Genomic DNA, 112114 nt, shown 5'->3' with positions numbered 1-112114 from the left:
CGTGTTGTCGCTGTGCATCGACGTCGCGCGCTGGTACCAGCCCAGCGGCAAGCGGACCCCGGACGAGATCGGCGCGATGTACGCCGACCTCGTCCTGCGGATGGTCCGGCCTAACTGACCGACTTCCTGCCGTACACGCCCGCCACGACCGACACGCCGATCGCCGCGACCACGATCTGGACGATGACCTCGATCCAGTCGATGCCGGGCGTGTCCTGCACGCCGAGCAGCCGCGCGATCCACGTTCCGATGAACGCGGCCACGATGCCGACCAGGATGGTCAGCCAGATCGGGATGCTCTGCTTGCCCGGCGCGAACAGCTTGCCGAGCAAACCCAGGATCAGACCGATGACGAGCGCGCCGATGACACCACCGATGGTCATTGACCGCCTCCTCCGCTACGCCCCGATGAAGTTCGGGATCTCGAGCGGATCATCCCTTCAGCGGACAGCGCCCGCAGCACAAGGACTAGAGACGTTCAGCCGATCGGGTGCATTCGGCTACCAGCGGCTGCCGGAGACCTGGCTCATCCACTGGTTGATCGTGGCGGTCCAGTCGGTGCCGACGGCCTGCTGGTGCGACACGGCGAACCGGCCGTACGCGTCGCCGCCCGCGCGGAGCAGCCCGGCGCGCTTGTCGGCCTCCAGGACCACGTGCAGCTCGCCCGGCGTCGTGACGAACGTCAGCTCGACCTGCTTGACGCGGCCCGCGAACTGCGGCGGCGGGTAGAACTCGATCTCCTGGTAGAACGGCAGCTGCTGCGGCACGCCGTGGATGCGGCCGCGCTCGTTGTCCGCCTTGGTGAAGCGGAAGCCCATCTGCCCGAAAGCCTGGAGCACGGCGTCCTGCGACGCCAGCGGGTGCACCCAGATCGGGTCGAGGTCACCGGGGTCGACGGCGCCGCGCACCTCGAGCTCGGTGCGCAGGCCCAGCTGCATGCCGTTGAGCTGCATGCCGCCCACGACGTTGAGCGGGCACTCGAACGGCACCGGCACCTGGAAGGGCAGCGAGAGGTTCTGGCGCGGCTGGATGACGATCCGCTGGCCCACGGAGAACTTGTGGAACTCCATGTTGGTGTTGTACTCGTTGTCGCCGCTCTCGACCTCGACGCGGGTGAGCAGCGCCAGCGTGACGTGGTCGACCTCGGCCGGGTGCTCGCCGCCGGCGATGCGCACCTCACCGGACAGCACCTCGCCGGGCCTGACGTTGGGGTTCGTCAGCACCGTGTCGACAGTCGGCCCGCCCACGCCGAACGCGCGCATCATCCTCTTGAACACCACTGCGGCCTCCTGAAGCCCTTGCTGTTTGCGGGGAGTCTGCCAACTGGATCGCCCGTTTGCGGCGAAGTGTTCCGTTGACGCCTCAGTACCCCGATCGGTTCCGTATGGACTTCCGTTGACTTCAGATGGCAACATGCGACCGCCGTCACATACTAAGCGGTCGCTCAGGAGGTTGCCCGTGCTGCTCGTCGCCAACCGGGGTGAGGTGGCTGTCCGCGTCCTGCGCGCTGCCGCTGACCTGGGGATACGAACCGTGGCGGTGTACGCGGAGGACGACGCTTCGTCGCTCCACGTGACCCTTGCGGACCGTGCGGTGGCGCTGCGCGGGCCATCTCCGTACCTCGACATCGATCAACTGCTGGACGCCGCCGAGGGGTGCCAGGCCGTGCATCCGGGGTGGGGGTTCCTGTCCGAGAACGCCGCGTTCGCCCGGGCGTGTTCGGAGCGCGGACTGGCGTTCGCCGGGCCCTCCGCTGACGTTCTGGAACTGCTCGGTGACAAGCGGCGAGCACGGGAACTGGCGGCGTCGCTGGGGATTCCGGTGCTGGAGGCCGCGCCCGGCGAGTTCCCGGTGATGGTGAAGGCGGTCGCCGGGGGCGGCGGCAAGGGCATGCGGGCCGTGCTGCGGCCCGAGGACCTCGACAGTGCGGTCGAGGCGTGCCGGGCGGAGGCGCTGGCGGCGTTCGGAGTGGACGACGTCTACCTCGAACGGCTGATGCCCTCCGCCCGGCACATCGAGGTGCAGCTCGTCGGCACCTCGGTGATCGGCGACCGCGACTGCTCGCTGCAGCTGCGGCACCAGAAGGTCGTGGAGATCGCGCCCGCTCCCCTGCTGGACCCGTTGCTGCGCAAGGCTCTGCACGCGGCGGCCACGGCCATCGCCTCGGCCGTGGACTACCGGGGCGTCGGCACGGTGGAGTTCCTGGTGGCCGGGGACTCGTTCGCGTTCCTGGAGGTCAACCCGCGGCTGCAGGTCGAGCACACGGTGACCGAGATGGTGTCCGGAGTGGACCTCGTGCGCACCCAGCTCCTGCTCGCCTGGGGCGGCGACGTGGACTTCACGCCCCACGACCGAGGCGCGGCCGTGCAGGTGCGCCTGAACCAGACCTCGGGCGGCGTGCTGTCGTCGTTCGGACTGCCCGCCGGGCCCGGCGTCCGCGTCGACACGCACGGGTACGTCGGCTACCGGGTCGGCACGCGGTACGACGGACTGCTCGCGAAGCTCGTGGTGCACGGCGAGGACCTGGACGTCGCCCTGAACCGGGCGCGGCGGGCGTTGCGCGAGTTCCGGGTCGAGGGCGTCGCCACGAACCTGGAGTTCCTGAAGACCCTGCTGGACCAGGACATCATCGGCGCGACGACCGACTTCGTGACCGAGGAGCCGGTGTCGGGCATGCGGGCGCCGCTGGCGGGCACGGTGGTCGCCGTCGATCCCGGTTCCGTCGTGCTGGAAGCGATGAAGATGCAGCACGTCGTGCGGGTGTCCGGCGACGTGCTGGTGTCGGTCGGCGACACCGTGGCCGAGGGCCAGGCGCTGGCCACCGGGGCCGGCGAGTCCGATGAGGACGTCGCCGAGGTGGACCTGGAGCACGTCCGGCCGGACCTGGCGGAAGTCCTGGCGCGCCACGACTTCGACCGTCCCGAATCCGCCGCTCGCCGGCACGCCCGCGGTGGCCGGACCGCCCGCGAGAACATCGCGGACCTCTGCACCTCGTTCGTCGAATACGGCGGCCTCGCGATCGCCGCCCAACGCCGGCGACGGTCGCTGGAGGACCTGATCGAACGCACGCCCGCGGACGGCATGGTGGCCGGCATCGGCGTCGTGAACGGCCAACGGGTCGTGGCGATGTCCTACGACTACGCGGTGCTGGCCGGCACGCAGGGCATGCGCAACCACCAGAAGAAGGACCGGCTGTTCGCCCTGGCACAGCAGGAGAACCTGCCGGTGGTGCTGTTCGCCGAAGGCGGTGGCGGACGGCCCGGCGACACCGACCACAGCATGGTCAGCGGCCTGGACTGCGGCTCGTTCCACGCGTTCGCGCAGCTGAGCGGACAGGTGCCGTTGATCGGCGTGGTGGCGGGGCGGTGCTTCGCGGGCAACGCGGTGCTGCTGGGCACGTGCGACGTGATCATCGCGGTCGAGGGCGCGAACATCGGCATGGGCGGCCCGGCGATGATCGAGGGCGGCGGGCTCGGCACGTTCCGGCCCGAGGACATCGGCCCGCTGGACGTGCAGGTGCCCAACGGCGTGGTGGACATCGCGGTGGCTTCGGAGGAGGAAGCCGTCGCTGTCGCGAAGAAGTACCTCTCGTACTTCCGGGCCTCCGCAGGCGTGCAGGCCCCGTCAGGCATGCAGGCACCTGCGGACTTCCAAGCTCCCGCAGGCGTCCCCTCGCCGAGTGCGCAGCCTTCGCCAGCGCCCTCGGGGGAACCCCTGAACACAATTCTCCCAGACAGCACCGACAATTTCGGATCGTGGAACTGCGCGGACCAGCGCCTCCTCCGCCACGCCGTCCCCGAGAACCGCCTCCGCGCCTACGACGTCCGAGCGCTCATCACCACCCTCGCCGACACCGGCAGTGTCCTGGAACTCCGCCAGGGCTTCGGCAAGGCCATCGTCACCGCCCTGGTCCGCGTGGAGGGCCGCCCCATCGCCCTGATCGCCAACGACCCCGGCGTCCTGGGCGGGGCGATCGACGCCGACGCCGCCGACAAGTGCGCCCGCTTCCTGCAGCTGGCCGACGCGTTCGACATCCCGGTCGTCTCCCTGTGCGACACCCCGGGCTTCATGGTCGGCCCGGACGCCGAACGCACCGCCACCGTCCGCCACCTCACCCGCATGGTCGTGACGGGCGCCAACCTCACCGTCCCCTTCGGACTCGTGGTCCTGCGCAAGGCGTACGGCCTGGGCGCGCAGGCCATGGCGGCGGGCAGCCTGAAGGTCCCGCAGTTCGCCATCTCCTGGCCCACCGGCGAGTTCGGCCCGATGGGCCTCGAAGGCGCCATCAAGCTCGGCTTCCGCAAAGAGCTCGACGCCATCGCGGACCCGGACGAGCGCAAGGAGCGCTACGACCAGATGGTCGCGATGGCCTACGAGCACGGCAAAGCCCTCAACGTCGCCTCGGTCTTCGAGATCGACGACGTGATCGACCCGGCCGACACGCGCCGCTGGATCGCCACGGCGCTGGCCCCCGTTGCTTCCCGCTCACAAGGGAAGAAGAAACGCCCGTTCATCGACACGTGGTGAGGAGAATCCGTGGTCAGCGTCGCCCCTGCGGAACAGAAGACCTTACGCCGGCTCATGGCAGCCGGGCTGGTCGGTTCGAGTCTCGAGTGGTACGACTTCTTCATCTACGCGACCGCCGCGGCATTGGTGTTCCCGAAACTGTTCTTCCCCGAGGCGACGCCGATCGTGGCGTTGCTCCTGTCCTTCAGCACCTTCTGGGCGGGCTTCATCGCGCGCCCGCTCGGCGGCCTGGTGTTCGGGCACGTCGGCGACAAGGTCGGCCGCAAGCCGGCGCTGGTCATCTGCCTCGGGCTGATGGCGGCGGCGACGTTCCTCATCGGCCTGCTGCCCACGACGGCGTCCATCGGCGTCGGCGCGCCGATCCTGCTGGTGCTGCTGCGCTTCCTGCAGGGCATCGCGGTCGGCGGGCAGTGGGGCGGCGTGGTCCTGCTGCTGACCGAGACCGCGGGGCCGAAGAAGCGCGGCTTCGCGGGCACGTTCGGTCAGGCCGGCGTTCCGATCGGCGTGCTGCTGGGCAACGTCGCCTTCATCAGCGCCACGACGTCTCTCTCGCCTGAGGCGTTCGCGTCGTGGGGGTGGCGCGTGCCGTTCCTCGCGAGCGCGCTCCTCTTCCCCGTGGTGCTGTTCATCCAGCTCAAGGTCGAGGACAGCCCGGTCTTCCGTGAGTTGCAGCAACGCCGTGCGACGGGACCGGTCGTGGCGCAGGCACCGTTGAAGGAGGCTCTGCGGACCCACCGCAAGCCGATCCTGCTCGGCGCCGGCCTGATGTTCGCGTCCAACGCGATCTTCTACGTGTCGATCGCGGGCGTCCTGTCCTATGCGACCACCACGCTCGGGTTGGCGCGCGAGTCGGTGCTGGTCGTCAGCATGCTGTCGTCTCTCGTGAGCATCCCGGTCATCCTCTGGGCCGGGCACGCGTCGGACCGCCTCGGGCGCCGCCCGCTGATCATCGCGGGCACCATCGGCATGATCGTGTGGGCGTTCCCGTACTTCCTGCTCGTGGACACGGCCTCGCTGGTGTTGCTGTTCGTCGCGAACACGGTCGGAGGCATCGCGTCCTCTCTCGTGTACGGGCCGATCGCCGCCTACCTGGGTGAACTGTTCGAGGCGCACGTGCGGTACTCGGGTGCTTCTCTCGCGTACCAACTGGCGTCGATCCTGGTCAGCGGCGGCACGCCGTTCGTCATGACGGCGCTGCTGGGGGCGACCGGGACCTCGATGTCCGTGTCGGCGTTCCTGCTGGTCATGGGTCTGTTCACGCTGGTGTCGGTGTTCAAGTTGCCGGAGACGCACCAGCCGGAACGGGCCTGATCAGAGGCTGTGAAGGCCCGATGCAACAGACAAATCGGGCCTTCACAGTCAAGACCTCTGCGGAACCTGGAGCCGATGCCGTACGTTGGCGCGTCGTGACCACTCTCATGGCGCGCCTCAAGCAGCGGATGCGCAGGTTCGCGCAGAAACCGGGCTCAGTCGACCTCGCCCCGTTCCAGGCAATGCTCGCGGACGTGGAGAAACACGCCGAGAAGTTCAAGGCGTTCAGCGACGAGGAGCTGACGGCCCACGCCAAGAAGCTGCGCGGGGAGAACACGGACACCGAGCTCGTGGCCCTCACGCGGGAGGCCGCGGAACGAGCCATCGGGCAGCGTCCGTTCGACGTGCAGGTGCTGGGTGCGCTCGGCATGCTCAGCGGGCTCGTCGTCGAGATGGCGACCGGTGAGGGCAAGACGCTCGCGGGCGCCATGGCCGCGGCCGGGTTCGCGATCAAGGGCAAGCGCGTCCACGTGGTCAGCGTCAACGACTACCTCGCCCAGCGCGACGCGGAGTGGATGGGCCCGCTGTACGGGCTGCTCGACGTCACCTCCGGCTGGATCAACGGCAGCTCGAAGGCCGAGGAGCGCCGCGAGGCCTACCAGTGCGAGGTCACGTACGCGCCGGTCAGCGAGATCGGCTTCGACATCCTGCGCGACCGGATCGCCACGAGCCCCGACGACCTGATCGTCCCCGAGCCGGAGGTCGCGCTCATCGACGAGGCCGACTCGGTGCTCGTCGACGAGGCCCGCGTGCCGCTCGTGCTGGCCGGCTCGACCAGCTCGGAGGCGGCCGACCCCGTCATCGCCGACCTGGTGAAGAGGCTGCGCCAGAACCTGCACTACGAGATCGACGACGAGGAGCGCAACGTCTTCCTCACGGGTGCGGGCTCCGAGGCCGTCGAGCGGGCGCTCGGCGAGATCGACCTGTACTCGCAGGAGCACGTCACGTCCACGCTGTCGAAGGTGAACGTGGCGCTGCACGCGCAGGTGCTGCTGCACCGCGACGTCGACTACATCGTGCGTGACGGCAAGGTGCACCTGATCAACGACACGCGTGGCCGTGTCGCGAAGCTGCAGCGGTGGCCGGACGGCCTGCAGGCCGCGGTCGAGGCCAAGGAGAACGTCCAGACGACCGAGTCGGGCGAGATCCTCGACTCGATGACGGTGCAGGCGCTGCTGTCGCGCTACCCGACGCGCTGCGGCATGACCGGTACCGCCGTCGCCGTCGCCGAGACGCTGCGGGAGTTCTACGAGCTGGAAGTGCTCGTGATCCCGCCGAACAAGGAGAACATCCGCGAGGACGAGCACTTCCGCCTCTACGCGACGCTGGAGCAGAAGGAAGACGCGATCGTCGAGGAGATCAAGACCGTCCACGAGACCGGTCGCCCGATCCTCGTCGGCACGCTCGACGTCGCCGAGTCGGAGCGGATCTCCTCCAAGCTGCGCGCCGCCGGCATCGAGTGCGTGGTGCTCAACGCGAAGAACGACGCCGAGGAGGCGTCGATCATCGCGGACGCCGGTTCGTACCAGCGCATCACGGTCTCGACCCAGATGGCCGGCCGCGGTACGGACATCCGCCTCGGTGGCCACGAGGGTGAGGACCACGACCGGATCGCCGAGCTCGGCGGCCTGTACGTGATCGGCTCCGGGCGCCACTCGTCGTCACGCCTGGACGACCAGCTGCGAGGCCGCGCGGGCCGTCAGGGCGACCCCGGCGGCTCGGTGTTCTTCTCGTCCATGCAGGACGAGCTGATCACCCAGTACGCGCCGGACGCCGAGGACCCGTCCGAAGTGGACAACGACGGCCGGGTGCACGACAAGGGCCTGCTGCACACCTTCGAGCACGCCCAGCGCGTGGCCGAGGGCGTGAACCTGGAGATCCACCGCAACACCTGGCGCTACAACAAGCTGATCGAGCACCAGCGCGACATCCTGCTCAAGCACCGCGACGTCGTGCTGCGCACCGACGCGGCGTTCGAGAAGGTCGGGAAGAAGGAAGGCGTGTCCGACGAGGTGGCCTCCGACGCCGCCCGCAAGATCACGCTGTTCTTCCTGGACGACCTGTGGACGCACCACCTGACGTTCCTGTCGGACCTGCGCGAGGGCATCCACCTGCGTGCGCTGGCGCGGCAGAACCCGCTGGACGAGTTCCACCGCGAGGCCATCCCGGCGTTCAACAAGATCGTGCCGGAGTCGTGGGAGCGCACCTCGGAGAAGTACGAGGCGGCCAAGATCACCGACGACGGCTACGACCTCGCCGACGCCGGGGTCAAGCGCCCGAGTTCGACGTGGACGTACCTGGTGCACGACAACCCGTTCGGCTCCGGACTGGAGGAGTCGATGAAGGGTCTCGTCAAGATGGTCCGCGGGCAGCGCCGCTGACGGTCACTTCTTCCCGGGGACGACGAGGTCGTCCGCCGGTCTGGCGGGCCGGGGCACAGTCCCGGCCCGTCTGGCGTTCGCAGGCGTCGTGGCGGCCCCGGTCATCTCGGCGGTCAGCTTCTTGATCTCCGCGAGGATGTCGAGGTGCTCCTGCGACGGCGGTGGTCCGACGAAGTTGGACCTGTCGTGTGCCGTCCGTTCCGCGCGCTCGGCCAGCAGCCGGATGCGTCGCAAATGCTCGTGTTCCCCGTTCGGGAACAGGAAGTCGGCTTGTTCAATCACCTGTGCAAGCTTTCGCGTGCACGGGTGACGAGTCGATCCCCTAGTCGGCTGATTCGAGTTTTCGGACGAGCCAGTCGTGGAAACCGCCGATGTGGTGCTCCGAGGGCACCAGCGCCCCACCATGCGCGTTGGCGCGTGAGGCCATCGCCGGCTGACATCGCTCGCAGGCTTCGAAGTCCTGTTCGTTCACCCGGTGGAACAGCTCGACCGAGCGAGAGACGTCACGGCCGGTGTCGACCACTTCCTTGACGTAGAGCCAATCCGCACCCGGTGGTGGCGTGGTACTTCCTGTCGCGAGATTCTCGGCGAGGTTCACCCAGGCGCAGCCGAGCCATTCGCGCAGATGCATTCGGCGAGTCCGCACTCAACGCGATCGACGTCCGGCATTGAGGTGAGATCGGGTGCGGCGATCAGGTTGCCGTCCAACGCACAGGTCCAGGCGTGGTAAAAGCACTGAAACACCTGCCGGTCATGCTCCGCCTCTCAGACGAGCGGGGTCGAACAGGGTGATCGGGTGCCGCGTGGCCCCGTCGATCGCGAGGTCGGCGAGGATCTCGCCGACGACGGGCACGAACTTGAAGCCGTGCCCCGAGAAACCGCACGCCACGGTCACGCCGTCGTGCTCCGGGTGGCGGGCGATGACGAAGTGCCGGTCGGCGGTGTTGGTGTACATGCAGGTCGCGGCGCGTTGGAACGTGCCGGCGAGGCCGGGCATCGGGGACCTGGTGGCGGCCGCGATCGCCTCGACCTCGCGGGCGTGCACCGTGCGGTCGATCGTCTCGGGCGTGCAGATCTCGCCGCCGTGGTGGAACGCGACCTTCGCCGCGCCGTCGTGCTCGGGGAAGCCGTAGAAGCCCGTGCCGTCCGCGCGGTCCCAGATGTAGACCGGGTAGCCGGCGAGCGGCTCGTCCGGGGTGAAGTAGAACTGGACCTGGCGTTCGACCTCGAACGGGATCTGCAGATCTCCCAGCAGATCCGGTGCCCACGGGCCAGGGCACAGGACGACGTGCCCGGTCTCGTAGCTGCCACGGGTCGTGGTGACCCTGCCAGGCTCCCAGTGCGTCACCGGCTCCTCGAAGCGCAGGTCGGCACCCGCACGACGGGCGAGCGCCAGGTGGGCCGCGACGGACGTCTCCGGCACGACGAAGCCCGCGCCGGGTTCGTACAGCCCGATCTCGTCCGGCGCCGGCCGCAGGGCGGGGAAGCGCTCGCGGATTCGGGACGCGTCGAGCAGTTCGTGTGTCAGACCGAACTGCTCGACGCTCGCCCGGCTACCCGTGATGGCGCCGCTGTCCGGATCGCCGACGATGATTCCGCCGACGCGGTGGAAGATCCGTTCACCGCTGTCCCGCTCGACCTGGTCCCACATCTCGTGGGCCCGCAGCAGCAACGGCACGTACGCGGGGTCCTCGAAGTAGGCCTGCCGCGTGATGCGCGACCCGCCGTGGCTCGACCCCAGCGCGTGCGCGGGCGTGAACCTCTCCAGTCCCAGCACTCGTTTCCCGCGCTGGGCGAGCCGGTACGCGGCGGCGCTGCCCATGCCGCCGAGCCCGATGACGACGACGTCGTAGGTCATCCGCGGAGCCTCTTCATCTCGGGGTCGAACAACGGCTCCTGAGCCGGGCGGGCCTTGACCTTCTGACCGAAGTACTCGATCTCGACCTCGTCGTCGATCTCACTGGGCAGCCAGGCGTAGGCGATGTTGAGGCCGGTCGTGTAGCCGTAGGCGGCACTCGTGACGTAGCCGACCGGTTCGCCTTGGTGGAACACGGGTTCGCTGCCCAGCACGACGCTGTGCGGGTCGTCGATCGTGAGGCAGGTGAGCTTCTTGGTCGAGGTGAGGTTGTGCAGCGATCCCTTGCCGAGGAACTCCTTGTCCTGGCGCACCGCGAACCCGAGTCCCGCCTCGAACGGGTCGTGCTCGGTCGTCACGTCCGTGCCCCACGACCGGTAGCCCTTCTCCAGGCGCAGGCTGGTGAACGCGCCGCGCCCGGCCGCGATGACCCCGTGCCGCTGCCCGGCCTCCCACAGCGTGTCCCACAGCTTCGGGCCGAGGTCGGCGGTGGTGTAGAGCTCCCAGCCCAGTTCGCCCACATAGGACAGTCGCAGCGCCGTCACCGGGACGTTCTTGATGAACGCCCTCTGCGCGGTGAAGTAACCCTTCCGCGTGTCCAGGGTGTGCGAGATGTCGTTGACGAGATCGCGTGCCAACGGGCCCCACAGGCCGATGCAGCACGTTCCGGCCGTGATGTCCCTGATGAAGACGTCGTCCGGGGCGTGCCGGGTGAGCCAGTCGAGGTCGAGGTTGCCGTTCGCACCGACCTGGAACGTCGTCGCGCCGAGCCGGGCGATCGTCAGGTCGCTGCGCACGCCGCCCTGTTCGTCCAGCAGCAGCGTGTAGACGACGGCACCGGGCTTGCGGTCGAGGTTGTTGGTCGTCATGCGCTGCAGGAACTCCAGCGCTCCCGGCCCGCCGACCTCCAGCCGCTTCAACGGCGTCATGTCGAACAGCGCGACCCGCTTGCGCGTCACCAGCGCCTCGGCCCCGCAGATCGGCGACCAGAACCGGCTCGCCCACTCGTTCCGCGTGGGCACCTCGGCGACCTCGGGCAGGCCGGCGTTGGCCTCGAACCAGTGCGGCCGCTCCCAGCCCGACGCCTCCAGGAAGAACGCGCCGAGCTCCTGCTGCCTGCCGTGGAACGGGCTCGTGCGGATCGGCCGAGGGCTCTCCATGGGTTGCAACGGATGCAGCACGTCGTAGACCTCGACGAAGTTCTGGCAGCTGCGTTCCAGCACGTAGTCGGGCGCCAGCTGCACCTGCTCGAACCGGTTGAGGTCGCTGGAGTGCAGGTCCAGCTCCGGCTGCCCGTCCACGATCCACTCGGCCACCGACCGCGCCACGCCCGCGGAGTGCGTGATCCACACCGCCTCCGCCACCCAGAAGCCGCGCAGCGCCGGGTGCTCGCCCAGCAACGGCATCCCGTCGCCGGTGAACGAGAACAGCCCGTTGAACCCGCGGTCCACCCCGGCCTGTGCCAGCGCCGGGATCAGCTCGACGGCCGACGCCCAGGACGCCTCGAAGTCCACCTCGGTGAACGGCAGCTCCGAGCCGGTGATGTCGCGCGCGGCGATGGGCATGGGCCGGTGCCCGTACGCGCCGATGCCCAGCGCCTTGCCGTGCGAGCGGAAGTACAGGTCGGCTTCCTGGTGCCGCAGGATCGGCTGGCGCGCCAACGCCTCCGCGTCGGCGTCCAGGTCGCGCGTGAACACGTACTGGTGGGCCATCGGCACGAGCGGGACGGTCAGCCCGACCATCTCGCCCAGCAGCGGGCCCCACATCCCGGCGCACGACACGACGACGTCGGCCGGGAACACGTCGGTTTCGGTCCGCACGCCGGTGACCCGGTCGCCCGAGCTCTCGACCGCGACGACCTTCTGCCCGAACTCGAACCGCGCCCCGCGCTCGATCGCCCGCCGCGCCTGGACCTCGGCGGCTTGAACTGGCCGCGCGAGTCCGTCACTCGGGATCAGGAACCCGCCGAGCAGCTGGTCCCGGTCCAGCAACGGGTGCAGGCGCGCGACCTCGTCCGCGTCGATCAGCCGGCTCTCCACTCCCCACGACGTGGCCCAGCCGTGCCTGCGGCTCAGGTCCGCGAGCCGCTCGGGGCTGGTGGCGATCTCCAGGCCGCCGACCTGGTCGAAGCAGCCCAGTTCCACGTACTTCTCGACGGTGTAGCGGGCGAAGGCGGTCATGCTGCGGCACGAGTTGGTCTGGAACACCAGGCCGGGCGCGTGACCACTGGACCCGCCCACCGCGACCCCCGCCGCCTGGTCGAGGACCGTGACGTCGGTGAAGCCCCGTTCCGTCAGCTCGTCGGCCAGCGCGCACCCGACGATCCCCGCCCCCACGAGCACCACGCGAGGCACTGCACCAGGCATCAGGACACCCTTCGCCGCAGTTGCGAGTAACAGAACTCGTTCCGCTATCAGCAACAAGCTGCGGCCAGGGCGTCCGGCTGTCAAGACCGCCGTTCGCGCCACCGGGTGTCGAACGGCCTGTGAAACCGGACGAATGAGGAGGGTGGCGCCGCGAACGTCCAGCACGATCCGCGCATGGACTCCGTCAGCCTGCACACGATGGCGCGCCGGTACCTGATGAGCCGCATCGAGAAGCTGCCGTCCGGACACGGCGGCACCAGCGCCGCGCTGACGATCCAGAAGGCGGTCGACCGCCTCGACCGCGACGACCTGCCGCCGCCCAGGACGCTCGCCGCCGCCCTCGCCACGGCCGCGTCGGCCCCGCTGGACCGCTGGCCCTCCGACAGCGGCGAGCGGGACGCGATCAGTGCGGAACGCGAGCGGTTCCGCGAGTCGGTCAGGAACTGGGTCGACCGCGACCTCGTGGTCGAGCCGCTGCCGTACCGCCGCGTGTTCGGCGAGGACGAGGCCGCGTCGTGGGCCCGCCGGATCGAGGAGCGCTGGGCAGCAGGCGGCCGTTGTGGGACCCGCAGATCGACGGCGACGTGCCGGAGGGCCTGCTGGTGCTGCAGACCCCCGCGATGTGGGACGACGGCCCCGGCGTCGAGCCGATGCGCAGGGCACTGCGGGAGAGGAGCCCTCATCGCGTGGTCGAGATCAGGGAACCCGGCACAGCGGGCTCCCTGATCGATGCCGACCTGATCGAACCGTTCTACACCGGCGTCGAGGCCGTGTGGACCGACGAGACGCTCGACTGGGTCGTCTACGCGTCACACCACTGGACGGTGGAGGTCAGCGGCACGCTGGTCCCCCGCCTCAAGGCCCTCTGGCCGGATCTCGACGACTGGCGCTGGGTCGCTCCGGACTGGTACTAGCCCGCGAAGTAGCCGAGCTGCGACGAGAGGTCCGCCGCCGCCGTCGACATCGTGGGCACGATCTGGCGGACCCGTTCCCGCGACAACCGGTACGACGGCCCGGACGCGCTCATCGCCGCGACCACCTCGCCGCGGTGCCCGCGCACCGGGACGGCGACCGCGTGCAGACCCAGTTCGAGCTCCTCGAAGCACGCCGCGTACCCCTGTTCCGCGACCTCCTCCAGTTCCGCGAGCAGCTGTGACGCCTCCACGACGGTGTGCTCGGTGTAGGAGTCGAGCGGCAACGACGCCAAGCGCTTGCGCTCGTCCGCCGGCAGGTAGGCGAGCAGGACCTTGCCGGACGACGTGGCGTGCAGGGGCGTGCGCTGGCCGATCCAGTTGACGGCGGAGACGGCCGCGGAGCCGCGGGCCTGGGTGATGTTGATGGCGACGCCGGCGTCGTGCACGGCGATGTTGACGGTCTCGCCGAAGGAGTCGGCGAGGGTCTGGCAGACGGGCTGGCCGAGTTTGGTCAGGTCCATGCGACCGGTGGCAGCGCCGGCCAGGCGCACCACCCCGAAACCGATGGCGTACTTGCCCCTTTCACCGAGCTGCTCCACCAGGCCACGCGACTCCAGCACGGAGACGAGTCTGGACACCGTGGACTTGTGCACACCCAGCTCACCAGCGATTTCGGTGATACCGGCCTCGCCCTGCGCCAGCAGTTCGAGCACGCTGATGGCTCTGTCCACGGACTGCACCTGAGCTGCCGAGTCGGAGTTGCTCATCGCGCAACAGTAACCGGCAGGCAAAACAACCGGCTGGACTCTTGACGGCGGGTCGTCCGAGCCGCACATTGTGTTGCGTCATTCGGAACGTGTGCCGTTTTACGCAACGGAGGCCGACGATGATCCGCGCCTGCGCTCTCACGGACCTGCCCCCAGGGGAGACGGTTCGCATCGTCGGTCCTCGCGCGCACGCCGCGAGCCCCGACCTTCGCACCCGTGAGCCGGCTTGTCTGCCCGCCATTGGGCCGGTGAGGACCTGTCCCCTCCATGTGGAAGATGGAGAGGTCTATGTCGATGCCGAAGTGAACAGGGACGTGGCGTGAAGACGATCGCGATCATCGGCGCCTCACTCGCCGGTCTGAGGTCGGCGCAGGCACTGCGCCAGCAGGGGTTCGACGGGCGGATCGTCATCGTCGGCGATGAAGTCCACCTCCCCTATGACCGGCCTCCTCTCTCGAAGGACTTCCTCCTCGGCAAGGTCGAGGCGGTGCCGCTCGCGGACCAGGAGGACCTCGACGCGCTGGGCGCGGAGTGGCGACTGGGCGTGCGGGCGACCGGGTTGCTCTCCAGCCGGGAGGTCTCGCTCAGCGACGACACAACGGTCGAGGCCGACGGCATCGTCATCGCGACCGGCGGTCTGCCGCGCACGATCCCCGGCACGCACGTCCTGCGCACGCTGGACGACGCGATCAAGCTCCGCGAGGCGTTCGGCACCGCGCAGCACATCGGCGTCATCGGCGCCGGCTTCATCGGGGCGGAGATCGCCTCCAGTGCGCGCGCCCTGGGCAAGGACGTCACCGTCGTCGAGGCGCTCCCCACGCCTCTCACGCGCGTGCTGGGCGCCGAGATGGGTGCTGCATGTGGACATCTGCACGGCGACCATGGATCAACGTTGATCACGGGCATCAACGTTGACTCGGTCAACGTCGACGGCGGAATCAACCTCGCGGACGGCCGTGTCGTCGGCGCCGACGTCGTCGTCGCCGGCATCGGTGCGCGCCCGGCGACGGACTGGCTCACCGGCGGACCGGTCAACGTCGGCAACGGCGTCCTGTGCGACGCGGGCGGCGTGACGAACCTGCGCAACGTCGTCGCCGTCGGCGATGTCGCGAACTGCGCCGGGCACCGTGCCGAGCACTGGACGAGCGCGACCGAACAGGCACAGATCGCCACGCGGAACCTGCTCGCGGGCGAGACCGTCGCGACGCACACGCACGGCGGTTATGTCTGGTCCGACCAGTACGGCGTGCGGATCCAGTTCATCGGGCGAGCGACGGAGGACGTTCGCGTAGAAGATGGGTCCATCGAGGACAGGAAGTTCGTGGCGACCTATCGGGACGGTGACAACCCGGACGACGTCGTGGGCATCGTGGCCATGAGCAACGCACGACTCTTCACCCGGCTCCGCCGGAGTCTGAAGTAACGGTCGTCACGGTTTACCGCCAGCGGCGACCGGATACACCCGAGTGTCCTTCGTGGACACACGAATCAGGGAGGCAGTCCGTGTCGCCGGTGCGGCAGATCATCAACCCCTTCGACCAGAGCGTCATCACCGAGGTCGAGGAGCAGACCCGCGACCAGGCCGTGGCAGCGATCGCCAGAGCGAGAAACGCCTTCGACCACGGCGACTGGCAGCACTCCAGCCCCGAACACCGCGCCGCCGTGCTGAACCGCGTCGCGGACCTTCTGAACCGCGACAAGGAGGACATCGCCCGCACCGAGACTCTCGACACCGGCAAGACGCTGGTCGAGAGCCGCATCGACGTGGACGACGTCGCCGCCGTGTTCCGCTACTACGGCAACCTCGCCGGACTGCTGCACCCGAAGGTCGTCCAGGGTGTCCCGGCGGACGTCATCAGCCGCATCGACTACGAACCGGTCGGCGTCTGCGGCCTGATCGCACCGTGGAACTACCCGCTGCTGCAGGTGTCCTGGAAGATCGCGCCCGCCCTGCTGGCGGGCAACACGATCGTGGCCAAGCCCAGCGAGATCACTCCACTCACGACGATCAAGCTGTTCGAGCTGCTGCAGGAGGCCGGGCTGCCCGACGGTGTCGCGAACATCGTCCTCGGCACCGGGCCGGAGGTCGGCGCACCGCTGGCCGAGCACCCCGACGTCGACCTGGTCTCGTTCACCGGCAGCCTCGCGACCGGTCAGCGGATCATGGCGTCGGCCGCGAAGACCGTGAAGAAGGTCGCGCTCGAGCTCGGCGGCAAGAACCCGAACATCGTCTTCGCGGACGCCGACATCGACATCGCCGTCGACTACGCGCTCACCGCCGCGTTCTTCCACGCCGGCCAGGTCTGCTCGTCGGGCACCCGGCTCATCGTGCACTCCAGCGTCTACGACGACTTCGTGGCCGAGGTCGCGCGCCGGGCCGACCTCATCAAGCTGGGCAACGGGTTCGACGAGGACACCGAGTCCGGTCCCCTCGTCAGCGCCGAGCACCGGGCCAAGGTCGAGAGCTACGTCGAGATCGCCCGGCAGGAGGGCGCGACCCTCAAGGCGGGCGGCAGGCGTCCGGAGGAACCCGAGCTGCAGAACGGTTTCTTCTTCCGCCCCACCGTCTACGCGGACTGCACGAGGGACATGAAGCTCGTCCAGGACGAGACGTTCGGCCCGATCATCACCGCCGAGCGCTTCGAGACCGAGGACGAGGCGATCAGGCTCGGCAACGACACCGAGTACGGCCTCGCCGGCGGTGTCTGGAGCCAGGACCTGGACAAGGCGCAGCGCGTGGCGAAGAAGCTGCGCCACGGCACGGTCTGGATCAACGAGTTCGGCCCGTACCTGCCGCAGGCGGAGTGGGGCGGCTTCAAGCGTTCCGGCGTCGGCCGCGAGCTCGGCACCGCGGGGCTGCACGAGTACACCGAGCCCAAGCACGTGTACCAGAACCTGAAGCCTCAAGCCCAGAATTGGTTCGCACGCAGTACTGGTTCCGCGCGAAGGGACTCCCAGTGACCGCGTACGACTACGTGATCGTCGGCGGAGGTACGGCGGGCTGCGTGCTCGCGGCGAGGCTCACCGAGGACGAGAACGTCACGGTCGCGGTCATCGAGGGCGGTCCCTCCGACGTCGGCGACGAGAAGATCCTGAACCTGCGCAACTGGATCAACCTGCTGGAGACCGAGTACGACTACGACTACCCGACGGTCGAGCAGCCGCGCGGCAACTCGCACATCCGGCACAGCCGCGCCAAGGTGCTCGGCGGGTGCTCCAGCCACAACACGCTGATCTGCTTCCAGCCGCTGCCGCAGGACCTCGACGGCTGGGGCCACGGCTGGACGTGGGACGCGGTCGGCCCGTACTACGACAAGGTCCAGCTCAACATCATCCCGGTGGTGGAGAAGGACCGGAACCCGATCGCCAAGGACTTCGTCGCCGCCGCGAAGCAGGCCACGGGCGTCCCGGAGATCGACGACTTCAACGCCGCGCCGTTCGAGGACGGCGCCGGCTTCTTCTCCATCGCCTACCACCCGGAGAAGGACAACCAGCGGTCCAGCGCCAGCACCGCCTACGTGCACCCGGTCCTGGAGCGCGGGAACCTGACCCTGCTGCTGAACACCTGGGCGGGCCGGATCGAGTTCGACGGCAACCGCGCGATCGGCGTGCACACCGACAAGGGCTACATCGAGGCGGACAAAGAGGTCCTGCTCTGCGCGGGCGCTATCGACACGCCCCGTCTCATGATGCTCTCGGGCATCGGCGACGCGGAGCACCTGAGCAGCATCGGCATCGAGCCCAGGCACGACCTGCCCGGCGTCGGCGAGAACCTGCTCGACCACCCGGAGTCGGTCATCGTCTGGGAGACCACGAAGCCGTTGCCGGAGAACTCGGTGATGGACTCCGACGCCGGCCTGTTCATCCGGCGCGACGAGTCGGACCCGCGGCCGGACCTGATGTTCCACTTCTACCAGATTCCGTTCACCACCAACACCGAACGCCTCGGCTACCCGGCGGTGCAGCACGGAGTCTGCATGACACCGAACATCCCGCGGCCGCACAGCAAGGGCAGGCTGTGGCTGAAGTCCAGCGACCCCGCGGAGAAGCCGGCGCTCGACTTCGGCTACTTCACCAACCCCGACGGCTACGACGAGCAGACCCTCGTCGACGGCTTCCGGATCGCACGTCAGATCGCCGAGCAGGAGCCGCTGAAGTCGTGGCTCGAGCGGGAGATCGCGCCGGGCCCGGACGTCACGAGCGACGAGGCGCTGTCGGAGTACGGCCGCCGCGCCGCCCACACCGTCTACCACCCGGCGGGCACCTGTGCCATCGGGTCCGTTGTGGATGGTGACCTGAAGGTCATCGGGCTCGAAGGCCTCCGGGTCGTCGACGCGTCCGTGTTCCCGACCATGCCGACCGTGAACCCCATGGTCACGGTTCTCATGATCGGAGAACGTGCCGCGGACCTGATCAGGGAGGCACGGTGACAGCGACAGCCGAGGACAGGCTCAAGGATCTCGGCTACACCTCGGAGTTCAAGCGGGACATGAGTCCCTGGGCGAACTTCTCGCTGGGCTTCACCTACCTCTCCCCCGTGGTCAGCACGTACACGCTGTTCGGCGTCGCCCTCGCCCTGGGCGGCCCGCCGATGATCTGGAGCTTCGTCGTCGCGGGCGTCGGCCAGTTCCTGGTCGCGCTGATCTTCGGCGAGCTCGTGGCGCAGTACCCGGTCGCGGGCGGCGTGTACCCCTGGGCGCGCCGCCTGTGGGGCAAGCGCTGGGCGTGGATGACCGGCTGGGTGTACATGATCGCCCTGCTGGTCACCATCGCGTCCGTCAGTTACGGCGCAGGCCCCTATCTGGCAACACTTCTCGGCTACACGGCCACGGTCGGCAACACGGTGCTGTGCGCGATCGCGATCGTCGTGGTGTCCACGCTCATCAACTACGCGGGCACGAAGGTGCTGTCGTGGGCCGCGATCTTCGGGTTCGCCGCGGAGATCGTCGGTGCGCTCGTGGTCGGCATCTGGCTGCTGGTCGACAACCGCGTGCACGGCCTGGGCGTCCTGTTCGACAGCTTCGGCGCGGAGGGATCGGGCAGCTACCTGCCGGCGTTCTTCGCGGCCGGCATCATCGGTCTCTACCAGTACTACGGTTTCGAGGCGTGCGGTGACACCGCGGAAGAGGTCAAGGACCCCGGCCGGGTCATCCCGAAGGCCATGCGGCGCACCATCTACATCGGCGGTGCGGCGGCCACGTTCGCGTGCCTGTCGCTGCTGCTGGCGGTGCCGGACTTCGGCAAGGTCATCAGCGGCGAGGACGCCGACCCGGTCACGAACGTCCTGACGAACGCGTTCGGCCCGGTCGGCTACAAGATCGTGATCGGTGTCGTGCTGATCTCGTTCCTGTCCTGCACGATGTCGCTGCAGGCGGCGGCGTCCCGCCTGACCTACTCCTACGCCCGCGACAAGATGATCTTCGGGCACGGGGCGCTCGCCAAGTTCAACCCGAAGCGCCACATCCCGCCGTACGCGCTCGCGCTGGCCGGCGTCATCCCGGTGGTCATCGTGCTCGCGTCGATGCTGTCCACGAACGCGCTGGACAAGATCGTGTCGTTCGCGACGCTCGGCATCTACCTGGGCTTCCAGATGGTCGTGTTCGCGGCGCTGCGGGCGCGGCTCAAGGGCTGGACGCCGTCCGGCGAGTTCACGCTCGGCCGGTGGGGCCTGATCGTCAACGTGCTGGCGCTCGCGTACGGCGTCGCGGCGATGGTGAACATGGTGTGGCCGCGCACCCCGGACGCGCCCTGGTACGACAACTACGTCGTGATCCTCAGCGGCGCGCTCGTGGTCGGCATCGGCCTGGTCTACATGCTCATCGCCAAGCCGTTCGGCCACTCCGACGCGGCCGCCGGGGACGCGGTGCCCGTGTCAGCCCTGCAGGCGAAGTAGGCGCAGGGCGAGCTGCACCTCCAGCACGCGCTCCGGCGACTGCCAGTCGCCGAGCAGCGACGAGACCCGGTCGAGCCGTTGCGTGACCGTGTTGACGTGGAGGTGCAGCTCCGCCTTGGCGCGACTGAGGTTCGCGCCGCAGCGGAAGTAGACCTCCAGCGTGTGCACCAGTTCCGTGCCGCGTTCGGAGTCGTAGTCGAGCACCGGGCCGAGCACCGACCGCACGTACCCGGACACGTCCGCCCGGTCGCCCAGCAGCACGCCGACGAACCCGAGGTCGTCCATCGTCGCGGCGTCCTTGTCGCGGCCCAGCTGCCGCAACGCCTTCAGGCACCGCCGCGCCTCCTCGTAGGCCGCCGCGATCGCCACCGGCCCCGCGACCGGGCCGCACGCCCCCACCGTCGCGTCCAGCGCCTTCGCCACCTCGCGGGCGACGTGGGTGGACACCGACGGCAACGCCAGCACGACGTCCCGGCCGCGCGACCCGGCCAGTCCCCTGTGGACGGACGCGTAGTGCGTGGCGCCGGACAGGTTCCCGTCCGCCACCAGCACCACGTGCGGGTCGCTCAGCTCGACGCCGACCCGGCGTGCCCGCGCCAGCAGACCGGCGGCGTCGCGCCCGTCCAGGACGTCGGTGATCAGCTCTCCGCGGACCTTGTTCTCCGCCTCGGCCACGGTCCGGCGCAGCAGCAACAGCAACGCCGTCACCGCCGCCGACCGTTCGAACACCCGCCGGTCCGCGTCGGGCAGGTCCGGGCGGCCCGAGAGAGCGATCCCACCCAGCAGCTCCGAGCCGGCCAGCACCGCGCACACCCACACGCCGGACAGCAGCACGGCCCGCCCGTTCGCCCGCACGGCGGCGGGAGGCACGGCGTCCAGCACCTCGACCGGCCCGCCGAGCAGCTCCCCCACCGCGGCCGCGACCTCGGCGGAGGAACCACCGCGCAGCACGAGGTCTGTGAGCCGGTCGTGTGCCTCCTCGGCGCGTTTCATGGCCTCGTTGTGCGACTGGATCGTCGCGAACAACGACGCCGTGTCGATCGCGATGGCCGCGTGGTCTGCCAGGGACTGCAGCAGCGCGACCTCCTCGGCGGGGAACTCGCGCGGGCTCCGGTCGGCCGCGTACAGCACGCCGATGACCTTCGAGTCGAGCTTGAGCGGCACACCGAGGATGGCCGTCAGGCCCTCGTCGTGCACCGCCGAGTCGATCGGGTTCGTGTGGTTGAACCGGGCGTCGGCGAAGTAGTCGGACGTCGCGTACGGCCGGGCGGTCTGCGCGACGAGCCCGCCCAGTCCCTCGCCGAGTCCCAGCCTGACCTTCTGGAACAACGGCGAGAACGACCCGTCCGTCACCCTCATGTAGGTGCCGGCCGGGTCGTTCATCGACAGGTAGGAGACGTCCGTGCCGAGCAGGGTCCGGGCCCTGCGCACGATCGAGCGAAGAACCGCGTCCGGGTCGCGCATGCCCGCGAGCTCGGACGCGGTCTCGAACAACGCCGCCAGTTCGGCCTCACGCCGTCGTGTCACACCCCAACCCTGTCATGTTCCTCCAGATCCGCACCACGGGTCTCCTTGGCGAACGCGATGGCGACCACGGTGATCACGCAGGTGATCAACACGTAGACGGCGATGGGGAACGACGACTTGTACGCCTGCAACAACGCCGTTGCGATCAAGGGCGCCAGCGCACCCGCCATGATGGACGCCAGCTGGTAGCCGACCGACGCGCCCGAGTACCGCACCCGCGTCCCGAAGAGCTCCGAGAAGAACGCCGCCTGCGGCCCGTACATCGCGCCGTGCAGCACCAGGCCGACCGTCGTCGCCACCGTGATCAGCACGGGATCGCGGGTGTCGAGCAGCGCGAAGAACGCGAAGATCCACGCGGCCATGCCGACCGCACCGACCAGGTAGATCGACCGCCGCCCGAACCGGTCGGACAGGTGGCCCCACACCGGGATCGTGATCAGGTGCACGGCCGACGCGATCAGCACCGCGTTGAGCCCCACGGACTTCGACAACCCGAGCCCGGTCACCACGTAGACCAGGATGAACGCCGTGATCACGTAGTACGACACGTTCTCGGCGAACCGCGCGCCCATCGCGATCAGCACCTCGCGCCAGTTGTGCTTGAGCAGCTCCAGCGCCGGCGCCTTCTCCTGCACGGGCTCCTGCGCACGCTTCTCCTGTGCTGCCAGGAAGATCGGCGACTCGGACACCGACAGCCGGATCCACAACCCGATCACCACGAGCACACCGGAGAGCAGGAACGGGACCCGCCAGCCCCACGCGAGGAAGTCCTCGTCGGACTGCACGGCCGCCAGCACCGCCAGCACACCGGTCGCGAGCAGGTTCCCGCACGGCACACCGGCCTGCGGCCACGACGCCCAGAACCCGCGGCGCTTCGGGTCACCGTGCTCCGACACGATCAGCACGGCCCCGCCCCACTCGCCACCGAGCGCAAAGCCCTGCACGAGCCGCAGCAGCGTCAGCAGCACCGGCGCCAGGACACCCACCGACGCGTACGTCGGCAGCACACCCATCAGCATCGTCGCGCCACCCATCAGCAGCAACGACAACACCAGCAACTTCTTGCGCCCCAGGCGATCCCCGAAGTGGCCGAAGACGAGGCCGCCCAACGGCCGGGCCAGGAAGCCGATCGCGTAGGTGGTGAACGCGAGCAGCGTGCCCGTCAACGGGTCCGCGGTCGGGAAGAACAGCTTGTTGAACACCAGGGCGGCCGCGGAACCGTAGAGGAAGAAGTCGTACCACTCGACGGTCGTCCCGATGAGCGAGGCGCCTACCACTTTTTTGATCATCGACAACTCCTCATTGAGCTGACCAGCCGCCATCGACGGCCAACGAAGTACCGGTGACAAAACTGTTGCCGCACAACCACAGGACGGCGTCCGCGACCTCGGAGGGTTCGATCAGCCGTTTCACCGCGCTGCGCTGCAGGAAGATCTGCGACGAGACGTCCGCCTCGGAGATGCCGTGCACCCTGGCCTGGTCCGCGATCTGCCTCTCCACCAACGGGGTCCGCACGTAGCCGGGCGCGACGCAGTTCGACGTCACGCCGTGCGGGGCACCTTCCAGCGCGGCGACCTTGGAGAAGCCCTCCAGGCCGTGCTTGGCCGCGACGTAGGCGGACTTGAACGGGGACGCGCGCATCCCGTGCACGCTGGAGATGTGGACGAGCCGGCCCCAGCCGCGCGAGTACATGTGCGGCAGCACGTGCCGGGTGAGCCGGAACGCGGCGCCCAGCATGAGCTCGACCATCGCCGAGAAGCGCTCGGCGGGGAACTCGTGGATGGGCGCGACGTGCTGCACGCCGGCGTTGTTGACCAGGACGTCGATCTCGCCGGGCAGCGCGTCCACGGAACCGGTGAGGTCGAGCACGTGGCCGACCCCGCCGAGCTCCTCGGCCAACGCCAGGACCTGGGGATCGCGGTCGGCCAGGTGGACCTCGGCACCCGCGGAGGCCAGTGCGCGGGCGCAGGCCAGGCCGATGCCGCTCGCGGCTCCGGTGACCAGCGCGCTGTGACCCGTGACACTCGACATGTCCGGAAACGGTAGGCGTCACCCGCCGTGATCAACATGTGGCGTGCCCACATAACGCCTGGTCACAAGATGGCTTTAGCCAACATTTAGCGTCTCGGAGGCATATGTGCCGGGAAGCTGGGTATAGAGGCGTAAGCTCCCGTCACCTGAACGGGGGAAGATCAGCCAGCACGAGGGGGCACCACCATGTCTGCAACACCCATTTACGACGACCTCCTGCGCGAGCTCGAAGGCATCGCACAGGAGGCCGTGTCGACCGGCTCGGAGCCCACTCCCGAGCCCGTCAAGTCGTAAGGACTACTTCGGAGGCGCGATCAGCTCGGCGGGAACCGGCTGGTCCTTGCTGATCAGGTCGAACAGCTGAGACGCCTTCTCCTTGTTCCACTGCACGACCGAACCCGCACCGGGCACCGTCGGCGTGCCACCGACCGGCACCGTCCCGCTCGTGGCATCGCTCATGTTGAGCGCGACGCTGGCCAGGTGCCACACGTGGTCGTCCTCGTTGACCGAGACCGAACCGGACGCCGCGTTCATCAGCGGGATGACGCGGAACGGGTTCGCGAGCGTCGCCGGGCTCTTCACCTTCTCGAAGAGCGCCGACAGGAACTTCCGCTGGTTCTGCACGCGCTGCAGGTCGGCGGTCGCGAACGCGCGGGTCCGCACGAACCCGAGAGCCTGCGGCCCGTCGAGCTCCTGGCAGCCCGCGGGCAGGTCGATGCCGGCCAGCGGGTCCTTGATCGGCTGGTCGAGGCAGATGTCCACGCCGCCGACCGCGTCGACCATGTCGGAGAACCCGCCGAAGCCGATCTCCATGTAGTGGTCGATCCGCACGCCGGTGGCGCCCTCGACCGTCTGCACGAGCATCTGCGGCCCGCCGAACGCGTAGGCCGCGTTGACCTTGTTGCGGCCGTTCTCCGGGATCGCGACGTAGGAGTCACGCGGAATCGACACCAGCACCGGCTTGGCCGCGCTGTTGTCCGGCAGGTGCAACATCATGATGGTGTCGGTCCGCCTTCCGGCGGCGTCACCGGTGGCCAGCGCGTCCTTCTGCTCCTGCGTCAGGCCCTCCCGGGCGTCCGATCCGACGAGCAGCCAGGTGGTGCCCGGCGTCTCGGCGGGACGGCCCGCGTAGTCCGGCAGCGCGTTGATCCGCGTCAGCGTCGAGTCGACGTAGAACCCGAAGCCGACGGTGCCCAGAACCAGGACGAGCAGCAGCACCAGAATGACGCGTCCCGGACGCCTCTTCTTCTTCATCGGCCGCTGCGGCGGCATGGGACGCCGCGGCTGCTGGTAGCCGTGGTGGTACCCAGCGCTCATTTGTCGCCAACCCCGATCGCATCAGTTTCGCTTTGCAACTAGGGACGCCGTTCGTCCCCTTAGGTTGCGAGGAACCTACCGGGGCGGCAGCACCAACGCCTCGAACAGGCGGTTCACCTCGGCCGACGGGTCGTCAGTCCAGCCCGTGTGAGCAGGTGACGTCTGCACGATCGTGCTGCGGGGCGCGGTCAGCCAGCGGAAGCGCTGCCCCACCGTGGTGCGGCTGACCGGACCGGCCGCGGCGGCGCCGTCGCACGAGTTCGTCAGGTGCTCGAGGCTGGTTTCCAGCATCTCGACGTCGAGGTGCGGGTCCAGCACCCGCAGCCGCTCACCGTCCACATAGGTCTTCGCGCACAGGAAGCCCAGTGGCGCGCAGTAGACGATGACGCCGACGTTCATGAACTCGCCACGCTCCTGCCGCGGTACCGCCCGCAGCAGCGCGTACTCAAACACGTGCGGCACGCGCGGCCTCCAGCGAGTCGACCCAGCCGCGGTTGGTCAGGCGGTAGGTGAAGAAGTCCTTGTAGCGGCGGCGCAGTTCCGCCGGATCACCTTCCAGCCACTCGTCGGGGACGAGCGCGAGCACCTCGTCGAGCAGCTCCGGCGTGACCTTCGCGGCCAGCTCCGCGTCCACTTCGGACAGAGCGCCCGCGTTCGGCAGCATCGCGTGGTCCGACGAGTCGTACCGGTACTCAGCCATTTTCCATTTTGGGGTGGCTGAGTGTCCCTCGCTCCACGAGTAGTGGAAGTACAGCGCGGCACCGTGGTCGATCAGCCACGGTTCGCGGTGCCACAGCAGCATGTTCGGGTTGCGCCAGCTGCGGTCGACGTTGAGCACCAGCGCGTCGAACCACAGCAGCCTCGTCGCGAGCTCGGCGCCGGGGTCGCGCACGACCGGGTTGAAGTCGAACGAGCCGGGCAGGTAGTCGAGTCCGAGGTTGAGGCCGCCACTCGCGCGCAGCAGTTCCTGGACCTCCTGGTCGGGTTCCGCGCGCGCCAGCTCCGGGTCGAGGTGCACCAGGACGATCTCGGGTATCCGGAAGCCGAGCCGCCGCGCGAGCTCGCCGACGACGACCTCGGCGACCAGGACCTTCACTCCCTGCCCCGCGCCGCGGAACTTCACCACGTACATGCCCAGGTCGTCGGCCTCGACCAACCCCGGCATCGACCCGCCCTCGCGGAACGGCGTCACGTACCGGGTGGCCGTGACCTCCCTCAGATGACTCACCCGCGCATGATCACACGGAACCGCCCGGAAGCCGAGCCGGATTCCGGCCGCGCGCTCTCAGGAGGTCAGCGCCCGGAAGTACGCGGCCTGCCCCTCCTCGTTCGGGTGGTAGGAGTCTGCGGTCGGGTTGACCAGCGCGTTGATCCACGGTTCGGCCGCGCACACGCCGTGGTCCGCAAACGCTTCCCTCACGTCGACGTACCGCGCACCAGCGCGTTCCGCCGCTTTGGCGATCTCGTCGGACAGCTGGTCGGCGGCGTTGTTGAGCGCCGCGCGTGTGACGGCCGACAACGTCCGGCAACCGTCGCTCGGCGTGAACAGCCGCGGGTACCCGGCCACGACCAGCCTGGCGTTCGGCGCCGCCTCCTTGATCGTGGCGTAGGTCGTGTCGAGCCGGGCGGGCAACTGCCCGTGGATGAAGTCCACCGCCGTGGCGACCCTCTTGGTGCAGGCCCTGTCACCGTTCAGGGTGCAGGTCGTCAGCACGTCCACGAACCCCAGGTCGTTGCCGCCGATGGTGATCGTGACGAACGTGGTGTTCGGGCTCAGCGCCCGGAACTGGGACTTGAGCGACCTCGTGGTCGCCCCGCTGCACGCCACGAACTTGAACGACGGGAAGTCACCGCCGTGCAACGCCGGGTGGGCGTTCGAGCTGCGGCGGCACGAGCCGTCCACATAGGAACCGGCGCCCGCTCCGGACGCGTAGGAGTCGCCGAGTGCGACGTACTCCGGGGCGATCGGCGCGGGCGCCAGCAACGCGACGGCGAGTACTCCAGCCAGAAGTCCCATGAGACCGGAGTACCACTGTGGATGATCGACTTGAAGTGCGTTAACCCAGTCGTGTGGGCAGCACGCAGACCGGGATCGCGGTCTGCAGCGGCGTGCCGGACGGGGTGATCCTGCCCGTGGCCTTGTCGACCGTGAACGACGTGACGTTGTTCGAGTTCTGGTTGGCCGCGAACAGCAACGACCCGGTCGGGTCGAACGTGATGTGCCGCGGGTACCGGCCGCCGACGGCGGTGGTGCCGACCATAGTCAGACCGGACCCGCCGACCGTGAAGTGCGCGATGCTGTCGTGCCCGCGGTTCGACAGGTAGACGTGCCTGCCGTCCGCCGAGACCAGCACCTCGGCCGGGTAGTTCGTCGGGCTTCCGGACGGCACGGTCTTGAGCACCTGGCCCGGCGTGAGCGTCCCGTTCGCGTAGGCGCAGGTCACGATCGTCGAGTCCAGCTCGTTCGCCACGTAGGCCGTCTTGCCGTCCGGGTGGAACGCGATGTGCCGCGGCCCGGCTCCCGGCTTGACCTTCGCCTGTGAGACCTGGGTCAGCTTCCCGCCGGTGAACGAGTAGACGAACACCGAGTCCGCGCCGAGGTCGACGGCCGCGGCGTACCTGCCGGCCGGGTCGAACACGATGTGGTGCGCGTGCGGGCCCTCCTGGCGTTCCTTGTTGGGCCCGGACCCCTTGTGCTGCACCTTCTGCGTGCGCGCGCCGAGGCTGCCGTCCGCGTTGACCGGGAACACGCTGAGCGAGCCGGACGAGTAGTCGGCCGTGATCAGGTACTTCCCGGACGGGTCGAGCGTCAGGTGGCACGGGTCGGCGCCACCGGTCGCCTGCTTGTTGATCACCTTCAGCGTGGTCGCGTTGATCGCGGTGACCTCGCCCTTGGTGTTCTCGTTGACGGCGTAGAGGAACCTGCCGTCGCGCGACTCGATCACGAACGACGGGTTGACCACGCCGCTGATCACGCCTGTCGTCTTCAGCTGCCCGGTCACGGTGTCGTAGGTGCCGATCCCGATGCCCTCGGCGCCACCGCTCCACGTCGTGTAGGCCCCGAAGAACACTCTCCGCGTGGCGGCAGCCGCCTCAGCGGTTCCTCCGGTCATCAGCAGTCCAGCTCCCACACCCATGGCTCCGAGAAAACGTCGCCGGTCCACACCCACGTCCGCACCTCCGGGATATAGCTTTGCGGCGGCGGCGCAGTCCACACTGGCCTAGACCACTACGGTCAGGCAATAGGTGCAATCAAGATTGCGCCTAACGCAACGGGTCGTTGTTGACCAACCTGGCCTTCTCGGCCTCCAGGTCGTAGGCCGGCGGCGGGAACTTCGGGTCCATCTCGCGCAGGGTCTCCAGCAGCAGCCGGCTGACCGCCCAGTTCCGGTACCACTTGCGGTCGGACGGGATCGCGTACCAGGGCGTGTCCCGGCAGTTCTTCAACGCCTGGGTGTACGCGTCCTGGTACTTGGACCACTTCGACCGGACGTCGATGTCGGCCGGGTTGTACTTCCAGTTCTTCCTCGGGTCGTCCAGCCGCGCGAGCAGCCGTTCCTTCTGGACCTCCGGCGAGATGTGCAGGAAGCACTTGATCAGCCTGATGCCGGATTCCGCGAGCTCCTGCTCGAACGTGTTGATCTCCTTGTAGCGGGTGCGCAGCTCCGCGGCGGTGATCAGGCGCTCGACCTTCGGCACGAGCACGTCCTCGTAGTGCGAGCGGTCGAACGCGCCGAGGCGGCCCTTCTCGGGCAGGGCCTTGCGGACGCGCCAGAGGTAGTGGTGGCGCAGTTCGGCCGCGGTCGGTTTCTTGAACGACGCGATGCGCACGCCCTGCGGGTTCACCAGGCCCATGACGTGCCTGACCACGCCGCCCTTGCCCGAGGTGTCCATGCCCTGCAGCACGAGCAGCACCGCGCGAGAGTTCTCCGCGTAGAGCGCTTCCTGCAGACCGTCCAGCTCGGCCCCGGAGGCGACCAGGTCGTCGGCCGCCTCCTTCTTGCTCTTGGGACCGATCGGGCGGCCGGCGGGGTCGAGGGTGGAGAGATCCACCTCATCGAGTCGCAGCGCGTCACGAACCGACTTCTTCGCCATCATCTGACCGTAGCGATTCACCGCTGATTCTGCGCGTTGTGCAAGCAACAGCCACTGATTGATAAATCTACGCAACAAACTGATGCAGTGCGCAACGGTTGACGGTCGATATCGCTTGTCCACGCCCCTAGCCTTGGAGAATGACCGCCATCGCTGAGCACAACACCACCACCAGCGCGGACTACGTCGCCCTCGACGAGGAGTGGAGCACGCACAACTACCACCCGTTGCCGGTGGTCATCTCGCACGGCGAGGGTTCGTGGGTCACGGACGTCGACGGACGCCGCTACCTGGACTTCCTGTCCGGCTACTCGTCGCTGAACTTCGGACACCGCCACCCCGCCCTGGTGGCCGCCGCCGTCGAGCAGCTCGGCCGCGTCACGCTGACCAGCCGCGCGTTCCACCACGACCAGTTCGGCCTGTTCTGCCGGGAGCTCGCGGCACTCACCGGCACCGAGATGGTGCTCGCGATGAACTCCGGCGCCGAGGCCGTCGAGTCCGCGATCAAGGTCGCGCGCAAGTGGGCGTACCAGGTCAAGCGCGTGCCGGAGGGCACGGCGGAGATCATCGTCGCCGGGTCCAACTTCCACGGCCGCACCACGACGATCGTGTCGTTCTCGACCGACGAGACCGCCCGCAACGACTTCGGTCCGTTCACGCCCGGCTTCAAGGTCGTCAAGTACGGCGCGCTCGACGAGATCGAGTCCGCGATCTCCCCGCGCACGGCCGCCGTGCTGCTCGAGCCCATCCAGGGCGAGGCCGGCGTCGTCGTGCCGCCCGCCGGGTACCTGGCCGGTATCCGCCGCCTCTGCGACCAGCACGACGTGCTGATGATCGCCGACGAGATCCAGTCCGGGCTCGGCCGCACCGGCGAACTGTTCGCTCTCGACCACGAGGGCGTGCGCGCCGACCTCTACACGCTCGGCAAGGCTCTCGGCGGCGGCATCCTGCCGGTGTCCGCCGTGGTCGGGTCGCGGTCGGTGCTGGGCGTGCTGAAGCCCGGCGAGCACGGGTCGACGTTCGGCGGCAACCCGCTCGCCTGCGCCGTGGGCCGCGCGGTCGTGGGGCTGCTGGCGACCGGTGAGTTCCAGCAGCGTTCGCGGGACATGGGCGCGTACCTGCACGCCGAACTGAACAAGCTCGTCGGTCACGGCGTGGCCGAGGTGCGCGGGCGCGGGCTGTGGGCCGGCGTCGAGATCGCGCCCGGCGGTCCTGTCGGCCGGGCCGCGTCCGAGGCGCTCGCCACGCGCGGGGTGCTGTGCAAGGAGACGCACGCCTCGACGTTGCGCGTCGCGCCGCCGTTGGTCATCACGCGGGACGAGATCGACCTGGGCGTTCAGGCGATCGCCGAGGTCGTTCGTCCCGTTTAGGGCGATTTTCGTTCGTAGCTAGGTCACAGTTGCGGCGGACGAGCCTCCTGGTTCGTCCGCCGCATGCATCATGACTCTTATGGGTGAACGGGTTCGCGCTGAGGCTGCTGCAGCTCTGGGCCGTTGGGTTGAGCCGGAAGAGGTCTACGCCGAGGGACGCGCGCTGCGGTCCTCAGTGGACTTCAAGGCGCACCGCGCGATGTCGCTGGCCTCTTCACGCCCGTCCGTGCTGGAGTTCCTGCGCGCCGGCAACGAGGGCCGATTGGAAAACCTGATCCCGCTGCGAATCGGGCGGATGCTCGAGAACCCGTTCGCGTTCTTCCGCGGTGCGGCCGGGCTGCAGGCGGGCGATCTCGCCGCCGGGTGCTCGACGGGCCTTCACGCTCAGCTGTGCGGTGATGCACACGCAGCGAACTTCGGCCTCTACGGCACGCCCGAGGGCCAGATCGTCATGGACATCAACGACTTCGACGAGACGCTGCCGGGCCCGTGGGAGTGGGACCTCAAGCGGCTCGTCGCCTCGCTGGTGCTGGCCGGTCGCGTCGGCGGCGTGTCCGACAAGGGCTGCCGCGACGCCGCCGAGGACGCCGTCAGCGCGTACCGGGGCACGATCCGGCACCTCGCGGAGATCCCGTTCATGGACTCGTGGACCGCCCTGGGCGACGAGTCCACGCTGTCGAAGGTCAAGGCCGACGACCTGCTCAACGACTTCTCCAAGGCCGCCGAGAAGTCGCGCAAGAACACCAGCGCGAAGTTCGCCGCCAAGTGGACCGCGCACGACGGCGAGAAGTGGCGGTTCATCACGAACCCGCCGACGTTCACCGAGGCCACTCCCCCGACGAAGGCGGCGGTGATCGCCGCGCTGCCGTCCTACGTGGACACCCTGCGGGAGTCGCGGACCAACCTGATCATGCGCTACGGCGTGTCGGACGTGGCGTTCCGCGTCGTCGGCACCGGCAGCGTCGGCCTGCGCAACTACCTGATCCTCTTGCACGGCAACGGCTCCGAGGCACTGGTGCTGCAGGCCAAGGAGGCCAGGCCGTCCGCGCTGCAGCCGTTCCTGAACGTCGAGCCCGCCAAGCACGAGGGCAAGCGGATCGTGCACGGCGCACGTCTCGTGCAGGCCGAGACCGACATCCTGCTGGGCTGGACGACCATCGAAGGCCGGCACTTCATCGTGCGGCAGTTCCGCAACCGCAAGGGCGAGATCGACGCGACCACGCTGAAGCGCGACGACCTCGACGACTACGGCCGCTTCGCCGGCGCCCTGCTGGCCCGCGCGCACACGCGTTCGCTCGACCCGCGACTGCTGGCCGGCTACTTCCAGAACGGTGGCGGCGACGACCTGGACGAGGCCTTCGCCAAGTACGCGTTCGACTACGCCGACCAGACCGAGGCGGACCACGCCGAGCTGGCCAGGCTGGTCAAGAACGGGAAGCTGCCCGCGACCGCCGAGGCCCGCTGACGCGCCTTCAGGCCCCTGCTGCGGAGTTCACCTAGGCGGTGTCTGACGATTTCGTTCGGTGAGAGGCGCGGGCGAGCGATCCGCGGACGGTGTCGCCGCGACGGCCTCATACCGGGCGTATTCGGGCGTTGCGGTGGCGCCGTCCGCGGATCCCTCGGCCGCCACTATCGCCCGACGGAATTGTCAGACACCGCCTAGCCTGGCGGTATGAAGATCCGTCGCGCCGCCACCACCGACGACGTGTTCGCCGCCGCGCACCTGTTCGACGCGCCGCCGCGGCCGGACGCGACCGCGCGGTTCCTGGCGCAGGATCACAGCCACCTGCTGATCGCCTACATCGGCGACCAGCCCGCTGGCTTCGTGTCCGGGGTCGAGACCACGCACCCCGACAAGGGCACCGAGATGTTCCTCTACGAGTTGGGCGTGGACGACGCGTTCCTGCGCCGCGGTATCGGCACCGCGTTGGTGGAGGCGTTGAAAGCCCTTGCGGTGGAACGGGCCTGCTACGCGATGTGGACCGGCACCGCCGCGGGCGACACGGCGGCTCAGGCCACGTACCGCAAGGCGGGTGGGTCGATCGACGACGGCGCCTTCGTGTCCTGGGAGTTCTAGGTCCAGACCGGTTCGTCCACTTCGGACACCTTGCCGTCCGCCCGGAAGTGCAGGAACCGGTCGAACGACTTCGCGAACCACCTGTCGTGCGTGACCGCGACGACCGTGCCCTCGAAGTCGTTCAGCGCGTTCTGCAACGCCTCCGCCGACGCGAGGTCGAGGTTGTCCGTCGGCTCGTCGAGCAGCAGCAACGTCGCCCCGGACAGCTCCAGCAGCAGGATCTGGAACCGCGCCTGCTGCCCGCCGGAGAGGTTCTCGAACCGCTGGTCGCCCGCCTGGTGCAGGCCGTAGCGCTGCAGCACCGACATCGCCGCGCCCCGGTCCTTGCCGGTGCGCTGGCCCTCGCCGTGCCAGAGGATGTCGACGAGCGTGCGGCCGAGCCACTCCGGGTGCTCGTGCGTCTGCGCGAACAGGCCGGCCACGACCCGTGCGCCGAGCTTCCACTTGCCGGTGGTCCTCACCTCGTCGCCGCCGAGCAGCCGCAGGAAGTGGCTCTTGCCGGAGCCGTTCGCGCCCAGCACCGCGACCCGGTCGCCGAAGAAGATCTCCTGGGAGAACGGCTGCATCAGCCCGGTCAGCTCCAGCGCCTCGCACGTGATCGCGCGCACGCCCGTCCGGCCTCCCTTCAGCCGAGGCGTGACCTTCTCGTCCTGAGGGATCTCCGGCGGCGGGCCCGCCTGCTCGTAGCGTTCGAGGCGCGCGGCCATGACCCGGTACTTCTGAGCCATCACCTCGGAGGACTTGGCCAGCTGCTGGAGCGTGCGGACGAGGTCCTTGAGCCGCTCGTGCTCTTCGTTCCAGCGCCGGTGATCTTCCAGCAGCCTGTCGATGCGTTTCGCTCGGGCGCCGTGCCACGTCCCGAACGAGCCCGCGTGCGTCCACGTGGAATGCGCCTCGACCGTGACGACGTGAGTGGCGGCCGTGGACAGCAGCTCACGGTCGTGGCTGACGACGAGAACGGCCTTGTCGGTGGCCTTCAGCCGGTCTTCCAGCCAGCGCTTGCCGGGGACGTCGAGGTAGTTGTCGGGTTCGTCGAGCAGCAGGACCTGCTCGGTGCCGCGCAGCAGGGTCTCCAGGACCAGCCGCTTCTGCTCACCACCGGAGAGCGTGCGGACCTCGCGGAACCGGGCCCGGTCGTAGGGCAGGCCCAGGGCGGCGACGGTCACGGTGTCCCAGAGGACCTCGATGTCGTACCCGCCTGCCTCGCCGTAGCTGGAGAGGGCGTTCGCGTACCGCATCTGCGCGGGTTCGTCGTCGGTGTCCATCAGCGCGAGCTCGGCGTCGTCGAGCTCCACGGCCGCCTTGCGCAACGCCTCGGGGGCGACCGACAGCAACAGGTCGCGCACGAGCGAGTCGTCGCGGACCGAACCGATGAACTGCCGCATCACCGCCAGCCCGCCCTGCACGTGCACGCTGCCCTGCTTCGGGGTGAGCTCCCCCGACAGGATCCGTTGCAGCGTCGTCTTGCCGGCACCGTTCGCGCCGACGAGCGCGACCACGGTCCCGCCGCTCACCTTGAACGAGACGTCGCGGAACAGCTCCCTGCCGTCAGGCAGGGTGTACGCGAGCCCGTTCGCTTCGAGATAACCCACGCACGAGATCGTCGGGGTCGCCGCCCGGGAACGCCAGTGAGTTTCCGGTCACCGCAGGCGGAGCGGGTACCTCCGGTACACGAGCACGGCGGCGGTGACCAGGAGGCACTGGAAGGCGGCGCCGAACGCGCTGATCACCGTCAGCAGCACCGTGAGACCGCCGAAGACGAACAGCAGGGAGTAGAGCAACCAGGGACGCACCTGGCGGTTCATCGTGCGGGCGAGTCTCGGCTCGTCCGCGAGCAACCGCTGTTCGATCTCCTCGAGCGAGCGGCGTTCGGCTTCACTCAGCATCAGTGCCTCCGGAGGACGTCGGGACGTCATCATTCCCGCCCGCCACCCAGTGGATACTCGAACGCCGCCGGAGTCAAACCCGAGAAAGCGCGACCAATCGGCTGACAGCTCGCAGGTACTTCTTGCGGTAGCCGCCGCGCAGCATCTCGTCGGTGAACAGCTCCGACAGCGGCTGCCCCGAGACCGCCACCGGGATGTCGCGGTCGTAGAGCCGGTCGCCGAACGCCACGAGCCTCAGTCCGACGCTCTGGTCGGGTGCGGCCTTGACGTCCTTCAGGTGCACCGCGGTGACGCCGTCGAGCAGCCGCCCGTACTTCGACGGGTGGATGCGGGCGAGCGCCTTGCAGAGGTCGTCGAAGTCGTCGAGGGTCGAGCCCTCGGTGTTAGAGGCTCTAACGATCAGATCGGTGTCTGACATGGGCGACGGGGCCTCCGGCAGGCCGCGGTGGCGGTAGTCGGGGCCGTCCACGCGCACGACGTCGAACTTCGACGACATCGACTGGATCTCGCGCAGGAAGTCGGCGGCGGCGAACCGGCCCTCGCCGAGCTTGTCCGGCAGCGTGTTCGAGGTGGCCGCGACGTGCACGCCGGCCGCGACGAGTTCCTTGATCAGGCGCGTGACCAGCATCGTGTCGCCGGGGTCGTCGAGCTCGAACTCGTCGATGGCGAGCAGCTTGTGGCCCGACAGCCGCCTCACGGCCTCGGGGAACGTCAGGACGCCGACCATGTTCGTCAGCTCCACGAACGTGCCGTACGCCTTCGGGCCCGGCACGGCGTGCCAGAGCGAGGCGAGCAGGTGGGTCTTGCCGACGCCGAAACCGCCGTCGAGGTAGAGGCCGAGCTTGCCCTCGTCGGAGCCCCTGGACCCGAACAGCGACCACTTCCTGCGGCTCGCGCCGACCCGTGCGGCGAACAGGCGGCCCGCCTCGACCGCGGCGGCCTGCGAGGGTTCGTCGGGGTTCGGGATGTAGGTGTCGAAGCTGACCGAGTCGAACCTCGGTGGCGGTACCAGGCCCTCGATCAGTTCGTCGGCACCGATCTGGGGATCCCGGTCGGACAAGCGCATGCCCGCACCTTATCGGCGTGATGGGATGGCTCGGTGGAGATGTTGTGGCCCTCACCGGGCGTTGAGATGACCGACACAGCCCTCGAGCCGCTGTACGGGTATCCCGCGGGCCGCACCTGGGTGACCGCGAACTTCGTGTCCAGCGTGGACGGCGCGGTGTCGGTCGACGGCCGGTCGGCCGGTCTGGGCTCGCCCGCGGACCGGCGGATCTACCTGCTCGGGCGCGAGCTCGCCGACGTCGTGCTGGTGGGCTCGGCGACCGTGCTGGCCGAGGGGTACCGGGGTGCGAAGCGCACCAGGCCGTTGCCGATCGCCGTCGTGACGGCGCGCGGGTCGCTGACGCCGGACCTGCCGCTGTTCACCGACACCGCCGTGCCGCCGATCGTGATCACCACCGAGGCCGCCCGGATGCCCGCGCTGCCCGCCGACGTGGTCGTCGCCGGGGAGACCGAGGTGGACCTGGGCGTCGCGGTGGCCGAGCTCGCGGCACGAGGACTGCACCGGATCGACCTCGAGGGCGGGCCTCGGCTGTTCGGGTCGATGGTGGCCGCCGGCCTGGTGGACGCGCTCAACCTGACGGTGGCGCCCCTGCTCGCGGTGGGCGACTCTTCGCGGATCGCGCACGGTCCGGTGATCCCGCCCGTGGCCCTCTCGCTGGTGTCGGTGCTGCGCGCGGACGACGTGCTGTTGCTGCGGTATCAGCGGCAGAATTCCAGCTGAAGAGGCAGGATGTGCGCGTGGACCTACCGCTGACACCGCCGCTGCAGCCGATGCTCGCCACCGCGGTGGACGGGATCCCGGACGACGCGAACCTGTTCTTCGAACCGAAGTGGGACGGGTTCCGCTGCGTGGTGTTCCGCTCCGGCGACGAGGTGTTGCTGCAGTCGCGCAGCGGCAAGCCGCTCAACCGCTACTTCCCCGAGGTCGTCGCCTCGATGCTGGACGTGCTGCCCGACCGGGTGGTCGTCGACGGCGAGCTGGTGGTCGCGAAGAACGACGAGCTGGACTTCGACGCGTTGTCCGAGCGCATCCACCCGGCCGCCTCGCGGGTGACGATGCTGTCGGAGTCGACGCCGGCCACGTTCGTCGCCTTCGACCTGCTCGCGCTGGGGTCCGAGGTGCTGCTGGAGTCGCCGACCGTCGCGCGGCGCGAGGCGTTGCTGGAGCTGCCCGGGTTGAACGTGACGCCCGCGACGACGTCCGTCGAGACGGCGCGGCAGTGGTTCACGCTGTTCGAGGGCGCCGGGCTGGACGGCGTGATGGGCAAGCCGTCGGACGGCCCGTACACGCCGGGCAAGCGTTCGATGATCAAGGTGAAGCACGCCCGCACCGCCGACGTCGTGCTCGCCGGGTTGCGCTGGCACAAGGACACCGAGCCCGGCACGGCGGTCGGCTCGTTGCTGCTCGGCGTCTACGACTCGGACGACCTGCTGCACCACATCGGCGTCTGCGGGTCGTTCAAGGCGGCCGAACGCAGGGAGCTGGCGGCCGAGCTGGCGCCGTTGATCACCACGGGAGACCACCCGTGGGCGAATCCCGTTCCGGGGCAGCGGATCCCCGGTGAGATCAACCGGTGGCGGGGCAAGCAGGCCGAGTACGTGGCACTGCGTCCCGAGCGGGTGCTGGAGATCCACTACACGCAGACCGAGGGCGAGCAGCCGGTGCGGTTGCGGCACAACGGCCAGTTCGCGCGGTGGCGGCCGGACCGCGAGCCGCTGTCGTGCCGCTACGACCAGCTGGAGATCCCTGCCCGCTACGACGTGGCATCGGTGCTGAAGGGCGAGCTCCGGGCTCGTTAGACGTCCGGCCTGGCCGAGCGCGTCGCACCGATCGACGCGATCACGACACAGCAGACGGCGGCCCATTGCGCCGCCTTGAGGTGCTCGCCGAGCAGCAGCAGACCCGCGACCGCGGCGACCGCCGGTTCCATCGACATCAGGATCCCGAACACGCGCGGCGGCATGCGGCGCAACGCCTCCAGCTCCAGCGAGTACGGGACCACCGACGACATCAGCGCGACCGCGAACCCCGCGGCGAGCACCAGCGGGTCGAGCATCGCCGTGCCGGCCGAGCCGACGCCGAACGGCAGCGCGATCACCGCCCCGACCACCATCGCGAGCGCGAGACCCTTGCCGTCGGTCGTCTGGCTGCCGAGCCTGGCCGTCACCAGGATGTACGCCGCCCAGCACGCGCCCGCGGCCAGCGCGAACAGCACACCCGTCCACAACAGACCGCCCTGCACGCCCGTGAGCAGCACCACGCCGACACCCGCGAGCAACACCCACACACCGTCGATCCAGCGCCGTGAGCCGGCGACGGCCACCGCGAGCGGCCCGAGGAACTCGATCGTGACGGCCGCGCCGAGCGGGATGCGGTCGAGTGCCGCGTAGAAGCAGAGGTTCATCGCCGCGAGCACCGCGCCGTAGGTGGCAATGGTGACGAGGGTGCGGCGGTCGAGCCGGACGGACGGGCGCCAGATCACGACCAGCACCAGTGCGGCCATGACCAGGCGCAACGTCACCGTGCCCGCCGCACCCGCGACCGTGAACAGCTGCTTCGCGAACGCGGCACCGACCTGCACGCTGACGATGCCGAGGAGCACGAGGGCCGTCGGCGGGATGCCACCCATGAGACGAGCGGCGGGAAGCCGATCAGCGTGAGCCATGCCCCCATCCTGACTCACTGGATTCTCACCTGTGCCGTGCGAGGCTCAGCTTCCCGGAGTGTGAACGAGAGTGAGGAAATCTGTGCGTCGCGCTGCCTTGGCCCTACTGGCAGTGAGCGTGCTGACGGCGTGCAGCGCGGGGCCCTCGAACAGGCCGGTGATCGCGGTCAAGGGCGAGGGCGACCAGCCCGTCGACCAGAGCACGCTCGCCGGGCCCCAGCCGGTGCCCCCGCTGAGCGAGTACAAGACGGACTCGCTGCCGTGGTCGCCGTGCAACGAGCAGATGAAGGACCGCTTCGGCGCCGACGCCCCGCAGGGCGACCAGAAGTACGAATGCGCGCGCATGACCACCGTGCTCGACCCGCCGGGACGCCCCGGCCGCGGCACGATCGGCATCGCGCTGACGCGCGTCGGCACCGGCAAGAGCGCGCTGGTCGTCGTCAACGACCCCGGCGGCGAGCCCGGCACGCTGAAGGCCGCGCGGCTCGCGGCGGCGTTGCCGAAGGAAATCCTCAGCACGTTCACGATCATCGGCATGGACCGGCGTGGCACCGGCCGTTCGGACGGCATGGCGTGCGTTCCGCAGGCCACGCGCGCGCAGCTCGTCGAGTACGACCCGGCCGAGACCGAGCAGTCGACCCTCGTGGTCGCCGCGGGCGAGGCGTCGCAGGAGTGCGTGCTCGACCTCGAAGGCCGGCTGACCGCGTTCGACTCGTGGCGCGCGGCCGCCGACCTCGAACGCCTCCGCGACTACCTGGGCACCGACCGCCTCAACGCCATCGGCCTGGGCGAGGGCTCGCGCGTCGTCACGACCTACGCCCAGCGCTACCCGAACCGCATCGGCCGCACCGTCCTCGACGGCGCCCCGGACCCGGCGCTCGACCAGGTGGGCGTCCTCGAGTCCCGCGCCGTCGCGGCGGAGGCGACGTTCGACGCGTTCGCCCGCGACTGCAAGACCCGCGGCTGCGCGCTCGCGAACCCCCGCGAGGACGTCACGGCACTCCTGACCCAGCTGCGAACCGGCCGCGTGCGCGGCGAGTACGTCGACCTGACCCCGGGCTCGGCCCTGAACGCGATCCTGGCTGGCCTGACCGACCGGGCCCGCTGGCCCGCACTCGCCGACGCCCTGGTGAAGGCCCGAGCCGGCGACAGCACGGGCCTGTTCGCCCTGCTCGAACCGCTGGTCAACGACCTGGACGAGAACCCGCCGCGCTTCGACGCGGGCCTGATCATCGGCTGCAACGACACCGCCACCCGCATCCCCCCGGACCGGGTGAAGGCCCTCACCGCCGACTGGCAGTCCAAGCACGCGATGTTCGGCGCCGTGTTCGCCCGCATGCTGTTGCACTGCAACCCGTTCCCGCCGCCCAAGGCCGAGAAGGTGGACGCCCTGAAGAGCGCGCCGCCGATCGTGGTCCTCAGCACGGCCAACGACCTGTCCACCCCCGCGCCCGGCACCGAGCACACGGCGCAGCGGCTGCCGGGGTCGTCGTTGATCGGGTGGCAGGGCAGCGGGCACGGTGCGCTCACCCTGTCGGGGTGCGCGACCACGGCGGTGCGCGACTACCTGATCGACGCGAAGGTGCCGTCGAACGGCACCGTCTGCCCGCCCTGATCGGGCCGCGCGGACAGGGAGCATTCGCGTAGCTCACGACAGGACGGTGCCGTCGAACAGCACCGTTCGCCAACCTTGATCGGGGTGCACCAACGTCGGCGGGAACGGTTCGCGTGACCACGACGCGAAAGCCCCGTCGAACGGCACTTCTGCTCGCCCTGCACCAACGCGGACAGGGAGCCTTTCGCGCAACTCACGACGCGACGACCGCCCGACCTCAGCCGCATGAACGCAGAGGAGGAGCCGTTCGCGTGACCACGACGCGAACAGCTCCCCGCGCGAATCTTCGTGTCAGCAGCTGGAACAGCAGCCGCAGCCGGGCCCCGTGCACCCGGAACAGCACCCACACGTACCCATCAGGGCCTCCCCGTCCTCCAAGCCGGACCTGCGCGGGACATCCGCGCACCTCACGGTCCGCCCCGCCACCAGCCCTGGGAACCCCTCTCACCCGAACGCGTGCGGACAACCACCAGTGCGTCGCAGCACGTGATCGCGCTACGCGCCCAGGTCGGCCAGGGCCTTCTGGGCTGCCTCCAGTTCGGCGCGCAGTTGCTCCACCCGGGCGAGCTGCTGGGCACGCGCCGCGTTCAGCACGCCCTCGACGATCTCGGCGACCTCGGGTGTGAGCAGCTTCGCGGCCTGGGCCACCTGCGCGGGCGGCACCGGTGTCGGCCGGACCGTCCTGCGGGTGCCCTGCAGCACCTCCACGGCCCATTCGCCCTCGCCCGTCGTCACCAGCGTGATCGTGACCTCGGGGAAGGTGCTCTTCGCGGCCTGCTTGCGCGCGGCGGGCTTCGCGGGCGCCTGCTCGGCGGGAGCGGGTGCGGGTTTCGGCTTGGGGGCCGCGGGCTTCACCGGCGCCTCCGGGACGTAGGGGTGGATGACCTCAGTCTCCCGCGGCGGCTCCGGCGGCGCCGGGGGCGGGGTCGCCGGCTTCTTGCGCGGCGGCGGCTTCTCCAGCGTCAACTCGGCCGGGGAGAAGGACATCTCGTCCTTCGAACCCGTGGGCCGGACCTGGATGAAATCACCCTCCGGAGGGTCGATGACGGCCAGCAGCTTCGCCGACCTGCCCTCCTCCATGCCGACCGCGGCCGCTGTGAACCACACCATCGGCTGACTGCCTTCGTCCAACTGCGACCGCAGGTCGACGACGTCCTCCGCCGACAGCCCGCTCTTCTTCGCCATCGCGCTGCCTCCCCGTTCGAACACCTGTGCCCCAGCATGCCCTACACCCCTGACATTTCTGAGCACAGGGTCGACAACAAGATCATCAACGGGCGATGCAGCGCATGAGAGCGCTCTCAGGCCTCTTCTTCGGCCTTCTCGGCGTCTTCGGCTCGCAACTGGTACTCGCACCCGTACTCGACCGCGTACGACAGGTCGTACACGTGCACGATCTTGGGCCCGCCGTGCAGGTGCACGTACGTCACGGTCTGCTTCGGGTCCTCGGGCGTGGACGGCAGCGAATCGACCCTGCCGTCGAGGGGACCGCCGACGTACCGCACTACATATGGCTGGGACATCACGACCTCCTCTCGCGTTCAGCCCAGTCTACGAGGTCGGCCACTGGATCCGTTCCCGATACAGCCGGTTGGCTCACTCACCCCCGAACCACCGCACGGCGAGTTCGTCGAACGAATCCCCCTCGGGCATCTCACGCAGGTACTCGGGCAAGTTGGAGTAGACGTGCAACAGCGCGTAAGCCATCACCCGCCGAGGATCCGGCACCCGCCCGTACGCCTCCACCAACGCCTTCCAGCACTTCGCGTCGCCCTTGGTCACGAACAGCCCGGCACTGGCGAACTCGTACTCGAACGCCCCGCGCATCGCCGGCTCGAAGTCGAACAGCCCGGACAACTTCCCGTTGCGCCACAACAGGTGTGCGCTCATCACCTCGATGTGCAGCAACACCGGCCGCTCGTCACCGAGATCCACCCCGTCGAGGAACGCCGGAATCCGCTCCAGCCACCGCTCGTCCAGCCCGCGCTCGCGTTGCAGCTCAACGCATCTCCGCCGCTGCCCGGCGACGAACGCCGCCCAGTCACCCGGTCCGAGGACCGCGGGCGGCTCGATCACGTGCAGCGCCTTCAGCACCTCCCCGACCCGCGCGCCGACCTCGGCGTCCGGCACCGCGGGCTCCTCGCCGTACAGCCGCGACATCAGCACGTACGCCCAGTCGTCGAGCACCCCGACGCCCTGCAACCGGGGAGTCGGCACCGGCAACCTGCCGTGCAGCGCCTCCATCACGGCGGCCTCGATCGGCGCCTCGCCGTGGTACCGCGGCGGGAACAGCTTCAGCACCAGGTCGTCCCCGACGGCGAAGACGGGCAGCGACCCTTCCTCGAACCGCACCACGTCGCCGTCCAGCCCCAGGCGGTCGCGGTACGACTCGGCGTCCTGCTGCGTCGGCTCCACACCGTGATCATCACCGATCGAGGTGGACGAACGCCACCTCGCGCGCTGTCACTCCTGCTTGCGGGCGCGGGAAGGCTGCACGCGCAGCGGCTCGCCCGGCATCTTCGGGTAGTCAGGCGGGTACGGCATCTCACCGCGCGGATCGGCCGCGTACCACTCCAGCAGCGTCTCGATGCCGAACGCCTCGGAGTCCAGACCGGCGTGCGGGTCGCCGCGCTCCTCCAGGTACTCCGGCACGGTCAGCACGTCGAAGTCGTCGGGGTCCACAGTGGACAGCTCGTCCCACAGCACCGGGGTCGAGACCGTCGCGCGCGGCGTTCCGCGCACCGACCAGGCGGAGGCGATCGTGCGGTCGCGGGCGGCCTGGTTGAAGTCGATGAAGACGCGCTCGCCGCGTTCTTCCTTCCACCAGGCCGAAGTCGCCTGGGAGGGGGCGCGCTTCTCGACCTCGCGGGCCAGTGCGATCACGGCGTGCCGGACGTCGACGAAGTCCCATTCCGGACGAATCCGCACGGCGACGTGGATGCCGCGGCCACCGGAGGTCTTGGGGTAACCGGTCAGGCCCGCGTCGGTCAGCACCTCGCGCAGCACCAGGGCCACGCGGGCGGCGTCGGAGAAGTCGGTGCCCGGCTGCGGGTCCAGGTCGATGCGCAGCTCGTCCGGGTGGTCCACGTCGGGACGGCGCACCGGCCACGGGTGGAAGTCGAACGTGCCGAGGTTCGCGGCCCAGACGATCACGGCCTCGGAGGTCGGGCAGATCTCGTCGGCGGGACGGCCGGACGGGAACTTCACCTGCACGGTCTCGACGTAGTCAGGAGCGCCCTTGGGCACGCGCTTCTGGTAGAACGCCTCGCCCTCGACGCCGTCCACGTAGCGCTTCAGCACGACGGGGCGGTCGCGCAGCACCCGCAGCAGCACTGGCGCCACCGTGCGGTAGTACTCGACCACCTGCCGCTTGGTGATGCCCCGCGCGGGGAAGTACGGCTTGTCCGGGTTGGACACCCGCACCAGCTGGTCACCGACCTCGAGCTCGATCGCCTTGGAAGCCACGGCAGAACACTAAAGGCCACGCACGAACGCCGCGAGCGCCAGCTCGAAGCTGTCGCGGTCGAGTTCGCGGGCGACGCCGGGGAGCAGGTGGGCGCGGTCGAGGTGCGGGTAGCGGTCGGTGTAGTCCGCGGGATCGGACGAGAAGCCGCTGGAGAACGAGCTCAGGGCCGAGCCGAACACGATGTACATCAGGCCCGCGGCGATCATCGTGGCCTCGCGGCGTGACCAGCCGGCGTCGACCAGGGCGCCGTGCAGCAGGTCGAGGCGCTGGAGCGACTCCTCGCGGCCGGCCGGGCCGTAGGCGAGGAACGGAACGATGTTCGGGTGTGACGACAACGCCGCACGGTAGGAGCGCGCGCATCGGATCAGGCCCTCGCGCCAGTCGACCGCGAAGCCCGAGACGTCGACGGTCGACAAGATCGACGAGGCGATGTCGTTCAGCAGCTGGTCCTTGGTGCGGACGTGCCCGTACAGCGACGCGGCCTGCACGCCCAGCTCTGCGGCGAGCTTGCGCATGGACAGGCCGTCGAGGCCGTCTCGATCGATGATGGCCAGGGCCACCGACCTGATCCGGTCGGTGCTCAGCAGAGGGGTGCTCGGCCGGGGCATGTGAGTTAACCTAACACTGTTCGGTTAGTCGGGAGGGCCTGTGGATCTAACGCTTTCGGACGAACACCGGCAGCTCAGGGAGCTGGCCCGGCGGTTCACCGACGAACGCATCGTCCCCCATGCCACGCGCTGGGACCGCGACGAGGCCATCGACAGGGAACTGGTCCCCGCGCTCGGCGAGGTCGGGTTCCTCGGGCTCGGGATCGACGAGCGCTACGGCGGCTCCGGCGGCGACAACCTCGCCTACTGCCTGGTCCTCGAGGAGATCGCCCGCGGCGACAGCGCGGTCCGCGGCATCATCTCCGTCTCGCTCGGGCTGGTCGCGAAGTCGATCGCCCAGCACGGCACGGAGGAGCAGAAACAACGCTGGTTGCCTGGTCTGACCGCGGGCACCCAGGTCGGCTGCTTCGCCCTCACCGAACCCGGCACCGGCAGCGACGCGGGCAGCCTCGTCACCAAGGCCACCAGGACGGACGACGGCTACCGGATCAACGGCCGCAAGGTCTTCATCACCAACGGCACGTGGGCCGACGTCGCGCTCGTGTTCGCCCGCACCGGCGGGCCGGGCCCGAAGGGCATCAGCGCCTTCCTGGTCCCCACCGACTCGAAGGGCTTCGAGGCCACCGAGATCAAGGGCAAGCTCGGCATGCGCGGCCAGGCCACCGCCGAGATCACCCTCGACGACGTCGACGTGCCGCAGGACGCCCTGCTCAGCACTGAGGGCTTCAAGCTCGCGATGGGCTCGCTCGACAAGGGCCGCATGTCGGTCGCGGCGGGCTGCGTCGGTGCCGCGCGGGGCGCACTGGAGGCCGCACTCGAGTACGCCGGGCAACGCGAGCAGTTCGGCAAGCCCATCGCGGGCTTCCAGCTCGTCCAGGAGCTCCTCGCGGACATGGCCGTGGAGACCGACGCCGCGAGGCTCCTGACGTGGCGCGTCGCCGACCTGGCCGACCGCGGCGAGCCGTTCCGCACCGAGGCGAGCATGGCCAAGCTCTTCGCCAGCGAGGCGGCGGTCAAGGTCGCCAACAACGCCATCCAGGTCTTCGGCGGCTACGGCTACATCGACGAGTACCCGGTGGGCAAGTACCTGCGGGACGCCCGTGTCACCACCCTCTACGAGGGCACCAGCCAGATCCAGAAACTGCTCATCGGTCGCGCGCTGACGGGCATCAACGCGTTCGCCTGAAAGGAAAGAAATGGACTTCACGCTCGACGAGGAGCAGAAGGAGATCCGCGACTGGGTGCGGACCTTCGTGCGCAAGGAGATCATCCCGCTGGAGCCCGAGGTGCTGCGCCGCGAACGCGCGGGCCAGCCGGGTCTCGCGCGGGACGAGCTGAAGGAGCTGCAGGACAAGGCCAAGCAGGCCGGGTTCTTCGGTGTCCTCACGCCGCAGGAGTACGGCGGCATGGGCCTCGGCGCCGTGATGACCGCGCTCCTCGAGGCCGAGCTGGGCCGCAGCTTCGTCCCGTTCCGCTTCGGCGGCTACGCGGACAACATCCTGTTCCACGGCAACGAGGAGCAGAAGCAGCGCTACCTGCTGCCGACGATCTCCGGCGAACGCGTGTCGTGCTTCGCGATCACCGAGCCCGGCGCCGGCAGCGACGCCAAGGCCATCCGCACGTCCGCCGTGAGGGACGGCGACGAGTGGGTCATCAACGGCGAGAAGACGTTCATCACGCAGGGCAACGAGGCCGACTTCGTGATGGTGTTCGCGGTGACGGACAAGGAGAAGGGCGCCGACGGCGGCGTCACGTGCTTCCTGGTCGACCGCGACATGGGCTGGAAGTCCGAGCCCATCCCGACGATGGGCCAGTGGGGTCCGGCGGCGCTCGTGTTCGACAACGTCCGCGTGCCGCACGAGAACATCCTGGGCGAGGAGGGCAAGGGCTTCCACCTCGCGATGCAGTGGATCGGCCAGGGCCGCTACCTGCTGCCCGCCCGCGCGCTCGGCAGCGTCGAGCGGCTGGTCGAGATGGCGATCGAGCAGGCCAAGAACCGCGTCACGTTCGGGCAGCCCATCGCCGAGTACCAGGCCATCCAGTGGATGATCGCCGACTCCGCGGTCGAGATCGAGGCACTGCGCTGGCTCGTGCTGCACGCCGCGTGGCTCGTCGACCAGAAGCAGGACTCGCGGCAGGCGCAGTCGATCGCGAAGCTCTACGGCGGCATCAAGGCCAACGAGATCGTCGACCGCGTGCTGCAGATCCACGGCGGCATGGGCTACACCCGTGAGCTGCCGATCGAGCGCTGGTACCGCGAACTGCGGCTGCTGCGCATCTACGAGGGCACCGACGAGATCCAGCGCCGCACGATCGCCCGCAACCTCCTCAAGGGTCACGCGAACATCCGCGGCACGCTCGGATAGCCCTATGTTGGGGTGATGCTCAGCCACGACATCCTCGGCGTCGTCGAACGACAGGTCCGCACCTGGTCGGCCGGCGACGCCGGGGTGTACGCGGCGGCGGTCGGCGGCTACTCCCCCGCGTTCGCCATCCCGTTGTTGCAGCAGGGCGGCCCGCAACTCGGCCTGACCGGCGCCGACATGACCCAGGTCCTGCACGCCGAGCAGTCGTTGTGGTTGCACGGCCCACTCCCTTCGCACGGTTCCACGGTCGTCACCAAGACCGTCACCGACATCTACGACAAGGGCTCCGGGGCGCTCGTGGTCAGCACCTGGGAGTCGGAGCACGCGAGAACGCGGTCGTCGTGCTTCGTCAAGGGTGAAGGCGGCTTCGGCGGTGAACGCGGTGAGACGCGCGAGTTCACCGTCCCGAGCACCGCTCCCGAGGTCGGCCTCTTCCAGACGACCGGGGACCAGGCCCTGCGGTACCGCGAGACCGGCGACGTGAACCCGATGCACCACGACGCCGGGTTCGCGCGGCGGGCCGGGTTCGCGCAGCCCATCCTGCACGGCCTGTGCACGCTCGGGATCACCGTGCGCGGCCTGGACTTCACCGAGCTGCACGCCCGCTTCACCGCGCCCGTGACGCCCGGCGACGAGCTCCGGATCGAACGCTGGCCGACCGGCGAGTTCCGCACGTTCGCGAACGACCGGCAGGTTCTGCTCGGATCGGTTCGGTTTTCCGAAGTGGACAGCCGCTGAAAGCTCGCACGATCGAGTCATGAGTAGTGCCCTGGCAACCGTGGACTCCGGAATCGAACCGGTGCGCGTGGCGGTGGAGTCCCGTGACCTGATCAGCGCGGCCGGCGTGACGCACCTGTTGAAGAACTCACCACGCGTGCGGGTGGTCCAGGACCGCTCGGACGCACATGTGCTGCTGGCCCTGGTGAACGAGCTGTGCGCGCAGCAGGCCGCACGGCTGAGGGCCTGCGGTTCGCCCAAGATCGTCGTGATCGCGGCCCGGGTGCACGACCTCACCCCGTCGATCGCGGCCCAGGCCGGGCTGGCGGTTCCGCTGCGGCGGGCGGACGTCAACGCCGAACGGCTGATCAAGCTCCTCGTCGGCGGCCACGCGGTGCAGGACCGCTCGCCGGTGCTGAACGACCGCGACCTGCAGCTGCTGAAGCTGCTGGCCGACGGCGCGACGATCGCGGAGGTCGCCGCGCGGCTGTTCTGCTCGGAGCGGACCGTGAAGTACGCGCTGCACCAGTTGCTGGAACGGTTCGGGCTGCGCAACCGGGTGCACGCGGTGGCGTGGGCGTTGCGTTCCGGCTTGCTCTAGGCCCTGTCCTGCAAGTCCGTTCGATGAGAGTCACGGTCGAGAGTCCCGGAGGCGGTGCCGCCGCAATGCCCTCATACCGGGCGTATTCGGGCTTTGCGGCGGTGCCGCCTCCGGGGCCCTCGACCGCGACTATCGCGAATGAGACTTGCAGGACAGGGCCTAGGCCGTTCCGAAGACGGAGGAGAGCTGCACCCGCCTGCTGATGCCCACTTTGCGGTAGACGCGGGTGAGGTGCAGCTCGACCGCCCGTTGCGTGACGTTGAACCGCGCCGCGATCGATCGGTTCGTCTCGCCTTCCAGCACCAGCAAGACGATTCGCGACTCGTGCGGCGTCAGCCGGTCCCACGCCGCCCCGCGCGGCGGGCGGTGCTCCCGGCCCAGCGCCGCCCGCGCCTGGTCCGCCAGCTCGGCCGCCCCGGCGCGTTCGGCGTCGGCCAGCGCGGCACGGGCGGTGCCGAGCGCGAGGTGCATGCGAGCGCGCTGGTGCAGCAACAGCACGCACGTCCAGACCGGCGGCAGCGTTCCCGTGTAACCGAGCCGCACCAGCATCTCCCGTGCCTCGCCAGGACGGCCGGCGTCCGCACAGGACGCGACGAACGCCGCCGCGCCCAGCGCCACGCAGCCCCGAAGCGGTGACGCCTGGGCGAGTTCGCGCATCAGCCGGGAGACCTCGGCGTGGGCGCCGCCGGCCCGATGCGCCCACATCTCCAACGCGGTCAGCCAGTCCCGTTCCGCGCCGACGAGCCGGACCCGCAGCTGTGGCGCGAGATCCAGCACGACCCGTTCGGAACCCCGGCGCAGCAGGCCGAGTCCGGCGAGAGCCAGCGGAACGATCAGCGGCCCGCTCTCGGGGAGGTCCCGCAGAGCCCGTTCGGGATCCTCCGGCACGACAGGTGCGGCCGAGTGGCCGAGCAGGTCCTCGTCGCACTGCCAGTCGAGCACCACCGCGTCGAACCACTCCCCCGCAGCGGGCCGCTGCCGGGCGAGTTCGTCGGCGCGGGGCGCGATGCCGCAACGCAGGTGGAGCTCCGCCATCGCCACGGCCACGTGCTCGGCGATCTCCCCCTCCACCGGCTCGCGCAGAGCGGCGCGCAGGCACCTCACCGCCTGCTCCGGCCGCCCCGCCGCCTGGTGCAGCCGTGCGGCCCCGTGCAGCAGCGGCGCCACCCACCGCGCCCCGACAGGTTCCGCGCAGGCCACCACGTGCTCGGCGACGGCGACCGGCGGATCGCACCGCCGATGCGTGACCTCGGCGGCCGTGCGGTGCAGGGACTCACGTGACTCCGGCGTCATCTCGTGCCGGATCGCATGGCTCAGCGCCGGTGACCGGACGCGCATCGGGTCGCCGTCGGCGAGACGCGCGTCGACAAGGCGTTCGAACGCGGCCAAGGTGCGGAACGACCCCATTCCGGCGACCTCGCACAGCACGTCGAGGGACGCGCTGCCCAGCACCGCCAGCGCACGGGCGACCGCGACCGCGTCGGCGTCCAGCACCTCCCAGTTCCGGCGCACGGCCCGCAGCAGACGCGGCAGCCGCACGCCGGGAAGCACGGCGCGCAACGAGGACAGGTCCGTGACCACGTCCAGGACGTCGCTCAGCACGCCGGGAGCCCCGCCGCTGTACTCCAGGCACAACGCGGCCAGCTCCGGCGGGACCTCGGTGTCGAAGCGCCGCCGGATCATCTCCGCGACCGCCTCGGCGTCGATCGGCCGCAACGGCACCCGCACGGCGTCCACGACCGCCAGGACGTCCGGATCGCAGTCGCCCGCGAGCACCACCGCGCCCCGGAAACGCGCCAGCCGGTCGGCCTCCTCCGCGCACAGCCGCTCGGCGTCGTCGACCACCAGCACCGTGTGGCTGTCGACCCCGCTCAACGCCCGCAATCCGCGAACAGGCCGCAACCCGCTGCGCACCGCGATTGAAGAAGCAACGGACAGCAATGCGCTTTTGCCCATACCAGTTGCACCATGCACAACGCACGAGCGAGCGCCACCGCTCAGCGCCTCCGTCAGGACGGCGATCTCCCGCTCACGTCCGACGAGCAGGCCACCCGCCCTGCGCACGGCGGTGCCCACGAGACCGGGGCTGAGCGGGGCGACCATGTCAACCAGCAAATCGCGGGCCGATCCGCAGGACCATGCAGAAGCACCGGCAGAAGTTCCGCAGGTCTGCCCCTTCGCACAACATCGGGTGCCGGAGCACCCGCCGGGAACGCGAAAACCATTCGACCAATCAATTGGTGATGACAACGACTCGTCGTGAACCAATTCGCTGCCCATTACGTGATTCCTTGTGTACACCTCACGAACACCTCTAGGAGTTCCGATGCGGGTCGCGTCACGCACCGTCTTCGACTTCGTCCGGCCGAACGGCTCCACCGCGCCGGTCGAGACCGAGCTGCTCTACCGGTCGGAGGACCCGTTCGCCGTGACGATGAGGTTCCGCGCGGGCGGCTCGGTCGCCACCTGGGTCATGGGCAGGGACCTGCTCGCCGAGGGCATGAGCAGGAGAGCGGGTGACGGCGACGTGCGGTTGCGGCCGCATTCGAGCCGGGTGCTGGTGCTGGAGCTCGTCTCCGACCGGCACATGACGGTCTTCCGGGTGCCGGCGGGCACGCTGCGCAAGTTCCTCGCCGCGACCGACCGGCTGGTGCCGCGCGGCACGGAGCACTTCGACGCCGACGCGTTCCTGAGCACCGTCCTACGCTGAGAGTCCGAGCACTTCCGCGAGGTCGTGCTGCAGCCTGGTCATGCCGGGCGACTCGTAGCCCTCGCTCTCGGCCAGCGCACGCACCCGGTGCCGGACGGCGGCGTCGTGGTCGCCGACGCGGTCGCAGAGCCCGGCGATCTCCATCAGCACGGCCACCTTGGCCTCCGGGTCGGACAGCGACTCCACCGCGCCGGCCAGCTGGTCCCGCGCCTCGGTGAACCGCCCGGCGGCGGCCAGCGCGCGGCCACGGGTGTGCCTGGCCATCGACAGCAGGTTCGCCGCGCCCCGTCCGAGGAGCTCCTCGGCGTGCGCCACCACGCTCAGCGCCTCGTCGTGCTCGCCCGCCTCGACGAGGGCGTCCGCCAGGCGGAGCGTCAGCTGGGCGGCGTTCTCCAGCGCCACGCCGCGCTCGTCCCCTCGCAGCGCGCGTTCCTGCTCGACGCACGCCCTGTGCGTTTCGACGGCCTCTGGGAGCCGGCCTTGCCGTTGCAGCAGAACACCGGAGAACGACAGCGCGATCACGACGTCCATCGGCCGGCCCGCCTCCCGGAACAGCTCGGCGGCCTGCCTGGCGTGGACGACGCCGTCCGCCTGGGTGCCGTCGCGGTTCGCGATGCCCGCCCGGTAGTAGTGCGCCCAGGCCCTCTCCGTCAGCGAGCCGCACTCCCGCGCCGCCCGCAACGCCTCGTGGTGCCACCGCTTGGCCATCGGGATGTTCGTGTGCCGCGCGATGTAGACCCAGCACACGAAGTTGAGCTGCTGGGCCCGCTGCCGCAGCTCCCCCAGCGCCGTGGCGGCACCGACGCCCGCCGTGTAGACCTCCCGCCACAGCTCGCCCGTGCCGCGGTGGTCCGAGTACCAGTGCATCGACCGCGCGAGCGCCAGCACCTGCTCGTGCGCGCCGTCGGCGACCGCCTCGCGGAACGCGCCACGCCAGTTCGCGAGCTCCCCGGACAGCCAGCGGTTCGCACCGGCCAGGTCGGCGGCGCCCTGGTCGTCCGGCAGGAACGCCGACGCGTGCCTCGTCGCGGTGGCCAGCAACCAGTCACGCGTGCGCAGGCGGTGTGCCTCCACGTCGGGCTCGTCGCTGTGCAGCCGCTCGCGCGCGTAGTCGCGGATCAGGTCGTGGAACGAGTACCGGCCGGGAACGCCAGCGCGGAGCAGGCTCGCGTCCACGAGCTCCTCCAGCAACGCCTCGGCGTCGCCGGTCCCGGCCGCCACGGCGGCGAGTTCGACGGACGTGTCCGGGCCGTGGACCAGCGCGAGCCGGCGGAAAAGGGTCGCCGTTCCGGGTGCGAGCAGACGGTAGGACAGCTCGAAGGCGGTGCGGACCTGGACGTCGCCGGTCGCGAGGACATCGAGCCGTGCGCGTTCGTCGGACAGCTGATCGGCGAGGTGCCGCAACGACGACGTGGTGCGGCCGGCGATGGCGAGCGCCAGCGGCACCCCTCCGCACAGCGCCGCGACCCGGTCCGCCGACTCCAGGTCGGCCGCGATCCGGCCGGCGCCCGCGGTCACGGCGAGCAGTGCGACGGCGCCGTCGTGCCGCAGCGGGCCGAGGTCGACCCGCGCGCGGCTGTTCAGACCCGCCAGCACGTTGCGGCTGGTCACGACCACGAGCGAGCCGGGGCTGGCGGCGAGCAGCGGCCGGATCTGGGCCTCGTTCGCGGCGTTGTCGAGCACGAGCAGCACGGTCCGTTCGCGCAGCAGCGAGCGGTAGAGGCGGAGGCTGTCATTCGGATCGGACGACATCTTGGCGTCCGGCACGCCGAACGCCCGCAGCAGCCGCACGATGGCGCGCTCCGCCGACAGCGGCGACGGGTCCATGCCGCGCAGGTCGAGGTGCAGGCAGCCGTCGGGGAACCGACCGGCGAACCGGTGCGCCGCGTCCACCGCGAGAGAGGTCTTCCCCACGCCGGGAGGGCCGTGCACGACCACGACCTCCAGCACGGACGACGCCGCCGCACGGCTGATGTGGTCGGCTATCTGCTGCTGCTCGGCTTCACGGCCGATGAGCGTTTCGGCGGCGGGTGGCGTGCAGTCCGTGCGTTCGGGACGTGGTTGCGCGGCCTCTGACGACCGTGCGAGCGCCACAAATCCCTCAGCCTCTTCGTTGCGCAGACCCAGTCCGCTCACCAGCAGGTCGACGGTCTGGGCCTGCGGGGTGTGCACGCGGCCGCGTTCGAGGTCGCTCAGCGTGCGGACACCCAGGCCGGTGCGGGCGGCGAGGTCCTCCTGGGTGAGTCCCCTGCGGCGCCGGTAGAAGCGCAGGAACTCGCTGAAGGTGGTCGCCCGCATTCCCTCACCCCCCGGACAGGCACTTCCGCACCTCGGCGGCGATCTCGCGCGTCGCGTCCGTGTCCCACCGTTCGCACGCCGCGAGCGAGTCTCGCAGATGATCTCGGTACGCGCTGTGGTCGCCCCGTGACTCGGCGTTGTGAGCGAGGTCTCGCAGGATCTCGATCTCGCCCATGCCGTCGCCCAGCGCGCGGAACCTCGCGAGCGCCTGGTCCAGGTCCTCGTCCGACTCGGCGAGGCGGCCCGCCGCGCGGTGGGCCAGGCCGCGGTGCCACAACGTAGTGGCGAGCCAGGACGCCATCCGGGCGCGCCGGTAGACGGCCTCGGCCTCGGTGAGCGCCTCGACGGCGTCGTCCGGCCTGTCGACGTCTATCAACGCGAGGCCGAGCCATCCGAGCGTGCGACCCAGTGCGGAGAGTTCGTAGATGGTGTTGGCGTAGGCGCGCTGTTCCTTCGCCACTTCTTCGTGGGCCGTCACGGCGGCGATGGGACGGTTCATCGACCGCCACAGCACGCCGAGCACGGACCGTGCGTAGTGCTCGTCCATCGGCTCCCGCATCGAGTCGATCGCCTGGAGGCACACGCGTTCGGCCTCGTCGAACTCACCGAGCCCGCTGTGCGCGGCCGACGCGATCAGCCACACCCAGCCGAGGTGCCCGGTCTCCCCCGAAACCTCGGCGATCCAGGCCGCGCCGGTCAGCACCTCCAGCGCCGGTCCCGGCCGGTGCGCGACGTCGAACAGCACCCAGCCGAGCTGGCCGCGCACCACGATCTCCTGCCACGGTTCGCGCGCGGAGGCCAGCGCGAGGCGGTAGACGCGTTCCCAGACCAGGCCCGGTTCGATGGCCGCGTAGTGCGACACGGCGATCACCGCGCGCGTCACGTCCTCGTGCAGCCCCCTGGCCTGCGCCCGTTCGACGATCTCGGGCAGCAGGTCGCGGTGCTCGTCCAGCCAGCGCCGTCCCGTGGCGACGTCGGGGAAGGCCCTGCGCCGCGGGCTCACCCGCCGGGCGTCGCCCGTCTGTCCGAAGAGGACTCCGGCGGCCACGGTGGTCTCCAGGAGCCAAGCGAGCATCCTGCGGTCCGCGTCGTCGTCGGAGGCGTCGACCAGGCCGGTGGCGAACGTCCGCACGAGGCCGTGGATCGCGTAGCCGCGGTCGTCAGGGTCTAGGAGGCTGACGTCGGTGAGGTCCTCCAGCGCCTGTTCGGCCTTCTCAACGGTGATGCCGGCCAGTTCGGCCGCGAGCTCAGGAACGACGTGAGTGCCGACGAGCAGCCCGAGCCGCCGGAACACCAGCCGCGCGGTCTCCGGCAGGTGCGCGAGCGACACCTCGAACGCGCCGCGCACGTCCAGGTCGCCCGCGGTGAGCGCGGCCAGGCGGCGTTCCTCGATCTGCTCCACGAGGTGGCGGAGAGGCCAGCGCGGGCGACTGGCGAGCCGGTTGCCCGCGATCCGGAGCGCGAGCGGCGACGTCCCGCAGAGCCGGACGAGTTCCCGTGCTGTCGCGGGATCGGCCTCGACGCGCTGCGCGCCGATGATCGACGAGAGCAGCTCGACGGCGCACGGTTCGGTGAGGCCGCCGAGCCGGATCCACGTCGCGCCCGCCAGTCCGGCGAGCCGATGCCGGGACGTGACGATCGTGAGGCAGCCCGGATCCGCTCTCAATGTGCGGACTTCCTCCTCCGTGCTCGCACCGTCGAGCACGAGCAGAAGGCGTTTGCCCGCGAGCAACGACCGGTAGAGCCGCGTCTGGCCGTGCACGTCCTCTGGCACGTGTTCGGCGGGCACTCCGAGGTCTTTGAGCAACCGTTGAAGGGGCTGTGCGGAGCCCTCCAGTTCGATGAGCAGCTGACCGTCCGGAAAGCGGCCCTCCAGCAGATGGGCGGCCCTCACGGCGAGGCTCGTCTTACCGGTACCCGCGGCCCCGTGCAGCACCACGAGTCCGTTGGGCATGTGGGAGATGGCGTCGAGTTCGGCGTCACGGCCGACGAGGTCCGCCACGTACATCGGGAGCGACCAGACCGGGCTGGTGAGCGCGACCCGGCCGGTCCTGGCGAGCCGGCGCAGTTCGGCCTGGTCGCTCTCGTCCAGTTCCAGCGCGTCGACCAGGGCCTCGGTCGTGCGGCGCTGCGGGGAACGGGCGCGGCCGCGTTCCATGTCGCTGATCGCGCGGACGCTCACCCCGGACCGCTCGCTGAGCTCCTCCTGGCTGAGCCCGGCGTTCTTGCGGTGCCGCAGGAGCCGGGCGCCGAACGTCATGGCACAAAAGCTAGTGGTGCGGCTCGGAAAATGGCTGGGTAATTCACGCTCAGCAGGGCGCCTCGCACCCGTCTGACCGCGAATTCGCCCGGCAACTTTCCAAGCCACACCACTAGTGGGTCAAGCTCGTGATCATCTGCGCGCACACGCGGGAGAGGTGCCGGCGCATCACGGTCGCCGCCCTGGCCGCGTCGCCGTCCGCGATCGCCTGGACGAGCTCGTCGTGGTCGTCCAGCGAAGCGTGCTGGTGCGGCGGGTCGTCGTCCAACGCGCTGCGCAGCAGCACCACTCGTTGCTGCACGAGCCGCACCTGCTCGGCGATGTACGGGCTGCGGGCGGCCTCGATCAACGCCTGGTGGAACGCGAGGTCCAGCCGGTACGGGAACGGCTGCCCCGCCTTGTAGTTGCGCCGGCTCTCCGCGCACACGTCCTGCAGCCGCACGAGGTCGACGTCGGTCCGCCGCGATGCCGCCAGTTCCGCCGCAGCGCACTCCAGCGCGGTGCGCAGCTCGAACAACGCCCTGACGTCCTCGGGGCTGGCGTCGGGCACGAACGCGCCGCGGTGCGGGACCAGCGTCAGCAGACCCTCGGAGGCCAGGTGCCGGATCGCCTCGCGCAACGGCCCGCGGCTGATGCCGAGCTTCTGCGCCACCTCGACCTCGTTGACCCGGGAGCCCGTCGGGATCTCCCCGGTGAGCACCTGCTCGCGCAGCACGTCCACGGCCTGCCCGGCCAGGCTGAGGTGCAGTGGGGCCGGAGGTGTCACCTTCGTCTCCTGATCTGGACGGCACCGGCCGTCCTCCCGCTAAAATAGCGAACGTGTCAACTGTCGACAGTTGGCAGTTTCACCGATGAGGCTGGAGGGGCGACATGGCACACGAAGTGGTGGCTGAGGTCTGGCGGGGCGACTTCCTCGAGTCGGTGCACCACGGCACCGTCGTCGCCACCGGTGCCTCCGGTGACGCGGTCCTGTCCATCGGCCGTCCCGGCGACGTCGCGTTCCCGCGTTCGTCGAACAAGCCCTTGCAGGCCCTCGCGATGCTGCGCGGCGGTCTCGACCTCGACGGCGAGCTGCTCGCCCTGGCCTGTGCCTCGCACTCGGGCGAGGACTTCCACGTCGCCGGCGCCCTGCGGATCCTGGCCTCGGCCGGTCTCGGCGAGGACGCCCTGCAGTGCACCCCCGACCTCCCGCTCGGCGAGCAGGCGCGCGCCCGGCACCTCGCGCAGGGCCTCGCGCCCGCCCCGAAGTACATGAACTGCTCCGGCAAGCACGCCGCCATGCTCGCCACCTGCGTCGTCAACGGCTGGTCCACCCACGACTACCTGGACCCGGCGCACCCGTTGCAGGTCGCGACCCGCCTCACGATCGAGGACGTGGCCGGCGAGCCCGTCGCCCAGGTCGGCGTGGACGGCTGCGGCGCCCCGATCTTCGCCATCAGCCTCACCGGCCTCGCCCGCGCGTTCGGCCGCCTCGCCAGCGCCCCCGAAGGCACCCTCGAACACCGCGTCGCCACCGCCATGAGCACCTACCCGCAGTGGGTCGGCGGCACCGGCCGCGACGTCACCGCGCTCATGGACGCCCTGCCCGGCGTCATCGCCAAGGACGGCGCCGAGGGCGTCTACGCGGTCGGCCTGCCCACCGGCGAGGGCGTGGCGCTGAAGATCGCGGACGGTTCTTCGCGCGCCCGTGCGGTCGTCATCGTCGCGGTGCTCAAGCGGCTCGGGGTCGACGTGAGCAAGCTCGAGGACCTCGCCACGGTGCCGGTTCTCGGGCACGGCCGCGCGGTCGGCGCGGTCCGGCCGGCGCTCGCGCTGGCGAGTTGACGCCCCGCCGCCCGTGAACGGCCGCCAGGCCCTGATCCCGCACCCCAGCCACTAAGCTGGGGTTTATGGGCGATTCGAAGGACGAGGACGAGAAGTTCCAGGAGGAGCTGATCGGTCTCGACCCACACGACCCCGAGACGAAGGCGTTCGCCGACCATCTCGACAAGATGCAGCGGCAACGCCCGGGCTACACCGTCGAGGGCTACCTGGAAGGCGTGCAGGACTTCGCCGACTCGGCGAACCGCACGACAGGCCACCAGCGGCTCGTCGCCGTCATCGTCGTCGGGCTCATCCTGCTGGGCGTGCTGCTCACGGTCTGGTTCGCACTGGGCGACATCCTCGCCATCATCTTCTGAGCCGGACGTCTCCTGGCCGCGAACGAGAACGACACCTTAACGGGGCCTTACGGCGCCGCCCCTCACAGCGCCGCCGGGAAGCCCTGAGGGCACGCCGGAGTTATAAAGAGACATGGAACCTGTTGTCGGCGCCACCCCCAAAGTCGTGCGTTCCGAAGAGGAATGGCGCGCCCAGCTCAACCCCGCCGAGTTCGCGGTGCTGCGGCAGGCGGGCACCGAGCGTCCGTGGACCGGTGAGTACACCGAGACCAAGACCGAGGGCCTCTACGAGTGCCGGGCCTGCGGGGCCGAACTCTTCCGCAGTGACACCAAGTTCGACTCGCACTGCGGCTGGCCGTCGTTCTTCTCGCCACTGGCCGGGGACGCGGTCATCCTGCGTGAGGACCGCGCGCTCGGCATGAAGCGCGTGGAGGTGCTCTGCGCCACATGCCACAGCCACCTCGGGCATGTTTTCGAGGGCGAGGGGTACCCCACCCCGACGGATCAGCGGTACTGCATCAACTCCATCTCCTTGAAACTCGTTCCGTCCGAATAGGAGACTGAGCTCAGTCCGGGTCGCAAGGAACCGGACGGACCTGGGAGGCACCATGATCTTCCGCACCGCTCTGCGTGGCACTGACGGCGAAGGCTCCGGCGGAGTCGACGGCGGCTCGTCCAGCTAGGCCCTGTCCTGCAAGTCCGTTCGATGAGAGTCACGGTCGAGAGACCCGGAGGCGGTGCCGCCGCATGGCCCTCATACCGGGCGTATTCGGGCCTTGCGGCGGTGCCGTCTCCGGGGCCCTCGGCCGCGACTATCGCGGACGAGGCTTGCAGGACAGGGCCTAGCCACAGGCAAGAAGCAGAGGCAGAAGGCCGGCAACCCTAAGGCTTCGTCAACAAGCCTTGTGGGGCTGTGGCGCGGACCACACCATTGACTCACCGAAGCACTTTCGGGGCAGTCAGGGGGTGGGTCGAATGCCAAGGCCTTGGGGATTGTCCGGACCGGAGTTCCTTCAGCTGTACTGGATCGGGCTGGCACTGGCGGTGCTGGTCGCGATCGTCGTCCGGGTACGCGTGCGGGCGGGTCGGAGCACCCAGCCCGTGCGCTCTCTCGACATGGACGAGCTCGCATATCTTGCGGGCGGTCCAAGGCGCGTGGTCGAAACGGCCGTCGCGCGCCTGCTCACCGCGGGTGAGCTCAGGACTTCACGGCGTGGCACCGTTCAGGCCACGTCCACCACGCAGTCGCTCAACCCGGTGGACCGCGCCGTGGTCACCGACTGCCAGCGCTACACCAACCGCACGGTCAACCTGATGATCCCGGCCGTCTCGGCGGAACCCGTGGTCACGGGGATCGGCCGGCGCCTCGAGGACATGGGCCTCCTGGTCGACCCGGACGTCGCGAAAAGCGCGGTGCGCAAGGGATCCATCGCCCTCTGGGTGCTCCTCGCGATCGGGGTCGCGCGCTGGGTCAACGGCATCATGGTCGACGCACCCGTCGGCTGGCTCACGCTGCAGCTCGTCCTCACCGGCCTGCTGATCCTGCTCCTCACCCGCCGCGGCAAGAAGGTCGTGCGCACCAGCAAGGGCAACGAGGTTCTCGCCGACGCCCGCCGCACGAGCACCAGGGCGGCGGGAAGCGTGGACGAGGTCCTGTACGCGGGCGCGGCCGGTGCGGTCCTCTTCGGCGGTCTCGTCGTCTACCCGGATCTGGCGGTGCGCACTTCGCTGCTCGCCTCCTCCGGGTCCGGCAGCTACAGCAGCAGCGGCTACAGCTCGTGTTCAGCCGGTTCTTCTTCGTGTTCAAGCGGAAGCAGCTGCGGCGGTGGGGGCGGCGGCTGCGGTGGCGGCGGAGGCGGCTGACCGGTCGTTCGGACCTTTTCAGGTAACAACAGGAACCCAGGGGTAGATCTCACGTCGAAGATGCACTGACACCAGTGAGGGGAGTGCTGATGTCCAAGTCTTCGGCACCGCACCAGACCACGTGGTCCGCGGAGGAGATCGGGTTCCTGGCAGGGGGACCGGGCAGGGCGGCGGAGGCCGTTCTCGCCCGGCTGCTGGACGGCGGTCTCGTGCGCATCTCCCGCGAGGGACTCGTGACCGCCGTCCACCAGAACGGTTACGGCGCAAGGACACCGCTGGAGGCGTACGTCCTCGCCGGACTCCAGGGCACCGCCCGCCCGATCAACCAGGTCGTGCAGGTCGCGATGGCGAGCCACGAGATGGCCGCACTGGCGCAGAGCCTGATCGCCCGCGGGGTCGTGCAGCCGCGGTGGGGCAGGCCCGATGGCGGCAGGTCCGCGTTGCGGGTGGTGTTGTTCCTCCTGGCCTTCATCTCGGTGATCGTCGCCTTCGCGGTCGAGTCGTGGGTGTTCGTGCTGACCGGGATGCTGTTGGTGGTGGCACTCCTGTTGCGGAAACAGGGCAGGCTCACGGCGGACGGCAAGACCGTGGTGCGGTACGCCTTCCGGAGCGCGCGCAGCCGCTCGGAGCAGGTGGCGTTGTTCGGGCTGCGGCCGCGGCCGGGCAGACCTGGCACGAAGACGTCAACTCCGTACGTCAGCAGCGGCAGTTGCGGCTCCTACGACTGGAACCACCACGGCTGCGCCGGTTCGTCGAGCTGTTCGAGCAGCAGTTCGAGCAGTTGCAGCAGCAGTTGTTCCAGCAGCAGCAGTTCGAGTTGCAGCAGTAGCAGCAGCAGTAGCTGCAGCAGTTCCAGCAGTTGAGGGGGAGACTGATGGAAACACCGACAACGGCGCAGGGGACGTGGCTGTCCGCGGAGGAGGCCGGCTTCCTGACGGCCGGTCCCGGACGGGCCGCGGAAGCGGTGCTGGCCCGCCTGATCGACACCGGTCTCGTGCGGGTCTCCCGCGACGGGCTCGTCTCCGCGGTGCACCAGAACGGCCACGGCGCCACCACCTCGATCGAGGCGCGGATGCTGAGCCACGCGCGGACCGCCGTCCGGTTCGACACGATCGTGCAGTCGACCGCGAACAGCACGGAGGTGGCCGACCTGTACCGGCACCTGTTCAGCCGCGGACTCGTGCAGGTGCCGCGCCGACGCAGTGAGGGCCGGTGGTTCACCCTCGCGGTCGCGGGCCTGCTGACCCTGGCGGGCTTCGTCGCGCCGCCGTTCTTCGCCGGCGTGCCGATCGCACTGTGCCTCTTCGTCCTGCAGTACGGCAGGAGCCCGGTCACCAAGGCCGGCAGGACCGCGCTGAAGCACGTGACGGCGCACGACAGGGTGCACGCGGTGGCGCTGCACGGGTTCACCGGCAAGGTCGACCGGCAGCACGTCGGTGACTTGTTCGAGCTCCCGCAGAGCGTCGTGAAGATGATCCCGCCCAGGTCGCGCAAGCCCAGGAAGCGGTCCACTGCGGACGGTGGCGGGTGCGGTTCGGCGTCCAGCGTCAGCAGCTGTGGTACCACTTCCAGCGGTTGCAGCAGTTCGAGCGGTTCCAGTTGCGGCGGTGGCAGCAGCTGTGGCGGCGGAGGAGGAGGCGACTGATGGCGGCACCGACGACAGCACGCGGAACGCGGTTGCCCGCGGAGCAGATCGGCTACCTGGTGGCAGGCCCCGGCCGGGCGGCGGAGACCGCGCTGGCCAGGCTGCTCGACGCCGATCTCGTGCGGGTGTCGCGCGACGGGCTCGTGTCCGCCGTGCACCAGACCGAGCTGGGAGTCTCGACCGCGGTCGAGACGTTCATCCTCGTCAACCTGCGCAGGGCGGTCCGGTTCGACTCGGTCGTGCGGAACGCCGCGAAGAGCGCGGAGATGCGGACGTTGCACCAGCAGCTGCGGGCACGCAGGCTGACCCGCGACCCCCGCCCCCGGCTCGCCGCGTGGTGGGTCTTCCTCGCGATCGGCGTCCTCCTGAGCCTGCTGGCCTTCCTGGAGCCGTGGACCCTCTTCGGCGCGGTGGCGTTCTTGGGCGCCGCGTACTGGACGTTCGGCGCGAAACCGCTCACCAGGGCGGGCAGGGCGGCGTTGAAGGACGTGACCGCGAGCGACAGGGTCCTCACGGTGGCGTTGGAAGGCTTCCGCGGCAGGATCGGCAACCAGAGCGTCGGCGAGCTCTTCGGACTGCCGCAGAGCGTCGTCAAGATGCTGCCGCGCAAGAAGAAGAGGAAGACCCGCAACGGAGGCGCCACGAGCGCGGCCGGCTGCGGCAGCGGGTGTGGCAGCAGCAGTTGCGGAAGCAGCAGCAGCTGTTCGTCGGGCAGCGGCAGTAGCTGCAGTGGCGGTGGCAGCAGCTGTGGCGGCGGTGGCGGAGGAGGCGACTGATGGCGGGCATCAAAGATCTGGGCGTCGGCATCGGCTGGCGTTCGGAGATCGACCTGACCGTGGAACGGCTGCCCGGCGTCGACTTCGTCGAGGTCGTCGCCGAGAACCTCCACATCGGACACCTGCCGGAGTCGGTGACGCTGCTGCTGGAACGCGGCGTCCCGGTGCTCCCCCACGCCGTGTCACTCTCGCTGGGCAGCGCCGACCAGGTCGACCTCCACCGGGTCGAGCACCTGGGCTCCGTCGCCGAGGCGGTCGGCGCGCCGATGGTCAGCGACCACGTGTGCTTCGTGCGGGCGGGCGGGCTCGACTCCGGCCACCTGATGCCGGTGCCGCGCACCAGAGACGCGCTCGACGTGCTCGTCGCGAACGTGAAGCTGGCGCAGCGGAACCTGCCCGTGCCGCTCGCGCTGGAGAACGTCGCCGCGCTGCTGGAGTGGCCGGACGGTGAGCTGTCCGAAGGCCAGTTCCTCGCCGAGCTCGTCGAACGCACGGACTGCTGGCTGCTCGTGGACGTCGCGAACCTCTACGCGAACGCCCGCAACATCGGCACGGACCCGGAGCGGTTCCTCGACGAGATCCCGCTGGAGCGCCTCGCCTACGTGCACGTGGCCGGCGGCGAGCAGAACGGCGACATCTACCACGACACGCACGCGCACGCGGTTCTGCCGGAAGTCCTGGAAGTGCTGGACGAACTGTGCTCGCGCGTCACCCCGCCGGGCGTTCTGCTGGAACGGGACGACAACTACCCGTCCGACACCGAAATCGCGAGCGAACTGGCCGCGATCCGCGCGGTGGTGGACAAACACCGTGGCTGAAATCGTGGACGAGAACAGCCTTTCGTCCGCACGCGAAAGGCTTGCCGCCCGGCAGACCGAGCTGCTAAATGCATTGCTCGCGAACGGACCGGTACCGGCGGGATTCGACGAACAACGCCTCGGCGTCGAACGCCGTGCGTTGCTGTCGAAACGGCGCGGCATAGTGCGGATGCTGGGTCCCGCGGTCGCCGACGAGCTCGGTGACCGGTTCCGGCCGCTCTTCGACGCCTACGCCGCCGAACATCCACGTCGTGCGGGCTCTCGCGCGCGCGAGGATGCCGCGTCGTTCGCGGAATGGTGCCGCGCCTCCGGAGAACTGTCAGAAAAGCGCAAGGCGCGCTGGAAGTTCTGGCAGTCGAACTGACGGGCGAGCAAAACGGGGGCCAGAATCCCCCGTTCGGCCCTGTGTGACCCCCAGCACCATCGATACGTTCGAAAGGGTTGGGGGACCTTTTCGCATTGCCTTCGCTTTGCCGCGAAAGGCCTTCCGGCCTGCGCGGACCACAGCGCGCAGAATTCGACCCACGAGGGGATTCGAATGCGCGGAAAAACGAAAGTGCTGGGCGCCGTCACGGCGCTCGCCCTGACCGTGGCACCGGCCGCCACAGCCGCGGCCGCTCCACCAGCGGGCAACGCCCCGCAGAAGACCGCCGACGAGGTCACCCTCGTCACGGGCGACAAGGTCCTGCTGGGGCACGACAGGCAGGTCGTCGCGATCCAGCCCGGTGAAGGCCGCCAGAAGATGGCGTTCAAGACCGCCCGCACCGCGGACGGTCACCTGGTGGTCGTGCCGAAGGACGCGTTCGAGCCCCTGGCGGCGGGCCGGCTCGACACCAGGCTCTTCGACGTCACCACGCTGCTGGAGTTCGGCTACCGCGACCGCATGCCGTTGATCGTGGACGGCCGGGCGAGACTCGGTGCCCGCTCCTCGAACGACTGGACCGCACTCAAGGCCGAGGCAGCGACCGGGGACAAGATCTGGCTCGACGGCATCCGCAAGCCGAGCCTCGACCGCAGCGTCGCCCAGATCGGCGCGCCGGCCGCCCACCAGAAGGGCATCACCGGCAAGGGGACCAAGGTCGCGATCGTCGACACCGGTGTCGACGAGAAGCACCCGGACCTCGCCGGTCAGCAGATCGCGGAGAAGAACTTCACGTCCGACCCCGACAACACCGACAACGTCGGCCACGGCACGCACGTCGGGTCGACCGTCGCGAGCCACGACTCGAAGTACGGCGGCGTCGCACCGGGCGCGCAGCTCATCGACGCGAAGGTCTGCGTCGAGTTCGGCTGCCAGGAGTCCTGGATCCTCGACGGCATGCGCTGGGCGGCGGAGCAGGGCGCCCAGGTCGTCAACATGAGCCTCGGCGGCGGCGACACCCCCGAGGTCGACCCGCTGGAGCAGGCCGTCAACGACCTGACGGCCCAGTACGGCACGTTGTTCGTCGTCGCGGCGGGCAACTCGGGTTCGCCCGGCTCGGTGAGCTCCCCCAGCACGGCGGAGGCCGCGCTGTCGGTCGGCGCCGTCGACCGCGACGACAAGATCGCGCCGTTCTCCAGCAAGGGCCCTCGCGTCGGGGACAGCGGCCTGAAGCCCGAGGTGACCGCACCGGGCGTCGACATCGTGGCCGCCAAGGCCGGGTCCACCGACCACCTCGCGGGCAGCGGCACGTCCATGGCGACGCCGCACGTGGCGGGCGCGGCGGCGTTGCTCAAGCAGCAGCACCCGGAGTGGACGCCGGCGCAGCTCAAGTCGGCGCTCGCGACCACGGCCAAGCCCGCCGAGGGCGTCAGCGCGTTCGACCAGGGCGCCGGGCGCATCGACGTGGCCAAGGCGATCGAGCAGGTGCTGACCGGCGACGTCACCGTGAACCTCGGCCTGCACGAGTGGCCGCACGGTGACGACAAGCCGGTGACCAAGGCGATCACCTACACCAACCCGACGAACGCGGCGATCACGCTCGACCTCGCGTTCAAGGGCACCGCACCGGCAGGCATGTTCACGCTGGGCGCCACGAAGGTCACCGTGCCCGCCAAGGGCACCGCGTCGGTCGACGTCACCGGTGACTCGCGCGCCGGAACGCAAGACGCCGCGTACGCGGGCGAGGTCGTCGCGACGTCCGGTCCGCACACCGTCCGCACGCTCGTCGGCATCGACCGCGAGGTGGAGAGCTACACCCTCACGATCGACATGATCGGCCGCGACGGGCAGGACCCGGAGAGCTCGTTCACGTTCCTGGTCGGCCTGGACAACGACACGTTCAAGCCGGTCGCCGGTACGGGCGACGTGAAGATCCGCCTGCCCAAGGGCACTTACTTCCTCGACACGACGCTGTACAGCGGCGAGCAGAGCATGGACCTGCTCTACCAGCCCACCGTCAAGCTGACCGGCGACGCGACGGTCACGCAGGACGCCCGCCTGGCCCAGCCCGTGTCGGTGAAGGCGCCGGAGGAGACCGGTGACTTCACGCTCGGGATCATCGCCTTCCGCCGTGCGGTGAACGGCGAAAGCCGTCTGCAGGGCACGATGCTCATGTTCGGCGGCTTCGAGGGCGTCGGGATCGCTCAGGCCGGCGGACCGCTGCCGCCCGCCGACCTGTCGTCGCTCGCGATGCTGCAGGCGAACACCACGGCCGACCCGCACACGTTCTACCGGCTCGCCTACCCGGTGCCCGGCAGCCTCCCGATCGGCCTCGTGAAGGCACCGGCCAGGCAGGACCTGGCCAGGGTCGAGTCCACCATCGGCGGCCAGAAGCCGGACAGCCAGGCGTCGAAGGGCGAGTTGCCGTTGTCCCCGCAGGGTTTGGGCGGCGGCACCGCGCTCTACCCGGTGGCGCCGGGCGCGACCGCGGTCGACTACGTGACGACCGAGGACGTGCGCTGGCAGTCCGCGATCATGACGCGGCACGCCAACGGCGCGCAGGAACGCATCACCTCGGCGCTGCGCAGGTACGAAGCGGGCAAGACCTACAAGGAGCGCGAGGTCCGGCCGGTGTTCTCGCCGGGTCTGCCCGAGTCGGAGTACGGGTTCGTCGAACGGTACGGCAAGCAGTTCTACGTCGGCGTGCCACTGACGAGCGACGCCACCCATGGCGACGGCACGTCCACTGTGGACAACGCCAGGACCGCGTTGTACCGCAACGGTGTCCTGCTCGGTGAGACCACCACGCCGGGCGGGGTGTTCAACAACGTGCCGCTGCCCCGGGCCGACTTCCGCGCCGAGATGAGCATCGACCGGAGCTCGCAGTTCGAGTTCAGCACCAAGGTGTCCGCGGTGTGGACCTTCAAGTCCCAGGGCACCGAGGGCGAGATCGACGCGCCGCCGCTGTCGGTGGTGCGCTTCGAACCGAAGCTCGACGCCAACGGCGCGGTGCCCGCGGGCACGTTGCAGCGCATCGGTTTGCTCACCCAGACCCAGGGCGACGCGGGCAAGGTGCGCGTCACCGGAGTCGAGTACTCGCACGACGACGGCAAGTCGTGGCGCCGTGCGGGTGTGGTCGGCAACAGCGCGTTGGTCTACAACCCGGCGAACGCGCAGTGGACTTCCTTGAAGGCCACTGCGACGGACGCCAAGGGCGGAACCGTTGAACTGACGGTGATCCGCGCTTATCGAGTGACCGCGTAGCGGCCACCTGGATCAGGGCAGGTTGAGGACGAGCTCGGCCGCCGGGACGCGGGTGCCCGTGTAGAAGGGGATTTCCTCTCGCACGTGCAGCCGCGCCTCGGTGCCGCGCAGGTGCCGCATGAGGTCGACGATGCGGTGCAGCTCGTCGGCCTCGAACGCGAGCAGCCACTCGTAGTCGCCGAGAGCGAACGACGCGACGGTGTTGGCGCGCACGTCCGGGAAGTCGCGGGCCTCCTTGCCGTGGTCCGCCAGCATCTTGCGGCGGTCCTCCTCCGGCAGCAGGTACCACTCGTAGGACCGCACGAACGGGTAGACGCAGATGTACTTGCGCGCCTCTTCACCCGCGAGGAACGCGGGGATGTGGCTGCGGTTGAACTCCGCGGGGCGGTGCAGGGCGACCTGCGACCAGACCGGCGTGGAGACCTTGCCGAGCGGGGTGCGGCGGAAGCCCGTGTAGGCGGCCTGCACCTGCTCGATCTCCTCGGCGTGCCACCAGATCATGAAGTCCGCGTCGGCGCGCAGGCCGGCCACGTCGTAGACGCCGCGCACGACGACGCCCTTGCCCTCCAACGCGTCCAGGTAGTTCTGGGTCTCACTGGCGGCGGCCGAACGGTCGTCCGGCAGCTTGCCGGGTTCGACCCGGAACACGGACCACATCGTGTAGCGGATGGTGTCGTTGAGCTCGTTGTAGTTCAGGCGCGCCATACGTCCATCTTGGCACGGGCCCCTCAACGGCGAACGCGGCCCAGCAGGTGTGCTGCGACACGGGCGGCGGCCGCGTCCGCGGTCGCGATGCAGGCCGGTACGCCCACCCCGTGCAGGGTGGCGCCGGCGACGGCGAGGCCCGGCACGTCGGCGATGCCGCGTTCGATGGTGTCCACCAGGTCGTTGTGGCCGACGCCGTACTGCGGCAGCCCACCACCCCAGCGCTGCACCACGTAGTCGATGGGCGCGGCCTTGATCCCCGTCAGCTCGTGCAGGTCGTTGCGCACGGCCTTGACGAGGTCGGCGTCGCTGCGCTGCAGGAGCGCCGTCTCGCCGTGCCGCCCGACCGAGCCGCGCAGGATGACCGGTTCGCCGTGGTGCGACCACTTGCGGCTGGAGAACGTGAAGGCCTTGGCGGTGAAGGGGGTGATGCGGTCGGAGTACCGCTCCCCCTCCGCGATCAGGACGCCGGAGCGCTGCGGCAGCTCGGTGCCCGGCGGCAACGCCAGCGCGACCACGGCCATCGAGGCGACCTCGACCTTGCCGTACGCGGCGGACACCTGCGGGGCGATCTCGCGCAGCAGCTTGCGCGCGGACGGGGCCGGGACCGCGAGGACGACGCCGTCGCACTCCAGGTACTCCGGGGTCGCGGCCGAGCCGATCTCGAGCCGCCAGCCGGCGCCGAGCCACGACAGCACGCGGACCGGCAGACCGAGCCTGACCTCGGGCTTCGCGACCTCGGCGAGCCGGTCGACGAGCGACGACACCCCGTTGGTGAGACTGGCGAACACCGGCGGGCGTGCGGCACGGGGCTGCGGTGGCGCGGGCATCATCATCGCGGCGGCCGCGAGCAGCGAGCCGACGCCCTTGTCCAGCAGGGTCGCGATCTGCGGCATGGTGGCCCGCAGGCCGAGCTCGTCCGCGCGGCCCGCGTAGACACCGCCCAGCAACGGGCCGACCAGGCGGTCCGCGACCTCCGGGCCGAACCTGTCCTTCATCAGCGCGCCGACCGCGACGTCGCTGCCCTTCAGCTCGATCGGTGGCAGCGTCGGTTCCATCTCGACCCGCAGCGCGCCCTCGGACGACAGCATGTGCCGCACCGTCTCGACGCTCGCCGGAACACCCATGAACGTGTGCGCCGGCAGCTGGTGCGTGCGCCCGGCCGCGTGCACGCTCGCCTTCGCGGCCGTCGGGTGCACGACCTGTTCGGCGAGCCCGACCTCGTTGATCAGCTCCTGCGCCTCGGGCTTGCGGTGCAGGAACGCCTCCGCGCCCACGTCGAACCGCACGCCCGCGAGCTCGGTCGTGCGCAGCTTGCCGCCGAGCCGGTCGGACTGCTCGATCACCGTGATCCGCGCGGCGGGTCCGAGCAGCATCCTCAACCGGTGCGCGGCGGCGAGACCGGAGATGCCTCCCCCGACGACTGCGACGTGTGGCGCTCTTGCGTGCATTACAAGCTGTGGATCAGTTCGACGGTCCGGGTGATGATCTCCGGATCGGTGTCGGGCAGCACGCCGTGGCCGAGGTTGAAGATGTGGCCCGCGGCGGCCTTGCCCTCGGCGTGGATGCGGCGCACCTCGCGTTCGACGGCCTCGAAGCCCGCGAAGAACAGCGCCGGGTCGAGGTTGCCCTGCACGACCGGCTTCGGCAACTCGGGGTTCGCCTGTTCGAGGCGCTGCACGGCGACGTCCAGGGGAATGCGCCAGTCGACGCCGACGACGTCCGCGCCGGCCTCGCGCATCGCGGGCAGCAGCTCGCCGGTGCCGACGCCGAAGTGGATCCGCGGGACGGTGGTGATCGTCTCCAGGACGCGCTTCGAGTGCGGCAGCACGAACTCGCGGTAGTCGCGCTCGGACAGCGCGCCCGCCCACGAGTCGAACAGCTGCACGGCCTGGACGCCCGCGTCGAGCTGCGCGTGCAGGAATGCCGTCGTGACGCCGGCGATCTTCGCGAGCAGCGCGTGCCACAGCTCCGGGTTGCCGTGCATGAGCGCCTTGGTGCGCTCGTGGTTCTTGCTCGGCCCGCCCTCGACGAGGTAGGAGGCCAGCGTGAACGGCGCTCCGGCGAACCCGATGAGGGCGACTTCCTGCGGGAGTTCCTTGAGCAGCAACCCGATCGCGTCCGCGACCGGCTGGACCTGCTCGGCGTGCAGCTCGGGCAGAGCCTGCACGTCCTCGAGCGTCCTGACCGGGTTCGCGACCACGGGACCGGTGCCCGCGACGATGTCGAGGTCGACACCGGCGGCCTTGAGCGGCACGACGATGTCGGAGAAGAGGATCGCGGCGTCGACCCCGTGCCGCCGGACGGGCTGCATGGTGATCTCGCAGACCATCTCCGGGTCCATGCACGCGTCGAGCATCGCGGTGCCCTGGCGGAGCGCCCGGTACTCGGGCAGCGACCGTCCCGCCTGCCTCATGAACCAGACAGGGGTGTGCGACGGGGTGCCGCCACTTGCGGCCACGAGGAGGGGAACTTGAGTGCTCATATCTCTTTCATGGTCCCACGTCTCGGCGTGCCGCCATCACCCGGCCGGATTGCGAGGCATACAGTCAGTTGTGTGACCGAGCCGGAAATCTTCCGCCGGGCGGTGGGGACGCTCAAGTCGGTTCGCCACAGGCCCGAGATCGAACTCACCGAAGTTCGCCCACCGCAGCGGCTCGCTCCGTGGGCGTACGCGCTGACGGCTGAGGTCACCGGCCCGTCGGACGAACTGTCGACCGGAAGGCTCGTGCTGCTGCACGATCCGGACGGCGACGAGGCGTGGGGCGGTGTCCTTCGCGTCGTGGCGTACGTGCGTGTCGAGCTGGACCACGAGCTGGCGTCCGACCCCCTGCTGCCCGAGGTCGGGTGGTCGTGGCTGACCGAGGCGCTGGAGCAGTCCGGCGCCGGGTTCACCGCGCTGGGCGGGACCGTGACGCAGACGTCGTCGGCCCGGTTCGGCGACATAGCGGGTCCCGCGCGCACCGACGACCTGGAGCTGCGCGCGTCGTGGACCGCGCTCGACGGGGAACTCGCCGAGCACGGCACCGCGTTCTACGAGCTGATGGCGACGGCCGTGGGGCTGCCGCCGGTCGGCGTCACCATGTTCGGCCAGCGCCAGCCCTAGTAAGAGACGTCAGTCGGCGTCCCTGAGCACCCGCAGGACGTTCGCACCCGCGAGCTTGGCGCAGTCGTCCTCGGACCAGCCCTTGTCGAGCAGCGCGCCGAACAGGTTCGGGTAGGTCGACACGTCCTCGAGCCCCTGCGGGAGCGCCTGGACGCCGTCGTAGTCGCCGCCGACGCCGATGTGGTCGATGCCGACGACCTCACGCGCGTGCTCCACGTGCGCGACGACGTCGTCGAGCGTCGCGGTCGGCGCCGGGTGGTCGACCATCCACTCCTCGCCGAACGTCTTGCGCTCCCCCATGTCGGCGTGGTTCGCGCCGGCCGCCGTCATGGCGTCACGAAGGGCTGCGTCCCATTCAGCGAACCGAGGTGAGACGAAGCTCGGCACGAATGTGATCATGGCCACACCGCCATTTGCCTTCAACTTGACCAGGACGTCGTCCGGGACGTTGCGCGGGTGGTCCGCGACCTGACGGCACGACGAGTGGCTGAAGATGACGGGCTTGACGCTCGTGTCGAGCGCCGCGTGCATCGTGCTGGGCGCGACGTGGCTCAGGTCGACGAGCATGCCGATGCGGTTCATCTCGCGCACGACGTCGCGGCCGAACTCGGTGAGCCCGCCGTGTTCTGGCTGGTCAGTCGCACTGTCGGCCCACGGGGTGTTGTCGTTGTGGGTCAGCGTCATGTACCGGACGCCCAGGCGGCGCAGCGCGCGCAGGACACCGAGTGAAGAGTTGATGGAATGTCCGCCCTCGGCCCCGAGGAGGGAGGCGACACGCCCGGAGCGGAAAACTTCTTCGGCCTCGGCGGCGGTCGTCGCGATGCCCAGGTGGTCGGAGTACCGCCCGGCCAGCTCGTGGACCAGCTCGATCTGCTCCAGCACGGCGGTCACCGCTCCGTCGCCCGCCAGCCTGCCGGGGATCCAGACGGACCAGAACTGCATCCCCAGGCCGCCCTCGCGCATTTTCACGAGGTCCGTGTGCAGGCTGGGATGACGTTCCGTGAGATCGATCTTCGCGGCGGTCGTGTAGACGTCCTCGCCCGTTCCGTCGCCGAACTCGCGCAGAGCCCACGGCAGGTCGTTGTGGCCGTCGACGAGGGGAACGCGCCGCAGCAACGCCCGCGCCCGCTCGACACCAGAACTGCTAGGCACAACCAACTCCAAGATGTCGTTCTGAGAGGGGCTCGCGTTACACCCCCTATCTAGTTGTCATCCAATCGTGTGACACATGGGGCCATCTGTCACAACTCAATAGGGATAGATACCCGATTGATCGTCCCGTAGACCCGCATGGGCGGCTACGCTGCCCCAGACGACACCACTTTCGGTCGATCAGTGGCGCGGCTGATTGGACGAAAGTCTCCGGTGCCGGTCGGGGGGCACGACCGACTCCAGGGAGGTAGTGACGTGGCTGCCGTCGGCTTAGGTCAGGCCGTTCGTACCACGCCAGCCGGCTCGTTGCCGGCGAACATGGTCCCGCACCCGCGGGAAGAGCTTTTTTCAGTGCTGGTGGTCGACGACCACCCACTGCTGAGGGAGGCGATATCAGCCCGGCTCACACAAATGGGAGCCGGCACAGTTCATGAGGCCGCTTCGGTGGCGGAGGCTCGGGCGCGGGCACTCGCTACCGGACCATGCGACCTCGCGATCCTCGATCTGGGTCTGCCGGATGGCACCGGCATCGACCTGGTCACGGAACTCCGTGCCCAGGGCTGGCCCCGCATCGTGGTCCTCGCATCCTCCGACGACCCCTACGCGGTCAGGTCGGCCTTCCAGGCGGGCGCCCAGGCGTACCTCCTGAAGTCCGCCTCTCCGATGGTGGTCACCGACGGGGTGCGCAGGGTTCTCGATGGTGGCGTTTACGCAGATCCGAGCGTGGCACCAGTACTCGCAGCGGGTACTCGGGTGCCGGGCACGGACAACACGCCGCGGGAACTTTCCGCGCGTGAGGTCGAGGTGCTCCAGCTGGTCGCCGATGGCCAGAGCAACAAGGAGATCGGCGAGGCTCTGAGCTTGTCCGCGTTGACGGTGAAGTCTCACCTGTCGCGGATCGGCCGGAAGCTGGGCACAGGAGATCGCGCTCAGATGGTCGCGCTGGCAATGCGTGCCGGCGTGATCCGTTAGATACCGGTTTGAAGCACTGAACCGGCCGAGAACACCTGTGAGTGGTGCGATCGTCGTAGGGTCATCCCCTGTGGATGTACCCGCCGACGAGCCAACCGCACCAACCGGACCAGAACCGGTACCGCTGACGGAACCTGCTGATGGGGTCCCGCCCGTGGTCGCCGATCCAGCTGCGCTCCGGCGAGCCGCTGATGCGCTCGCCGGGGCGAAGGGCCCGGTCGCGGTGGACACCGAGCGAGCCTCGGGCTACCGCTACTCACAGCGTGCCTATCTGGTGCAACTGCGCCGGGAAGGCGCCGGCACCTGGTTGGTCGACCCGATCGCCCTCGGCGGACGGCTAGACCCACTGGTGGAGGCGCTCGAGGGCACTGAGTGGGTGTTGCACGCGGCGTCTCAGGACCTGCCGTGCCTCGCCGAACTCGGGCTCCGACCCGGCGTGCTGTTCGACACCGAGCTGGCGGGCAGGCTGGCTGGGTTCGACCGTGTCGCACTGGGCACGCTGGTGGAACGGCTACTTGGTTACAGGCTCGAGAAGGGGCATGGCGCGGCCGACTGGTCGCGCCGGCCCCTTCCTGCCGATTGGCTGACGTATGCCGCTCTCGACGTGGAGCTGCTCGTGCAGCTGCGCGACGTTCTCGAAACCGAGCTGGAGCGCCAGGGCAAGCTCGCCTGGGCGCTCGAGGAGTTCGAGGCGGTGCGGACGGCGCCTTTGCCGCGCCCCCGCACCGACCCCTGGCGGCGCACGTCAGGTATCCACCGCGTGCGCAACCAGCGGCAACTGGCCCTCGTGCGCTCGCTGTGGGAAGCCCGGGACACCGTGGCCCGCGAACGCGACATCGCCCCGGGCCGAGTCCTCCCGGACTCCGCGCTCATGGAGGCAGCCGCCCGCAACCCGGCCAATGAGGCCGAACTGCTCGCCCTGCCGGTCTTCCGCGGGCGGTCCCAGCGCCGCATGTCCAGCGTCTGGATGAACGCCCTGCGCAAGGCAGGCGCCCTGCCGAAGTCGGAGCTCCCGGAGCCCGCGGGCCAGCACGACGGCCCGCCCCCGCCCAACCGCTGGGCGGACAAGGACCCGGACGCCGCGGCCCGCCTGGCCGCGACCAGGGCAGCGCTGGCGACCATCGCCGAGGCCAACAACCTCCCGGTGGAGAACCTGCTGCTGCCCGACCTCGTGCGCCGCACCTGCTGGCAACCGCCGGCCGACCTCTCCCCCGAATCCGTGGCCACCGTGCTGCGCGACGGAGGGGCCAGGTCGTGGCAGCTCGACCTCACGCTGGAAGCCCTTTCCAAGGCGCTGACGGCAACGGCACCCACGCCGTCCGAGTGAGACCCTCCAACTGATCCGACACATCAGCTGTCGTGCGTGATCCGTTCACGCACGGCAGCTGATCTCCATCCCGTCCTCGACGGGAAACGCGACGCTGACGTACCCGTTGGCCGGATCGCGCACGTGTTCGAGGTAACCGGCCATCGAGTCCTGGTCGATGTCGTCGGCGACGACGAGCGCACCCGGCGCGAGCCGCGGCTCCAGGTCCCGCAACACCGGCAGGCACAGCTCCTTCCACCCGTCGAGCAGCACCAGCCCGATCGGCCCCGCGATGTCCGCCAGCGTGCGACGAGCATCGCCGGGCAGGATCGTCACGACTCCACCGAGCCCCGCCTCGTCGAGATTCGCCCGCGCCGCGGCGACCTTCTCCGAGGACATCTCCGTCCCGTAGACGTGCCCGCGCCCGTTGTCCGCGACGGCCGCCGCCAGGTAGAGCGTCGAGATCCCGAACGACGTGCCGAACTCGACGACGGTCTCCGGCCGCCCAGACCGGACCAGCCCGTAAAGCAGTTCCCCGCCACTGGCGGAGATCGGCATGTAAACCCCGGCCAATGCGTCAGCACGCTCCTGCGCACCACCCGTGCGCACGACGTCCCCCGGCGCGTCGAAGCTGTCGTCCGCCCCAGCCGCACCGAAGAGCCGTTCCAGCACCGAACGAACCCGCGTCTCGTGCAAAGTGATGGTCATGGCCGCCAGAGTAGACGCAACGTTGCGTCTAGCCTAGCCCTGGCTAAAGTACGCCTCCTGGAGGTGGCGATGGAGAGCACCACGCATCGCGGAAACCGGCACGGCCGCAGCGAGCAAGCAAGGCAGGCGGTCCTCGAAGCCGCCGACGACCTGCTGGCCGAACGAGGATTCGCCGGCGTGACGATCGAGGGCATCGCCGCACGCGCCGGCGTCGCGAAGCAGACGATCTACCGCTGGTGGCCGTCCAAGGTCGACGTGCTGCTGGAGGCGTTCACCGAGGACATGGCCGAACACCTCACCCCGCAGGACACCGGCGACCTGGGCACCGACCTCCGCACCCACCTGGCAACCCTGGCCGAGTTCCTCACCAACTCGGACCCGGGCGCTGTCTTCCGCGCCCTGACAGGCCAGGCCCAGCACGACCCCCAACTAGCCGCCCGCCTGCGCGACGACCACCTCAGCCACCAACGCGACCGCGACCGCGTCCCCCTGCAGCGCGCGATCGAACGCGGCGAACTCCCCGCCGACCTGAACGTCGACACGGCACTCGACCACCTGGTGGGCCCGATCTACTACCGCGTCCTGGTGACCGGCGCCCCCGTCTCCCGCGCCTTCACCGACGACCTGGCAGCAGCCTTCCTGCACCGCCACCAGCGCTCGTAACTGATATCGGTTCACCACTCCCTCGCTGACCTGCCCCTCAGCAATGGGACTTTTGACTTCGTCCGCAAACGAGCCGTTGCAAGGGGCAACCCGCGATGATCAGCACCACCCGCCTCGACCTGCTCCCGTTGCAAACCGAGCACGCCGCCGAGATGGCCGAGGTGCTGGCGGACCCGGCGCTGCACGCGTTCACCGGCGGCACCCCGCTCTCCCGGGAAGCGCTGCTGGCCCGGTACCGGAGGCTGGCCGCGGGCTCACCCGACCCGGCGGTGCGATGGCTGAACTGGGTGATCCGTCTCCGCGACGAAGACCGCCTGACCGGCACCGTCCAAGCGACCATCACCCAAGCCGACGAGTCGGCTGAGATCGCGTGGGTCGTCGGCACGCCGTGGCAGGGCCGCGGAATCGCCCGCGAAGCCGCCCGAGGCCTCGTCACCTGGCTGGCAACCCAGCCGGTCCGCACCGTGATCGCGCACGTCCACCCCGGCCACCACGCGTCCGCCGCAGTCGCCACGTCCGCCGGCCTCGCCGCCACTGACGAGGTCCACGACGGCGAGACCCGCTGGCTCCTCCGCTTCCCCTGACCCCGCCCCTTGCAACCACTCTTTTCCGGACGAAGTCAAAAGAGTCGTTGCTAAGCAGCAGGTGACGGCAGGTGTCGAACGGATAAATCGGCCGACATCTCAGTCCGCCATGCGCTCGCCCAGCCGCCGAGCGAGGTCCGCGACGTCCTCGTCGGGCAGGTCGAGGACGCCGCGCGAAGCCTCGAAAACGGCGATCTGCTGATCTTCGTAAGGCACTCCGGGCGGCAACGGCGCGAGGTGCCAGTGGACGTGCCGGTTGGCCTGCTGGCTGCCGAGCGACAGGACGTAGAGCCGCTCGACGGGCAGCAACGAACTCAGGGCGGTGCCCGCCCGGTGCACGACGTGTTGGATCGCCGCGTACTCGTCGGGCGTGAAGTCGGTGATGGCGTGCTCGCGATGTTCGACCGGCGCCACCAGGAAGTGGCCCGCCACCGAGGGGAACCTGCTCGCGAAGACGATCGCGGTCTCGTCGCGGTGGGCGACGTGGTGCGGGTAGTCCGGGTTGCCGGCGAGGAGTTCGCAGATGAAGCAGGCCCGGCGGGCGAGCGCCAGGTAGCTGTCGGAGTCCCAGGGCACGCGAGCGGTCATGATCCAGCTGTACCGGACGGCTGCCGGCAGTGCCGCCGGAAGTGTTGACAGTTGCCGTTGCGAAATATCGGGGCGGGGTGACGGACATATGCCGCCAAGGAGTTGTCCGTCCCTAGGAGAGGCCTCCCTTGAAACCTCATCTCCCCCTCACCGTGGCCGGCCTCGTGCTGGCCACGGCCCTGAGCGGCGCCGCCCCCGCCACCGCGACCACGGCCGACACCACGACCGGTGCGAGCCGGACGTCCGGCCAGCAGCATTGGATCACCCTCATCACGGGCGACCAGGTGCTGACCGACGACAAGGGCAAGCCGATCCAGTTCAAGCCCGCAGCAGGCCGTGAGCACATCGCGGTCTCCACGAGAGAGGACGGCGCGCACCTCTACGCCGTGCCCGCCGACGTGGAGCCGTTGATCACCGAGGGCCGGCTGGACCGGCGCCTGTTCGACCTCGCTCTCCTGAGCAGGCCGGAGTACACCCAGCGCGGGGGTCTCGGCGTGCTCGTGTCGGCGGGGTCCGGTCTGCCGGCCGCGCGGTCGTTCAGCCGCATCGGCGTCGACGCCGTCACGGTGACCGCCGACAGCGCCCCGGACGTGTGGAAGACGCTGGCCACCGGTCGCAGCGCGAAGACCACGATCTGGCTGGACGCGGTGCGCAGGGCCGCGCTCGACCGCAGCACCGCCCAGATCGGGGCGCCGCAGGCGTGGCAGGCCGGGTTCGACGGCAAGGGCGTGAAGATCGCCGTGCTCGACACCGGCGTCGACAACACGCATCCGGACCTCGCCACGCAGGAGGTCGCGGAGAAGAACTTCACCGACTCCCCCGACAACCAGGACCGCGTCGGGCACGGCACGCACGTCGCGTCCATCGCGGCCGGTACCGGGGCGAAGTCGGGCGGCAAGTTCAAGGGTGTGGCCCCCGGCGCGCGCATCCTCGACGGCAAGGTGCTCGGCGACGACGGGTCCGGCTACGAGTCGGGGATCCTCGCGGGCATCGAGTGGGCGGTCGAGCAGCAGGCGGACGTCGTCAACATGAGCCTCGGCGGCGACGACGGCCCGTTGCTGGACCCGATGGAGGTCCTGGTCAACAGGCTCTCGCAGGAGACCGGCACGCTGTTCGTGATCGCGTCGGGCAACTCCGGGCCGAACTCCGTCGGGTCCCCCGGCAGCGCGGACGCCGCTCTCACCGTCGGCGCCGTGGACCGCGACGACAGGCTCGCGAGCTTCTCCAGCACCGGCCCGCGCAACGGTGACGGCGCCATCAAGCCGGACATCACCGCTCCCGGCGTCGATATCGGCGCCGCAGCGGCGGGCAGGCTCGGCGAGAGCATGCCCAGCCCGGCCGAGGGCTACATCTCGCTGAACGGCACGTCGATGGCCACCCCGCACGTCGCGGGCGCGGCGGCGATCCTGGCGCAGGCACACCCCGACTGGCGTGGCGACCAGATCAAGGCCGCGCTGATGGCGTCGGCCAAGCCGGGCGCGCACAGCCCGTTCGAACAGGGCGCCGGGCGCACGGACGTCGCCAAGGCGATCAAGCAGACGGTCTCGTCCGGCTCGGTCTCCTTCGGCACGGCGCTGTGGCCGCACCACGACGACACCCCGATGACCAAGAACGTCGTCTACCGCAACGAGGGCGACCAGCCGGTCACCCTCACGCTCAAGGTCGACACGGCGGCACCGCAGGGCTTCTTCACGCTCAAGGACGCCACTCTGACCGTGCCTGCACACGGCACGGCCACCACCACTCTGACAGCGGACACGAAGCTCGGCGGTGAGGCGTCCGGCACGTTCAGCGCGTACATCAACGCGAGCGGCGGCGGCCAGTCCATCGTCACCCCTGCGGCCGTGACGCGCGAACCCGAGCGCTACACCATCACGGTCAAGACGATCGGCCGCGACGGCAAGCCCGCCGCGAACTGGGGCGCGAGCCTGCAGGGCGTCACCGGAGAAGCGACGGGCGCCTACGCAGGTCTCGGCACCGGCCTGGAGTCGCTGCGCGTCGCCAAGGGCCGCTACCTGCTCAACGGCCACCAGTGGGTCCCCGCCGACCAGCCGAACCCGCACTACAACTGGTTCAACGGCACGAACATCGAGGTCGGCGCCGACACCACGATCACGCTCGACGCCCGCCAGGCCAAGCCCGTCGACATCGGACTGCCGGGCAAGCCGGCCGAACGCCACGCGTACATCCGCGTCGGCCACAAGATGCCGTCGATGGAGTACGGCTTCGGCCTGCTCGGCGTGCCGCTCAGCGTCCTGAGCACCGCGCACGTCGGTCCCGAGGGCAAGTCCGGCGAGATGAACGAGCTGGTCATCGCCTCCTACACGGGTGCCGACCGCGAGGAGTTCCACGTCGTCGACCAGAACACGACGCTCACGAAGTTCTGGACGGGCTACCGCAAGCAGCTGAAGTCCAAGGACCTCGTGACCATCACGGCCTCGGCGGGCGCCACCGCCGAGGGGCGCACCGGTTACCTGCACGCGCAGGCGGAGGTCGGCGACAGCCCGCTGTTCGGGGTGGCGTTCGGGTACGCGCTGCCGCACACGCGGAAGCTGAACCTGCACTCCCCCGACAACACCTGGAGCCTTCGCTTCGAACAGGACCACGGCGACGTCTCCGAGGCGTACTGGAACGCCGAGAACGAGCAGTTCAAGCCGGGCCGCACCTATCGGAAGACGTTCAACACCGGCGTCTTCGGCCCGGCACTGACCGATGAACGTCGCGTCGGCCTCTACCGCGACGGGGACATCCTCTTCGGCAGCCTGCCGTTCTTCGCGGACGGGCAGGGCCGCTCCGGCGGTTCGGCCGTGGAGTCGGGCTCGACGGTGCTGAAGCTGGGCGGCGAGGTGGTCGACTCGACGGACCGGCCGCTCGACCTGGAGACGTTCTTCTCGATGCCCGCCGCTCCCGGCCGCTTCGAGCTGACCACCACGGCGAACCGGTCGGGCGTCGCGGCGATCAGCACCTCGGTCACCACGACGTGGGGCTTCGACTCGGCCACGACCTCGGGCGTCACCCAGGTGCCGTTGTCGATGGTGAGGTTCACGCCGGAGCTCGGCCTCGACGGAACGCTTCCCGCGCACCGGTTCCAGCGGATCCCGCTGACGGTGCAGGGCAAGACGAGGTCGCTGACCGCGCAGGTGTCCTACGACAAGGGCGCGACCTGGCAGAAGGCGCTGGTCTTCGGCGACTCGCTGCTCGTGGTCAACCCGGCCAGGGGCGACAGCGTCTCGCTGCGGGCCACGGCCGTCGGCAAGGGCGGTGACTCGGTCACCCAGACCGTGATCAACGCCTACCTGACGAAGTAACCCGGAACGGCGATGCGCCCGTGCGGGGCGCATCGCCGTCGTCCTTCAGCGCCTCGGGAACGCCTCGTCGTAGACCGCCCGCAGCCCGGGCTCGTCGAGTCCGCTGTAACCGCAGCCCATGACCTGCAGATCGCTCGCCGCGACGAGGTACCTCCGGCCGATCTCGGGCTCGAACCCGGCCAGCACCGGCGCACCGGTGGCGTTCCTGACCTCGACGAGGTCGGCCTCGCCGATCCAGGCGCGATGGACCTGCAGCGTCACGACACCGCCCTCGAGCCGCAGCACGGTCGCCTCGAACGCCATCTGCGCGCGTTCCGCGAGCACCGCCGCCTCCGGCTTGCGGCACCGGACGTCCGGATCGGCGGGACCCTCCGTGAGCACGGCGACCGTGGTCTTGCGGCCTTCGGACGAGGTGGGGGCCGGCGGCGCCGTCCCCGGCGGCGTGCTGGTGACGGTCTGCGGCTGTCCACTGGTGGCCGGCCGTCCCCCACCGTCGTCGGGCAGTCCCGAACCGTTCACCACACCGGTCTCCGGACCGCGCTGCGACGACGACGGCAACGCCACGCCCGCTCCCGGCGCCTGCCCGGAACCACCGCTGGTCAGCACGAACACCCCGGCGACCACCGCGATCGCGGCCGCAGCGCCGACCAGCACCGGCAGCCGTCGAGAGGAGAACCGCGGCATCACGGGAGTGTCGAGCGCCGCTCCGGCCACCAGCCGCCGCGCCTCGTCATCGGGCAGCGGACGGAGCGAGGCGGCTGGATCGGCACGGCGCATCCGGTCGCGCAGGTCGTCGTCGGTCATCGCCGCTCTCCTTCCGCCTGCTCGTCCAGCAGGGACTTCAGCTTCCGGCGTGCCCGGTGCAGCCGGATGCTGACCGCGTTGGCACTCATCCCGACGACCTGGGCGATCTCCGCGGGGCCCAGTTCCTCCCACGCCCAGAGCCGCATCAGCTCGGCGTCCGCGGAGGACAGCCGCGCGAGCGCCCTGGCCAGCCCCGGATCCGGGTCGTCACGTGCCGGCGCGTGCTCGGGCGGTCTCGCGAGCTGCCAGATCCGCACCAGCAACCGGTCCTGCCTGCGCCGCGTGCGATCCGCGTTGGCGAGACAGTTGCGCGCGACGGCGTACGCCCAGGCGAGCGGTTCGGCCGGCATCTCGTCACGCCGGCGCCACGCCACGAGCAACGTCTCGGACAGCACGTCGTCCGCGGTCGCGGCATCGGTCCGCCGCGCCAGGTACCGGCGCAGCGGCTCGATCAGCTCCTGCGCGACGGCCTCGAAACCCGTCTGGCGCGGTTCCACGTCCACCTGCTCCACCCCGGGTCATGTCCGGCAGGACGCCCGCTCTTTCACCCCGCGACCAGGCCATTGCACCAGGTCTTTTGCAGACGACGTCAAAAGAGTCATTGCTGAAGCGCGGGTGGCGCCATCCAAGAACCGATGTGTCGGCCGATATTTCAGTTGGGGAGGTCGGAGTCCGGGCTGCCGCTGAGCACACCGCGTGACACCTCGGCGTGCGCGAGCCGGCGCACGGCCTTGAGGACGGTGTCCCCGATGAGGGTGCCGACGACCATCGCCTCGATGACGTCGTCGGGCGACGTGTGCTGGATGACGTACTCGAGGTCGGCCTTGGCGATGATCTTCAACCCCTCCAGGTAGGGGTCGAGGAGCTCGTGGATCCGGTCGTGACCGATCGAGCGGGCCGAGGACAACGCGGCCGCGAGCATGAGGGTCACGTTGGACTCGGTGACGTCGATGCACTCGGTTTGACCGTGCCGTGCGAAGAACGCCTGGACGTCCGCGACCGCGAGCGGGTCCAGTTCACCAGTGCTCGGCTGGCTGATGGCCTCCTGGACGGCGCCGAGCTTGTTGTGCAGCGACTCGTCGCGGGTGTCGATGGCGGCGAGCACCTCGCGCACGGTGGCGATGGACAGGCCTCCCACGTCGACCAGCGCACGGACCAGGCGGAGCCGACGCAGGTGCTCGTCGTCGTAGTGGGCCTGGTTCGGGCTGGTCAGCACGCCGGCGGGCAGCAGTCCCTCGCGCAGGTAGTACTTGATCGTCGGCACCGCGACGCCGCTTCTCTTGGAAAGCTCGCCAACACGCATATGGATAGTGTAGCTTCCGGATAGTAGAGAGTGCCGCTATCCATTCAGGGGGTAAAGAGAGATGCTTCGCACGTGGCACCGGCCGTTAGTCCTCTTCGGCTGGTCGATGGCGCTGCTGATCCCGGTCTCGCTCGTCGGGCTGCTGCTCGACGACCGGCTGGTGGTCAACTCGCCGATCTGGCTCAAGCCGTTCAAGTTCGCCGTGTCGCTGGCGCTCTACGCGTTCACGCTGGCGTGGCTGCTCACGTACCTGAAGCGGTTCCAGCGCGTCGGCTGGTGGGCCGGCACCGTGCTGGCGGCGGCAGGGGCGGCGGAGATGGTCGTCATCATCGGCCAGGTCGTGCGCGGCAGGCGCAGTCACTTCAACTTCGAGACACCGCTCGACGCGACGCTGTTCTCGATCATGGGCGCGACGATCGTCGTGCTGTGGGTGACCCACGCGATCGTGGCCGTCCTGCTGTGGCGTACGAAGATCGAGAACGAGGCCCTGTCGTGGTCGATCCGGCTCGGGCTCGTCATCTCGTTCCTGGGCCTCGGCGTCGGGTTCCTGATGACGCAGCCGAAGCCCGGCCAGGCCCTCGACGGTGGCACCCTCGGCTCGCACACGATCGGCGCTCCCGACGGCGGTGCGTACATGGCGATCACCGGGTGGAGCACCGAGCACGGCGACCTCAGGGTCGGGCACTTCGTGGGCATGCACGCCCTGCAGGTGCTGCCGGTGCTCATCGCCCTTCTCGGCGACCGCGCCACCACGAAGCTCGCCTGGGTGCTCAGCGGGTCGTTCCTGGGGATCTTCCTGCTCGTCACCTGGCAGGCGCTGCGCGGCCAGCCGCTGTTCCAGCCCGACGGCACGACGCTGCTCGCGCTCGCCGGGATCATCGTCGCGACCGCACTCGGCGTGGTGTGGGCGCGTGCACCGAAGAAGGAGCTCGTGAACGCATGACCGCCATCCTGTTCGACCTGACGTTCCTGCTGATCGCACCGTTCTGGGCGCTCATGATCCTCGCGCCGAAGTGGTCGTGGACGCGGCGGATCGCCGAGTCCTACCTCATCGTGCTGCCGCCCGTCGTGATCTACGTCGTGCTGATGGTCCCCGTGCTGCCGGAGCTGCTGCCGCTGGTCACGAGTCCCGAGATCGGCGCGCTGGCCGAGTTCATGAGCACGCCGACGGGCGCGGCGCTGGTGTGGGCGCACATGCTTGCGTGGGACCTGTTCGTCGGGCGCTGGATGTACCTGGAGGGGCGCAGGCTCGACGTCCACCCACTCGTCATGGCACCCGTTCTGGTGATCACGATCCTGCTGGCCCCCGTCGGGTTGCCGCTGTTCCTGATCGTGCGCAAGGTGTGTGACACAAAGAACAGGGGTGCCGCTGTGGTTACTCACCAGTAACTAGGGTTAGAGTTGGCGTTACCGACCGGTAGGGATGTCGCGCAACCCGACCGGTAGTGGACAGAGTTGTCACCACAAGTGGAGGAGACGCCGTGGCCGCACCAGCAGCGCCGGCACGCGTTCGGAACGTGGTCTTCGTCGACGGCGTCCGCACGCCGTTCGGCAAGGCCGGCCCGAAGGGCATTTTCGCCGAGACCCGTGCAGACGACCTCATCGTGAAGGTCATCCGTGAGCTGCTGCGCAGGCACCCCGAGCTGCCGCCGGAGCGGGTCGACGAGGTCGCCATCGCCGCGACCACGCAGATCGGCGACCAGGGTCTCACGCTCGGCCGCACCGCCGCACTGCTCGCGGGCCTGCCGAAGTCGGTCCCCGGCTACTCGATCGACCGCATGTGCGCGGGCGCGATGACCGCCGTGACCACGGCCGCGAGCGGCATCGCGTTCGGCGCCTACGACGTCGCCATCGCGGGCGGTGTCGAGCACATGGGCCGCCACCCGATGGGCGAGGGCGTCGACCCGAACCCGCGCTTCCTGTCGGACAAGATCGTCGACACCAGCGCGCTCGTGATGGGCCAGACCGCCGAGAACCTGCACGACCGGTTCCCGCACATCACCAAGGACCGCACCGACGCGTACGCGGCCGCTTCCCAGGCCAAGTACGCCGACGCGCTCAAGAACGGCAAGATCGGGCCGGAGCTCGTGCCCGTCGCGACCCGCTCCGCGGAGAACGGCTGGGGCCTCGCGACGGCCGACGAGCCGCCGCGTCCGGGCACCACGGTCGAGGACCTGGGCAAGCTCAAGACCCCGTTCCGCCCGCACGGCCGGATCACCGCGGGCAACGCGGCCGGTCTGAACGACGGCGCGACCGGCTGCATCCTCGCCGAGGAGGAGACCGCGCGCGAACTCGGTCTTCCCATCGGCATGCGGATGGTCGGCTACTCGTTCCTGGGTGTCGAGCCCGAGGTCATGGGCATCGGCCCGGTCCCGGCCACCGAGAAGGCCCTCCAGCGCGCCGGTCTGTCCATTGAGGACATCGGCCTGTTCGAGGTCAACGAGGCGTTCGCCATCCAGGTGCTCGCGTTCCTCGACCACTTCGGCATCGCCGACGACGACCCCCGCGTGAACCAGTGGGGCGGCGCGATCGCGACCGGCCACCCGCTTGCTTCGAGCGGCGTGCGCCTCATGACGCAGCTGTCGCGTCAGTTCGCCGAGCGCCCGGACGTGCGCTACGGCCTCACCACCATGTGCATCGGCATCGGCATGGGCGGGACCGTCATCTGGGAGAACCCGAACTGGAGTGGCAAGTGACCATCAGCGCTGAGGAAGCAAAGGCGATCTTCCCCGACGAGGTCGTCACCCACGCCAAGACGCGTCTGATCTCCGTGCCCGGCTTGGACAAGCCGGTCGCGTTCATCACGATCGACAACGGCCTGGACCACACCCGCCCGTCGACGTTCGGCCCGCAGTCGCTGGTGTCGCTGGGCGCGGCGTTCGACGAGGCCCACGCGGCTTCTCCGGCCGCCATCGCGGTGACCGGCAAGCCGTTCATCTTCGCCGTCGGCGCGGACCTGACCGCCGTCGAGCAGGCCACGGACCGCTCGCAGGGCGTCACGATCGGTCAGCTCGGCCACGAGGTCTTCAAGAAGTTCACCGACTCGGACGTCCCGACCTTCGCCTTCGTCAACGGCGCGGTCATGGGCGGCGGGCTCGAGCTCGCGCTGTCGTGCCACTACCGCACGCTGGCGTCGAACGCGGCCGCGATCGCACTGCCCGAGGTGTTCCTGGGCCTGTTCCCGGGCTGGGGCGGCACGCAGCTGCTGCCGAACCTGATCGGCGCCAACGACGCCGTGACGGTGATCTTCGAGAACGCGTTGAACCAGAACAAGATGCTCAAGCCGAAGGACGCTCTCGCGCTGGGCATCGCGGACGTGCTGTTCGACTCCGCCGACTACCTGGAGCAGTCGCTGCTGTGGCTGTCCGGTGTCGTGCGCGGCGAGATCTCCGTGCCCCGCAAGGAGATCGACCGCGGTGACGCGTGGGACGCCGCCGTAGCGCGGGCCAAGGGCATCGTGCACGGCAAGACCAAGGGCGCGGCGCCGGGTGCGCAGAAGGCTCTGGAACTTCTGGAGCTGGCGCGCGAGAACGACCTGGAGAAGGGCTACGCCGCCGAGACCGAGGGCCTCGCGGACCTCGTCATGAGCGACGAGCTGCGCGCGGGTCTGTACTCGTTCAACCTGGTGCAGAAGCGCGCGAAGCGCCCGGCCGGCGCGCCGGACAAGTCGCTGGCGCGCAAGGTCACCAAGGTCGGTGTCGTCGGCGCGGGCCTGATGGCCTCGCAGATGGCGCTGCTGTTCATCCGCCGCCTGCACGTGCCGGTCGTGCTGACCGACATCGACCAGGCGCGCGTGGACAAGGGCGTCGGCTACGTCCACAGCGAGATCGACAAGCTGGCGGGCAAGAAGCGGATCTCCCCGGACGAGGCGAACCGCCTGAAGGCGCTGGTGTCGGGTTCGCTCGACAAGTCCGCGTTCTCCGACGCCGACTTCGTGATCGAGGCCGTGTTCGAGGACCTCGCCGTGAAGCAGCAGGTGTTCGCCGAGGTCGAGGAGCACGTCTCCGCCGAGGCGATCCTCGCCACGAACACGTCGTCGCTGTCCATCACGGACATGGCGTCGAAGCTCAAGCACCCCGAGCGGGTCGTGGGCTTCCACTTCTTCAACCCGGTCGCGGTCATGCCGCTGCTGGAGATCGTGCGCGCCGAGCAGACCGACGACGCCACGCTCGCCACGGCGTTCTCGATCGGCAAGCAGCTCAAGAAGTCCTCGGTGCTCGTGAAGGACGCGCCCGCGTTCGTCGTGAACCGCCTGCTGACCCGCTTCATGGGCGAGGTCATCAAGTCGGTCGACGAGGGCACGTCGTTCGAGGTCGCCGACAAGGCCACCGAGCCGCTCGGCCTGCCGATGTCGCCGATGATCCTGCTGCAGCTCGTCGGTTCCGCCGTCGCGCTGCACGTGTCGGAGACGATGCACGGCGCGTTCCCGGACCGTTTCGCGGTGTCGGAGAACATGAAGAAGTTCGTCGCCGCCGGCAAGGGCGCGGTCTGGCAGTGGGACTCCACGGGCAAGCAGACCGTCGATCCCGAGGTCCAGGCCCTGTGGGAGTTCGGCTCCTCACCGCTGACGGGTGACGAGGTCAAGACCCGCGCACTGGAGGCGCTGGCCGAGGAGATCCGCATCATGCTCGACGAGGGCGTGGTCGCGGAGGCGCAGGACATCGACCTGTGCATGCTCCTGGGCGCCGGGTGGCCGTTCTGGCTGGGCGGCATCACGCCGTACCTGGACCGCACCGGCATCTCGGAGAAGGTGACCGGGAAGCGGTTCCTGGCACCGGGCGTGGCCTCCGTGCCTGCTTAGTCCGCTGTGCCAGAAGCCCCCGGCTCCTCCTCGACGGAGCCGGGGGCTTCTGCATTCACGACTGGTGGACCAGCGTTTCCGGCGTCTGGCCGGTGACCCACGCCCTGGCGAGCTTGCCGGCGGCCGCGCGGAAGATCCCGTCGGCGTTGCCGTCGTCGGGGAGGATCGTCTCGGTCTGCTTGTCCAGGACGAGGCGGCGCGCCGTGCCGCCGTCGGTGTGGAACCGGTAGCGGACGGACGTCGCCGTCTCCTCTTCCTTGTGCAGGTACACGAGCAGCGCCATCCGTACCACCTCCACGACTTGTTGAAGTCTTCGTTGCCGGACGGCGGGATCTGGTTCTCCCAGCGGGAGACCTCGTTCGCCGCCGCGTACGCGTCCTTGTACGACGCGTTCGGGTTCTGCTGCCAGTACCGGCTCTCGGCGAGCTCGTCCTCCAGCAGCGCGATGTCCGACCGTTCCGCGGGTCAGGCCGTGAGCAGGCCGATTCCGAGCGTCAGCACTCCGGCCACGGGCACGCCGGGTCGCAAGGTCCAGCCCGCCACGCCCGAACTGACGATCACGGCTGCCCGTCAGGCCTCGGGCACCATCACCGGCTGGTGGAGCTCGGCCGACCCGTCCTCGCGGATGAAGTAGGCGTCGATGTTCGTCGCGCGCAGCGTCACCTCGGAGCCGGCGACCAGCTCCCGGTAGCGCAGCAGGTCCGGCAGCCCGATGGCGACGGTGTCGAACGGGTGCGTCTGGCGCAGCATCAACGACCTGCGCAGCGCCTCGCTGAACGCCCAGCGGGGCGCGGCGTCGTCTCCGGGGACCTCTACCAGCGCACCTTCGAGGTGACGTTCAAGAGCGGCTCGCACGTGGTCCGCCGTGCCCCACGACGCGATGTCCGTGACAGTCATGTGTCACGTATCGGGATAAATCGCGGGATCATTAGCCGTTGGGATGTTTCGATCAGGTCATGTTCATGCGTCCCGCGATCCTGCTGGACGTCGACGGCCCGCTGAACCCGTTCATGGCGAAGCCGACCCGGCGTCCGGCCGGTTACACCACACGTCGAGTCCGTCCATACGGTTTCTTCCGGCCACTGCGCGTCTGGCTGGACCCGTCACACGGCTCGTGGCTGCTCTCGCTCGCCGCCGCGACCGGCGCTGACCTGGTGTGGGCGACGACGTGGGAGCACGAGGCGAACGAGTTCATCGGGCCGTGCATCGGTCTGCCGGAACTGGAGTGGATCGACTTCGGCGGCCGCGGTTCCGATCATGCCGACGGCCTCCACGGCAAGATCGCGGCGATCACCGAGTGGGCGCGGACGCGTCCGATCGCGTGGCTGGACGACGAGTTCCGACCACGCGACCAGGAATGGGCTGCGAGCAGGCCGGGCACGTTGCTGGTGCCGGTCGACCCGCGCAAGGGGATCGGCGTGGACCACCTGGAACGGGTCCGGGCGTTCCTCACTGGTGCAGAGCGAGCTCCGCGAACTCCTGCACCCTCGCGACCGTGATGCCCTCGCGCTGTTCCACGGCGAGCGGGTGATCGGTGGGTTCGACCTCGACCAACGGCCGCACCCCGATCTCCTGCGTGTGCAGGTTGATCTTGAGGTTGAGCGTCGTGGGCTCGTAGCCGGGCAGGATCGTCGACAGCCAGCCGAAGTAGGGCGGCTCGCCGGCCCGGGCCGGGTCCTCGAACACCTCGATCATGCGGCCGAAGTTCGCCGGCGAGAGCGACACCCACACGCCCCACTCGAAGTCCTCGTCGGCGTCGCGCACAGGGAGCACGATGCGGCCGCGCACGAAGAAGTGCTCGTTCTCGATCACGCACTGCTCCCCCGAGAGGAAGCTGCCGGGCTTCTCGGCGACGTCCGGCGACCAGTACACGGGCGCGGCCATCGAGTAGCCGGACGGAAGGCCTTCGTGCACCTCACCGCAGCTGGAACAGGTGAACCCCGGAGAAATCATGGCGGCCAGCCTAGAGTCGCCGGCGTTCCTCAGACCTGACGGATGGGCACGACCTCGACGAGCCGCCCGACGTCCTTGAAGTCCTTGACGTTCATCGTCAGCACCGGCAGGCCCGCGACCGCCGCCGTGGCCGCGATCTGCAGGTCCATCCGCCGCGGGCGCGGGCTTCGGCCGGCCCGCCGCACCAGCGAGGCCATCTGCCCGTAGACCTTGGCCTCCTCGACGCCGAACGGCAGCACCTCGAACGTCTGCAGCGCCGCGTAATACCGTTCCGTGCGCGCGAACCGCTCGACCGGGTCCTCGGTGTCGAGCCCGAACGCGAGCTCCGCGATCGTGACGGCGCTCAGGAACGGCTGGGCGTTCACGTACTCACCCAGGTTCGCCCGCTCGAGCCTGATCAGCACACAGGTGTCGAGCAGACAGCTCAGCTCTGCCACGGGTCGTCCAGCGGGTCGTCCGAGCCGAACACCTCGTCGGCCGCACGGCGGTCGGCCTCCCACCGGTCCGCGTCGACCGGCGGCAGGGTGCCGAACAGCACCTGGACATCCCCCAGGGGCGGACGGGTCACGGCGTCCTCCCGGTACGGCGAGAGCTGGGCGACGGGCTTGTTGTTGCGGGTGACGACGAAGCTCTCACCCGCCTCGACGCGCCGCATGATCTCCGCGTTGTCGTTGCGGAGCTCACGCTGGCCGATGGCTCTGAGCTGCTGCATACCACCACCGTAGCGCAAAAGGCAGAAAAGTGCTACGGAGTAGCTACAGCACCGCCGGGATACCCGGTCGGCATGATCAGGGTCGGCACGTCGGGCTGGCGCTACCCCGAGTGGCGCGACGACTTCTACCGCGGCGTTCCCCAGCGGCTGTGGCTGAGCCACCTCGCCACCCACGTGGACACGATCGAGATCAACAGCTCCTTCTACCGCCTCCAGCCTGCGTCGCACTACCGCAAGTGGGTCGCCGAGACCCCGCCGGACTTCGTCTTCGCCGTCAAGGGCCCCAAGCTGATCACGCACGTCAAACGCCTGCGCGACGTCGAAGACCTGCTCAAGACGTTCACCGAGTCGCTCGCACTGGGCCCGAAGCAGGGACCGGTCATCTGGCAGCTGCCGCCGTCACTGCGCTTCGACCGCGCGACGCTCCAGGACTTCCTCGCCGCACTCCCGCAAGGCCGGCACGCACTCGAACCGCGCCACGAGTCGTTTCGCACTGACGCCTACTTCGACCTGCTCCACGCGCACAACGTCGCCCACGTCGTGTCGGACGCACCGACGTTCCCGTGCATCGAGGCCGTGACCGCCGACTTCGCCTACGTGCGCCTGCACGGCCACGACGAGCTGTACATCAGCTCCTACAGCGACGACCAGCTCGATGAGTGGGCCGGGAAGATCCGCGAGTGGGACCGCGACACCTACGTCTACTTCGACAACACCATGCACGGCGCCGCTCCCGTCAACGCGCTGAGCCTCATGGCCCGGTCCACGTCCGCAACGCGGCAGTGAGCGTCTCCGGGTCGGCCACCCACACGACGTGACCGTCCGGCCTGATCAGCATCCCGCCGAACTCGTCCAGCAGCACCGGCCGGCCGGGACGCAGCAACTCGGCGACGGTCGTGGACCTGCCGTCGACCTCCACCGCGAGGTTCGGCGCCAGCCGCCCGAGCAACGGGTGGTCGCCCGGTATACGAGGGTCATACCGCGTGTCGACACCCGTGACCAGCTCCGCGAGGTGCGTGCCCGCCGCCGCACCCAGTTCTGCGACAAGCTCTCGCACCGGTGAGAGGTCTTCACGCCCGAGCAACGACTGCGCCCGCGCCGTGCGCACCACGCGTGCACCGACCGCATGCCGTTCGTCGTGATAGGTCTGCAGCAGGCCGTCGGGCGCCCGACCCGACACCGTTGCGGCCAGCTTCCAGCCGAGGTTCATCGCGTCGGCGAGCGCCACGTTCACGCCGACCGCTCCCGCCGGCGGGTGGACGTGCGCGGAGTCCCCGGCGAGGACCACCCGGCCCCGCACGTAGCTCTCCGCCTGCCGGGCGGCGTCGGAGAACCTGCTGAGCCACAGCGGTCTCCCGAGCGGCACCTCCCGGCCGAGCCTGGCGTGCAGCAGTTCCCGCACGTATCCGAGCTCGACCGGCCCGGTGCGCGGCTCCGGCTCGTCGAGCACGATCCGCACGTATCCCGGCCGCGGCAGCACGAGCACCTCCCCCGTCGCCAGCGCGTCGAAGTCGGCCTCGACGTCCGCGATCAGTCCGTACGACGTCGCGTCCACGCCGGGAAAGCCGATGCCGGCCCGCTTGCGCACAATGCTGCGACTGCCGTCGCACCCGAGCAGGTACGAGGCACGCCACCGCTCCTCGCCGACGACGACGTCGACACCGTCGGCGTCCTGCGAGAAGTCCACGACCTCGTGTCCCCATCGCACGCGCACACCGAGTTCGGCGAGCCACTCCTCCAGCAGCTCCTCGACGCGGTTCTGCCCGATGCCGAGCGCGTACGGGTGGTCGGTGTCCATGGCCGAGAAGTCGAGACCCATGCCCGGCAGGAACATGCCGTACGGCACAACGGGTCCCTCAGCGAGGAACCGCTCGGCGAGCCCGCGCCGGTCGAGCAACTCCAGGCTGCGCGCGGACAACGTGAAGCCACGCGGATGAGCGAACCGCCTGGGCGCCGCGTCCACCACGGTCACCTCGACACCGGCCAGCGCCAGTTCGGCCGCCACCACCAACCCCGCCGGGCCCGCGCCGGCGACCAGGACGGTCATGACCCCTCCGGCCACGGGAGACGCCCGGACTCGACGCCGCCGATGATCTCCTCGACCCACCCCAGCTCGGCCTCGGCCATGCGCACCGCGTACTCGACCTCCACCACGAACAGCCGCGGCACCTGCTCCAGCGCGTCCCGGTGAGAGCCGCGCATCTCCTCCAGCGACGCCCGCAACCGCTCCGCCCGTCCCCGCAGCGCCTCCACCGCACCGCCGGGTCCCAGGGCACCGAGGTAACTGACGGCGGAGAGGAACTTCGGGAACTCGGGCTGCGGTTCGCGCACCAGCCGGTCGACCCAGCGGGTGAACTCCTCCCGTCCCGCCTCGGTGAGCCCGTAGACGGTGCGTTCCGGCCGGGCACCGACCTTCACCGTCTCGCGCGCTTCGATCCACCCCTCACGCATGAGCGCGCGAACCACGTCGTAGAGCGAACCTGTCGTGACTTTGAAAGCCCGGTCCAAGCCGCGTTCGCGCAACGTCGCCGCCATCGCGTGCGGGTGCAGCGGCGACTCCAGCAGCAATCCCAGCACCGCCATACCCAGCGGATTCTTCATCACTCGACTCCGATCGCTCGGAACCGAGTATTTGCAGCGCCGTCCGGGTTGTCAACTAGCCTGTTCAGATATGAGAACGATTCGCGTCTTGGCTCCCCTGCTCCTGGCCGCGAGTCTCGTGGCTCCCGTGCAAGCGCATGCGGAGGAGGCGGCCTGGACCGGCCCCCTCAGCACCCGAGGCCGGTGGATCGTCGACGCACACGGCGACCGCTTCAAGCTCAAGTCCGGCAACTGGCACGGTGCGAGCGGCACCTACACCGGTTCCGGCGACATCAACGACCCCGCCAACCACCACTCCGGCGAGAAGGCCGACCAGGTCCCGCTCGGCCTCGACCGCGCGACCATGGCCACGATCATCAGTGGTTTCAAGGAGATCGGCGTCAACAGCATCAGGCTGCCGTTCTCCAACCAGATGATCAAGGACACCAGTCCTGCCCACGGCCTGAAGGACGCGCAGCTCAACGGGAAGCGGCCGCTGGAGGTCTACGACGCGGTCGTGGCCGAACTGACCCGCAACAACCTCGCCGTCATCCTCAACAACCACACCACGACCTCGCGGTGGTGCTGCGGCGTCGACGGCAACGAGCGGTGGAACACCAGCCAGAGCACCGACCAGTGGATCACCGACTGGGCGTTCATGGCCGACCGCTACAAGGCGAACAAGCGCGTGGTCGGCGCGGACCTCTACAACGAGGTGCGCCGCAACGTCTGGGACGACCCGAACTGGGGCTGGGGCAACGACCACGACTGGCACAAGGCCTCCCAGCAGGCCGCCGACCGCCTCCAGCAGACCGCGCCCGACCTGCTCGTCATCGTCGAGGGCATCAACTGGACCGGCATCCCCGTCGACGGCTTCGCGCACGGCCGGCCGACGCTGGAGCCGGCGCGCTTCCTCAGCCACACGCTCGCCAACCCCGCCAAGCTCGTCTACTCGGCCCACTTCTACGGCTACACCGGGCCGAACCACAGCGGTGCCACGGGAATCGGCGAGACGACCGACCCCCGTTACCAGGACCTCTCGCCGCAGGAGCACGTCAACGTCCTGCAGCGCCAGGCCTTCTTCATCACCGAGGCGCAGAAGCACTTCACCGCGCCGCTGTGGATCAGCGAGTTCGGCGTCGGCGGCCGCGGCGAGAACAACCCCAAGGCGCGTGACTGGTTCGAGCGGTTCGTGAACCAGCTGATCGCCAACGATACCGACTTCGCCTACTGGCCGCTGGTCGGCTTCCACACCAACCGCGGTGGCAACGGATGGGCGCTGCTGCACTGGGACGCGGCCGGCAACCGCATGGGCGTCAACGACGGCGACGACTGGCGGGCCGGCGCGTGGAACCGCCTCGTCACCGCGCCGAGCCGCACCGGGCAGGTCCCGCAGGAGACGCGGTGGAACCAGCTCCTCAAGGAATCCTGCCCGCAGAACGAGAAGCTCACCGGCATCAGCCACACGGGCAGCCGCGGCCTGTGCGTCAGCGGTCCACAGTGGAGCAGCACGACCAGGGTCACCAACGAGCAGCACGTGACGAACGACTGGGCGTCCGGCTACACGAAGCTCCAGTGCCCGAACAACAACGCGGCCGTCGGCTACGCGAACTTCACGCTGGTCTGCGCACCGGTCGCCACCGGATCGACCAGCCGCGTGCTCTGGTTCGACCGCGGCGACAACCGGCCGGACCAGGGCGGCGACTGGGCCAACGGCCACTACAAGGGTCAGTGCGCGCAGGACGAGCACATCGCCGGCGTCGCCTACAACTGGCGCAGGACCCCGGACGCGTTGCTCTGCCGGAAGTGAAGTCCTAGGTTTTCCAGGAACGCGGCCGCGGGATCTTCGACCTCCGTCGAGGTCTTGCGGCCGTTCTCCGTCAGCACGACCTTCTTGTCCGTCACGGTGATCCGCCCCGACGGCAGCGCGAGCGACGCCATCGGCCCGGCGCGGAAGTGCGACTCCGGCGCGGTCTGGTGCCACCAGCAGGTCGGCACGAACTCGGCGAGGTCACGCGGCCGGCGTTCGAGCCGGTAGGAGGGCTTGCCGTTCATCAGCACCTCCACGTCGTCGCCCGAGTCCACGAGCCGGAACACGCCGTACGGGTCGCGCTGGTCCTCTCGCGACTTCCAGTCGAGCGGGTGCAGCATGAACGCCCCGAACCCGACGTCGGCGAGCCAGGTGCCGTCCACGAGCAGCGCCATGTGGTCGAGCGGCGGGCCGAGCCGCTGCCCCTCGCCCACCGTCCGCGCCGCGAGCAGGTCGACGCTGTGTCCCAAGTGCCGCAACAACTCCGCGAACATCCCGTTGAGCTCGTAGCAGAACCCGCCGCGCCGCTGCGTCACGATCTTGTCGTGGAGCCACGGGACCTCCAGCACGATCCGGGTGTCCATGTGCGTGTAGAGGTTCTCGAACGGGACGCTCAGCAGGTGCCGTTCGTGCAGCTCTGCCAACGACGACGTGCGAGAGGCACCGATGCGCTGTAGGTAGTCGTCCACCGTGCCACGATATCCGCATGGGCGAGGTCAGGATCGGGACTTCGGGGTGGGTCTACCCGCCCTGGCGCGGCGTGTTCTACCCCAAGGGCGTCACGCAGAAGCGCGAGCTGGCCTACCTGAGCGAGCAGCTCGGCTCCGTCGAGATCAACGGCTCCTTCTACTCGCTGCAACGCCCGTCGAGCTACCGGAAGTGGGCCGCCGACACACCGGACGACTTCGTGTTCTCGGTCAAGGGCAGCCGTTTCATCACGCACATGAAGCGCCTGAAGGACGGCAACGAGCTCCTCGCGAACTACCTCGCGTCCGGAGTCCTCGCCCTGGGCCCGAAACTCGGCCCGATCCTGTGGCAGCTCCCGCCCACGCTGCAGTTCGACGCGGACCTGCTCACGAGCTTCTTCGAGGGCCTGCCCCGCACCACCACCGAGGCCGCCGAGGTCGCGAGACGCCACGACCACCGCGTCGACCCGGCCCACACCACCACCGACGCCGAACGGCCGATGCGCTACGCCCTCGAAGTGCGCCACGACAGCTACAAGACGCCGGAGTTCGTCGAGCTGCTCCGGCGCCACGACATAGCGCTGGTGGTCGCGGACGCGGCCGGCAAGTACCCGTTGATCGAAGAGGTGACGAGCGACTTCGTCTACGTCCGGCTGCACGGCCACGACGAGCTCTACGTCAGCGGCTACACCGCCGAGGGCCTCGACCAGTGGGCGGAGAAGGTCCGCGCCTGGCGGCAGCAGGGCGACGTGTTCGTCTACTTCGACAACGACGCGAAGGCCTACGCCCCGCGCGACGCCAGGGCGTTGCAAGATCGTCTGGCCGATTGAGCCGAACGGACGCACACTCTTCTCCGACGGAGGTGCGCCCATGTCGACGAAGAGCATCATCGCCGCCCTGGTGGTCACTGCGGGCGCGGTCGCCTCCAGTGGGATCGCCGTAGCGCAGAGTGACAAGACCTGCGACAAGGGCGAGTTCTGCGTCTGGTCGGGCGCGGAGTACACGGGAACCGTCCAGCGCCTCGACGTGGAATCGGCGAACCCCGGCGAGTGCATCACGCTCACGGTGACCGGCAAGTCCTTCGCCAACCGCCTGAGCAGGGACGCGACGGTCTACCAGCGCGAGAACTGCTCGACCGAGGCCGAGTTCACCACCTATCCGAAGCACGGCACCTACGTGCCGGACGCCTACTTCGTGATCAGGGGCCTGCAGGTGTGGGGTCCTTAACGACGGAGACCTACTTTAGTCACCCTATGTAACACCACTCGATCGTGTGAGTACTCGTCAGTAGGTCCCCTTTCGTGCCTAAGTTGCCGCCCTATCGAGTGGTGGCAGCTGGAGGAAATGTGACCGTGGCGGGTGAAGCCGGGTTACTCGAACTGATGGCCGGGCGACTGGCCAAAGACGATCTCACCCCACGTGCGGCAGAACTGGTGCTGGCGGCGTGCCGGGGCGAGACGGCTCTGGAGCGCGCGCTCGCCGGTGTGCCCTCACGAGAAGAGGCCCCGAGAGAGCGGACCGACGGCCCTGGCCAGGAGATCTTCGTGTCGGAGATCCGGGTGCGCGGCTTCCGCGGCATCGGCCCCCAGGCACGTCTGCCGCTGGCGCCGGGTCCGGGACTGACCGTCGTCACCGGACGCAACGGCTCGGGCAAGTCGAGCTTCGCCGAGGCCGCCGAACTGGCGCTGACCGGCTACAACTCGCGCTGGACCCGAGCACGGCACGACGTGTGGCGGCAGGGCTGGCGCAACCTGCACCAGAGGGACACCGCCGTCGAACTGGAGCTCGTCCAAGCCACTCGGACGGACAGGACGACGATCCGAAGACAGTGGGCGCCGCAGGACGACCTGGCGCAGGGCGAGTGGACGCAGGACGACAGGCCGTTCGACGACAGCAAGTGGCACGAGGCGCTGGAGACCTACCGGCCGTTCCTGCCCTACAGCGAGCTGGGGACCGTTCTCGACGCACAACCCGAGGACCTCTACGAGGCGATGCACCGCCTCTTGGGCCTGGAAGCGATCACCGAGGCACAGCAGGCGCTCGCCGAGCACCGCAAACGTCTCGCCGAGATCGTCGCCCGCCCTCACGACCGGCGGGAACGCGTGCGCACGGAGTTGCTGGCGTCCCAGGACGAACGAGCCCGCCGCGCCGCCGCGCTGCTCGGCAGCGACTCGCCCGACCTCGACGCCATCGCGGACCTCGCGCTCGGCGCGGACGTCGGCACCGGCACGAACCTGCTGCACCAGATCGTGGACGTGGCGCTGCCGCCCGACGACGAGGTCGACCGGGTCCGCGAAACGCTCGACCTGGCACTCGGCGCGGTCACCGCGGTGGCCACGGCCAACGCGCAGGACTCGTTGCGATGCAGCGAGATCCTGCGGCTCGCGATCCAGCTGCAGGAGTCGGGCGGCGGTCAGACGTGCCCGGTGTGCGATCTCGGCCGGCTCGACGGGTTGTGGCTCGGCAAGGCCAAGGACCGCGCCGAGCACCTCGCGAGGGCCGCCGCCGAACTGCACGAGGCCGCCGACCGCCTGGACCTGGCCGTCGCGGCCACGCGGGCGTTGTGCCTACCGGCGCCCGAGGTGCTGGCCGAGGCGCAGGGCGTGCTCGACACGACGACCGTGCTGCAGGCATGGCACGCGTGGGAGGCCTGCGTCTCGATCGACGACCCCGTGCGGCTGCGCCAGGAGTTGTTCGACCGGTACGCGGACCTCGTGCAGGCCGTGGACCAGCTGAAGGCAGTGGCGCGCGAGCAGATCGACCGCCGTGACCTGGTGTGGCGGCCGATGGCGATCGCGTTGTTCGAGTGGCATTCGCAGGCGCAGCAGGCGATTGCGGACGCCGAGGTGCTCGCCGACGTGACGGAGGCGGAGAACTGGATCCGCAAGACCGCGGCCACGCTGCGGTCCGAGCGGATCGCGCCGTTCGCCAAGGAGTCGCAGCGGATCTGGCAGCGGTTGCGCCAGCAGAGCAACGTCGACCTGGGCGCGGTGCGGCTCGGCGGCACCCGCAACGTCGAGCTGGACGTGTCGGTCGACGGCGTCTCGAACTCGGCGCTCGCGGTGATGAGCCAGGGCGAGCTGCACTCGCTGGGGCTCGCGTTGTTCCTGCCGCGCGCGCTGGTGGACGAGAGCCCGTTCCGGTTCGTGGTGATCGACGACCCGGTGCAGGCGATGGACCCGACCAAGGTGGACGGTCTCGCGCAGGTGCTCGCCGACGTCGGGCTGACCCGCCAGGTCGTGGTCTTCACGCACGACGAACGGCTGGTGGAGGCGTTGCGGCGGTTGCGGCTGCCGGCGACGGTCTGGGAGGTCTGCCGCGGCGAGGACTCCGTCGTGCAGGTGCGGATGTCCGACGACCCGGTCGGCCGCTGCCTGGCCGACGCCCGCGCGATGCGGGTCGACGAGGACCTGCCGGACGCGTTGCGCGCCGAGCTCGTGGCGTCGTGCTGCCGGACGGCTCTGGAAGCGGCGTCGCACGCCCGGTTCCGCCGCGAACGGCTCGGCCGCGGCATACCGCACGCCGAGGTCGAGCGCCTGATCGAGTGCGCGCTGACCACCAGGCAGAAACTCGCGCTGGCCGTCCTCGACGACCTCGCGGAAACCTCGAAGTTGTTGCCACACCTGGAGGAGGTCGTCGGATCGTGGGCGGTGGACTTGTTGCTGGCGTGCCGGGTCGGCGGCGAGAGCGGAGATTTGGACGTGCTGATCCGCGACACCGAGCTGCTCGCGGGGTGGCTGCAGCGATGAGCCTCCCCTCCGACGTCCAGGACCGGCTGACCTGCGTGGCGAACCTGCTGGCGCGCCCCGACCAGCTCGACGGCGTGCGGATCCGGTGCTGTGCCGAGCTGTTGCGCACCGCGGTGGAACGGTCGGTGGCCCGCGCCTGCGGGGCTGAGAACACCGACCAGCCCGTGCACGCGTTGCTGCTCAGCCTGCCGTCCCACGTGGACGCCGACGTGGCGCACGACGCCTCCCAGCTGTGGCACGCGCTCAGCCGCGCGATCCGGCACCACGGCTACGAGCTGACCCCGACCGTCGCGGAGCTGACCGGCTGGCACGCCGACACCGCCTCGGTCGCGGCGACTCTCAGGCCGACCCTGACCCTGTCCGGCAACATCGACCTCACCTGAGGGCATTGGTGAAACTGCTGCTGTTCGCGGACCTGCACCTGGACACGCGCTTTTCCAGCGCGGGCCCGGAGCGGCGTCAAGCGTTGCGTGACACGCTGGGCCACATCGTCGACCTCGCGCAGGAATCCGGCGTGGACGCGATGCTCTGCGCCGGCGACCTGTACGAGCACGATCGCTGCTCCCCTTCGACAGCGGAGTTCCTGCGGTCGTCCTTCGACTGCCAGGTACCGGTGTTCCTGGCCCCGGGCAACGACGACTGGTACGGACCGCAGTCGGTCTACCAGCAGGTGGACTGGACGCCGAACGTGCACGTGTTCTCGTCGGAGTCGATGACACCCGTGGAGCTCTCCGACGGCATCACGCTGTGGGGTTCCGCGAACGTCGGGCCCGGTCCGGCGCGCGACGTCCTGGACGGGTTCGCGGTGAACCGCGGCGGCGTGAACCTGGCGCTGTGCCACGGTTCCACGCCCGATGACGTCGCGATCACCGGGCTGGACCACGCGTTCCTCGGGCACGTGCACACGCCGGAGCACGCCACCGACTACACGTTCCCCGGCAACCCGGATCCGCTGACACCGGGCGAGACCGGCGAACGCGGGGCCGTTCTGTGCACGGTGAACGAGGACGGTTCGGTGTCGCGCGAGGTGTTCGACGTGTCGGCGTCGCGGTCGCTCGGCTGGATGGACTCCGAGAAGACGTTCCCGTTGCTGGACTTCGACACCGTCGCCGCGGAACGGACCGTGCGCGGTCAGTTCGTGCGCGACGTGCTCGCCGACCCCGCCCTGGACGTGGCTCTGCGCGGCCGCGTGCTCTCGGCCGGCCTGCGCGCGCTGGAGGAACGATGAGGATCGAGTCCGTCACCGCGCACGCGTTCGGGCCGTTGCACGACCGCACCCTGTCGTTGGCGCCCGGTCTGACCGTGGTGTCGGGCGCGAACGAATCAGCGAAGTCGTCGTGGCACGCCGCGATCCGCGCGGCCCTGTGCGGCGATCCCTCGGCGCGGCACCGTCCGTGGCAGGGCGAGTCCTGGCGGGTGGCGGCCACGGTGTCGCTGGAGTCGGGCGAGGTCGTCGCGGTGGACCGCGACCTCAACGCCGACCTGGCGCCGGACGCCGCGCGCTGGGTCGGGCTGGACCGCATGTCGTTCGCCGCCACCGCGTGCGTGGACCAGGCACAGCTGCTGACCGTGCTGGACGCGGCGGACGGCTTGCAGAACCACCTGCGCCGGGCGGCGGCCACCGCGGGCACGGACGGCACGGTGGAGCAGGCGTTGCAACGGCTGACCGCGCCCGTGGACGCGTTGCGGGACGCGCGGAACCGCTTGCGCGAAGCCGAGACCGATCTGGCCGCGGCTTGCCGTGAGCACGCGCGTTACCTGGAACTGAGCGCCCAGGCGCGTTCGGCCGCCGCCGCTCGTGCCCGGCTGGCCGTTCAGGAGCACGCGGAGTCGCTCGGTGCGATCTCCGCCAGGGTGGCCAGGCTGGCCGAGTTGCAGGAGCGCTTCGGCGACTCTCCGCCGTCCGGGATCGCCGCGCAGGAGGAACTGACCCACGTGGTCAACCGCGCGCTGGCGGCGTGGCGTGCCGCGCCGACCCCGCGCGTGCTGCCGGGCCCGTCCGCGGCGGCGCTGGAGGCCGAACTCGCCGCCCTGCCGGACTTCCCCGTCGGCGAGACCGCGCTGGACGACGAACTCCGCCTCGTGGCCTCGGCCTACGCGACCGCGTCCGCCGTCGCCGCCGCGCACCACGAACGCCGGCCGTCACCGCGGACGAACGCCGAACCGCCGGTGCTGCGCGGCCTCGCCACGCGCCTGGACCCGGCCGCCGGTGGACGTCTGACGATGGCGTCGGTCGACGTGGACAACGCCCGCCAGTCCCAGGACGAGGCAGCCGCCGTCGCGGCCCGCACCCAGGTCGAGGCCGACGTGGCGGCGGCGCACGTGCAGGAGATCGCGGTACCGAACCCGTTCCTGCGCAACGCATTGCTGGCCCTGAGCTGTCTCACGAGCCTGGTGGGCCTGCTGCTGTTCCTGACGGGCCAGCAACTCGCCGCCATCGGCGTCCTCGTCGCCGCCCTGGTGGCCGGAGTCGGCGGCGCGATGTCGCGCGGCAACGCCGAGCAACGCGAGACCGCCGTGACCTTCGCCGCCGAACGCGCGGCCGCCGCCACCCAGGCGCGGAGCGTGCTGTTCAGCGCGGACCGCGCCCTGGCCGAGGCCGAGGGCCAGCGCGCCGTGGCCGCGGAAGCCGCGCGCGTGCACGACGAGGCGGTGGCCGAGTGCGCGTCGCTGGGCGTGCCCGCGGACCGCGAAACGTTGTGGCGCCTGGCCAACCGCCCCGCGTGGGAGGCCGAACACGCCGACCTGGTGTCCGAGGTGGCCCGCACCGAGAAGGCCATCCGCGTGGAACTGGCCGCACGCGGCAAGTCCGACGCCTCGATGACCGTGCCGGACCTCCTGGTGGACTACGAGACGGACTGCAAGGTGCGCGCCCGCCAGGCGTCGATCGCCGCCCAGCGCCCCCAGCTGTCCCAAACCCTGGCAGACCGGCGCCTCGCCGAGGCCACCGTCGCCGAGGCGACCGCCGCGCACACCCGAGCCCTGGACCTGCTGCGCGAAGCCGTCACCGCGATCGGCGGCACCGGCGACCGCCCGGAGGACCTCCTGCGCGCGATCGCCGAGTGGCAACGCGGCTGGGACCGCCTGCTGCGCGAGGCCGAGGACGAGCGCAACGCGTGGGCCGAACTCCAGGCCCTGATCGCCGCGGGCACCCTGGACGACCTGGAAGCCACCCGCTCAGCAGCCCAGACCCACCACGCCACCCTCCTGGAGGCAGCCGCCCGTTACGCCGCCTGCGACCCGGTGGACCCGGCCCTGGCCTCCACAGCGGACTCCCTGGCGGCCACCGTCGCCGAACTGGCCCGCGCCCTGCCGAGCGTCCCGGACGCGGAAGAGGCGGTGCAGGCCGCCACCGCGGTCCTGGCCGAGGTGAGCGCCGAGGTGGAAGCCATCGGCCTAGCCTCCCGCTACCTGACCGCGGCCCGCGAAAAGGTGCACAGCACCATCGCGCCGGCCCTGGAGAACACACTCCGAACCTGGCTGCCTTCGGTGACCGACGGCCGTTACGTGGACGCCGCCGTGGACCCGTCGACCCTGACCGTGCGTGTGTGCGCGGCCTCCGAGTCTTGGCACCAGGCCTCACGCCTGTCCCTCGGCACCGCGGAACAGATCTACCTGCTGCTGCGCGTCGCCCTCGCCCAGCACCTCGCCACCGAATCCTGCCCGCTGCTGCTGGACGACGTCACCGTGCAGGCCGACGACGCCCGTACGCGTGCGGTGCTGGACCTGCTGCTGCAGCTGTCCGCGGACCGGCAGATCGTCCTGTTCGCGCAGGACGCGGCGGTGGCCGAGTGGGCGCAGGAACAGTTGGGTGAGCGGGACGTGCTGCACCAGCTCACGCCGGTGGCGGCCTGACCGGGAGAAAGGCCGCTGGTGCGGTGCCCTGGACTTCGGTCCGGGGCACCGCATTCACGTCTTGCGCGCGGACGTGAGCTGCGCGTCGGTGTCCCGATCGCGAACGACCACTCCATGCAGCTTCACGCGCCACCACTCGCGGTTCGCCTTCGGCAACTGGCCGTGCTCCGGGCACGAGTGCCAGAAGCAACCGTCGACGAACCACGCGATCCGTGCCCCTCGCAGCAGCACGTCGACACGTCTGCGTCGGTTGGTGCCGGGAGGGGCGACGTCGACGAGGTAGCGCAGTCCGCGGCGGCGCAGCGCTCGCCCGACCGCCAACTCCGGCGCGTGCCGACGCGGCGAGTACGGCGCAGAACCCGCATCGACGTAGCGGTACATGAGCAGCAGTTTCCCGGAAATGTCAGACCCCGTCGCTACCGTCGACCCATGACCAACGCCGCCTTCCGCAAGCTCACCCCCACCGCCGACGACAGGCTCGCCGACCTGGGCCTGCGCACCGCGATCCTGGACCGGGCGATCGCCGCCGGTATCGACGCGCGCGCCGCCTCGCCGCCGTTCGGGCCCACCAACGCGCCGGGTCTGCTCGACTGGATCCACCGGGTGGGCACGCTGCGGCAGTTGCTGGCGGCGGAGGGGTGGCAGCGCCTCGACCACTGGAACGCGGGGCTGATCCGGCACCCGTCGCGTCCGGTGCTGCTCGGCACGTTGCAGGGCAACCGGGGCACGGGGTCGCCGGAGGCGCCGTTGCGCAGCGACTACGCGAAGGGGCCCGCCCTCGCGGCGATGATGCGGGACAACGACCACGACCAGTTCGCGCTGTTCGAGGGCGCGCGCAGCGAGGGGCTGAAGTTGTGGTTCCTGGTGACTTATCCGTTGCAGCTCGAAGACCGGCTCGTCGTGTTGCGCGAGGTGTCGCAGCCGGAGCCGACGCCGCAGAACCAGATCATCGAGCGGTGGGCGCATCGGATTCCGTTGCCGCCGATGGAGTTCCCGCAGCTGAAGGCGCCCAATGTGGACGGTCCGGAGGAGGTGGACTTCCCGATCGCGCTGCGCCGTTGAGGTGTCAGCGGTCGAACAGGGTCCAGGCGTGCATGCGTTTCGCGTCCGGGCCGAGCAGAGCCGTGCGAGCGAGGGTGAGCCGCAGGTGGCGTACGGGCTCACTGGTACCAGCGCCGCGGTCCAGCAGCAGGGGACCGGTGCCGACCACGGCGTCCGCGACGTAGCCGAGGGTCGGCACGGACAGTTGCGCATCCGGCCGCGCCTGCTTGAGCCGGAGAACGAGCGGATCCACGTCGTCTCCGGTCAGGTCCGGCACCGGGCCGGTCGCAGCACTCATCAGCGCCCCCGCGGTACCGCCCCGCTCGCTCCACAGCGAGCGGTCGCCGACCACGATGAGATGTGACCGGGCGCGGGTGATGGCAACGTTCCACAGGAACAGCTGCCGTTCCAACCAGGCGATGCTCCCCTGCCTCATGCCGTCGGCCGCCACGAGGCTCAGCACGATCGCGTCGCGCTCGCCGCCCTGGAAGGTGTGCACGGTGCCGACGCGCACACGCTCGTTTCCCGTGAACCACCGGGAGATCCGTTCCTCCTGGCCCTTGAAGGGGGTGACGACGCCGACCGTGGCGTCTTCCGGGAGCATCTTGAGCAGGTGCTCGACGCAACTACGGGTCTTGGCCGCTTCGGCCGGGTTGACCCACGACCCGCTGCCGAGCCGCTCGGCCTTGCCCTTCACGTCCACCCACACGACGGCGCGGTCGTCCATCCGCTTCTGCTGGGAGACGTTCGTGAGAACCGTGAGTTTGCTGCCGTAGAAACGGTGGTTCGAGATCTCGGCGATCTGAGGGTGGCACCGGAAGTGCTCGCTGAGCATGAACGTCATCGGCATCGCGCGTTGGCACGCGTGGAACGTCGAATGGCGGTGGAAGGCCATCCGCCGTTCCTCGAGCCACGCCGCCCGCACCTTCGCCGCCCGGCGAGCCGCGGCCTCCACCTCCGGGGCGACCGTGACCACCGGTGGAAGCTGCAGGGGATCGCCGATCACCAGTGCGCGCTTCGCCCGGAACAACAGCGGCAGCACGTAGGGAACAAGACACTGGCTCGCCTCGTCGATCACGACGAGGTCGAACAGTCCCGGGTCCATGGGGAACCTGCGGGCGCTCAACGCGGTGACCGCCCACCCGCGCACGTGCGGCAGGACAGCCCGCACCTCGCTCCAGTCACGGGTACCGCCACCCGATGCCTGCAGCAGTTCACTCACGGCCGTGCCACCGCTCCTGGCACCTTCCGCGACAACGGCGGCGAGCAACGCGGCCGAGGTGTCACGCACCTGTTTCTCCGCACTGGCGAGCGTGGAGGACAAGTCCTCGTCGGACCACTCCAGCGCCGGGTCCGCACGAGCACGTCGCCACCGCAGCTCGGCATCCGCTCGTTCAGCGGCGCTGACACACGTCTGAGGTGTGACGCCGCCCGTCCAGCCGGCATTCCGAAGGAAGCGGGTCCGCCTGCTGTGGCCGAAGAACCACGCCTTGGCCAGTTTCCTGGCACGCAACGCCCACGCCGGCAACGTCTCGGTGTCGGGAAGTCGCCACTGCCAAGCCAGCGCCGTCTGCTCTCGCGCCACTCCTGCCGTGAGCAGGTGCTGCTCGGCTGTGGCCTTCTGCCCCAGGCCTGCCCTGATGCGGCCCAGGTGGTCCTGGGCGAGCTGGAGCTCCGCTCTGCGGGTCGTGATCGTGGCCGCGCCAGGCCGTGGCTTCAGCAGTGCGGTCAGCGTGTCACTTTCCGCTTGCCGGTAGTCCCGCTTCTTGTTCCTGCTCCCGGTCCGCACCAGTGAACCGGGCACGATCTTCTCGCAACGCTCCCAGACCTCGTCGACGGCCCGGTTGTTCGTGGACACGACGAGCACGCTCTGCCCCGCGCACACCGCGGTCGCCACCAGGTTGGCCACCAGCTGGCTCTTGCCGGTTCCGGGTGGTCCGGTCGCCACGGTCATCGACGTCGTCATCGCGGATTCGATGATGTCGAGCTGCCCCTCGTTCGCGGCCAGCGGCGTCACGTTCGTCCAGGGGCGGAGAGGTGCCGGGGCTCGCCCTGACGCCAGTGCGGACAACGCCGTCTCGCTGATCTGGGTCTGCTTGCGGTCGAGCATCTCCAGATCCTTGGTCAGGCCGCCCGTGGTCCGGGTGTCGTGCGCGACGGTGAACAGCAACGCGACGTTGGAGACGCCGCTGTCCGGACTCGTCAGGTCGATGCTCACGTCGAGGGCTTCCGGATCGAGCTCCTGCACCAGCCGCAGCTCGAACTCCTCGCGGAGGTGGTAGTTGATGTCCTTGACCATCAGGCTGTGCGAACCCGGGTGCCAGGTGGGCGCGTACGTCTCCAGCAGCTGCTGCGCGTCCTCCTCCCCCAGCAGCCGCTTGGCCAGCGGGGCGTACGGGCGCACCGGCCCGCACTGCCGCAGCCGCAGCTCCCCCGGTTCGCCGACCAGCTCGACGGGGCGAACGAGCAGCGGTGCGAGCTCCACGCCACGGCTCTCCGCGTTCTGCAGAACCGCGGTCGGGTAGCCGTACCAGAGCTCGGCGTCGTCGTCCGCTCCCACCAGCGGACCGATGCCGTCCGGCAACGGACAGCTGCCATCGGCGTCGAGCGCGCCCGAAAGCAGCTGCTCCTCTCCTGGCACGCAGACGAAGACCCTGCCCTCGTCGGCCGGGCTCATCAGACGTGGCGCGGCGGTCTCGGCGTCGAGGCACGCCTGGTAGTACTCGAGCAGCGCGGTCCAGATGCCGCCTGCCTTGTGCGGTGGTGCGAGCGCGATCCGCGGTGTCGCCGCCGCACGCGCGGGAACCGCGGGGGCGAACGCCGGCACGGGACCACGCCACGTCGCCGCGAGCACGATGCGGTCGTTGACGCCGAGGGCCGACTTCTCGGGTGTCTGTCCACGGCCCAGCCGTCGCACGCGTTCGGAGACGTGGTCGAACAGCTCGTCGATGGTGACCTTGCCGTCGCCGTCACGATCGGCGCGGCCGCTCCGCAGCGCGTCGACGATCTCACCGGTGAACACGGACGGCAACGGCTGTCCGTCAGGTCCGATCCCGCCTCCGTACGAGGTCTCGGTCGCGCTCGACGACGACAGCACGTACACGCCGCGAGAGCGCAGGATCGGGGCCGATGCCACCGACTTCGGCACGTCGGTCGTGAAACCCGTGGTGAAGCCGCCGCTCTCGCAGCAGTCGAACATGGCGATCTTCTGCGCGGCACGGCACTGCTGCAGCGCGTCGTTGACGAACGAGGCGCTGATCGCCGTCTCCTCCAGGCTGCTCGGACTGGTGTCCGTCGCGGCGAAGTGGAACTCGCTCGTGACCGCGCCATGGCCCGACACGTACAGGAGCACCTGTTCGTGTTCCGTTGACGCGCTGAGGAAGTCTTCGACCACCACGCGCACTGTGGCCGAGTCTGCGTCCTGGAGGACTTCGACCGCGTCGAACCCTCCGATCTCGGGATGGCGGAGCACATGGGCCAGCGCGGCTGTGTCCGCGCGTGTACACGCGAGCGGGCTCAGATGGAGGTACTGCTCGGTTCCGATGAGCAGCGCGCGTTTGATCAACGGCGTCACAGCACCACACTGCCGAATCCGTGCGGGCCCGAATGGTATTTACCTGCGTCTTCACCCAAATGCACCAACACGGTGCACCCAAGTCACTACCCTGCGCCCATGGCAGACGATGTGATGTCTTCGGCGTCGACCGAACCCGAGGAGAAGAGCATGGTGGTCGACAGGTCCCGGTCCGTCACGATCTCCGACCCGGCCGTTCCGCTCCCGCCCGCGGATGCTCCGGCTGAGGAGTCCTAGCACCCGATGCCCGCCACTCCGGTCGCCGTAGCGATCTTCCTGCTGGTGGCCTTCCCCGGCATCGTCCTGGAACTGCTGCGGCTCCGCGCCCGGCCGGGACGCGCGGAGAGCATCTTCACCGAGACCAGCCGGATCCTCGTCGGCGGTATCGCGCTCAGCACCGTCACGTTGCTGGTCCTGGGCGCGTTGCGGTCGCTGCCCGGCTCACCTCTGCCCGACCCGCGCGCCATCCTGATCGACCGGATGTACGTCCCGAACCACCTGTGGGCCACCGGTTTCGGCACGGTCCTGTTCCTGACGCTGGCCGGCACTCTCGCGTTGCTCCACTTCCAGCTGTCGCCACGACACGGCCTGCCCGGCGCGATCGAGCACGAGAGCGCGTGGGTGACCGTCTTCGCCCGGTTCGCACAGCGCGCTCATACCGAGAACGCGGAGACGTTGCGGGGAAAGCGGATCGTCACGCAGGTCCAGGTCGATCTCGAGGACGGCAGCGGGTACATCGGGACGAGGGAGTCGTTCTCGTCCGACACCGCGCTGGACAACCGGGAACTCGTGCTGACCGCCCCACTGCACCGCGTCACCTCGGACGGCGAGCAGCTGCCGTTCGACAGCGGCTGGAACCGGGTGATCATCGCGCAGGACCGCATCCGCGCGATCCGCGTCCGTTTCACCACGGAGGAGGCCGAGGGGGACACGCCTCCTCGCCGTGCCCCTGTCGCGGAGGTGCTGAGCGAACGCGTGCGCCGGCTGGTGGCGACACCGGGGCGGACGGCGTGCCTGCTGGCCGTGCAGGTAGCGCTACCTGCGGCGATCGCCTGGGCACGCTGACCGCCACACCGATCGCACCTCCCGCGTGGCATCGGGATCACCCACCAGCGACAATGACCGGATCATGCTCACGCCCTCGCGACTCACGCTCGCCCGCACCCGGCGCGGACTCACCGCGGCCGAGCTGGCGCGGAAGTCGGGCGTGCAGGTGCAGGCCATCGGCGAGTACGAGCGCGGCCTGCGCAGGCCCAAGGCCGCCACCATCGAATCTTTGGCCGGTGCGCTCGGTTTCCCGGCCGAGTTCCTGACGGCACCGGAACCGCCGCGGCCGCAGAACGCGCCGCGTGATGCGCAGGCGACGGCGGCGGCGCAGCTCGCGATCGAGTTCAACGGCTGGCTGGACCGGCTGTTCGTGCTCCCCCAGCCCGACCTGCCGCCTCCGCGCACCTCGCCGCAGGGCACACGTGACGCGTGGCGGCTCGCCACCGGGCCGGCGCCGAACATGGTGCAGCTGCTCGAGTCCCACGGTGTTCGCGTGTTCTCGCTGCCGGTCGACTGCGCCGGGCAGGAGGCTTTTTCCTGCTGGCACAACGGAACACCGTTCGTGTTCCTCACCCCGTCCGCGACGCCGGAGCAGGCCCGGTTCGACGCGGCCGTCCAGCTCGCCGTGCTCCTCGGGCACGACGAGCCGCACGAGTTCGCCGCCGAGTTCCTGATGCCCCAGCGACAACTGCCCGGCACCGACCACCGGCACTGGCACGTGGGCAGGGACCAGTTCACGAAGTGGGCGAACGTCCACAGCCTCGTGCCGGGCGGCATGACGCGCCGTGAGACCTCGAAGCTGCTCACGAAGGTGTTCCGGGTTCTCCGCGAGAACGGCACGACACCGTTGCACGTGGCCAAAGAACTGAACCTGGGCCTGGAAGAACTGAACGGGCTGGTGTTCGGGCTCGTGCTGACCGCACTGCCGGGTGGCGGAGAACCAGGGCCGAAAGGACGAGCACGCCTTACCCTGGTCAACTGATCCGACCTGGGGGCCTGCACATGATCTTCCTGCGGTATCTCGTCGCCGTGCCGTTGATCCTGCTCAGCTACGCCGGCGTGCCGTTCGGGTACCTGACGCTGTCGTCGTACCTGTTCCAGCGGTCGCTGCCCGGCAGGCGGGAGGAGTTCGACTTCGCCGCCGAGCTCACGGAGAAGTTCACCGACCTCAACGGGTTCTGGCCCGTTCCGGTGGCACTGCTGCTCTTCGTGGTGCTTTGGTGGATGACGGCGGCGTGGACGCGCATCGCGTTGCTGCCGTCGGTGCCGGTCGCCTTCGTCGGCCTCGTCGCCGGGACGGGCTGGGAGAAGTCCTTGCTGTCCGCGGCGACGCCGTTGGCCGCGTGGGGGTTCGCGTGGCTCGCGGCGAAGGTCGTGTCGTGGCCGGTCACCGGTGACGTGCGGCGCTCGGCCGTCGAGGTCCTCATCGGACTGCGTGGCGGAGGCCGGCTGCGGGTGCAGTCGCGCAGGTTGCTGCTCGACAAGCTGCCGCCGCCGCGGCACGAGGAGTCGCCCGTCGGGCGGGTCGCGATCCCGTTCGACCGGATCGGTCACGTCGAGGCGGGCCTCGTGACCTCGCCCGCGCAGTGGCGGTTCGGCAACACGAGCGAGCTCGCGATCACGCCGGGACCGGTGCTGCGGATCATCGGCGGCGGGCAGCAGTGGCTGCTGCCGGTGGACGACGTCGAGCAGGCGATGCGGCTGGTGCTGGAACGGGCGAAGGTGCGTGCGAAGGCTGATCCGCGGCCTCCCCTGGACAGCGCGCATTGGGCGAACGCGAAGAGGCTGTGGGACTTGAGCCCCTCCCAGCCGATGCAGCCGAACCAGCAGAAGGTGAAGCACGGCATGCATCACGTGATGCTCGTGCTCAGCGTCCTCACGGCGGCGATGGCCGGCTATGCGGTGTTCCGCGCGTTCACCGGCAGTTGGAGCTTCGTCTTCGGGGCGCTCATCCTCGGTGGCGTCTCCTACGGCACCGCTCGCGGCTGGGCTTCTCTTGGCGCCACGATGAAGCTCGCTGAAGAAAATCCTCACTCACCGTTGACGGACGATCCCGATCCGCGACCAAGTCCGGTCACTGGTTGGAGTCCCCAGCCCGTCACGCTAGGCCAAACGAGCTATTTGTGAAACGCATCGTCCGGCATCCCCGACACTGAGAGTGACGGGAAGCCGAGTCGTGAGGACGCCCCATGACGATGCAGCAACGCACAGAACCTTCGCCTGCCGCCGTTTTGATCGCCGTAGCCGTGCTCGCGCTGGTTCTGACCGTTGCTTTCGGCCCACTGGGCTTCGTCCTCGGTCTCGCGCTGTTCGCGTTGATGTTCATCGGCACCAAGAACAAGACAGCTGATCAGATCGTCCCCGCGCGCACCCGTTCACGCCTTCGCCGCCTGTCGACAGCCGGGCGGATCGCGATCGTCGGCGAAGCGCACCACCAGGACGCCATCGCCGAGGTGGTCGCACTCTCGGCATCCGATCCCAGGGACGACACGTCCGTCCTGGCGACAGCGGTGCTCGTACCGGAGTCCGCCGGCCGCCACGACCGCGCGGCGGTGCGGGTCGACCTGCTGCGTGGCGACGGCACCGCGGTCACCGCCGGCTACCTGCGCAGCGAGCAGGCCGCCGACTACCAGTCGCTTCTGGCCGACCTGGCCGAACGCGGCGAGGTCGGCTCGTGCCCGGCCCGCATCGTCGGGAACGGCCAGCGCTACGGCGTGCACCTGTACCTCGGTGCTCCGCGCTTGCTGCTGCTCGACTACGAGGCGCTCGGCACGGCGCCGACGTTGCCGGCTGAACAGCAGGTCACCGTCATGGGCGAGGCGGCTCATCAGTACGTGCTGCACCGCGTGGTCAACGGCCGCACGCCCGTGCACGTCATCGCCGAGCTCCGCGACTGCAGAATCGTTAGGGGGTCTCACACCGGTGAACACACGCTCGAGGTGCTCCTCGAAGGCGAGTGCATCGGCCAGCTCACCTATGCGATGGGCCTTCGCTATGGCGACATGACCCAGGAGTGGCGCGCCCGCACGGGGCGCGCGCTCTGCGAAGCCGTCATCACCAACGAGGGCACGCGTGGCCTTCAGGCGAACTTGCTGCTGCCCAAGTAGTCGTCGAACGTCCGGGGCTCACGACCGAGGACGCGCTGCACGCCGTCGGACAGGTGCGCCTCTTCTCCCGTGCGGATGCGCACGAGCAGCATCGTGACGAGGTCTGCGATCTCTTCGGGATAGCCGAGCCCGCGCATCGCAGCCGCGAACTCCTCCGGCGCGATGTCCGCGTACAGCACGGGGTTGCCGGTCACCGCGACGATCCGCGCCAGCATCTCAGCGAACGACAACGCCTCGGGCCCGCTGAGGTCGTAGGTCTGGCCGTGGTGACCGGGCTGGGTCAGGGCGACGACCGCGACCTCGGCGATGTCCGCGACGTCGATGAACGGGTGGACGCCCTGACCCGCGGGCACGGCGAGCTCACCGTGCTGGACGGGCGCGGCGAACATGTCCTCGTCGAAGTTCTGCATGAACCAGGTGGGTCGCAGGATCGTCCACTCCGCACCCGACTCCTTGACCGCCGACTCGAACGGGTCGTCGCCGGGAGCGCCGCGCATCGACAGCAGCACGAGCCGGGTGACGCCGGCCTTCACCGCGACACGCGCGAAGTCGGCCAGCAGCAAGGGGTTCTCCGGCGGCACGACGTAGACGGCGGTCGTGCCCTCGACGGCGGCCTCCCAGGTGTCCGGGGCGGACCAGTCGAACCTCGTCGACGCGGACCGCGAAGCCGGACGTGCGGCGGAGCCGAGGAGGTCGGTGACGCGCCGGCCGGTCTTGCCGGTGGCGCCGAGCACGAGGATGGACGAGGCGTTGATTCCGCTCAATGTTGACATGACTAGAGCTAATCAACGTTGACGCGGACGATCCATGCCCGAATAGCCGCCATCCTTGCTCGTTCGTCCACGTGGTACTTAGTGGTCATGAGTCAGCGTGATCTCGTGGACCTGAGGGACGCCCTGCGCGCGTTCGCCGCTGCCCGCGACTGGGACAGCTACCACACGCCCAAGAACCTGGTGATGGCTTTGTCCGCGGAGGTCGGCGAGCTCACCGACCTCTTCCAGTGGCTGACGCCCGAAGAGGCGCGGGACGCGATGAAGGACCCGGAACTCGCCTGGAACGTCCGCGACGAGCTCGCGGACGTGATGCACTACCTGACCAGGCTGGCGGACAAGCTCGGTGTCGACCTCGTCGAGGCCGCGTTCGCCAAGATCGATCGCAACGAGCGGCGATTCCCGTCCGGGAGCCTGATTCCCGTGCCTGTCGAGAAGGGTGAGCAGTGAGTCTCCAGAACGTGCACGTCCTGCATGTGCACCAGAAGGTCACGTTCATGGTCAACCGGTACGAGGTGTTCGTCGACGACAACGGCTCACCGGGCCAGTTGGTCGGCTTCGCCGAGCAGAAGAGGCTCAAGATCAAGGAGCGGGTCACGATCTACACCGACTCGTCGAAGAACCAGGTGCTGTTCGAGTTCAACGCGCGCAAGGTGCTGGACCTGGGTGGCGGCTACGACGTGACGGACGGGCAGGGCAGGTCGATCGGCTTGTTCCGCAAGAACTTCGCCAAGTCGCTGCTGCGTTCCACCTGGCACCTGGAGCAGCAGGGCTGGGGTCAGGCGACGGGAGCGGAGCGGAACAAGTTCCTGGCGGGTTTTCGCCGGCTGTGGCAGTGGATTCCGGTGATCGGAGATGCGCCGTTCCCCATGCGGTATCACTTTGACTTCGTCACGGAGAACGGCGCGTCCGTGTTCAGCGTCGACAAGAAGACCTGGCTTCGTGACCACTACCTGGTCTCGATCCAGGATCCTGGCGTCGACCGCCGGCTCGTGATCGCTCAGGCCGTGGCGCTCGACGCGCTGCAGTCCCGCTAGGACTAGAGGTAAGTCAGCAGGAGGAGGATCAGGCACACCAGCAGCACGACGCCGAGCACTGCGGGCAGGATCGACTGCGAGGACGGCGCGGGCTCGCGGGCGTGCCTGCCCCGCCTCCTGCGCGCTCGCCACCGCAAAGGTGCCTCCCCGGCCCACTGCTCGTTCATGACGATCACGGTAGGGAGGAACAACCCGAGCTTGACTCACGTCACCCGCTCGCCGGGGTCTCATCACCCGGACAGCCGCTCAATGACCACAGCACCGCATGCACGCAGACATGAAAAAGCCCTGCGGGGAGCGCTTGTGGCGCTCAACCCGCAGGGCAAATTAAGTTCGGCGGCGACCTACTCTCCCACACCGTAACCAGTGCAGTACCATCGGCGCAGAAGGGCTTAACTACCGGGTTCGGAATGGGACCGGGTGTTTCCCCAACGCTATGACCACCGAAACACTATGAAATTCAACCAGCAACCCCGAACCAGCAGGTCACTCACCCCCGCTGGGGGTTCGATCGGTTCTGGTTGTTCTTCCAGAACCGCACAGTGGATGCGTAGCGTCTTTGTAACAAGTCCTCGGCCTATTAGTACCAGTCAGCTCCAACCGTTACCGGTCTTCCAC

The 112114-nt window shown here is 69.6% G+C and carries 108 protein-coding genes, 1 rRNA gene and 1 pseudogene (1 of these 110 cut by a window edge); 59 read left to right on the top strand and 51 right to left on the bottom strand.

Translation table 11 applies throughout. The features are described 5' to 3' along the window. Positions 1-118, top strand: the final stretch of a protein-coding gene (locus tag DFR72_RS30130) for a TetR/AcrR family transcriptional regulator (protein ID WP_090069353.1). 503 nt of this gene lie to the left of the window's left edge; the window shows 118 of its 621 coding nt (coding positions 504-621); the start codon falls outside the window, past its left edge; it ends in the stop codon at positions 116-118. On the opposite strand, the gene DFR72_RS30125 is transcribed toward DFR72_RS30130, so the two are convergent. Then, a complete protein-coding gene (locus tag DFR72_RS30125) occupies positions 111-383 on the bottom strand; it encodes a GlsB/YeaQ/YmgE family stress response membrane protein (protein ID WP_090069351.1) in 273 nt (90 codons plus the stop codon). The two genes, DFR72_RS30130 and DFR72_RS30125, sit on opposite strands and share 8 nt — an antisense overlap. Before the next feature lie 117 nt (positions 384-500). Next, complete coding sequence (locus DFR72_RS30120; protein WP_090069349.1) at positions 501-1280, bottom strand: sporulation protein; 780 nt, start codon at positions 1278-1280, stop codon at positions 501-503. Positions 1281-1452: 172 nt separating this feature from the next. Here DFR72_RS30120 and DFR72_RS30115 point away from each other — a divergent pair, with 172 nt between their 5' ends. From DFR72_RS30115 to secA2, 3 genes are all read left to right on the top strand, one after another. Next, entirely contained in the window at positions 1453-4527 is a 3075-nt protein-coding gene (locus DFR72_RS30115; protein WP_425459921.1) for an acetyl-CoA carboxylase family protein, read from the top strand. Between the two features lie 9 nt (positions 4528-4536). Further along, entirely contained in the window at positions 4537-5838 is a 1302-nt protein-coding gene (locus tag DFR72_RS30110; protein ID WP_245983636.1) for an MFS transporter, read from the top strand. A 95-nt stretch (positions 5839-5933) separates the two neighbouring features. After that, positions 5934-8219 (top strand): accessory Sec system translocase SecA2, encoded by a 2286-nt coding sequence (gene secA2 / locus DFR72_RS30105; RefSeq protein WP_090069343.1) that lies wholly within the window; start codon positions 5934-5936, stop codon positions 8217-8219. A gap of 3 nt (positions 8220-8222) precedes the next feature. On the opposite strand, the gene DFR72_RS30100 is transcribed toward secA2, so the two are convergent. The 4 genes and pseudogenes from DFR72_RS30100 to DFR72_RS30085 all read right to left on the bottom strand — a co-directional run bounded on the left by DFR72_RS30100 (position 8223) and on the right by DFR72_RS30085 (position 12440). Continuing rightward, a complete protein-coding gene (locus DFR72_RS30100) occupies positions 8223-8501 on the bottom strand; it encodes a hypothetical protein (RefSeq protein ID WP_090069341.1) in 279 nt (92 codons plus the stop codon). Between the two features lie 40 nt (positions 8502-8541). After that, positions 8542-8763, bottom strand: a pseudogene (locus DFR72_RS47960) (SRPBCC family protein); the annotation flags it as partial. A gap of 207 nt (positions 8764-8970) precedes the next feature. Continuing rightward, positions 8971-10077 (bottom strand): N-methyl-L-tryptophan oxidase, encoded by a 1107-nt coding sequence (gene solA / locus DFR72_RS30090; RefSeq protein ID WP_090069339.1) that lies wholly within the window; start codon positions 10075-10077, stop codon positions 8971-8973. Further along, the gene (locus DFR72_RS30085) at positions 10074-12440 is read right to left on the bottom strand and encodes a GcvT family protein (protein ID WP_090069337.1); all 2367 of its coding nucleotides are present in this window, start codon (positions 12438-12440) and stop codon (positions 10074-10076) included. The genes solA and DFR72_RS30085 overlap by 4 nt, the downstream gene beginning before the upstream one ends. Positions 12441-12614: 174 nt before the next feature. Here DFR72_RS30085 and DFR72_RS45075 point away from each other — a divergent pair, with 174 nt between their 5' ends. After that, on the top strand, positions 12615-13166 hold the full coding sequence (locus tag DFR72_RS45075; RefSeq protein ID WP_143086856.1) for a hypothetical protein: 552 nt from the start codon (positions 12615-12617) through the stop codon (positions 13164-13166). Continuing rightward, complete coding sequence (locus tag DFR72_RS45070) at positions 13127-13354, top strand: hypothetical protein (RefSeq protein ID WP_143086855.1); 228 nt, start codon at positions 13127-13129, stop codon at positions 13352-13354. Before DFR72_RS45075 ends, DFR72_RS45070 begins: the two co-directional genes overlap by 40 nt. Here the strand turns inward: DFR72_RS45070 and DFR72_RS30070 are convergent. Then, positions 13351-14121 carry an IclR family transcriptional regulator gene (locus DFR72_RS30070; protein WP_170176451.1) on the bottom strand — a complete coding sequence of 257 codons (771 nt, stop codon included), beginning with the start codon at positions 14119-14121 and terminating at the stop codon, positions 13351-13353. The two genes, DFR72_RS45070 and DFR72_RS30070, sit on opposite strands and share 4 nt — an antisense overlap. A gap of 319 nt (positions 14122-14440) precedes the next feature. Between DFR72_RS30070 and DFR72_RS30060 the strand changes: the two genes are divergently transcribed. The 4 genes from DFR72_RS30060 (at position 14441) to DFR72_RS30045 (ending at position 20014) form a co-directional block, all read left to right on the top strand. After that, the gene (locus DFR72_RS30060) at positions 14441-15544 is read left to right on the top strand and encodes an NAD(P)/FAD-dependent oxidoreductase (RefSeq protein ID WP_090069329.1); all 1104 of its coding nucleotides are present in this window, start codon (positions 14441-14443) and stop codon (positions 15542-15544) included. A gap of 80 nt (positions 15545-15624) precedes the next feature. Then, a complete protein-coding gene (locus tag DFR72_RS30055) occupies positions 15625-17082 on the top strand; it encodes an aldehyde dehydrogenase family protein (RefSeq protein ID WP_090069327.1) in 1458 nt (485 codons plus the stop codon). Next, positions 17079-18551, top strand: coding sequence for a GMC family oxidoreductase (locus tag DFR72_RS30050; RefSeq protein ID WP_177224613.1), 1473 nt, complete (start codon positions 17079-17081; stop codon positions 18549-18551). Before DFR72_RS30055 ends, DFR72_RS30050 begins: the two co-directional genes overlap by 4 nt. Beyond that, positions 18548-20014, top strand: coding sequence for an APC family permease (locus DFR72_RS30045; RefSeq protein ID WP_245983634.1), 1467 nt, complete (start codon positions 18548-18550; stop codon positions 20012-20014). The genes DFR72_RS30050 and DFR72_RS30045 overlap by 4 nt, the downstream gene beginning before the upstream one ends. Here DFR72_RS30045 and DFR72_RS30040 read toward each other — a convergent pair. From DFR72_RS30040 to DFR72_RS30000, 9 genes are all read right to left on the bottom strand, one after another. After that, positions 19994-21541 (bottom strand): helix-turn-helix domain-containing protein, encoded by a 1548-nt coding sequence (locus DFR72_RS30040; RefSeq protein WP_245983633.1) that lies wholly within the window; start codon positions 21539-21541, stop codon positions 19994-19996. The genes DFR72_RS30045 and DFR72_RS30040 overlap by 21 nt on opposite strands. After that, positions 21538-22830 (bottom strand): MFS transporter, encoded by a 1293-nt coding sequence (locus tag DFR72_RS30035; protein WP_090069323.1) that lies wholly within the window; start codon positions 22828-22830, stop codon positions 21538-21540. The genes DFR72_RS30040 and DFR72_RS30035 overlap by 4 nt, the downstream gene beginning before the upstream one ends. Before the next feature lie 10 nt (positions 22831-22840). After that, on the bottom strand, positions 22841-23572 hold the full coding sequence (locus DFR72_RS30030; RefSeq protein WP_090069321.1) for a 3-hydroxybutyrate dehydrogenase: 732 nt from the start codon (positions 23570-23572) through the stop codon (positions 22841-22843). 297 nt (positions 23573-23869) lie between these two features. After that, positions 23870-24889, bottom strand: coding sequence for an LCP family protein (locus DFR72_RS30025; protein WP_090069319.1), 1020 nt, complete (start codon positions 24887-24889; stop codon positions 23870-23872). Between the two features lie 75 nt (positions 24890-24964). Then, positions 24965-25351, bottom strand: coding sequence for a DUF3037 domain-containing protein (locus tag DFR72_RS30020; RefSeq protein WP_090069317.1), 387 nt, complete (start codon positions 25349-25351; stop codon positions 24965-24967). Then, positions 25335-26117 carry a HipA family kinase gene (locus DFR72_RS30015; protein ID WP_090069315.1) on the bottom strand — a complete coding sequence of 261 codons (783 nt, stop codon included), beginning with the start codon at positions 26115-26117 and terminating at the stop codon, positions 25335-25337. Before DFR72_RS30015 ends, DFR72_RS30020 begins: the two co-directional genes overlap by 17 nt. A 57-nt stretch (positions 26118-26174) precedes the next feature. Next, positions 26175-26906, bottom strand: coding sequence for an SGNH/GDSL hydrolase family protein (locus DFR72_RS30010; protein ID WP_090069313.1), 732 nt, complete (start codon positions 26904-26906; stop codon positions 26175-26177). Positions 26907-26946: 40 nt separating this feature from the next. Then, a complete protein-coding gene (locus DFR72_RS30005) occupies positions 26947-28026 on the bottom strand; it encodes a lactonase family protein (RefSeq protein ID WP_245983631.1) in 1080 nt (359 codons plus the stop codon). A gap of 127 nt (positions 28027-28153) precedes the next feature. Further along, on the bottom strand, positions 28154-28984 hold the full coding sequence (locus DFR72_RS30000) for a PPK2 family polyphosphate kinase (protein WP_090069600.1): 831 nt from the start codon (positions 28982-28984) through the stop codon (positions 28154-28156). Positions 28985-29124: 140 nt separating this feature from the next. Here DFR72_RS30000 and rocD point away from each other — a divergent pair, with 140 nt between their 5' ends. The 3 genes from rocD (at position 29125) to DFR72_RS29985 (ending at position 32431) form a co-directional block, all read left to right on the top strand. Then, entirely contained in the window at positions 29125-30354 is a 1230-nt protein-coding gene (gene rocD, locus DFR72_RS29995; protein WP_090069311.1) for an ornithine--oxo-acid transaminase, read from the top strand. Between the two features lie 79 nt (positions 30355-30433). Further along, positions 30434-31819, top strand: a complete 1386-nt coding sequence (locus DFR72_RS29990; protein WP_090069309.1) for a DUF2252 domain-containing protein — start codon at positions 30434-30436, stop codon at positions 31817-31819. Between the two features lie 207 nt (positions 31820-32026). Then, a complete protein-coding gene (locus tag DFR72_RS29985; RefSeq protein WP_090069307.1) occupies positions 32027-32431 on the top strand; it encodes a GNAT family N-acetyltransferase in 405 nt (134 codons plus the stop codon). Here DFR72_RS29985 and DFR72_RS29980 read toward each other — a convergent pair. The 3 genes from DFR72_RS29980 to zapE form a co-directional block, all read right to left on the bottom strand. Continuing rightward, positions 32428-34023, bottom strand: a complete 1596-nt coding sequence (locus DFR72_RS29980) for an ABC-F family ATP-binding cassette domain-containing protein (RefSeq protein WP_090069305.1) — start codon at positions 34021-34023, stop codon at positions 32428-32430. The two genes, DFR72_RS29985 and DFR72_RS29980, sit on opposite strands and share 4 nt — an antisense overlap. Positions 34024-34071: 48 nt before the next feature. Next, positions 34072-34317, bottom strand: coding sequence for a DUF3040 domain-containing protein (locus DFR72_RS29975; RefSeq protein ID WP_170176449.1), 246 nt, complete (start codon positions 34315-34317; stop codon positions 34072-34074). A 73-nt stretch (positions 34318-34390) separates the two neighbouring features. Further along, a complete protein-coding gene (gene zapE, locus DFR72_RS29970) occupies positions 34391-35383 on the bottom strand; it encodes a cell division protein ZapE (RefSeq protein WP_090069301.1) in 993 nt (330 codons plus the stop codon). Between the two features lie 66 nt (positions 35384-35449). Between zapE and DFR72_RS29965 the strand changes: the two genes are divergently transcribed. Then, positions 35450-36103 (top strand): dihydrofolate reductase family protein, encoded by a 654-nt coding sequence (locus tag DFR72_RS29965; protein WP_245983629.1) that lies wholly within the window; start codon positions 35450-35452, stop codon positions 36101-36103. Positions 36104-36120: 17 nt separating this feature from the next. Continuing rightward, the gene (locus DFR72_RS29960) at positions 36121-37182 is read left to right on the top strand and encodes an ATP-dependent DNA ligase (protein ID WP_090069297.1); all 1062 of its coding nucleotides are present in this window, start codon (positions 36121-36123) and stop codon (positions 37180-37182) included. Here DFR72_RS29960 and DFR72_RS29955 read toward each other — a convergent pair. Continuing rightward, positions 37179-38048, bottom strand: coding sequence for an EamA family transporter (locus tag DFR72_RS29955; RefSeq protein ID WP_090069295.1), 870 nt, complete (start codon positions 38046-38048; stop codon positions 37179-37181). The genes DFR72_RS29960 and DFR72_RS29955 overlap by 4 nt on opposite strands. Before the next feature lie 112 nt (positions 38049-38160). On the opposite strand from DFR72_RS29955, the gene DFR72_RS29950 reads away from it, so the two are divergent. Further along, positions 38161-39663, top strand: coding sequence for an alpha/beta hydrolase (locus DFR72_RS29950; RefSeq protein WP_245983628.1), 1503 nt, complete (start codon positions 38161-38163; stop codon positions 39661-39663). A gap of 495 nt (positions 39664-40158) precedes the next feature. On the opposite strand, the gene DFR72_RS29945 is transcribed toward DFR72_RS29950, so the two are convergent. From DFR72_RS29945 to DFR72_RS29925, 5 genes are all read right to left on the bottom strand, one after another. Continuing rightward, positions 40159-40848, bottom strand: coding sequence for a DUF6319 family protein (locus tag DFR72_RS29945; protein WP_090069291.1), 690 nt, complete (start codon positions 40846-40848; stop codon positions 40159-40161). Positions 40849-40964: 116 nt separating this feature from the next. Further along, positions 40965-41186, bottom strand: coding sequence for a hypothetical protein (locus DFR72_RS29940; protein ID WP_090069289.1), 222 nt, complete (start codon positions 41184-41186; stop codon positions 40965-40967). Positions 41187-41259: 73 nt separating this feature from the next. Continuing rightward, positions 41260-42078 carry a phosphotransferase family protein gene (locus tag DFR72_RS29935; RefSeq protein ID WP_170176448.1) on the bottom strand — a complete coding sequence of 273 codons (819 nt, stop codon included), beginning with the start codon at positions 42076-42078 and terminating at the stop codon, positions 41260-41262. 48 nt (positions 42079-42126) lie between these two features. Continuing rightward, positions 42127-43128: a non-homologous end-joining DNA ligase gene (gene ligD / locus DFR72_RS29930; protein WP_090069285.1), complete on the bottom strand. Its 1002-nt coding sequence runs from the start codon at positions 43126-43128 to the stop codon at positions 42127-42129. A gap of 9 nt (positions 43129-43137) precedes the next feature. Next, on the bottom strand, positions 43138-43737 hold the full coding sequence (locus DFR72_RS29925) for a TetR/AcrR family transcriptional regulator (RefSeq protein WP_090069283.1): 600 nt from the start codon (positions 43735-43737) through the stop codon (positions 43138-43140). Positions 43738-43777: 40 nt separating this feature from the next. Between DFR72_RS29925 and DFR72_RS29920 the strand changes: the two genes are divergently transcribed. From DFR72_RS29920 to DFR72_RS29905, 4 genes are read left to right on the top strand one after another with little or no spacing between them, the layout of a single operon-like run. Then, a complete protein-coding gene (locus DFR72_RS29920) occupies positions 43778-44923 on the top strand; it encodes an acyl-CoA dehydrogenase family protein (protein WP_090069281.1) in 1146 nt (381 codons plus the stop codon). A 10-nt stretch (positions 44924-44933) separates the two neighbouring features. Next, a complete protein-coding gene (locus DFR72_RS29915) occupies positions 44934-46103 on the top strand; it encodes an acyl-CoA dehydrogenase family protein (RefSeq protein WP_090069279.1) in 1170 nt (389 codons plus the stop codon). 15 nt (positions 46104-46118) lie between these two features. After that, the gene (locus DFR72_RS29910) at positions 46119-46841 is read left to right on the top strand and encodes a MaoC/PaaZ C-terminal domain-containing protein (RefSeq protein WP_143086854.1); all 723 of its coding nucleotides are present in this window, start codon (positions 46119-46121) and stop codon (positions 46839-46841) included. 19 nt (positions 46842-46860) lie between these two features. After that, positions 46861-47421, top strand: coding sequence for a helix-turn-helix transcriptional regulator (locus DFR72_RS29905; RefSeq protein WP_090069275.1), 561 nt, complete (start codon positions 46861-46863; stop codon positions 47419-47421). Positions 47422-47580: 159 nt separating this feature from the next. On the opposite strand, the gene DFR72_RS47170 is transcribed toward DFR72_RS29905, so the two are convergent. Continuing rightward, positions 47581-49524: a helix-turn-helix transcriptional regulator gene (locus DFR72_RS47170; RefSeq protein ID WP_170176447.1), complete on the bottom strand. Its 1944-nt coding sequence runs from the start codon at positions 49522-49524 to the stop codon at positions 47581-47583. A 223-nt stretch (positions 49525-49747) separates the two neighbouring features. On the opposite strand from DFR72_RS47170, the gene DFR72_RS29895 reads away from it, so the two are divergent. After that, positions 49748-50131, top strand: coding sequence for an SsgA family sporulation/cell division regulator (locus tag DFR72_RS29895; protein ID WP_090069274.1), 384 nt, complete (start codon positions 49748-49750; stop codon positions 50129-50131). Here the strand turns inward: DFR72_RS29895 and DFR72_RS29890 are convergent. From DFR72_RS29890 to DFR72_RS29880, 3 genes are all read right to left on the bottom strand, one after another. Next, entirely contained in the window at positions 50123-52429 is a 2307-nt protein-coding gene (locus tag DFR72_RS29890) for an ATP-binding protein (RefSeq protein WP_090069272.1), read from the bottom strand. The two genes, DFR72_RS29895 and DFR72_RS29890, sit on opposite strands and share 9 nt — an antisense overlap. A gap of 4 nt (positions 52430-52433) precedes the next feature. Further along, positions 52434-54689, bottom strand: a complete 2256-nt coding sequence (locus DFR72_RS29885) for a helix-turn-helix domain-containing protein (RefSeq protein WP_090069271.1) — start codon at positions 54687-54689, stop codon at positions 52434-52436. A gap of 112 nt (positions 54690-54801) precedes the next feature. Then, on the bottom strand, positions 54802-55455 hold the full coding sequence (locus DFR72_RS29880) for a GntR family transcriptional regulator (protein WP_090069269.1): 654 nt from the start codon (positions 55453-55455) through the stop codon (positions 54802-54804). A 104-nt stretch (positions 55456-55559) separates the two neighbouring features. Here DFR72_RS29880 and DFR72_RS29875 point away from each other — a divergent pair, with 104 nt between their 5' ends. The 10 genes from DFR72_RS29875 (at position 55560) to DFR72_RS29830 (ending at position 65575) form a co-directional block, all read left to right on the top strand. Further along, the gene (locus tag DFR72_RS29875) at positions 55560-56513 is read left to right on the top strand and encodes an asparaginase (RefSeq protein ID WP_090069268.1); all 954 of its coding nucleotides are present in this window, start codon (positions 55560-55562) and stop codon (positions 56511-56513) included. 65 nt (positions 56514-56578) lie between these two features. Further along, complete coding sequence (locus DFR72_RS29870) at positions 56579-56869, top strand: hypothetical protein (RefSeq protein ID WP_090069266.1); 291 nt, start codon at positions 56579-56581, stop codon at positions 56867-56869. 112 nt (positions 56870-56981) lie between these two features. Further along, positions 56982-57404: a peptide-methionine (R)-S-oxide reductase MsrB gene (msrB, locus tag DFR72_RS29865; RefSeq protein ID WP_090069264.1), complete on the top strand. Its 423-nt coding sequence runs from the start codon at positions 56982-56984 to the stop codon at positions 57402-57404. A gap of 419 nt (positions 57405-57823) precedes the next feature. Continuing rightward, the gene (locus DFR72_RS29860) at positions 57824-58711 is read left to right on the top strand and encodes a TIGR04222 domain-containing membrane protein (RefSeq protein WP_090069263.1); all 888 of its coding nucleotides are present in this window, start codon (positions 57824-57826) and stop codon (positions 58709-58711) included. A gap of 89 nt (positions 58712-58800) precedes the next feature. Beyond that, positions 58801-59574 carry a TIGR04222 domain-containing membrane protein gene (locus DFR72_RS29855; RefSeq protein WP_143086853.1) on the top strand — a complete coding sequence of 258 codons (774 nt, stop codon included), beginning with the start codon at positions 58801-58803 and terminating at the stop codon, positions 59572-59574. An 11-nt stretch (positions 59575-59585) separates the two neighbouring features. Then, positions 59586-60356 (top strand): TIGR04222 domain-containing membrane protein, encoded by a 771-nt coding sequence (locus DFR72_RS29850; RefSeq protein ID WP_090069260.1) that lies wholly within the window; start codon positions 59586-59588, stop codon positions 60354-60356. Then, the gene (locus DFR72_RS29845) at positions 60356-61132 is read left to right on the top strand and encodes a TIGR04222 domain-containing membrane protein (RefSeq protein ID WP_090069258.1); all 777 of its coding nucleotides are present in this window, start codon (positions 60356-60358) and stop codon (positions 61130-61132) included. Before DFR72_RS29850 ends, DFR72_RS29845 begins: the two co-directional genes overlap by 1 nt. Further along, positions 61132-61950, top strand: coding sequence for an MbnB/TglH/ChrH family RiPP precursor modification enzyme (locus tag DFR72_RS29840; RefSeq protein ID WP_090069257.1), 819 nt, complete (start codon positions 61132-61134; stop codon positions 61948-61950). The genes DFR72_RS29845 and DFR72_RS29840 overlap by 1 nt, the downstream gene beginning before the upstream one ends. After that, positions 61943-62314, top strand: coding sequence for an SCO6045 C-terminal-like domain-containing protein (locus tag DFR72_RS29835; protein WP_245983626.1), 372 nt, complete (start codon positions 61943-61945; stop codon positions 62312-62314). Before DFR72_RS29840 ends, DFR72_RS29835 begins: the two co-directional genes overlap by 8 nt. Positions 62315-62488: 174 nt before the next feature. Continuing rightward, a complete protein-coding gene (locus tag DFR72_RS29830) occupies positions 62489-65575 on the top strand; it encodes a S8 family peptidase (RefSeq protein WP_090069255.1) in 3087 nt (1028 codons plus the stop codon). Positions 65576-65587: 12 nt separating this feature from the next. Here the strand turns inward: DFR72_RS29830 and hemQ are convergent, their stop codons facing one another. The 3 genes from hemQ to hemE are packed head-to-tail and all read right to left on the bottom strand — an operon-like array spanning position 65588 to position 68765. Beyond that, entirely contained in the window at positions 65588-66280 is a 693-nt protein-coding gene (gene hemQ, locus DFR72_RS29825) for a hydrogen peroxide-dependent heme synthase (protein WP_090069253.1), read from the bottom strand. Between the two features lie 23 nt (positions 66281-66303). After that, entirely contained in the window at positions 66304-67731 is a 1428-nt protein-coding gene (gene hemG / locus DFR72_RS29820; RefSeq protein ID WP_090069252.1) for a protoporphyrinogen oxidase, read from the bottom strand. Further along, entirely contained in the window at positions 67731-68765 is a 1035-nt protein-coding gene (hemE, locus tag DFR72_RS29815) for a uroporphyrinogen decarboxylase (protein ID WP_090069250.1), read from the bottom strand. The genes hemG and hemE overlap by 1 nt, the downstream gene beginning before the upstream one ends. A 72-nt stretch (positions 68766-68837) precedes the next feature. Between hemE and DFR72_RS29810 the strand changes: the two genes are divergently transcribed. After that, the gene (locus DFR72_RS29810) at positions 68838-69386 is read left to right on the top strand and encodes a DUF3000 domain-containing protein (protein ID WP_245847888.1); all 549 of its coding nucleotides are present in this window, start codon (positions 68838-68840) and stop codon (positions 69384-69386) included. A gap of 9 nt (positions 69387-69395) precedes the next feature. Here DFR72_RS29810 and DFR72_RS29805 read toward each other — a convergent pair whose 3' ends face one another. Continuing rightward, entirely contained in the window at positions 69396-70538 is a 1143-nt protein-coding gene (locus DFR72_RS29805) for a dipeptidase (RefSeq protein WP_090069247.1), read from the bottom strand. 255 nt (positions 70539-70793) lie between these two features. On the opposite strand from DFR72_RS29805, the gene DFR72_RS29800 reads away from it, so the two are divergent. Next, positions 70794-71510, top strand: coding sequence for a response regulator (locus tag DFR72_RS29800; RefSeq protein WP_015099292.1), 717 nt, complete (start codon positions 70794-70796; stop codon positions 71508-71510). A 70-nt stretch (positions 71511-71580) separates the two neighbouring features. After that, positions 71581-72837, top strand: coding sequence for a ribonuclease D (locus tag DFR72_RS29795; RefSeq protein ID WP_114773798.1), 1257 nt, complete (start codon positions 71581-71583; stop codon positions 72835-72837). Between the two features lie 45 nt (positions 72838-72882). Here DFR72_RS29795 and DFR72_RS29790 read toward each other — a convergent pair whose 3' ends face one another. Next, positions 72883-73524: an O-methyltransferase gene (locus tag DFR72_RS29790; protein WP_114773797.1), complete on the bottom strand. Its 642-nt coding sequence runs from the start codon at positions 73522-73524 to the stop codon at positions 72883-72885. 69 nt (positions 73525-73593) lie between these two features. Between DFR72_RS29790 and DFR72_RS29785 the strand changes: the two genes are divergently transcribed. Both DFR72_RS29785 and DFR72_RS29780 read left to right on the top strand, forming a co-directional pair. Then, complete coding sequence (locus tag DFR72_RS29785) at positions 73594-74187, top strand: TetR/AcrR family transcriptional regulator (protein ID WP_114773796.1); 594 nt, start codon at positions 73594-73596, stop codon at positions 74185-74187. A 95-nt stretch (positions 74188-74282) separates the two neighbouring features. Next, complete coding sequence (locus DFR72_RS29780; protein ID WP_114773795.1) at positions 74283-74771, top strand: GNAT family N-acetyltransferase; 489 nt, start codon at positions 74283-74285, stop codon at positions 74769-74771. Positions 74772-74870: 99 nt separating this feature from the next. Here the strand turns inward: DFR72_RS29780 and DFR72_RS29775 are convergent, their stop codons facing one another. After that, positions 74871-75359, bottom strand: coding sequence for an HIT family protein (locus tag DFR72_RS29775; RefSeq protein ID WP_114773794.1), 489 nt, complete (start codon positions 75357-75359; stop codon positions 74871-74873). A 128-nt stretch (positions 75360-75487) separates the two neighbouring features. Here DFR72_RS29775 and DFR72_RS29770 point away from each other — a divergent pair, with 128 nt between their 5' ends. Continuing rightward, positions 75488-78667, top strand: coding sequence for a S8 family serine peptidase (locus tag DFR72_RS29770; protein WP_114773793.1), 3180 nt, complete (start codon positions 75488-75490; stop codon positions 78665-78667). Between the two features lie 45 nt (positions 78668-78712). Here the strand turns inward: DFR72_RS29770 and DFR72_RS29765 are convergent, their stop codons facing one another. The 3 genes from DFR72_RS29765 to DFR72_RS29755 form a co-directional block, all read right to left on the bottom strand. Beyond that, the gene (locus DFR72_RS29765) at positions 78713-79471 is read right to left on the bottom strand and encodes a hypothetical protein (RefSeq protein ID WP_090069244.1); all 759 of its coding nucleotides are present in this window, start codon (positions 79469-79471) and stop codon (positions 78713-78715) included. Continuing rightward, positions 79468-79974 carry an RNA polymerase sigma factor gene (locus tag DFR72_RS29760; protein WP_211335580.1) on the bottom strand — a complete coding sequence of 169 codons (507 nt, stop codon included), beginning with the start codon at positions 79972-79974 and terminating at the stop codon, positions 79468-79470. Before DFR72_RS29760 ends, DFR72_RS29765 begins: the two co-directional genes overlap by 4 nt. Positions 79975-80123: 149 nt before the next feature. After that, entirely contained in the window at positions 80124-80774 is a 651-nt protein-coding gene (locus DFR72_RS29755; protein ID WP_090069242.1) for a MerR family transcriptional regulator, read from the bottom strand. A gap of 61 nt (positions 80775-80835) precedes the next feature. On the opposite strand from DFR72_RS29755, the gene DFR72_RS29750 reads away from it, so the two are divergent. From DFR72_RS29750 to DFR72_RS29735, 4 genes are all read left to right on the top strand, one after another. Continuing rightward, on the top strand, positions 80836-81717 hold the full coding sequence (locus DFR72_RS29750) for a hypothetical protein (RefSeq protein WP_090069240.1): 882 nt from the start codon (positions 80836-80838) through the stop codon (positions 81715-81717). Then, the gene (locus tag DFR72_RS29745) at positions 81714-82163 is read left to right on the top strand and encodes an ABA4-like family protein (protein ID WP_090069239.1); all 450 of its coding nucleotides are present in this window, start codon (positions 81714-81716) and stop codon (positions 82161-82163) included. The genes DFR72_RS29750 and DFR72_RS29745 overlap by 4 nt, the downstream gene beginning before the upstream one ends. A 92-nt stretch (positions 82164-82255) precedes the next feature. Continuing rightward, a complete protein-coding gene (locus tag DFR72_RS29740; protein ID WP_090069237.1) occupies positions 82256-83470 on the top strand; it encodes a thiolase family protein in 1215 nt (404 codons plus the stop codon). Next, the gene (locus DFR72_RS29735) at positions 83467-85575 is read left to right on the top strand and encodes a 3-hydroxyacyl-CoA dehydrogenase NAD-binding domain-containing protein (protein WP_090069235.1); all 2109 of its coding nucleotides are present in this window, start codon (positions 83467-83469) and stop codon (positions 85573-85575) included. Before DFR72_RS29740 ends, DFR72_RS29735 begins: the two co-directional genes overlap by 4 nt. Positions 85576-85630: 55 nt before the next feature. Here the strand turns inward: DFR72_RS29735 and DFR72_RS29730 are convergent, their stop codons facing one another. Next, positions 85631-85858 (bottom strand): hypothetical protein, encoded by a 228-nt coding sequence (locus DFR72_RS29730; RefSeq protein WP_090069233.1) that lies wholly within the window; start codon positions 85856-85858, stop codon positions 85631-85633. 18 nt (positions 85859-85876) lie between these two features. On the opposite strand from DFR72_RS29730, the gene DFR72_RS29725 reads away from it, so the two are divergent. After that, positions 85877-86209 carry a hypothetical protein gene (locus DFR72_RS29725; RefSeq protein ID WP_143086852.1) on the top strand — a complete coding sequence of 111 codons (333 nt, stop codon included), beginning with the start codon at positions 85877-85879 and terminating at the stop codon, positions 86207-86209. Here the strand turns inward: DFR72_RS29725 and DFR72_RS29720 are convergent. Beyond that, on the bottom strand, positions 86146-86472 hold the full coding sequence (locus DFR72_RS29720; protein WP_090069230.1) for a hypothetical protein: 327 nt from the start codon (positions 86470-86472) through the stop codon (positions 86146-86148). The genes DFR72_RS29725 and DFR72_RS29720 overlap by 64 nt on opposite strands. Positions 86473-86531: 59 nt before the next feature. Here DFR72_RS29720 and DFR72_RS29715 point away from each other — a divergent pair, with 59 nt between their 5' ends. Then, positions 86532-87074 carry an HAD domain-containing protein gene (locus DFR72_RS29715; RefSeq protein WP_170176446.1) on the top strand — a complete coding sequence of 181 codons (543 nt, stop codon included), beginning with the start codon at positions 86532-86534 and terminating at the stop codon, positions 87072-87074. Here the strand turns inward: DFR72_RS29715 and DFR72_RS29710 are convergent. Genes DFR72_RS29710 through DFR72_RS29700 form a run of 3 tightly spaced genes read right to left on the bottom strand, consistent with a single transcriptional unit; the run spans position 87025 to position 88240 of the window. After that, positions 87025-87528: a DUF2199 domain-containing protein gene (locus tag DFR72_RS29710; protein WP_090069229.1), complete on the bottom strand. Its 504-nt coding sequence runs from the start codon at positions 87526-87528 to the stop codon at positions 87025-87027. The genes DFR72_RS29715 and DFR72_RS29710 overlap by 50 nt on opposite strands. Positions 87529-87557: 29 nt before the next feature. Next, the gene (locus DFR72_RS29705; RefSeq protein WP_245983624.1) at positions 87558-87965 is read right to left on the bottom strand and encodes a type II toxin-antitoxin system VapC family toxin; all 408 of its coding nucleotides are present in this window, start codon (positions 87963-87965) and stop codon (positions 87558-87560) included. Continuing rightward, positions 87953-88240, bottom strand: coding sequence for a type II toxin-antitoxin system Phd/YefM family antitoxin (locus DFR72_RS29700; protein WP_090069227.1), 288 nt, complete (start codon positions 88238-88240; stop codon positions 87953-87955). Before DFR72_RS29700 ends, DFR72_RS29705 begins: the two co-directional genes overlap by 13 nt. A gap of 72 nt (positions 88241-88312) precedes the next feature. Between DFR72_RS29700 and DFR72_RS29695 the strand changes: the two genes are divergently transcribed. Continuing rightward, positions 88313-89026, top strand: a complete 714-nt coding sequence (locus DFR72_RS29695) for a DUF72 domain-containing protein (RefSeq protein ID WP_090069226.1) — start codon at positions 88313-88315, stop codon at positions 89024-89026. Here the strand turns inward: DFR72_RS29695 and DFR72_RS29690 are convergent. Both DFR72_RS29690 and DFR72_RS29685 read right to left on the bottom strand, forming a co-directional pair. Continuing rightward, complete coding sequence (locus tag DFR72_RS29690; protein ID WP_090069590.1) at positions 88992-90287, bottom strand: FAD-dependent monooxygenase; 1296 nt, start codon at positions 90285-90287, stop codon at positions 88992-88994. The two genes, DFR72_RS29695 and DFR72_RS29690, sit on opposite strands and share 35 nt — an antisense overlap. Then, entirely contained in the window at positions 90284-90841 is a 558-nt protein-coding gene (locus tag DFR72_RS29685) for a PadR family transcriptional regulator (RefSeq protein WP_090069224.1), read from the bottom strand. The genes DFR72_RS29690 and DFR72_RS29685 overlap by 4 nt, the downstream gene beginning before the upstream one ends. A gap of 88 nt (positions 90842-90929) precedes the next feature. On the opposite strand from DFR72_RS29685, the gene DFR72_RS29680 reads away from it, so the two are divergent. Next, positions 90930-92630, top strand: coding sequence for a glycoside hydrolase family 5 protein (locus DFR72_RS29680; RefSeq protein WP_342768684.1), 1701 nt, complete (start codon positions 90930-90932; stop codon positions 92628-92630). On the opposite strand, the gene DFR72_RS29675 is transcribed toward DFR72_RS29680, so the two are convergent. Then, positions 92585-93319 carry an arylamine N-acetyltransferase family protein gene (locus DFR72_RS29675; RefSeq protein ID WP_090069221.1) on the bottom strand — a complete coding sequence of 245 codons (735 nt, stop codon included), beginning with the start codon at positions 93317-93319 and terminating at the stop codon, positions 92585-92587. The genes DFR72_RS29680 and DFR72_RS29675 overlap by 46 nt on opposite strands. Before the next feature lie 17 nt (positions 93320-93336). Here DFR72_RS29675 and DFR72_RS29670 point away from each other — a divergent pair, with 17 nt between their 5' ends. The 6 genes from DFR72_RS29670 to DFR72_RS29645 all read left to right on the top strand — a co-directional run bounded on the left by DFR72_RS29670 (position 93337) and on the right by DFR72_RS29645 (position 100920). Continuing rightward, on the top strand, positions 93337-94146 hold the full coding sequence (locus DFR72_RS29670) for a DUF72 domain-containing protein (RefSeq protein ID WP_090069220.1): 810 nt from the start codon (positions 93337-93339) through the stop codon (positions 94144-94146). 40 nt (positions 94147-94186) lie between these two features. Continuing rightward, on the top strand, positions 94187-94543 hold the full coding sequence (locus DFR72_RS29665; protein WP_090069218.1) for a peptidase inhibitor family I36 protein: 357 nt from the start codon (positions 94187-94189) through the stop codon (positions 94541-94543). A gap of 155 nt (positions 94544-94698) precedes the next feature. Next, positions 94699-97065 carry an AAA family ATPase gene (locus DFR72_RS29660; protein ID WP_143086851.1) on the top strand — a complete coding sequence of 789 codons (2367 nt, stop codon included), beginning with the start codon at positions 94699-94701 and terminating at the stop codon, positions 97063-97065. Beyond that, the gene (locus DFR72_RS29655) at positions 97062-97448 is read left to right on the top strand and encodes a hypothetical protein (RefSeq protein WP_090069215.1); all 387 of its coding nucleotides are present in this window, start codon (positions 97062-97064) and stop codon (positions 97446-97448) included. Before DFR72_RS29660 ends, DFR72_RS29655 begins: the two co-directional genes overlap by 4 nt. Before the next feature lie 8 nt (positions 97449-97456). Further along, entirely contained in the window at positions 97457-98293 is an 837-nt protein-coding gene (locus tag DFR72_RS29650) for a metallophosphoesterase family protein (protein WP_090069213.1), read from the top strand. Next, positions 98290-100920, top strand: a complete 2631-nt coding sequence (locus DFR72_RS29645) for an AAA family ATPase (RefSeq protein ID WP_090069212.1) — start codon at positions 98290-98292, stop codon at positions 100918-100920. Before DFR72_RS29650 ends, DFR72_RS29645 begins: the two co-directional genes overlap by 4 nt. Positions 100921-100974: 54 nt before the next feature. Here DFR72_RS29645 and DFR72_RS29640 read toward each other — a convergent pair whose 3' ends face one another. Next, positions 100975-101301, bottom strand: coding sequence for a PDDEXK family nuclease (locus tag DFR72_RS29640; RefSeq protein ID WP_114773790.1), 327 nt, complete (start codon positions 101299-101301; stop codon positions 100975-100977). A gap of 48 nt (positions 101302-101349) precedes the next feature. Between DFR72_RS29640 and DFR72_RS29635 the strand changes: the two genes are divergently transcribed. After that, positions 101350-101982, top strand: a complete 633-nt coding sequence (locus tag DFR72_RS29635; protein WP_090069210.1) for a hypothetical protein — start codon at positions 101350-101352, stop codon at positions 101980-101982. 4 nt (positions 101983-101986) lie between these two features. Here the strand turns inward: DFR72_RS29635 and DFR72_RS29630 are convergent, their stop codons facing one another. After that, positions 101987-105535 carry a caspase, EACC1-associated type gene (locus DFR72_RS29630; RefSeq protein WP_090069208.1) on the bottom strand — a complete coding sequence of 1183 codons (3549 nt, stop codon included), beginning with the start codon at positions 105533-105535 and terminating at the stop codon, positions 101987-101989. Between the two features lie 99 nt (positions 105536-105634). Between DFR72_RS29630 and DFR72_RS45775 the strand changes: the two genes are divergently transcribed. From DFR72_RS45775 to DFR72_RS29610, 5 genes are all read left to right on the top strand, one after another. Further along, the gene (locus tag DFR72_RS45775) at positions 105635-105772 is read left to right on the top strand and encodes a hypothetical protein (RefSeq protein WP_170176445.1); all 138 of its coding nucleotides are present in this window, start codon (positions 105635-105637) and stop codon (positions 105770-105772) included. Between the two features lie 6 nt (positions 105773-105778). Then, positions 105779-106600 carry a DUF6338 family protein gene (locus DFR72_RS29625; RefSeq protein ID WP_090069207.1) on the top strand — a complete coding sequence of 274 codons (822 nt, stop codon included), beginning with the start codon at positions 105779-105781 and terminating at the stop codon, positions 106598-106600. Between the two features lie 64 nt (positions 106601-106664). After that, positions 106665-107564, top strand: a complete 900-nt coding sequence (locus DFR72_RS29620) for a helix-turn-helix domain-containing protein (protein ID WP_090069205.1) — start codon at positions 106665-106667, stop codon at positions 107562-107564. A 20-nt stretch (positions 107565-107584) separates the two neighbouring features. Beyond that, positions 107585-108709 carry a hypothetical protein gene (locus tag DFR72_RS29615; protein WP_090069203.1) on the top strand — a complete coding sequence of 375 codons (1125 nt, stop codon included), beginning with the start codon at positions 107585-107587 and terminating at the stop codon, positions 108707-108709. A gap of 62 nt (positions 108710-108771) precedes the next feature. Continuing rightward, a complete protein-coding gene (locus DFR72_RS29610; protein WP_114773789.1) occupies positions 108772-109689 on the top strand; it encodes a hypothetical protein in 918 nt (305 codons plus the stop codon). On the opposite strand, the gene DFR72_RS29605 is transcribed toward DFR72_RS29610, so the two are convergent. Continuing rightward, the gene (locus DFR72_RS29605; RefSeq protein WP_090069200.1) at positions 109662-110462 is read right to left on the bottom strand and encodes an NAD(P)H-binding protein; all 801 of its coding nucleotides are present in this window, start codon (positions 110460-110462) and stop codon (positions 109662-109664) included. The genes DFR72_RS29610 and DFR72_RS29605 overlap by 28 nt on opposite strands. A gap of 87 nt (positions 110463-110549) precedes the next feature. On the opposite strand from DFR72_RS29605, the gene DFR72_RS29600 reads away from it, so the two are divergent. Further along, complete coding sequence (locus tag DFR72_RS29600) at positions 110550-110909, top strand: nucleotide pyrophosphohydrolase (protein WP_090069588.1); 360 nt, start codon at positions 110550-110552, stop codon at positions 110907-110909. Next, a complete protein-coding gene (locus DFR72_RS29595) occupies positions 110906-111496 on the top strand; it encodes an LURP-one-related family protein (RefSeq protein WP_090069199.1) in 591 nt (196 codons plus the stop codon). Before DFR72_RS29600 ends, DFR72_RS29595 begins: the two co-directional genes overlap by 4 nt. Positions 111497-111498: 2 nt before the next feature. Here DFR72_RS29595 and DFR72_RS45770 read toward each other — a convergent pair whose 3' ends face one another. Both DFR72_RS45770 and rrf read right to left on the bottom strand, forming a co-directional pair. Further along, complete coding sequence (locus tag DFR72_RS45770) at positions 111499-111663, bottom strand: hypothetical protein (RefSeq protein ID WP_170176444.1); 165 nt, start codon at positions 111661-111663, stop codon at positions 111499-111501. Positions 111664-111827: 164 nt separating this feature from the next. After that, a 5S ribosomal RNA gene (rrf, locus tag DFR72_RS29585) occupies positions 111828-111944 on the bottom strand. Positions 111945-112114 lie beyond the last annotated feature (170 nt).

The organism is Lentzea flaviverrucosa, from assembly GCF_003350445.1.
GTDB lineage: Bacteria > Actinomycetota > Actinomycetes > Mycobacteriales > Pseudonocardiaceae > Lentzea > Lentzea californiensis.
The sequence above is the reverse complement of the archived record's forward strand: the minus strand, read 5'-3'. Positions and strand labels throughout refer to the sequence as shown.

What these genes read in the sequence shown, in the direction of transcription:
- DFR72_RS30125 (WP_090069351.1), bottom strand. Translation starts at nt 383, where the DNA reads ATGACCATCGGTGGTGTCATCGGCGCGCTCGTCATCGGTCTGATCCTG.
- solA (WP_090069339.1), bottom strand. Translation starts at nt 10,077, where the DNA reads ATGACCTACGACGTCGTCGTCATCGGGCTCGGCGGCATGGGCAGCGCC.
- DFR72_RS30085 (WP_090069337.1), bottom strand. Translation starts at nt 12,440, where the DNA reads ATGCCTGGTGCAGTGCCTCGCGTGGTGCTCGTGGGGGCGGGGATCGTC.
- DFR72_RS45075 (WP_143086856.1), top strand. Translation starts at nt 12,615, where the DNA reads ATGGACTCCGTCAGCCTGCACACGATGGCGCGCCGGTACCTGATGAGC.
- DFR72_RS30070 (WP_170176451.1), bottom strand. Translation starts at nt 14,121, where the DNA reads ATGAGCAACTCCGACTCGGCAGCTCAGGTGCAGTCCGTGGACAGAGCC.
- DFR72_RS30035 (WP_090069323.1), bottom strand. Translation starts at nt 22,830, where the DNA reads ATGATCAAAAAAGTGGTAGGCGCCTCGCTCATCGGGACGACCGTCGAG.
- DFR72_RS30030 (WP_090069321.1), bottom strand. Translation starts at nt 23,572, where the DNA reads ATGTCGAGTGTCACGGGTCACAGCGCGCTGGTCACCGGAGCCGCGAGC.
- DFR72_RS30025 (WP_090069319.1), bottom strand. Translation starts at nt 24,889, where the DNA reads ATGAGCGCTGGGTACCACCACGGCTACCAGCAGCCGCGGCGTCCCATG.
- DFR72_RS30010 (WP_090069313.1), bottom strand. Translation starts at nt 26,906, where the DNA reads ATGGGACTTCTGGCTGGAGTACTCGCCGTCGCGTTGCTGGCGCCCGCG.
- DFR72_RS30005 (WP_245983631.1), bottom strand. Translation starts at nt 28,026, where the DNA reads ATGGGTGTGGGAGCTGGACTGCTGATGACCGGAGGAACCGCTGAGGCG.
- DFR72_RS30000 (WP_090069600.1), bottom strand. Translation starts at nt 28,984, where the DNA reads ATGGCGAAGAAGTCGGTTCGTGACGCGCTGCGACTCGATGAGGTGGAT.
- rocD (WP_090069311.1), top strand. Translation starts at nt 29,125, where the DNA reads ATGACCGCCATCGCTGAGCACAACACCACCACCAGCGCGGACTACGTC.
- DFR72_RS29990 (WP_090069309.1), top strand. Translation starts at nt 30,434, where the DNA reads ATGGGTGAACGGGTTCGCGCTGAGGCTGCTGCAGCTCTGGGCCGTTGG.
- DFR72_RS29985 (WP_090069307.1), top strand. Translation starts at nt 32,027, where the DNA reads ATGAAGATCCGTCGCGCCGCCACCACCGACGACGTGTTCGCCGCCGCG.
- DFR72_RS29975 (WP_170176449.1), bottom strand. Translation starts at nt 34,317, where the DNA reads ATGCTGAGTGAAGCCGAACGCCGCTCGCTCGAGGAGATCGAACAGCGG.
- zapE (WP_090069301.1), bottom strand. Translation starts at nt 35,383, where the DNA reads ATGCGCTTGTCCGACCGGGATCCCCAGATCGGTGCCGACGAACTGATC.
- DFR72_RS29965 (WP_245983629.1), top strand. Translation starts at nt 35,450, where the DNA reads ATGACCGACACAGCCCTCGAGCCGCTGTACGGGTATCCCGCGGGCCGC.
- DFR72_RS29955 (WP_090069295.1), bottom strand. Translation starts at nt 38,048, where the DNA reads ATGGCTCACGCTGATCGGCTTCCCGCCGCTCGTCTCATGGGTGGCATC.
- DFR72_RS29945 (WP_090069291.1), bottom strand. Translation starts at nt 40,848, where the DNA reads ATGGCGAAGAAGAGCGGGCTGTCGGCGGAGGACGTCGTCGACCTGCGG.
- DFR72_RS29940 (WP_090069289.1), bottom strand. Translation starts at nt 41,186, where the DNA reads ATGTCCCAGCCATATGTAGTGCGGTACGTCGGCGGTCCCCTCGACGGC.
- DFR72_RS29925 (WP_090069283.1), bottom strand. Translation starts at nt 43,737, where the DNA reads ATGCCCCGGCCGAGCACCCCTCTGCTGAGCACCGACCGGATCAGGTCG.
- DFR72_RS29915 (WP_090069279.1), top strand. Translation starts at nt 44,934, where the DNA reads ATGGACTTCACGCTCGACGAGGAGCAGAAGGAGATCCGCGACTGGGTG.
- DFR72_RS29910 (WP_143086854.1), top strand. Translation starts at nt 46,119, where the DNA reads ATGCTCAGCCACGACATCCTCGGCGTCGTCGAACGACAGGTCCGCACC.
- DFR72_RS29905 (WP_090069275.1), top strand. Translation starts at nt 46,861, where the DNA reads ATGAGTAGTGCCCTGGCAACCGTGGACTCCGGAATCGAACCGGTGCGC.
- DFR72_RS47170 (WP_170176447.1), bottom strand. Translation starts at nt 49,524, where the DNA reads ATGGTCGCCCCGCTCAGCCCCGGTCTCGTGGGCACCGCCGTGCGCAGG.
- DFR72_RS29895 (WP_090069274.1), top strand. Translation starts at nt 49,748, where the DNA reads ATGCGGGTCGCGTCACGCACCGTCTTCGACTTCGTCCGGCCGAACGGC.
- DFR72_RS29890 (WP_090069272.1), bottom strand. Translation starts at nt 52,429, where the DNA reads ATGCGGGCGACCACCTTCAGCGAGTTCCTGCGCTTCTACCGGCGCCGC.
- DFR72_RS29885 (WP_090069271.1), bottom strand. Translation starts at nt 54,689, where the DNA reads ATGACGTTCGGCGCCCGGCTCCTGCGGCACCGCAAGAACGCCGGGCTC.
- DFR72_RS29875 (WP_090069268.1), top strand. Translation starts at nt 55,560, where the DNA reads ATGGCACACGAAGTGGTGGCTGAGGTCTGGCGGGGCGACTTCCTCGAG.
- DFR72_RS29870 (WP_090069266.1), top strand. Translation starts at nt 56,579, where the DNA reads ATGGGCGATTCGAAGGACGAGGACGAGAAGTTCCAGGAGGAGCTGATC.
- msrB (WP_090069264.1), top strand. Translation starts at nt 56,982, where the DNA reads ATGGAACCTGTTGTCGGCGCCACCCCCAAAGTCGTGCGTTCCGAAGAG.
- DFR72_RS29860 (WP_090069263.1), top strand. Translation starts at nt 57,824, where the DNA reads ATGCCAAGGCCTTGGGGATTGTCCGGACCGGAGTTCCTTCAGCTGTAC.
- DFR72_RS29855 (WP_143086853.1), top strand. Translation starts at nt 58,801, where the DNA reads ATGTCCAAGTCTTCGGCACCGCACCAGACCACGTGGTCCGCGGAGGAG.
- DFR72_RS29850 (WP_090069260.1), top strand. Translation starts at nt 59,586, where the DNA reads ATGGAAACACCGACAACGGCGCAGGGGACGTGGCTGTCCGCGGAGGAG.
- DFR72_RS29845 (WP_090069258.1), top strand. Translation starts at nt 60,356, where the DNA reads ATGGCGGCACCGACGACAGCACGCGGAACGCGGTTGCCCGCGGAGCAG.
- DFR72_RS29840 (WP_090069257.1), top strand. Translation starts at nt 61,132, where the DNA reads ATGGCGGGCATCAAAGATCTGGGCGTCGGCATCGGCTGGCGTTCGGAG.
- DFR72_RS29830 (WP_090069255.1), top strand. Translation starts at nt 62,489, where the DNA reads ATGCGCGGAAAAACGAAAGTGCTGGGCGCCGTCACGGCGCTCGCCCTG.
- hemQ (WP_090069253.1), bottom strand. Translation starts at nt 66,280, where the DNA reads ATGGCGCGCCTGAACTACAACGAGCTCAACGACACCATCCGCTACACG.
- hemG (WP_090069252.1), bottom strand. Translation starts at nt 67,731, where the DNA reads ATGCACGCAAGAGCGCCACACGTCGCAGTCGTCGGGGGAGGCATCTCC.
- hemE (WP_090069250.1), bottom strand. Translation starts at nt 68,765, where the DNA reads ATGAGCACTCAAGTTCCCCTCCTCGTGGCCGCAAGTGGCGGCACCCCG.
- DFR72_RS29790 (WP_114773797.1), bottom strand. Translation starts at nt 73,524, where the DNA reads ATGACCATCACTTTGCACGAGACGCGGGTTCGTTCGGTGCTGGAACGG.
- DFR72_RS29785 (WP_114773796.1), top strand. Translation starts at nt 73,594, where the DNA reads ATGGAGAGCACCACGCATCGCGGAAACCGGCACGGCCGCAGCGAGCAA.
- DFR72_RS29780 (WP_114773795.1), top strand. Translation starts at nt 74,283, where the DNA reads ATGATCAGCACCACCCGCCTCGACCTGCTCCCGTTGCAAACCGAGCAC.
- DFR72_RS29775 (WP_114773794.1), bottom strand. Translation starts at nt 75,359, where the DNA reads ATGACCGCTCGCGTGCCCTGGGACTCCGACAGCTACCTGGCGCTCGCC.
- DFR72_RS29765 (WP_090069244.1), bottom strand. Translation starts at nt 79,471, where the DNA reads ATGACCGACGACGACCTGCGCGACCGGATGCGCCGTGCCGATCCAGCC.
- DFR72_RS29755 (WP_090069242.1), bottom strand. Translation starts at nt 80,774, where the DNA reads ATGCGTGTTGGCGAGCTTTCCAAGAGAAGCGGCGTCGCGGTGCCGACG.
- DFR72_RS29750 (WP_090069240.1), top strand. Translation starts at nt 80,836, where the DNA reads ATGCTTCGCACGTGGCACCGGCCGTTAGTCCTCTTCGGCTGGTCGATG.
- DFR72_RS29745 (WP_090069239.1), top strand. Translation starts at nt 81,714, where the DNA reads ATGACCGCCATCCTGTTCGACCTGACGTTCCTGCTGATCGCACCGTTC.
- DFR72_RS29730 (WP_090069233.1), bottom strand. Translation starts at nt 85,858, where the DNA reads ATGGCGCTGCTCGTGTACCTGCACAAGGAAGAGGAGACGGCGACGTCC.
- DFR72_RS29720 (WP_090069230.1), bottom strand. Translation starts at nt 86,472, where the DNA reads ATGACTGTCACGGACATCGCGTCGTGGGGCACGGCGGACCACGTGCGA.
- DFR72_RS29715 (WP_170176446.1), top strand. Translation starts at nt 86,532, where the DNA reads ATGTTCATGCGTCCCGCGATCCTGCTGGACGTCGACGGCCCGCTGAAC.
- DFR72_RS29710 (WP_090069229.1), bottom strand. Translation starts at nt 87,528, where the DNA reads ATGATTTCTCCGGGGTTCACCTGTTCCAGCTGCGGTGAGGTGCACGAA.
- DFR72_RS29700 (WP_090069227.1), bottom strand. Translation starts at nt 88,240, where the DNA reads ATGCAGCAGCTCAGAGCCATCGGCCAGCGTGAGCTCCGCAACGACAAC.
- DFR72_RS29695 (WP_090069226.1), top strand. Translation starts at nt 88,313, where the DNA reads ATGATCAGGGTCGGCACGTCGGGCTGGCGCTACCCCGAGTGGCGCGAC.
- DFR72_RS29690 (WP_090069590.1), bottom strand. Translation starts at nt 90,287, where the DNA reads ATGACCGTCCTGGTCGCCGGCGCGGGCCCGGCGGGGTTGGTGGTGGCG.
- DFR72_RS29685 (WP_090069224.1), bottom strand. Translation starts at nt 90,841, where the DNA reads ATGAAGAATCCGCTGGGTATGGCGGTGCTGGGATTGCTGCTGGAGTCG.
- DFR72_RS29670 (WP_090069220.1), top strand. Translation starts at nt 93,337, where the DNA reads ATGGGCGAGGTCAGGATCGGGACTTCGGGGTGGGTCTACCCGCCCTGG.
- DFR72_RS29665 (WP_090069218.1), top strand. Translation starts at nt 94,187, where the DNA reads ATGTCGACGAAGAGCATCATCGCCGCCCTGGTGGTCACTGCGGGCGCG.
- DFR72_RS29660 (WP_143086851.1), top strand. Translation starts at nt 94,699, where the DNA reads ATGGCCGGGCGACTGGCCAAAGACGATCTCACCCCACGTGCGGCAGAA.
- DFR72_RS29655 (WP_090069215.1), top strand. Translation starts at nt 97,062, where the DNA reads ATGAGCCTCCCCTCCGACGTCCAGGACCGGCTGACCTGCGTGGCGAAC.
- DFR72_RS29645 (WP_090069212.1), top strand. Translation starts at nt 98,290, where the DNA reads ATGAGGATCGAGTCCGTCACCGCGCACGCGTTCGGGCCGTTGCACGAC.
- DFR72_RS29640 (WP_114773790.1), bottom strand. Translation starts at nt 101,301, where the DNA reads ATGTACCGCTACGTCGATGCGGGTTCTGCGCCGTACTCGCCGCGTCGG.
- DFR72_RS29635 (WP_090069210.1), top strand. Translation starts at nt 101,350, where the DNA reads ATGACCAACGCCGCCTTCCGCAAGCTCACCCCCACCGCCGACGACAGG.
- DFR72_RS45775 (WP_170176445.1), top strand. Translation starts at nt 105,635, where the DNA reads ATGGCAGACGATGTGATGTCTTCGGCGTCGACCGAACCCGAGGAGAAG.
- DFR72_RS29625 (WP_090069207.1), top strand. Translation starts at nt 105,779, where the DNA reads ATGCCCGCCACTCCGGTCGCCGTAGCGATCTTCCTGCTGGTGGCCTTC.
- DFR72_RS29620 (WP_090069205.1), top strand. Translation starts at nt 106,665, where the DNA reads ATGCTCACGCCCTCGCGACTCACGCTCGCCCGCACCCGGCGCGGACTC.
- DFR72_RS29615 (WP_090069203.1), top strand. Translation starts at nt 107,585, where the DNA reads ATGATCTTCCTGCGGTATCTCGTCGCCGTGCCGTTGATCCTGCTCAGC.
- DFR72_RS29610 (WP_114773789.1), top strand. Translation starts at nt 108,772, where the DNA reads ATGACGATGCAGCAACGCACAGAACCTTCGCCTGCCGCCGTTTTGATC.
- DFR72_RS29605 (WP_090069200.1), bottom strand. Translation starts at nt 110,462, where the DNA reads ATGTCAACATTGAGCGGAATCAACGCCTCGTCCATCCTCGTGCTCGGC.
- DFR72_RS29600 (WP_090069588.1), top strand. Translation starts at nt 110,550, where the DNA reads ATGAGTCAGCGTGATCTCGTGGACCTGAGGGACGCCCTGCGCGCGTTC.
- DFR72_RS45770 (WP_170176444.1), bottom strand. Translation starts at nt 111,663, where the DNA reads ATGAACGAGCAGTGGGCCGGGGAGGCACCTTTGCGGTGGCGAGCGCGC.